General features: G+C 63.7%; 118 protein-coding genes, 2 tRNA genes, 5 pseudogenes and 1 riboswitch (2 of these 126 cut by a window edge). Of the genes and pseudogenes, 50 read left to right on the top strand and 75 right to left on the bottom strand.

Translation table 11 applies throughout. The features are described 5' to 3' along the window. The 17 genes and pseudogenes from pal to CI805_RS05330 all read right to left on the bottom strand — a co-directional run. A protein-coding gene (pal, locus tag CI805_RS05410; protein WP_260927829.1) for a peptidoglycan-associated lipoprotein Pal crosses the window boundary here: on the bottom strand, positions 1–40 show its beginning. The gene continues 488 nt to the left of window position 1, outside the view; the window shows 40 of its 528 coding nt (coding positions 1–40); it begins with the start codon at positions 38–40; its stop codon lies off the left edge, out of view. A gap of 174 nt (positions 41–214) precedes the next feature. Further along, positions 215–1,630, bottom strand: coding sequence for a Tol-Pal system beta propeller repeat protein TolB (tolB, locus tag CI805_RS05405; RefSeq protein ID WP_260926934.1), 1,416 nt, complete (start codon positions 1,628–1,630; stop codon positions 215–217). Continuing rightward, entirely contained in the window at positions 1,627–2,664 is a 1,038-nt protein-coding gene (locus CI805_RS05400) for a hypothetical protein (protein ID WP_260926933.1), read from the bottom strand. Before CI805_RS05400 ends, tolB begins: the two co-directional genes overlap by 4 nt. A 16-nt stretch (positions 2,665–2,680) precedes the next feature. Continuing rightward, positions 2,681–3,172 (bottom strand): ExbD/TolR family protein, encoded by a 492-nt coding sequence (locus CI805_RS05395; RefSeq protein WP_260926927.1) that lies wholly within the window; start codon positions 3,170–3,172, stop codon positions 2,681–2,683. Then, on the bottom strand, positions 3,172–3,882 hold the full coding sequence (gene tolQ, locus CI805_RS05390; protein WP_260926925.1) for a protein TolQ: 711 nt from the start codon (positions 3,880–3,882) through the stop codon (positions 3,172–3,174). The genes CI805_RS05395 and tolQ overlap by 1 nt, the downstream gene beginning before the upstream one ends. Continuing rightward, positions 3,879–4,373, bottom strand: a complete 495-nt coding sequence (locus CI805_RS05385; protein WP_260926923.1) for a YbgC/FadM family acyl-CoA thioesterase — start codon at positions 4,371–4,373, stop codon at positions 3,879–3,881. Before CI805_RS05385 ends, tolQ begins: the two co-directional genes overlap by 4 nt. A 115-nt stretch (positions 4,374–4,488) precedes the next feature. Further along, the gene (locus CI805_RS05380) at positions 4,489–4,866 is read right to left on the bottom strand and encodes a histidine triad nucleotide-binding protein (RefSeq protein WP_260926921.1); all 378 of its coding nucleotides are present in this window, start codon (positions 4,864–4,866) and stop codon (positions 4,489–4,491) included. Between the two features lie 37 nt (positions 4,867–4,903). Then, a complete protein-coding gene (locus tag CI805_RS05375) occupies positions 4,904–5,272 on the bottom strand; it encodes a phosphoribosyl-ATP diphosphatase (protein ID WP_260926919.1) in 369 nt (122 codons plus the stop codon). A gap of 101 nt (positions 5,273–5,373) precedes the next feature. Next, complete coding sequence (locus CI805_RS05370) at positions 5,374–5,463, bottom strand: PEP-CTERM sorting domain-containing protein (protein ID WP_260926916.1); 90 nt, start codon at positions 5,461–5,463, stop codon at positions 5,374–5,376. Between the two features lie 254 nt (positions 5,464–5,717). Then, entirely contained in the window at positions 5,718–6,482 is a 765-nt protein-coding gene (gene hisF, locus CI805_RS05365; RefSeq protein WP_260926913.1) for an imidazole glycerol phosphate synthase subunit HisF, read from the bottom strand. Positions 6,483–6,495: 13 nt separating this feature from the next. After that, on the bottom strand, positions 6,496–6,738 hold the full coding sequence (locus CI805_RS05360) for a hypothetical protein (RefSeq protein WP_260926911.1): 243 nt from the start codon (positions 6,736–6,738) through the stop codon (positions 6,496–6,498). After that, a complete protein-coding gene (locus CI805_RS05355; protein ID WP_260926910.1) occupies positions 6,735–6,968 on the bottom strand; it encodes a hypothetical protein in 234 nt (77 codons plus the stop codon). The genes CI805_RS05360 and CI805_RS05355 overlap by 4 nt, the downstream gene beginning before the upstream one ends. After that, complete coding sequence (gene hisA / locus CI805_RS05350) at positions 6,965–7,696, bottom strand: 1-(5-phosphoribosyl)-5-[(5-phosphoribosylamino)methylideneamino]imidazole-4-carboxamide isomerase (protein WP_260926909.1); 732 nt, start codon at positions 7,694–7,696, stop codon at positions 6,965–6,967. The genes CI805_RS05355 and hisA overlap by 4 nt, the downstream gene beginning before the upstream one ends. A 193-nt stretch (positions 7,697–7,889) precedes the next feature. Beyond that, on the bottom strand, positions 7,890–8,519 hold the full coding sequence (hisH, locus tag CI805_RS05345) for an imidazole glycerol phosphate synthase subunit HisH (RefSeq protein WP_260926908.1): 630 nt from the start codon (positions 8,517–8,519) through the stop codon (positions 7,890–7,892). Between the two features lie 7 nt (positions 8,520–8,526). Continuing rightward, complete coding sequence (hisB, locus tag CI805_RS05340; protein WP_260926907.1) at positions 8,527–9,120, bottom strand: imidazoleglycerol-phosphate dehydratase HisB; 594 nt, start codon at positions 9,118–9,120, stop codon at positions 8,527–8,529. Between the two features lie 66 nt (positions 9,121–9,186). After that, positions 9,187–9,735, bottom strand: coding sequence for a hypothetical protein (locus CI805_RS05335; RefSeq protein ID WP_260926906.1), 549 nt, complete (start codon positions 9,733–9,735; stop codon positions 9,187–9,189). An 85-nt stretch (positions 9,736–9,820) separates the two neighbouring features. After that, a pseudogene (locus CI805_RS05330) lies at positions 9,821–10,248 on the bottom strand (OsmC family protein). 829 nt (positions 10,249–11,077) lie between these two features. On the opposite strand from CI805_RS05330, the gene CI805_RS05325 reads away from it, so the two are divergent. Continuing rightward, complete coding sequence (locus CI805_RS05325) at positions 11,078–11,509, top strand: hypothetical protein (RefSeq protein ID WP_260926903.1); 432 nt, start codon at positions 11,078–11,080, stop codon at positions 11,507–11,509. A gap of 376 nt (positions 11,510–11,885) precedes the next feature. Here the strand turns inward: CI805_RS05325 and CI805_RS05320 are convergent, their stop codons facing one another. From CI805_RS05320 to dapD, 3 genes and pseudogenes are all read right to left on the bottom strand, one after another. Beyond that, positions 11,886–12,272, bottom strand: a complete 387-nt coding sequence (locus CI805_RS05320) for a cupin domain-containing protein (RefSeq protein WP_260927828.1) — start codon at positions 12,270–12,272, stop codon at positions 11,886–11,888. Between the two features lie 158 nt (positions 12,273–12,430). Beyond that, positions 12,431–12,655, bottom strand: a complete 225-nt coding sequence (locus CI805_RS05315; protein WP_260926902.1) for a hypothetical protein — start codon at positions 12,653–12,655, stop codon at positions 12,431–12,433. 135 nt (positions 12,656–12,790) lie between these two features. After that, positions 12,791–13,626, bottom strand: a pseudogene (dapD, locus tag CI805_RS05310) (2,3,4,5-tetrahydropyridine-2,6-dicarboxylate N-succinyltransferase). Positions 13,627–13,766: 140 nt separating this feature from the next. On the opposite strand from dapD, the gene CI805_RS05305 reads away from it, so the two are divergent. Both CI805_RS05305 and CI805_RS05300 read left to right on the top strand, forming a co-directional pair. Continuing rightward, positions 13,767–14,315, top strand: coding sequence for a DUF924 family protein (locus tag CI805_RS05305; RefSeq protein WP_260926901.1), 549 nt, complete (start codon positions 13,767–13,769; stop codon positions 14,313–14,315). Between the two features lie 95 nt (positions 14,316–14,410). Further along, the gene (locus CI805_RS05300; RefSeq protein ID WP_260926900.1) at positions 14,411–15,583 is read left to right on the top strand and encodes an ATP-binding protein; all 1,173 of its coding nucleotides are present in this window, start codon (positions 14,411–14,413) and stop codon (positions 15,581–15,583) included. A gap of 12 nt (positions 15,584–15,595) precedes the next feature. On the opposite strand, the gene CI805_RS05295 is transcribed toward CI805_RS05300, so the two are convergent. From CI805_RS05295 to CI805_RS05275, 5 genes are all read right to left on the bottom strand, one after another. Next, positions 15,596–16,542 (bottom strand): IS630 family transposase gene (locus CI805_RS05295; RefSeq protein WP_260923236.1). Its coding sequence is split into 2 segments (ribosomal slippage): positions 15,596–16,206 and positions 16,206–16,542, totalling 948 coding nucleotides; the frame shifts between segments, so codons are not numbered across the junction. Between the two features lie 119 nt (positions 16,543–16,661). Next, positions 16,662–17,327: a guanylate kinase gene (gene gmk, locus CI805_RS05290; protein ID WP_260926898.1), complete on the bottom strand. Its 666-nt coding sequence runs from the start codon at positions 17,325–17,327 to the stop codon at positions 16,662–16,664. A gap of 111 nt (positions 17,328–17,438) precedes the next feature. After that, complete coding sequence (locus CI805_RS05285; protein WP_260926897.1) at positions 17,439–17,921, bottom strand: hypothetical protein; 483 nt, start codon at positions 17,919–17,921, stop codon at positions 17,439–17,441. Between the two features lie 36 nt (positions 17,922–17,957). Beyond that, positions 17,958–18,464 (bottom strand): SspB family protein, encoded by a 507-nt coding sequence (locus CI805_RS05280; protein WP_260926896.1) that lies wholly within the window; start codon positions 18,462–18,464, stop codon positions 17,958–17,960. 97 nt (positions 18,465–18,561) lie between these two features. Further along, positions 18,562–19,044: a COG3650 family protein gene (locus CI805_RS05275; protein ID WP_260926895.1), complete on the bottom strand. Its 483-nt coding sequence runs from the start codon at positions 19,042–19,044 to the stop codon at positions 18,562–18,564. A gap of 143 nt (positions 19,045–19,187) precedes the next feature. Here CI805_RS05275 and CI805_RS05270 point away from each other — a divergent pair, with 143 nt between their 5' ends. Both CI805_RS05270 and CI805_RS05265 read left to right on the top strand, forming a co-directional pair. After that, a complete protein-coding gene (locus CI805_RS05270) occupies positions 19,188–19,949 on the top strand; it encodes a hypothetical protein (RefSeq protein WP_260926894.1) in 762 nt (253 codons plus the stop codon). A 313-nt stretch (positions 19,950–20,262) separates the two neighbouring features. Then, a complete protein-coding gene (locus CI805_RS05265) occupies positions 20,263–20,562 on the top strand; it encodes a hypothetical protein (protein ID WP_260926893.1) in 300 nt (99 codons plus the stop codon). 114 nt (positions 20,563–20,676) lie between these two features. Here the strand turns inward: CI805_RS05265 and CI805_RS05260 are convergent, their stop codons facing one another. The 4 genes from CI805_RS05260 to thiC form a co-directional block, all read right to left on the bottom strand. Then, entirely contained in the window at positions 20,677–21,078 is a 402-nt protein-coding gene (locus tag CI805_RS05260; protein ID WP_260926892.1) for a YybH family protein, read from the bottom strand. 311 nt (positions 21,079–21,389) lie between these two features. After that, on the bottom strand, positions 21,390–22,139 hold the full coding sequence (locus CI805_RS05255) for a DUF72 domain-containing protein (protein ID WP_260926891.1): 750 nt from the start codon (positions 22,137–22,139) through the stop codon (positions 21,390–21,392). A gap of 10 nt (positions 22,140–22,149) precedes the next feature. Beyond that, on the bottom strand, positions 22,150–22,455 hold the full coding sequence (locus tag CI805_RS05250; protein ID WP_260926890.1) for a hypothetical protein: 306 nt from the start codon (positions 22,453–22,455) through the stop codon (positions 22,150–22,152). A 75-nt stretch (positions 22,456–22,530) separates the two neighbouring features. Next, positions 22,531–24,414 (bottom strand): phosphomethylpyrimidine synthase ThiC, encoded by a 1,884-nt coding sequence (gene thiC / locus CI805_RS05245; protein ID WP_260926887.1) that lies wholly within the window; start codon positions 24,412–24,414, stop codon positions 22,531–22,533. A gap of 64 nt (positions 24,415–24,478) precedes the next feature. Further along, positions 24,479–24,588, bottom strand: a riboswitch (TPP riboswitch). 42 nt (positions 24,589–24,630) lie between these two features. On the opposite strand from thiC, the gene CI805_RS05240 reads away from it, so the two are divergent. The 6 genes from CI805_RS05240 (at position 24,631) to CI805_RS05215 (ending at position 28,517) form a co-directional block, all read left to right on the top strand. Then, positions 24,631–25,254 carry an SOS response-associated peptidase family protein gene (locus CI805_RS05240; protein WP_260926885.1) on the top strand — a complete coding sequence of 208 codons (624 nt, stop codon included), beginning with the start codon at positions 24,631–24,633 and terminating at the stop codon, positions 25,252–25,254. A gap of 21 nt (positions 25,255–25,275) precedes the next feature. Beyond that, the gene (locus tag CI805_RS05235; protein ID WP_260926883.1) at positions 25,276–26,007 is read left to right on the top strand and encodes a 2OG-Fe(II) oxygenase; all 732 of its coding nucleotides are present in this window, start codon (positions 25,276–25,278) and stop codon (positions 26,005–26,007) included. Further along, positions 26,004–26,513 (top strand): GNAT family N-acetyltransferase, encoded by a 510-nt coding sequence (locus CI805_RS05230; RefSeq protein ID WP_260926881.1) that lies wholly within the window; start codon positions 26,004–26,006, stop codon positions 26,511–26,513. Before CI805_RS05235 ends, CI805_RS05230 begins: the two co-directional genes overlap by 4 nt. A 505-nt stretch (positions 26,514–27,018) precedes the next feature. Further along, positions 27,019–27,615 carry a uracil-DNA glycosylase family protein gene (locus CI805_RS05225; protein ID WP_260926880.1) on the top strand — a complete coding sequence of 199 codons (597 nt, stop codon included), beginning with the start codon at positions 27,019–27,021 and terminating at the stop codon, positions 27,613–27,615. A gap of 96 nt (positions 27,616–27,711) precedes the next feature. Then, positions 27,712–28,182 carry a hypothetical protein gene (locus tag CI805_RS05220; RefSeq protein ID WP_260926878.1) on the top strand — a complete coding sequence of 157 codons (471 nt, stop codon included), beginning with the start codon at positions 27,712–27,714 and terminating at the stop codon, positions 28,180–28,182. After that, positions 28,179–28,517 (top strand): transcriptional regulator, encoded by a 339-nt coding sequence (locus tag CI805_RS05215; protein ID WP_260926876.1) that lies wholly within the window; start codon positions 28,179–28,181, stop codon positions 28,515–28,517. Before CI805_RS05220 ends, CI805_RS05215 begins: the two co-directional genes overlap by 4 nt. Here the strand turns inward: CI805_RS05215 and CI805_RS05210 are convergent. The 3 genes from CI805_RS05210 to CI805_RS05200 all read right to left on the bottom strand — a co-directional run bounded on the left by CI805_RS05210 (position 28,505) and on the right by CI805_RS05200 (position 30,058). Further along, the gene (locus CI805_RS05210; RefSeq protein WP_260926874.1) at positions 28,505–29,008 is read right to left on the bottom strand and encodes a MipA/OmpV family protein; all 504 of its coding nucleotides are present in this window, start codon (positions 29,006–29,008) and stop codon (positions 28,505–28,507) included. The two genes, CI805_RS05215 and CI805_RS05210, sit on opposite strands and share 13 nt — an antisense overlap. Then, positions 28,951–29,409, bottom strand: a complete 459-nt coding sequence (locus CI805_RS05205; RefSeq protein ID WP_260926872.1) for a MipA/OmpV family protein — start codon at positions 29,407–29,409, stop codon at positions 28,951–28,953. Before CI805_RS05205 ends, CI805_RS05210 begins: the two co-directional genes overlap by 58 nt. Positions 29,410–29,524: 115 nt before the next feature. Continuing rightward, the gene (locus tag CI805_RS05200; protein ID WP_260926870.1) at positions 29,525–30,058 is read right to left on the bottom strand and encodes a GNAT family N-acetyltransferase; all 534 of its coding nucleotides are present in this window, start codon (positions 30,056–30,058) and stop codon (positions 29,525–29,527) included. 95 nt (positions 30,059–30,153) lie between these two features. On the opposite strand from CI805_RS05200, the gene crtY reads away from it, so the two are divergent. The 6 genes from crtY (at position 30,154) to CI805_RS05170 (ending at position 35,276) form a co-directional block, all read left to right on the top strand. After that, the gene (gene crtY, locus CI805_RS05195) at positions 30,154–31,386 is read left to right on the top strand and encodes a lycopene beta-cyclase CrtY (protein WP_260926866.1); all 1,233 of its coding nucleotides are present in this window, start codon (positions 30,154–30,156) and stop codon (positions 31,384–31,386) included. Continuing rightward, on the top strand, positions 31,383–32,861 hold the full coding sequence (locus CI805_RS05190; protein ID WP_260926864.1) for a phytoene desaturase: 1,479 nt from the start codon (positions 31,383–31,385) through the stop codon (positions 32,859–32,861). Before crtY ends, CI805_RS05190 begins: the two co-directional genes overlap by 4 nt. Then, the gene (locus CI805_RS05185; protein WP_260926862.1) at positions 32,858–33,301 is read left to right on the top strand and encodes a hypothetical protein; all 444 of its coding nucleotides are present in this window, start codon (positions 32,858–32,860) and stop codon (positions 33,299–33,301) included. The genes CI805_RS05190 and CI805_RS05185 overlap by 4 nt, the downstream gene beginning before the upstream one ends. After that, complete coding sequence (locus tag CI805_RS05180; RefSeq protein ID WP_260926860.1) at positions 33,298–33,894, top strand: TIGR00730 family Rossman fold protein; 597 nt, start codon at positions 33,298–33,300, stop codon at positions 33,892–33,894. The genes CI805_RS05185 and CI805_RS05180 overlap by 4 nt, the downstream gene beginning before the upstream one ends. 79 nt (positions 33,895–33,973) lie before the next feature. Next, on the top strand, positions 33,974–34,936 hold the full coding sequence (locus CI805_RS05175) for a phytoene/squalene synthase family protein (protein WP_260927826.1): 963 nt from the start codon (positions 33,974–33,976) through the stop codon (positions 34,934–34,936). A 193-nt stretch (positions 34,937–35,129) separates the two neighbouring features. Further along, positions 35,130–35,276 (top strand): lmo0937 family membrane protein, encoded by a 147-nt coding sequence (locus CI805_RS05170; protein ID WP_260926858.1) that lies wholly within the window; start codon positions 35,130–35,132, stop codon positions 35,274–35,276. Positions 35,277–35,322: 46 nt separating this feature from the next. Here CI805_RS05170 and CI805_RS05165 read toward each other — a convergent pair whose 3' ends face one another. Next, a complete protein-coding gene (locus CI805_RS05165; protein WP_260926856.1) occupies positions 35,323–36,600 on the bottom strand; it encodes a multidrug effflux MFS transporter in 1,278 nt (425 codons plus the stop codon). Positions 36,601–36,684: 84 nt separating this feature from the next. Between CI805_RS05165 and dinB the strand changes: the two genes are divergently transcribed. After that, entirely contained in the window at positions 36,685–37,800 is a 1,116-nt protein-coding gene (gene dinB, locus CI805_RS05160) for a DNA polymerase IV (protein ID WP_260926855.1), read from the top strand. A gap of 46 nt (positions 37,801–37,846) precedes the next feature. On the opposite strand, the gene CI805_RS05155 is transcribed toward dinB, so the two are convergent. The 5 genes from CI805_RS05155 to CI805_RS05135 form a co-directional block, all read right to left on the bottom strand. Then, positions 37,847–39,406 (bottom strand): right-handed parallel beta-helix repeat-containing protein, encoded by a 1,560-nt coding sequence (locus tag CI805_RS05155; protein ID WP_260926851.1) that lies wholly within the window; start codon positions 39,404–39,406, stop codon positions 37,847–37,849. A 188-nt stretch (positions 39,407–39,594) separates the two neighbouring features. After that, positions 39,595–40,230 carry a 6-phosphogluconolactonase gene (locus CI805_RS05150; RefSeq protein ID WP_409934937.1) on the bottom strand — a complete coding sequence of 212 codons (636 nt, stop codon included), beginning with the start codon at positions 40,228–40,230 and terminating at the stop codon, positions 39,595–39,597. A gap of 80 nt (positions 40,231–40,310) precedes the next feature. Beyond that, positions 40,311–40,769: a Dps family protein gene (locus CI805_RS05145; RefSeq protein ID WP_260926849.1), complete on the bottom strand. Its 459-nt coding sequence runs from the start codon at positions 40,767–40,769 to the stop codon at positions 40,311–40,313. A gap of 86 nt (positions 40,770–40,855) precedes the next feature. Continuing rightward, a complete protein-coding gene (locus CI805_RS05140; RefSeq protein WP_260926847.1) occupies positions 40,856–41,413 on the bottom strand; it encodes a hypothetical protein in 558 nt (185 codons plus the stop codon). Between the two features lie 99 nt (positions 41,414–41,512). Continuing rightward, a complete protein-coding gene (locus CI805_RS05135) occupies positions 41,513–42,565 on the bottom strand; it encodes a mannose-1-phosphate guanylyltransferase (RefSeq protein ID WP_260927821.1) in 1,053 nt (350 codons plus the stop codon). Between the two features lie 249 nt (positions 42,566–42,814). On the opposite strand from CI805_RS05135, the gene otsB reads away from it, so the two are divergent. The 3 genes from otsB to otsA are packed head-to-tail and all read left to right on the top strand — an operon-like array spanning position 42,815 to position 46,910. Beyond that, complete coding sequence (otsB, locus tag CI805_RS05130) at positions 42,815–43,603, top strand: trehalose-phosphatase (protein ID WP_260926845.1); 789 nt, start codon at positions 42,815–42,817, stop codon at positions 43,601–43,603. 47 nt (positions 43,604–43,650) lie between these two features. Continuing rightward, complete coding sequence (locus tag CI805_RS05125) at positions 43,651–45,450, top strand: glycoside hydrolase family 15 protein (protein ID WP_260926843.1); 1,800 nt, start codon at positions 43,651–43,653, stop codon at positions 45,448–45,450. Positions 45,451–45,497: 47 nt separating this feature from the next. Further along, entirely contained in the window at positions 45,498–46,910 is a 1,413-nt protein-coding gene (gene otsA, locus CI805_RS05120; RefSeq protein ID WP_260926841.1) for an alpha,alpha-trehalose-phosphate synthase (UDP-forming), read from the top strand. Between the two features lie 19 nt (positions 46,911–46,929). Here the strand turns inward: otsA and CI805_RS05115 are convergent, their stop codons facing one another. The 4 genes from CI805_RS05115 to CI805_RS05100 all read right to left on the bottom strand — a co-directional run bounded on the left by CI805_RS05115 (position 46,930) and on the right by CI805_RS05100 (position 51,088). After that, positions 46,930–47,406, bottom strand: coding sequence for a glycosyltransferase (locus tag CI805_RS05115; protein ID WP_260926839.1), 477 nt, complete (start codon positions 47,404–47,406; stop codon positions 46,930–46,932). Then, positions 47,354–48,139 (bottom strand): hypothetical protein, encoded by a 786-nt coding sequence (locus CI805_RS05110; RefSeq protein WP_260926838.1) that lies wholly within the window; start codon positions 48,137–48,139, stop codon positions 47,354–47,356. Before CI805_RS05110 ends, CI805_RS05115 begins: the two co-directional genes overlap by 53 nt. A 139-nt stretch (positions 48,140–48,278) precedes the next feature. Beyond that, positions 48,279–50,504: a GumC family protein gene (locus CI805_RS05105; RefSeq protein ID WP_260926837.1), complete on the bottom strand. Its 2,226-nt coding sequence runs from the start codon at positions 50,502–50,504 to the stop codon at positions 48,279–48,281. Between the two features lie 14 nt (positions 50,505–50,518). Continuing rightward, the gene (locus tag CI805_RS05100) at positions 50,519–51,088 is read right to left on the bottom strand and encodes a polysaccharide biosynthesis/export family protein (protein ID WP_260926832.1); all 570 of its coding nucleotides are present in this window, start codon (positions 51,086–51,088) and stop codon (positions 50,519–50,521) included. Positions 51,089–51,673: 585 nt separating this feature from the next. On the opposite strand from CI805_RS05100, the gene CI805_RS05095 reads away from it, so the two are divergent. Further along, complete coding sequence (locus CI805_RS05095; protein ID WP_260926836.1) at positions 51,674–52,240, top strand: hypothetical protein; 567 nt, start codon at positions 51,674–51,676, stop codon at positions 52,238–52,240. A 77-nt stretch (positions 52,241–52,317) separates the two neighbouring features. Here the strand turns inward: CI805_RS05095 and CI805_RS05090 are convergent, their stop codons facing one another. The 4 genes from CI805_RS05090 to CI805_RS05075 form a co-directional block, all read right to left on the bottom strand. After that, positions 52,318–53,451: a hypothetical protein gene (locus tag CI805_RS05090; protein WP_260926835.1), complete on the bottom strand. Its 1,134-nt coding sequence runs from the start codon at positions 53,449–53,451 to the stop codon at positions 52,318–52,320. Then, on the bottom strand, positions 53,448–54,836 hold the full coding sequence (locus tag CI805_RS05085) for an O-antigen ligase family protein (RefSeq protein WP_260926834.1): 1,389 nt from the start codon (positions 54,834–54,836) through the stop codon (positions 53,448–53,450). Before CI805_RS05085 ends, CI805_RS05090 begins: the two co-directional genes overlap by 4 nt. A 118-nt stretch (positions 54,837–54,954) precedes the next feature. Beyond that, positions 54,955–57,180 (bottom strand): GumC family protein, encoded by a 2,226-nt coding sequence (locus CI805_RS05080; protein ID WP_260926833.1) that lies wholly within the window; start codon positions 57,178–57,180, stop codon positions 54,955–54,957. A gap of 14 nt (positions 57,181–57,194) precedes the next feature. Beyond that, entirely contained in the window at positions 57,195–57,764 is a 570-nt protein-coding gene (locus CI805_RS05075) for a polysaccharide biosynthesis/export family protein (protein ID WP_260926832.1), read from the bottom strand. A gap of 499 nt (positions 57,765–58,263) precedes the next feature. Between CI805_RS05075 and rfbA the strand changes: the two genes are divergently transcribed. Genes rfbA through CI805_RS05025 form a run of 10 tightly spaced genes read left to right on the top strand, consistent with a single transcriptional unit; the run spans position 58,264 to position 66,236 of the window. Then, on the top strand, positions 58,264–59,151 hold the full coding sequence (rfbA, locus tag CI805_RS05070) for a glucose-1-phosphate thymidylyltransferase RfbA (RefSeq protein WP_260926830.1): 888 nt from the start codon (positions 58,264–58,266) through the stop codon (positions 59,149–59,151). After that, positions 59,148–59,693 (top strand): dTDP-4-dehydrorhamnose 3,5-epimerase, encoded by a 546-nt coding sequence (gene rfbC / locus CI805_RS05065; RefSeq protein WP_260926828.1) that lies wholly within the window; start codon positions 59,148–59,150, stop codon positions 59,691–59,693. Before rfbA ends, rfbC begins: the two co-directional genes overlap by 4 nt. Further along, complete coding sequence (rfbD, locus tag CI805_RS05060) at positions 59,690–60,547, top strand: dTDP-4-dehydrorhamnose reductase (protein WP_260926826.1); 858 nt, start codon at positions 59,690–59,692, stop codon at positions 60,545–60,547. Before rfbC ends, rfbD begins: the two co-directional genes overlap by 4 nt. Beyond that, positions 60,540–61,598 carry a dTDP-glucose 4,6-dehydratase gene (gene rfbB, locus CI805_RS05055; protein WP_260926825.1) on the top strand — a complete coding sequence of 353 codons (1,059 nt, stop codon included), beginning with the start codon at positions 60,540–60,542 and terminating at the stop codon, positions 61,596–61,598. The genes rfbD and rfbB overlap by 8 nt, the downstream gene beginning before the upstream one ends. Positions 61,599–61,615: 17 nt before the next feature. After that, the gene (locus CI805_RS05050; RefSeq protein ID WP_260926823.1) at positions 61,616–62,176 is read left to right on the top strand and encodes a glycosyltransferase; all 561 of its coding nucleotides are present in this window, start codon (positions 61,616–61,618) and stop codon (positions 62,174–62,176) included. Then, on the top strand, positions 62,164–62,547 hold the full coding sequence (locus tag CI805_RS05045) for a hypothetical protein (RefSeq protein WP_260926821.1): 384 nt from the start codon (positions 62,164–62,166) through the stop codon (positions 62,545–62,547). Before CI805_RS05050 ends, CI805_RS05045 begins: the two co-directional genes overlap by 13 nt. Positions 62,548–62,560: 13 nt before the next feature. Continuing rightward, complete coding sequence (locus CI805_RS05040) at positions 62,561–63,541, top strand: glycosyltransferase family 2 protein (RefSeq protein ID WP_260926818.1); 981 nt, start codon at positions 62,561–62,563, stop codon at positions 63,539–63,541. A 4-nt stretch (positions 63,542–63,545) separates the two neighbouring features. Continuing rightward, positions 63,546–64,361 carry a putative rhamnosyl transferase gene (locus CI805_RS05035; protein ID WP_260926817.1) on the top strand — a complete coding sequence of 272 codons (816 nt, stop codon included), beginning with the start codon at positions 63,546–63,548 and terminating at the stop codon, positions 64,359–64,361. Between the two features lie 31 nt (positions 64,362–64,392). Beyond that, positions 64,393–65,010, top strand: coding sequence for an acyltransferase (locus tag CI805_RS05030; RefSeq protein WP_260926815.1), 618 nt, complete (start codon positions 64,393–64,395; stop codon positions 65,008–65,010). A gap of 5 nt (positions 65,011–65,015) precedes the next feature. Then, the gene (locus CI805_RS05025) at positions 65,016–66,236 is read left to right on the top strand and encodes a glycosyltransferase family 4 protein (RefSeq protein ID WP_260926813.1); all 1,221 of its coding nucleotides are present in this window, start codon (positions 65,016–65,018) and stop codon (positions 66,234–66,236) included. A gap of 238 nt (positions 66,237–66,474) precedes the next feature. Here CI805_RS05025 and CI805_RS05020 read toward each other — a convergent pair whose 3' ends face one another. Then, entirely contained in the window at positions 66,475–66,945 is a 471-nt protein-coding gene (locus tag CI805_RS05020) for a peptidylprolyl isomerase (RefSeq protein ID WP_260926810.1), read from the bottom strand. A gap of 233 nt (positions 66,946–67,178) precedes the next feature. On the opposite strand from CI805_RS05020, the gene mgtE reads away from it, so the two are divergent. After that, a complete protein-coding gene (mgtE, locus tag CI805_RS05015; RefSeq protein WP_260926808.1) occupies positions 67,179–68,609 on the top strand; it encodes a magnesium transporter in 1,431 nt (476 codons plus the stop codon). A 27-nt stretch (positions 68,610–68,636) separates the two neighbouring features. Then, positions 68,637–69,038 (top strand): DUF1489 family protein, encoded by a 402-nt coding sequence (locus CI805_RS05010; RefSeq protein WP_260926806.1) that lies wholly within the window; start codon positions 68,637–68,639, stop codon positions 69,036–69,038. Positions 69,039–69,187: 149 nt separating this feature from the next. On the opposite strand, the gene rpoN is transcribed toward CI805_RS05010, so the two are convergent. Continuing rightward, positions 69,188–70,750 carry an RNA polymerase factor sigma-54 gene (rpoN, locus tag CI805_RS05005; RefSeq protein ID WP_260926804.1) on the bottom strand — a complete coding sequence of 521 codons (1,563 nt, stop codon included), beginning with the start codon at positions 70,748–70,750 and terminating at the stop codon, positions 69,188–69,190. Positions 70,751–70,830: 80 nt separating this feature from the next. Next, a complete protein-coding gene (gene lptB, locus CI805_RS05000) occupies positions 70,831–71,637 on the bottom strand; it encodes an LPS export ABC transporter ATP-binding protein (RefSeq protein ID WP_260926802.1) in 807 nt (268 codons plus the stop codon). A gap of 169 nt (positions 71,638–71,806) precedes the next feature. Between lptB and CI805_RS04995 the strand changes: the two are divergent. Beyond that, positions 71,807–73,152 (top strand): annotated as a pseudogene (locus CI805_RS04995) (TldD/PmbA family protein). 209 nt (positions 73,153–73,361) lie between these two features. Here CI805_RS04995 and CI805_RS04990 read toward each other — a convergent pair. The 4 genes from CI805_RS04990 to alr all read right to left on the bottom strand — a co-directional run bounded on the left by CI805_RS04990 (position 73,362) and on the right by alr (position 76,592). Beyond that, a complete protein-coding gene (locus CI805_RS04990; RefSeq protein ID WP_260926800.1) occupies positions 73,362–73,652 on the bottom strand; it encodes a hypothetical protein in 291 nt (96 codons plus the stop codon). A 166-nt stretch (positions 73,653–73,818) separates the two neighbouring features. Then, a complete protein-coding gene (locus CI805_RS04985) occupies positions 73,819–74,169 on the bottom strand; it encodes a RidA family protein (protein WP_260926798.1) in 351 nt (116 codons plus the stop codon). Positions 74,170–74,190: 21 nt separating this feature from the next. Continuing rightward, complete coding sequence (locus CI805_RS04980; protein ID WP_260926796.1) at positions 74,191–75,441, bottom strand: D-amino acid dehydrogenase; 1,251 nt, start codon at positions 75,439–75,441, stop codon at positions 74,191–74,193. Continuing rightward, positions 75,438–76,592, bottom strand: a complete 1,155-nt coding sequence (gene alr, locus CI805_RS04975; protein ID WP_260926794.1) for an alanine racemase — start codon at positions 76,590–76,592, stop codon at positions 75,438–75,440. The genes CI805_RS04980 and alr overlap by 4 nt, the downstream gene beginning before the upstream one ends. 118 nt (positions 76,593–76,710) lie before the next feature. Between alr and CI805_RS04970 the strand changes: the two genes are divergently transcribed. Continuing rightward, positions 76,711–77,178: an Lrp/AsnC family transcriptional regulator gene (locus CI805_RS04970; protein ID WP_260926792.1), complete on the top strand. Its 468-nt coding sequence runs from the start codon at positions 76,711–76,713 to the stop codon at positions 77,176–77,178. Between the two features lie 19 nt (positions 77,179–77,197). Here CI805_RS04970 and CI805_RS04965 read toward each other — a convergent pair. Beyond that, a tRNA-Gly gene (locus CI805_RS04965) sits at positions 77,198–77,272 on the bottom strand. Between the two features lie 92 nt (positions 77,273–77,364). After that, a tRNA-Gly gene (locus CI805_RS04960) sits at positions 77,365–77,439 on the bottom strand. A 236-nt stretch (positions 77,440–77,675) separates the two neighbouring features. Between CI805_RS04960 and CI805_RS04955 the strand changes: the two genes are divergently transcribed. Continuing rightward, on the top strand, positions 77,676–78,584 hold the full coding sequence (locus CI805_RS04955; RefSeq protein WP_260927819.1) for a tetratricopeptide repeat protein: 909 nt from the start codon (positions 77,676–77,678) through the stop codon (positions 78,582–78,584). A gap of 20 nt (positions 78,585–78,604) precedes the next feature. After that, complete coding sequence (locus CI805_RS04950; RefSeq protein WP_260926791.1) at positions 78,605–79,213, top strand: LON peptidase substrate-binding domain-containing protein; 609 nt, start codon at positions 78,605–78,607, stop codon at positions 79,211–79,213. 34 nt (positions 79,214–79,247) lie between these two features. Here CI805_RS04950 and CI805_RS04945 read toward each other — a convergent pair whose 3' ends face one another. From CI805_RS04945 to CI805_RS04910, 8 genes are all read right to left on the bottom strand, one after another. Continuing rightward, positions 79,248–79,622: a hypothetical protein gene (locus tag CI805_RS04945; RefSeq protein ID WP_260926788.1), complete on the bottom strand. Its 375-nt coding sequence runs from the start codon at positions 79,620–79,622 to the stop codon at positions 79,248–79,250. A 105-nt stretch (positions 79,623–79,727) separates the two neighbouring features. After that, on the bottom strand, positions 79,728–80,354 hold the full coding sequence (locus CI805_RS04940) for a MarC family protein (protein ID WP_260926787.1): 627 nt from the start codon (positions 80,352–80,354) through the stop codon (positions 79,728–79,730). Between the two features lie 3 nt (positions 80,355–80,357). Next, entirely contained in the window at positions 80,358–81,116 is a 759-nt protein-coding gene (locus CI805_RS04935; RefSeq protein WP_260926786.1) for a hypothetical protein, read from the bottom strand. A gap of 37 nt (positions 81,117–81,153) precedes the next feature. Continuing rightward, complete coding sequence (gene folD / locus CI805_RS04930) at positions 81,154–82,065, bottom strand: bifunctional methylenetetrahydrofolate dehydrogenase/methenyltetrahydrofolate cyclohydrolase FolD (RefSeq protein WP_260926785.1); 912 nt, start codon at positions 82,063–82,065, stop codon at positions 81,154–81,156. Positions 82,066–82,079: 14 nt separating this feature from the next. After that, complete coding sequence (locus CI805_RS04925; protein WP_260926783.1) at positions 82,080–82,373, bottom strand: YggT family protein; 294 nt, start codon at positions 82,371–82,373, stop codon at positions 82,080–82,082. Positions 82,374–82,505: 132 nt separating this feature from the next. Then, entirely contained in the window at positions 82,506–83,069 is a 564-nt protein-coding gene (locus CI805_RS04920) for a hypothetical protein (protein ID WP_260926781.1), read from the bottom strand. 48 nt (positions 83,070–83,117) lie between these two features. After that, the gene (argB, locus tag CI805_RS04915) at positions 83,118–84,017 is read right to left on the bottom strand and encodes an acetylglutamate kinase (RefSeq protein ID WP_260926779.1); all 900 of its coding nucleotides are present in this window, start codon (positions 84,015–84,017) and stop codon (positions 83,118–83,120) included. Positions 84,018–84,073: 56 nt separating this feature from the next. Continuing rightward, a complete protein-coding gene (locus CI805_RS04910) occupies positions 84,074–84,691 on the bottom strand; it encodes a queuosine precursor transporter (protein ID WP_409934936.1) in 618 nt (205 codons plus the stop codon). Between the two features lie 142 nt (positions 84,692–84,833). Between CI805_RS04910 and CI805_RS04905 the strand changes: the two genes are divergently transcribed. Together CI805_RS04905 and CI805_RS04900 are read left to right on the top strand one after the other, a co-directional pair. Then, positions 84,834–86,186: a NupC/NupG family nucleoside CNT transporter gene (locus CI805_RS04905; RefSeq protein WP_260926775.1), complete on the top strand. Its 1,353-nt coding sequence runs from the start codon at positions 84,834–84,836 to the stop codon at positions 86,184–86,186. A 79-nt stretch (positions 86,187–86,265) separates the two neighbouring features. Further along, positions 86,266–86,646: a DUF4870 family protein gene (locus CI805_RS04900; RefSeq protein ID WP_260926774.1), complete on the top strand. Its 381-nt coding sequence runs from the start codon at positions 86,266–86,268 to the stop codon at positions 86,644–86,646. Positions 86,647–86,772: 126 nt separating this feature from the next. Here the strand turns inward: CI805_RS04900 and CI805_RS04895 are convergent, their stop codons facing one another. Further along, positions 86,773–87,066, bottom strand: coding sequence for a DUF1294 domain-containing protein (locus CI805_RS04895; protein WP_260926772.1), 294 nt, complete (start codon positions 87,064–87,066; stop codon positions 86,773–86,775). A gap of 100 nt (positions 87,067–87,166) precedes the next feature. Continuing rightward, on the bottom strand, positions 87,167–88,219 hold the full coding sequence (locus CI805_RS04890; protein ID WP_260926770.1) for a ribonucleotide-diphosphate reductase subunit beta: 1,053 nt from the start codon (positions 88,217–88,219) through the stop codon (positions 87,167–87,169). A 360-nt stretch (positions 88,220–88,579) separates the two neighbouring features. Here CI805_RS04890 and CI805_RS04885 point away from each other — a divergent pair, with 360 nt between their 5' ends. Continuing rightward, the gene (locus tag CI805_RS04885) at positions 88,580–88,837 is read left to right on the top strand and encodes a DUF2171 domain-containing protein (protein ID WP_260926769.1); all 258 of its coding nucleotides are present in this window, start codon (positions 88,580–88,582) and stop codon (positions 88,835–88,837) included. A gap of 55 nt (positions 88,838–88,892) precedes the next feature. Here CI805_RS04885 and CI805_RS04880 read toward each other — a convergent pair whose 3' ends face one another. Both CI805_RS04880 and CI805_RS04875 read right to left on the bottom strand, forming a co-directional pair. Next, complete coding sequence (locus CI805_RS04880; RefSeq protein WP_260926767.1) at positions 88,893–89,057, bottom strand: hypothetical protein; 165 nt, start codon at positions 89,055–89,057, stop codon at positions 88,893–88,895. 220 nt (positions 89,058–89,277) lie between these two features. Continuing rightward, positions 89,278–91,191, bottom strand: a complete 1,914-nt coding sequence (locus tag CI805_RS04875; protein WP_260927817.1) for a ribonucleoside-diphosphate reductase subunit alpha — start codon at positions 91,189–91,191, stop codon at positions 89,278–89,280. Between the two features lie 730 nt (positions 91,192–91,921). On the opposite strand from CI805_RS04875, the gene CI805_RS04870 reads away from it, so the two are divergent. After that, on the top strand, positions 91,922–92,170 hold the full coding sequence (locus CI805_RS04870; protein ID WP_260926766.1) for a GlsB/YeaQ/YmgE family stress response membrane protein: 249 nt from the start codon (positions 91,922–91,924) through the stop codon (positions 92,168–92,170). A gap of 161 nt (positions 92,171–92,331) precedes the next feature. Here the strand turns inward: CI805_RS04870 and CI805_RS04865 are convergent. Further along, positions 92,332–93,046: pseudogene (locus CI805_RS04865) on the bottom strand (IS3 family transposase); the annotation flags it as partial. 38 nt (positions 93,047–93,084) lie between these two features. Between CI805_RS04865 and CI805_RS04860 the strand changes: the two are divergent. Further along, positions 93,085–93,471, top strand: coding sequence for a site-specific integrase (locus CI805_RS04860; RefSeq protein ID WP_313958529.1), 387 nt, complete (start codon positions 93,085–93,087; stop codon positions 93,469–93,471). Positions 93,472–93,840: 369 nt separating this feature from the next. Here the strand turns inward: CI805_RS04860 and CI805_RS04855 are convergent. From CI805_RS04855 to CI805_RS04845, 3 genes are all read right to left on the bottom strand, one after another. Further along, positions 93,841–94,787 (bottom strand): IS630 family transposase gene (locus CI805_RS04855; protein WP_260923236.1). Its coding sequence is split into 2 segments (ribosomal slippage): positions 93,841–94,451 and positions 94,451–94,787, totalling 948 coding nucleotides; the frame shifts between segments, so codons are not numbered across the junction. Between the two features lie 109 nt (positions 94,788–94,896). Next, positions 94,897–95,841: a hypothetical protein gene (locus CI805_RS04850; protein WP_260926765.1), complete on the bottom strand. Its 945-nt coding sequence runs from the start codon at positions 95,839–95,841 to the stop codon at positions 94,897–94,899. A gap of 100 nt (positions 95,842–95,941) precedes the next feature. Next, positions 95,942–99,862: an AAA family ATPase gene (locus CI805_RS04845; RefSeq protein WP_260926763.1), complete on the bottom strand. Its 3,921-nt coding sequence runs from the start codon at positions 99,860–99,862 to the stop codon at positions 95,942–95,944. A 542-nt stretch (positions 99,863–100,404) separates the two neighbouring features. Here CI805_RS04845 and CI805_RS04840 point away from each other — a divergent pair. From CI805_RS04840 to CI805_RS04810, 6 genes and pseudogenes are all read left to right on the top strand, one after another. Further along, positions 100,405–101,619, top strand: a complete 1,215-nt coding sequence (locus tag CI805_RS04840) for an SIR2 family NAD-dependent protein deacylase (RefSeq protein ID WP_260926761.1) — start codon at positions 100,405–100,407, stop codon at positions 101,617–101,619. A 27-nt stretch (positions 101,620–101,646) separates the two neighbouring features. Beyond that, positions 101,647–103,550 (top strand): annotated as a pseudogene (locus CI805_RS04830) (ATP-binding protein). A 3-nt stretch (positions 103,551–103,553) separates the two neighbouring features. Beyond that, positions 103,554–103,766, top strand: a complete 213-nt coding sequence (locus tag CI805_RS04825; protein ID WP_260926754.1) for a KTSC domain-containing protein — start codon at positions 103,554–103,556, stop codon at positions 103,764–103,766. Positions 103,767–103,787: 21 nt separating this feature from the next. Then, complete coding sequence (locus CI805_RS04820) at positions 103,788–104,825, top strand: hypothetical protein (protein ID WP_260926753.1); 1,038 nt, start codon at positions 103,788–103,790, stop codon at positions 104,823–104,825. A gap of 406 nt (positions 104,826–105,231) precedes the next feature. Then, a complete protein-coding gene (locus tag CI805_RS04815) occupies positions 105,232–106,506 on the top strand; it encodes a SidA/IucD/PvdA family monooxygenase (protein ID WP_260926748.1) in 1,275 nt (424 codons plus the stop codon). Between the two features lie 95 nt (positions 106,507–106,601). Further along, positions 106,602–106,940: a ribbon-helix-helix protein, CopG family gene (locus tag CI805_RS04810; RefSeq protein WP_260926746.1), complete on the top strand. Its 339-nt coding sequence runs from the start codon at positions 106,602–106,604 to the stop codon at positions 106,938–106,940. Positions 106,941–107,347: 407 nt separating this feature from the next. Here the strand turns inward: CI805_RS04810 and CI805_RS04805 are convergent, their stop codons facing one another. From CI805_RS04805 to rlxS, 4 genes are all read right to left on the bottom strand, one after another. Continuing rightward, positions 107,348–107,569, bottom strand: a complete 222-nt coding sequence (locus tag CI805_RS04805) for a hypothetical protein (protein ID WP_260926744.1) — start codon at positions 107,567–107,569, stop codon at positions 107,348–107,350. After that, on the bottom strand, positions 107,566–107,790 hold the full coding sequence (locus tag CI805_RS04800; protein WP_260926740.1) for a helix-turn-helix domain-containing protein: 225 nt from the start codon (positions 107,788–107,790) through the stop codon (positions 107,566–107,568). Before CI805_RS04800 ends, CI805_RS04805 begins: the two co-directional genes overlap by 4 nt. Beyond that, entirely contained in the window at positions 107,787–108,218 is a 432-nt protein-coding gene (locus CI805_RS04795; protein WP_260926739.1) for a CopG family transcriptional regulator, read from the bottom strand. Before CI805_RS04795 ends, CI805_RS04800 begins: the two co-directional genes overlap by 4 nt. Positions 108,219–108,283: 65 nt before the next feature. Beyond that, the gene (rlxS, locus tag CI805_RS04790) at positions 108,284–110,236 is read right to left on the bottom strand and encodes a relaxase/mobilization nuclease RlxS (protein ID WP_260926738.1); all 1,953 of its coding nucleotides are present in this window, start codon (positions 110,234–110,236) and stop codon (positions 108,284–108,286) included. Positions 110,237–110,596: 360 nt separating this feature from the next. Here rlxS and CI805_RS04785 point away from each other — a divergent pair, with 360 nt between their 5' ends. Next, positions 110,597–110,912, top strand: partial view of a hypothetical protein gene (locus tag CI805_RS04785; RefSeq protein ID WP_260926737.1) — the 5' portion only. The gene runs 47 nt beyond the window's last position; 316 of the gene's 363 nt are visible here — the first part of the coding sequence; its start codon is at positions 110,597–110,599; its stop codon lies beyond the right edge, outside the window.

Here is a 110,912-nt window from a genome sequence, read left to right as displayed (position 1 = left end):
CCATCAGCGACATGCCGATCAGGCGGGTACGGCGCGACATCGTGGAAGGCGAAACGACAGAAGTCTGGGAAGGCATGGTTCAATCTCCTCTCAGGCGCGGTCCTGCACGATGAACGCGCAGGACCGGAGTTTTGTTCACTGTGCGACAGAGTCAAGTCGCACGAAAATTCACACTGGCAGAAATACGGACGGTACTTTCGCCCTTACGCTCCCTTTACGGACGGATCGGGCCCCACGCCGGGTCCGAGGCGCCGCCGGGCGTCGGCAGCTTGCGCTCGTTGCGGCCGGTCAGGTCGACCTGCCAGATCGAGGCGTCGCTCGATCCCTTGGCGGTGCGGAAGAACTGCACGATGCGCCCGTTCGGCGACCAGGTGGGCGCCTCGTCCTGCCACGAATTGGTGAGGTAGCGCATGTCGCGCCCCTCGGGCGTCATCACCGCCACGCGCAGGTTGCCCGCGATGTGGGTGAAGGCGATCAGGTCGCCGCGCGGGCTCCATTCGGGCGTGGCCGAGCTGCCGCCGAAGAAGGTGATGCGGTGCTGGTTCGAGCCATCCGCGTTCATCACGTAGACCTGCTGGTTGCCCGAACGGTCGCTCTCGAACACGATCTTGCTGCCATCGGGCGAATAGCTGCCGCCGATCGAGATGCCCGGCACGTTGGTGAGCTGCACCGGTGCGCCGCCGCTGGCCGAAACGCGATAGATGTTGGTGTTGCCGCCCGTCGCCATCGAATAGAGGATCGACTTGCCATCGGGCGACCAGCGCGGCGCGAAGGTCGGGTTCTTGGAACGGCTGATCAGGCGCTGGGTGTTGGTGTTCAGGTCATAGACGTAGATGCTCGGCTCGCCATTGAGGTACGAGAGGTAGAGCAGCTTGGAATAGTCCGGCGAATAGCGCGGCGTCAGCGCCAGCGCCTGCCCGCTGGTGAGATAGCGCAAGTTCGCGCCATCCGAATCCATCACCGCCAGCCGCTTGATGCGGTGCGCCTTGGGGCCGCTCTCGGCAATGAAGGCGATGCGCGAATCGAAGAACGGGCTCTCGCCCGACAGGCGCGAATAGACCATGTCCGAACACTTGTGCGCCGCGCGGCGCCAGTCCTCGGGGCCGACCTGCCAGCCGCCCTTCGAAAGCATCTGCTTGAGCGCGACGTCGTAGAGATAGCAGCCCACGGTGATCTGCCCGTCGGCACCTGCGCGCACAAAGCCCTGCACCAGCATGTCCGCCCCGCGCGAGGACCAGACCGGATAGGTCGGCGCCTGAACCTGGCTATAGGCCACGTCCGGCAGACCCTGCGGCCCCGAAGGCTTGAACAGGCCGTTGTTCTTGAGGTCGTCGGCGATCACCGAGGAGACCGCCCGGCCGAGCGACGCGGTCGATCCCGCGTTGGTCCGCGTCGGCACGTCGGCGTCGGTGGCGAAGGCGGTGATCGCGATGCCGAGGTTCTCCCAGGCGCTGTCGTCCGAAACAGTGACCTGCAGGCCGCCGTCATCCTGAGTACCAGCGGGCTGAGATGCAGATTGCGAAGGCGCGGCATTGGGCGCGGGCATCGGCGTCAGCGGCGCAGACTGGGCGAGTGCGGCAGTCGAGACGCTCGCGACAAGTCCGAGCGCGATAAGGCGAAGAGGGATCATTGCGAGAGTTTCCTGTCGAAGTCGGTGGTTATGGTTTTCCAGGTCGAATAGTATTCGGACGGCAGGTTGAACGGCGCGGCCAGCCTTACGGCACGAACGGCCATCTCCTGATGACGTTCCACCTGCGCCTTGTTCGAGGCGGTGACGCCGGTGGTCGAAACCACCTGCGGCGCGCCGTCGAGCGTACCGTCCGGGTTCAGGCGGAAGCGGATGCGGGTGATCAGCTTGTCGGCATCGGCACCCTGCGGCGCCTGCCAGTGCGGCTTGATCTGGCGACGGATCGTGGCGCCCAGCGAGGCGGCGACCTGCGGGCTCATCGCCGCAGCAGGCGCGCCCTTGCCCTGCGGGTCCTTGGCGCCTTCCAGCCCCTTGAGGAAGTCCGCGCCGACCAGACTGCCGCCCGCCTTCTTGGGCGGCGCCTTGGCATTGCCCTTGGTCTCGGCCTCGCCCTTGCCCGGCTTGGCGGCGGGCTTGGCAGCAGGCTTCGAGGGCGCCTTCTCCTCATGACGAGGCGCAGGCTTGGGGGCGGGCTTGGGCGCCGGTTTCGGTTTCTCGACCGGCTTGGGCGCCGGTTTAGGCGCCGGTTTAGGCTGGGGCTTGGGCCGCTCGACCGGTTTGGGAGCAGGCTTGGGCACCGGCTTCGGCACGGGCCGGGGTGCCGGTTTGGGCTCAGGCTTCTCGACCGGCTTGGGCACCGGACGCGGTTCCGGTTTGGGTTGCGGCGGGGTCGGCACGGGCGGCGCGGGAACCGGCTCCGGCTCGGCAGGCGCAGCATCGGCCGCTTCCTCGCCGATCGCTGGCGCCACATCGGGCGCGGCCTGCGCCTTGGGATCGGGCGAAGTCGAGGTCTGCGCGATATCGGTGCTGATCGTCACTTCGACCGGCTTGGGCTCGCTCGGTTTGGGCGGCGTCGCGGGCTTGATCAGGATCACCGCGACCAGCCCCGCGTGCAGCGCAAGCGCCACCGCGAGGCCGACGACCTCTTCCTTGCGCCACTTGCGCCTGTTCCTGCCCGCCACGGGTGTCGTCGCCATCGTCCGAACCCTTAGCTTACGCGCCTGAACCGCCGCTGACATTTGCGGCGTCATCAGCGCCGCCGCTGACGTTGCTCACCAGCGAGATCTGGGTGATCCCGGCATGGTCCAGCTCGCCCATCACCTTGGCAACGGTGCCGTAATCGACGCTCTTGTCGGCGCGCAGCGTGACTTGCGGCAGCTTGCCCTCGGCATCCTTGGGCAGGGCTGCAAGGCGGTCCGCCAGCTCACCCGAGGCCAGCACGTCATTCTCCCAGTAGAGCTTGCCGTCGGCATCGATCGAGAGCGTGATCGCATCGGAATCGCCCGACATCGCCTTGGCCTGGGTATCGGGCAGCGCGATCGGCACGGCGGATTTCAGCAGCGGTGCCGTCACCATGAAGATGATCAGCAGCACCAGCATCACGTCGACCATCGGGGTGACGTTGATCTCGGCCATCGGCGCGCGCGAGGAACCGCCGCGGCGCCCCCGCCTGCCGCCCCGGCCGCCGCTCATCCCCATCGCCATCAGCGCTGCTCCAGCTGGCGCGTGAGGACCGACTGCAACTGGTCGGCAAAGCGCTGCATCCGCGCTTCGAACAGGTTCACCTTGTGCGAGAAACGGTTGTAGGCGATCACCGCCGGAATGGCCGCGAACAGGCCGATGGCGGTGGCGAACAGCGCCTCCGAAATGCCCGGCGCGACCACCGCGAGCGAGGAATTCTGCTGCTGGCCGATCTGGAAGAAGCTGTTCATGATGCCCCACACGGTGCCGAACAGGCCCACGAACGGCGCCACCGAGCCCACGGTCGCCAGAAAGTTCAGGCGGTTGGCAAGGTCATCCGCCTCCTCGCCCACCGACGAGCCGAGCGCCATGGCGATCCGCTGGCGCGCGCCTTCCAGATCGAGGCCCTTGGCGCCCGCGTTACGACGCCATTCGGCCAGCCCCGCCCCGGCGACGCGGCCCACGGCCACATTGTCCTTGTCGCGGCTGCGCTGGAAGGTCTCGAAGTTCTCGGCCTCCCAGAACTGCTCCTCGTACGTGTCCGAGCGGCGCTTGGTGGCACCCATGCGCAGGCTGAACGAGACGATGATCATCCATACCCACACGCTGGCCAGCAGCAGCGCGATCATGATCGCCTTCACGACGATGTCGGCATCGGCGAACAGCTTCACCGGGTTGAGGTGATCCGGGGTATCGCCGAGCGAGGCAGCGGCGGCGAGCAAGTCGATGGTCATTCCTGTCCTTCCCTGCCGCGCGCGTCTTGCGCGTCGGCGATTGATGGGGCCTCTGCGAGTTGCACGAAGGCGCGCAGCCATGCCTCGGGCTGGCGTGCGGGTTTTCCTTCGAGCGAGATGAATCCGACCTTGACGGTGGCCTCGGCCAGCACGGTTTCGCCGCGCCGCGCGATCTGGTGCAGCGTGCAGGCAACGCGCCCGACGCTGAGCGGCCTGGTTTCGATCACCACGGCATCGCCCAGCTTGCCCGGCGCGCGATAGCGGATCGCGATCTCCGCCACGGTATACATGCCGACGCCCCCCTCGATCGCCGCGCGCTGGTCGATGCCCAGCAGTTCGACGAGATCGGAGCGCGCACGCTCGAACCAGCGGATGTAATTGGCGTGATAGACCACCCCGCCCGCGTCGGTGTCTTCGTAGTAGACGCGCAGGGCGAAGCGGTGGAGGCCGCCGTCGATCCGGCCGCCGGGAGGCAGGGGCTGGTCTGTCATGCTAACCGGATGCTTAACGGCTCGTCGCAGTCCTGCCTAGCGCCTGCGAGCCGCTCGCAGCGACATCGCGGCGAAAACAGGCCCCCACTCGTCGGAAAACCGGGGATTACGGGGGTTATTCGGCAATCATCTGGTAGAACGGGCGTCCACCGAAGATGTGGACGTGCAGATGCGGCACTTCCTGATGGCCGTGCCCGCCCATGTTCACCATCAGGCGATAGCCCGGCGCATCCAGTTCCAGCTGGCGGGTGACGTTGCCCACCGCCCGCATGAACCCGGCGATCTCGGCATCCTCGGCCTTGGCGGTGAAATCGTCCCACGAGACGTAAGCCTGCTTGGGGATCACCAGAACATGGACCGGCGCCTGCGGGCGAATGTCGTTGAAGGCGAGCGCGAACTCGTCCTCGTAGACCTTGCTGCATGGCAGCTCGCCGCGCAGGATCAGTGCGAAGACGTTACGGTCGTCATAGGGCAGCTTGGGGTCGATCGGCATCGGGGGTCTCCGAAGGAAATCTCAAGTTCTGAGGGCGTCAGTCCTGAACGCGGGCGGCCTTTTCGGCGAGGCCCGAGACGCCTTCGCGGCGCTCAAGCACATCCAGCACCGCAGAAAAGGGCACCTCGCGCACGCCCAGCAGCACCATCAGGTGGAAAATCAGGTCGGCCGCCTCGCCCACCAGCGCCGCGTCATCCTCGGCGAGCGCGGCGATCACCGTCTCGACGCCCTCCTCGCCCACTTTCTGCGCGATCTTGGCAAGGCCCTTCGCCTTCAGCCGCGCGACGTAACTCGATTCCGGATCGGCCTGAAGCCGGGCCGCGACAGTCGCCTCAAGCCGGGCCAGTGTGTCGGAAGCAGAGGGCGCGTCGGAAACCGAGGGCGTAGCGGAGGAAGCGGTGCTCATGCGCCGAGCCATGGGGCGCAGGCACGCAAGGGTCAAGTCCTGTCACGCTCGGCGCCCCGACATGGCGGGCCGTCGTCGCAGCTTGCGCTACAGCGCCGCGATCAGCGCTTCGTGGAGAACCGGCGGCCGATCGCCACGCCTGCCACGCCCAGCCCGAACAGCAGCATGCTGCTGGGTTCCGGCAACTGCACCGTACCCGCGGCGTAAGCCGGGGTCGCTGCAAGTGCGAGAGGCAGGACGGAAAACAACGCAGAGCGCACGGCGGGGGGACCTTTCGACTTGGTTGACGACCCGTTAAGGAAGCCAACGAGGCCCTTTCGGCTCCCCGGTCCGTCGATGCAAGAGGGCAGTTGATCGTGTCCCGAATCGGTGCAGCACCGAAACCGATTGAATCGCGTGCAGATACGCGGATTTCCGCGACTTTTTTGCCTGGTAAAAAGCTGTATCAGCAGCCGCGCGCAGGCAGTCCTGCCGAGCGTAGCGCCGCGTGCGCCTCGGCCACGGTATGCGTTCCGAAATGGAAGATCGAGGCGGCCAGTACCGCGCTGGCATGGCCTTCGCGCACGCCGTCGACCAGATGGTCGAGCGTACCCACGCCTCCGCTCGCGATCACCGGCACCGAAACGGCGTCCGCAATCGTGCGGGTCAGCTCCAGATCGTAGCCCGCCTTGGTGCCATCGCCATCCATCGAGGTGACGAGCAGTTCGCCTGCGCCCAGCTCGGCCAGCTTCACCGCATGCGCCAGCGCGTCGATCCCGGTCGCCTTGCGGCCGCCGTGGGTGAAGATCTCCCACTTGCCCGGCGCCACCTTGCGCGCGTCCACCGAGGCGACGATGCACTGCGCGCCGAACCGGGCGGCAATGTCAGCCACCACTTCGGGGCGCGAAACCGCCGCCGAGTTCACCGCCACCTTGTCCGCCCCTGCCAGCAGCAGCGCGCGCGCATCCTCGGCACTGCGCACGCCGCCGCCCACGGTCAGCGGCATGAAGCAGACCTCGGCAGTGCGGCGCACCACGTCGAGCAGTGTCCCGCGCCCTTCGTGGCTGGCGGAAATGTCGAGGAAGCACAGCTCGTCTGCGCCCATGCGGTCATAGGCGCGCGCCTGCTCCACCGGATCGCCCGCGTCGATCAGGTCAACGAAGTTCACGCCCTTCACCACGCGGCCATCGCGAACGTCGAGGCAGGGGATCACACGGATACGCACGGTCATGGGATCACCTTCCTCACACAGGCTTGAAGAACAGCGCCACGCAGCCCACCGTCACCAGCACGATCAGGGCGACGTTGGCCGCGGTATAGAGGCGGAACTTGCGCGGATCGGTCTCGCGATCGGCACGGATGCCCGAACGCATCCGGCTGAACAACAGCAGCCGCACGCGTCCGTTGCGCCAGTCGTTCCAGGCAATCACGAAGCCCGGCACGAGGATCAGCAGCACCATCAGCGCAACCAGACGATTGTCGTTCATGCCGTCACCATGCGCGCGCACAGGAACAGCAAAAACGCGACGACCGCCAGCTGGAACACGGTCGCGCCCCAGAAGCCTGCCGGTTTCGTGCGCCGGTCCCAGCGCGCCATCACGCGGCCGGTGCCGGTGCGGATACGCGCCTGCCCTTCCAGACAATCGCGCACCACCATGAACAGCCGGAAACCGACTGCCAAGGTGGCGACGAAGCCCAGAAGGTGCAGCGGGTTCATCCCTCGCGCTCGGCCATCTGGATCGCGGCGGCAAGGTCGAGACGCCCGTCATAGAGCGCACGACCGGTGATGACGCCCTCGATGCCGTCCTTGGCATGGAGCGCCAGCAGGCGAATGTCGTCGAGTCCCTTCACGCCGCCGCTGGCGATCACCGGCATGTCGGTGCGGCGCGCAAGATCCACGGTCGCCTCGATGTTGGCGCCTTTCAGCATACCGTCGCGGCCGATGTCGGTGAACAGCAGCGAGGCAACGCCCGCATCCTCGAACCGGCGTGCCAGATCGACCACCGAAACGTCGGAGACTTCCCCCCAGCCCTCGGTCGCGACCATGCCGTCGCGCGCGTCCACCGCAACGACGATGCCGCCGGGGAACTCGCCCGCCATGTCCTTGACGAACTGCGGGTCCTTCAGCGCGGCAGTGCCCATGACCACGCGCGCGACGCCCAGGTCGAACCAGCCCTCGACCGCCTCGCGCGTGCGGATGCCGCCGCCCAGCTGGACATGGCCGGGGAACGCCTCAAGGATCGCCTCGACCGCCTCGCGGTTCTCCGCACGGCCTGCGAACGAGCCGTCGAGATCGACGACATGGAGGTACTGCGAACCGGCTTCGGCAAACAGCATGGCCTGCGCAGCCGGGTTGTCACCATAGACGGTGGCGCGCGCCATGTCGCCTTCGGCCAGACGCACGACCTGCCCCTGCTTCAGGTCGATGGCGGGAAATACGATCATACAAAAATCCTGAACTGATCCCTTCCCCCTTCAGGGGGAAGGATAGCAAAGCTTGCTCCGAAGGAGCTAGCGCAGCTTGGAAGGGGGCGGCGCAGGCAGTATCCCGCCGATCGCCCCCGCCCAACTCCGGCTAGGCCGCTGCGCGACCAAGCCTGCGTATCCCTCCCCTGAAGGGGTGGGAGATTGTCCATGTTCACGGCTTCCACTCCAGGAAACGGGAGAGCAGCGACAGCCCGTAGGACTGGCTCTTTTCCGGGTGGAACTGCACGCCGACCACGTTGTCGCGGGCGACGGCGGCGACAAGGCCGCCACCGTGATCGGTCATCGCCGCCACGTCCTGCCCATTGTCGGGCACGTAGTGGAAGGAGTGCAGGAAATAGGCCTCGCCCGGCACGATCAGGCCGGATGCGGGATCGTGACGGCCCAGCGCCACGTCGTTCCAGCCCATGTGCGGGATCTTGATCGCCGGATCGGTCCGCTCGATCGCCCGCACTTCGCCCGCGATCCAGCCGAGGCCCGGCGTCTCGCCGAACTCCAGCCCGCGCGTGGCGAGCAGTTGCATGCCAACGCAGATGCCGAGGAACGGCGCGCCGCCGACATGGACACGCTCGGCCATCGCCTCGACCATGCCGGGAATGCCCCAGAGCCCGGCCGCGCAGGCGCCGAACGAGCCGACGCCGGGCAGCACGATGCGCTCTGCGGTTCGCACCACCGAAGGGTCGGCGGTGATCGCGACATTCTCTGCCCCCGCCGCCCGCAGCGCATTGGCGACCGAGTGCAGGTTGCCCGCGCCGTAGTCGATCAGGGCCAGAACGTCCGCCATGGTCCCGTCAGCCTCCGAGCTGGCCCTTGGTCGAGGGGATCGCCCCGCCCTTGCGCGGATCCAGCTCGACCGCCTGACGCATCGCGCGCGCAAAGCCCTTGAAGATGCCTTCGCAGATGTGGTGGTTGTTCACGCCGTAGATCAGCTCGATGTGCAGGGTGATGCCCACGGCCTGCGCGATCGAGTGGAACCAGTGCTCGATCAGCTCGGTATCCAGCTCGCCCAGCTTGACCTGCGTGAACTCAGCCTTCCACACCAGCCACGGACGGCCCGAGATGTCGAGCGCGACACGCGCCAGCGCTTCGTCCATCGGCGAATAGACCTGGCCGTAGCGGCCGATGCCCGCCTTGTCGCCCAGCGCCTTGGAAATCGCCTGCCCGATGGCGATCGCGCTGTCCTCGGCGGTGTGATGGCCGTCGACATGCAGGTCGCCCGCCACCTTGCAGCGGATATCGATAAGCGAGTGGCGCGAGAACTGCTCGATCATGTGATCGAGGAAGCCGATGCCGGTCGACACCTCAAAGGCGCCGGTGCCGTCGAGGTTCACCTCCACGGCAATGTCGGTTTCGTGAGTCTTGCGGGTGATCGAGCCTGTACGCATGAAAAGCGCCTATAGAGCGGTGTCGCGCGGAATCAATGTTGCGCGCGACACCGATTGTGACGTTTTTTACAGCGCGCTCGCCTGCATGCCCGATTCGGGCGGCATGGAGACCGGCGCGAGACCGGCTTCGGCAGCCTGCACGGCATGCGCGACGGCGGCAGCGGCAATCGCGGTTTCGCCGGCCATGCCGCCATCGCGTCCCCCATCACTGGCCGCTACTGCGGGCGGAGGATCGGACAGTGCCGCCAGATCGGGATCGAGGGGAATCTCGCCCATGTCGTCGGTTCCCGGCCCGCCTCCCTCGCCATCGCGTCCGGCAAAAGGATAGGCGCTGGCATAATAGCCATCGGGCAGCGTTGCCGCGCTCTGCGATCCCGCACCCTGCCCGCCGGTATATCCACCGGGATCTGCATAAGCCACGGCGCTGCCATCCGAGGAGCCGCCGCGATAGGGCGCAAGACTGTCCGGCGCGGTGGAGACATGGGAAGAGGCCGGGACAAGGCGCGCGGCGAAGACGCCCAGCGTGACGGCCCCGCCTGCGCCCACGCACAGCAGCAGCAGCGCAATCGCCATGCGGTTCGATCCCGCCCAGCCACTCATCTCTCTGTGAGGCATCACAGCATCTCCCGCATCTGGGTTCGCAGCGGGAACGCCGATCGCCCGATCACCGTTCCCGCCACACACCGGATCGGAGCCCCGATCAGCCTTCCAGCGACTTTTCCAGCGTCACTTCGCAGTTCAGCAGCTTGGAGATCGGGCACCCCGCCTTGGCGCCATCGGCGATCTCGGCAAATTCGGCCTCGGTGATGCCGGGATGCTGGCTTTCAGCACCAGCGCCGATTTCGTCACGGCAAAGCCGTCGCCGTCCTTGTCGAGCGTCACCGTGCAACTGGTATCGAGCGTGCCATCGGCATGACCTGCCTTGGCCAGTGCGAAGCTGGTCGCCATCGTGAAGCAGGCGGCGTGCGCGGCGGCGATCAGTTCCTCGGGGTTGGTGCCGGGCTGGCCTTCGAATCGCGTCCCGAAACCATAGGGCTGGTCGCTCAGCACGCCCGACTTCGTCGAAATCGCGCCCTTGCCGTCCTTGCCGAGCCCTTCGTAGCGGGCCGATGCCGTGTTCGTCGTCATGTTCTGGTGCCTTTCGGGTGGGTTGAAAGTGTGTTCCGCCTCGCTGTCGCAACGCAGCGAGAGCAGGGTCGTTCCACAAGGGCGATAGTTAGCTTGCAAACCTTTGCCTTGAATTCGCAGCGAAAAACTCTGGCTATTACAGAGCGTTAATCCGGGCATCGCCGAAATGAACGAACACTCCTTTTTTCTGAATAGTTGCTCCAGCAATTGTGCAAGTGCAACTACCTGAAAAAAGGTGATTTTCTCTAAAATTCCACTTTGTGGACGCGATAAGCAGTGCTAGATCATGTCTCAACAAGGGGACTGGCCGAAACAAAATAAGGCGAGCCCTTCGGGACAAGAGGATACGAAAGGCCATGAAAGAGCTTCTGGCAGCGCTGCAGACCGGTCTGGTTCTGTTTGCCCTGTCCTTTTCGGGAACGAGTTGGGAGTAGAAACCACCTGCGGTTTCGATCCCGGTAAGGGCACTAAACCAGTACGCTGACCCCCAGCCAACGGACCATGCCCGCCGTAACACTCGCCTCACCGGAAAGGGGGTTTGTCCCCCAGCGGGCGAATTCGTCCCTGTCGCACTGCTGGGGGGCAGCGCGGCAGGGGCGAACGCCTGAACCGGCTTTATGGAAAGTGCATCCAGACAAGGCCTCTTATTGATATTGCAGCCAAGGCAGGGAGGAGGAGACACCGCCCGCGCACGGATCGACACAGACCCGGCGCGGGCGTGTTTGTTCTGGGCGATGGTTCGGGAAGAAGCGGGAGGTCGACTGCGCAGGTTGAGACGGTCGCCCGTCGCCCCCTTTCTGCAATGCAGGAATTGCCGTATCTTTGTGGAATGATCGACGCGACGACCGCTGGGTGGGAAACGGTTCATACCGTTCATGACTATTACGACGGGCCGCAAACCGGCATAGCCAACTATTGCGGTATTCCCCACGCCTACCGATGCGAGTGGGATAGTGAGGCTGGCGACTGGAGCGCCGTATGCCTATTGTCTCCGATCACGCCCGAACAGTTGGCCGCCATTGAGGAAGATTGGTCAATTTGGCTTCGATACCGAGCGAAGTTTCGGCAAGGCGCGCTTGAGCCCAACGATAAGCATCCAGCACTTGCCGATGACTGGCCTCGACATACGCAACTTCAAGCGACGGTAGAAGACGCCCTTCTGGTGAACGCAGCGCGAGCGGTACGTGCCGTCCCAGAGTTTCGCGGCACGATCGAACCAGAATATGACTTCGAGGTGTCTTGGCGATCGTCCGGCGATTAAACGCTATCGCCCCTTCCCTCGTCATTCCCGCGAAGGCGGGAATCCAGTAGCGACCTTGCGATAAGGGATGCCTGCCGACCTGATCCCTCCATTCTCGCCCTGGCACAAAACATTACCTCCTGCGCAAGCACCGCACCTGATCGAAAAGGGAAATCCGCCGTGGTGCGATCTCGCCAGCGATCTCGGTTTCGACGCGTTGCGCCGACTGGATTCCCGCCTTCGCGGGAATGACGAATTTGAGGGAAACGGCCCTGCGACCGCTACCCACCCATCTCAACCGCCAACCGATCTGGCACTCGGGATACTCCGGACAGTCTTGGCATGAGCGCAACACATCACGTCTTGGAGCGAAGCCCATAGGCACGCCCCCATCACCTCACCCCGGCGACCATTCCGGCGCGGCCAGCTCGAAACCTGCGAAGTCGAAGCCGGGGCTGACCACGCAGCTTACCAGCACCCAGCCGCCCTGAGGCGTCGTCGCCTGCCAGTGGCCGGTCGGGACGAGCACTTGCGGCGCCTCTCCCTTGAGCACCGAACCGCCGAGCACATGGCGCGTCACCGGCCCCTGATCGGTCGGCGCAATCTCCAGCACGCAGGGGCTTCCGGCGTGCCAGAACCAGATCTCGGCAGCATCCACCCGGTGCCAGTGCGAGCGCTGGTCCGCCTCCAGCAGGAAATGGATCGCGGTTGCCGTAGGACGCTCGCCCTCCGCCGCTTCGGCGCGCCAGGTCTCGCGATACCAGCCACCCTCGGGGTGCGGCATCAGGCCCAGCGCGGCGATCAGCTCGCTGGGATCGTCGCCGGAGTCGACAGGGCGATCGGGAACATCTGCGGAAAGGGGCAAGCCAGTCTCCTTGGCCGGGAACGGTTCAGGCCTACCGCAAGGTGCGGCGCAAAGCCATCAACGAGAATCGCGGAAGCTTACTGCGCCTGCCCGCCCGCTACCGTAGAACCCGACGCGGAGCCGACGGCATCGCGCGCAGGGGGCTTGCCGAAGATGAAGGCCACTGCCAGCGCGATCAGCGCAAGGGCGATGCTGAAGGCCAGCACGTTGCGAACGACGTGCGGCGTGGTCCCGGCGCGGGCATGGTCGCGGGCGATATGCGTGCGGTTCTGGTTGGGCCCAGCATTATTAAGCCAAGTCATGGCGTCGCGTCTCCCGAAGTTGAGGGCCTCTGCGTCTGTCCGGTTATCCACCTGAACAGACTACCCTTTCCCTCCTTCAACGCACCGGATGCGCAGCGCGTTCCAACGCGGCTGCGCATCCGTATCCGTTTTCGATCAGTCGCGCAGCAGCTCGTTGATGCCGGTCTTCGAGCGGGTCTGTGCGTCCACCGTCTTGACGATCACCGCGCAGTAGAGCGAGGGGCCGGGGTGCCGTCGGGCAGCGGCTTGCCGGGCATCGAGCCGGGGACGACCACCGCATAGGGCGGCACCTTGCCGATGTGGACTTCGCCGGTCGCGCGGTCGACGATCTTGGTCGAGGCGCCCAGGAACACGCCCATCGAGAGCACCGCGCCTTCACCGACCACGACGCCTTCGGCCACTTCCGAGCGCGCGCCGATGAAGCAGTTGTCCTCGATGATGACCGGGCCGGCCTGCAGCGGCTCCAGCACGCCGCCGATGCCGACGCCGCCCGAGATGTGGACGTTCTTGCCGATCTGCGCGCACGAGCCGACGGTCGCCCAGGTGTCGACCATGGTGCCCTCGCCCACGTAGGCGCCGATGTTCACGAAGCTGGGCATCAGCACCACGCCCTTCGAGATATAGGTGCCACGGCGCGCGACGGCGCCCGGCACGACGCGGAAGCCCGCCGCGCGGAACTCGTCCTCGCCCCAGCCGTCGAACTTCACCGGCACCTTGTCGAACGCGGGCGCGCCACCGGCACCACCGGCGACCGGCGCGTTGTCGTTCAGGCGGAACGAGAGCAGCACGGCCTTCTTGAGCCACTGGTTGACCTTCCAGCCGCCCTCGCCATCAGGCTCGGCCACGCGCGCTGCGCCGGACTCGATCAGGGCCAGCGCCTCGTCGACGACCTTGCGCACATCGGCGCTGGCGGGGGTGACGGTGTCGCGCGCGTCCCACGCGGCTTCGATGGCGGTTTCGAGTTCGGACATGTCGGCTCCTGCGATTTCGGTGATCTCTTCGGAAAGCGCGCCTAGAGCCTGACGCACGGACCGACAAGGGGCTTGCTTAACCGGACGGTACGCGAAATGGTCTGGTGCGACTCAGGCGCGAGTCAAAAGGGCAGGACGATATGGACAGCAAGGCGCGCGAAGTTCTCGATTTCTGGTTCCGCGACGTCGGCCCGGAGCAGTGGTTCAGCGGCGGCGAAAATCTCGACGCGATGGTCGCCGAACAGTTCGCCGACCTTCTGGCAGAGGCCCGCGGCGGCGCACTCGATCACTGGGCGGCGATGGGGCCGCTCAGCCGCCTCGCGCTGATCCTGCTGCTCGACCAGTTCCCGCGCCACATCCATCGCGGCACGGCTGCGGCCTTCGCCTCGGACGAAAAAGCCCTCGCCCTCGCGCTGGACGGCCTCGACAAGGGCATGGAGGCGCGCCTCACGCTGTCGCAGCGCCATTTCTTCGCGCTGCCGCTGATGCACGCCGAAGACCCCCAAGTGCAGGCCCGCGCGCTCGACCGCTACACCGCGCTCCACGCCGAAACCGCGCAGATCCTCGCCTTCGCGCAGGCCCACGCCGACGAGATAGCGCGCTTCGGCCGCTTCCCCGGACGAAACACCGCGCTGGGCCGCGAGACGAGCGAGGCGGAAGCCACGTTTCTGGCGACGCGGGAGGGGTGATGGGGCGAGTGCCCCACAAGCGGGTTGATTGACTTATAGGGAGTTAGGGATAAGTATAGCCTATATAGGTTATACATACCCCTAAAAGGCTAAATATGGACGCCGTCCGCAATCCTTTTGCCCCCGGAGCGGGATCGCAACCGCCTGAACTGGCCGGCCGAGAAGAAATCATCACCGCAGCAGATACGGCACTTCAACGCGTGCTGCTTGGGCGCCCGGCACAATCGCAAATGCTAATGGGTCTGCGCGGGGTGGGCAAAACGGTCTTGCTCAACAAGATCGAACAATTGGCTGAAGAGCATGGTTATTTCACTTCGTTCATTGAAGCTCCCGAAGACCGAAAATTGGTCGATCTTCTGTATCCGAAGATTCACCAAGTCCTGCGCAAAATGTCGGTTGTAGAGTCCGCAAAGGCCTCCACACATGTTGCCATGCGCGCGCTTCGCAGCTTTGCGAGTGCCTTCAAGATATCGGTGGGCGACTTTGAAGTCTCCGTCGACCCGGAGCCTGGCGTTGCAGACAGCGGCAATCTTGAGTTTGATCTGACGGAACTGTTTCTCAAAGTCGGCGATGCAGCCAAGGCGGCGGGGAGAGGATGGGCAATTCTGATCGACGAAGTGCAATATCTCTCACCGGATGAACTGGGCGCGTTAATCGTGGCCATTCACCGCATCAATCAAAAAGCATTGCCAGTACTGCTGTTTGGGGCTGGCCTCCCAGCTATTGCCGCCTTGTCCGGTGATGCAAAGTCCTATTCGGAAAGGCTTTTCATTTTCCCCAAAGTCGACGCCCTGTCCCATGATGACGCTGCGGGTGCGATCCGCCAGCCCATCGAGGACGAAGGCGAAACAATCGACGAGAACCTGCTCGAAAAGATTGTCGTCCTTACGCAGGGTTATCCCTATTTCTTGCAGGAATGGGGCTATCAGGTGTGGAATGCCTCCGAACGATCCCCGATCACGGTAGAGTGCATCGAGTCGGCGGGAAAGGAAGCGTTGCGAAGGCTCGACGATGGCTTCTTCAAGGTGCGAATTGACAGGCTCACACCGAAGGAAAAGGAATATGTCATCGCGATGGCGAAATTGGGCGCTGGACCGTTTCGATCATCGGAAGTCGCCGATGTCCTTGGAGAGAAGCTGACCACTCTGGGGCCACGGCGCGCACAGATCATCGCAAAAGGCATGATCTATAGCCCTGCGCACGGTGACATTGCCTTCACGGTTCCGATGTTTGACGAGTATCTCAAACGCCACTGGATCAAAGACTAGAGCGGATTTCGATCAGTCTGGATCATATCCGCAAGAGCTGAAGTAATTGGCGCATTCGGCGGGTTGGAAGATGTCGACGAGCTTTCCGATGAGGCTCCACAGACCGCTGACTGTTCGCTCCCCGATTTTCCTTAGGAGGGCCTTGAGGCGGGAGAAAGCCTTCTCGATCGGATTGAAGTCCGGGCTGTAGGGCGGAAGGAAGCGCAGTGTCGCACCTGCTGCTTCGATCCGATCCCGGACAGCCGGACGCTTATGGCTCGACAGATTGTCCATTATGACGATGTCACCTGGCCGCAGTTCAGGTACGAGAACCTGGGCCACGTAGGCCTCGAACCAATCGCCGTTGATGGGACCGTCCAGTACCATCGGTGCGACCATGCCCGTCATGCGCAGAGCCGCGACCAGCGTAGTGGTCTTGCGGTGCCCGTGAGGGAAACCCATCCGCAGTCGCTCGCCTTTGGCACAGCGGCCATGGCTGCGGGTCATGTTGGTGGCGGTCCAGGTTTCATCGATGAAGACCAGGCGTCCTGGTTCGAGGTCGACCTGCCCCTCGAACCAATCATGCCGCTGCTTCAGGACGTCGGGACGGTCCTGCTCGATTGCATGGCCAGTCTTTTTTTGCGCGTCATGCCCCGACGTACAAAAAACCGATGAAGTCCCGCTACCGAGACGATCAGTCCGGCTGCGGCCAGATCCACCCGTAGTTCTTCCAGCGAAATGTCCTTCCGCGCCTCCCAGACAGCGAGGACTTCCGCCGCTCGTTCCTCGATCCGGCGCGAACGCACATCACCGCCTTGCGGTTTGGCGGCAAAGGCGCCCGTGTCGCGCCGAAGTGCATGCCAGCGGATCGCCGTCGAGGGGGCAACACCAAATCGCGCCGCCGCCGCCCGGCAACTCAATCCGTTATCGATCGCTGCCAAAAGCCGCGAGCGCAAATCCATCGAAAGCGGATGACCCATCCATGCCAGCCTCCTTCACCAGCACGGATTATGAATCACAAAACGCTATCGTAGGGAATCCCTACCGATTCATACCGGTCGAAATCCGCTCTAAACCGCAAGAACTGGATGGCCCGTTCCTACGGCACCATCAGTTCCCGCACGAAGCCGATGAGGCCGGTCTGGCGGGCGCGGCGCAGGCGTTCGGCGGCGAGGATCTGGCGGACCTTGCCGAAGCACTCGTCGATGTCCTCGTTGACCACGACGTAATCGTAGCCGTCCCAGTGGCTGATCTCGGACTGCGCGCGGGCCATGCGGTCGGCGATCACTTCGGCGCTGTCGGTGCCGCGACCGGTCAGGCGGCGGCGCAGTTCGTCGATCGAGGGGGGCAGCAGGAATACGCGCACCACGTCGACTTCCATCTTCTGGTGCAGCTGCTGCGTGCCCTGCCAGTCGATGTCGAACAGATAATCATGCCCGGCGCGGATGCCCGCCTTCACTTCGGCCTTGGGCGTGCCGTAGCTCTTGCCGAAGACATGCGCCCATTCGAGGAACTCCTCGTTCTCGACCATGCGGTCGAACTGGTCCTGCGAGATGAAGTGATAGTCCTTGCCGTCCACTTCGCCGGGCCGTGGCGCGCGGGTGGTGCAGCTGACCGAGAGGCGCAGGTTCGTCTCGTGCTGGAGCATCTTGCGCGCGATGGTCGTCTTGCCTGCGCCGGACGGCGAGGAAAGGATGAACATCAGACCGCGACGGGCAAGGCCGGCATCGGGGTGAAGGTCGTGCGAGTGAGTATCGTGCTCCATCACGGAGCGATGGCGATGCGCGGGCGGCAAATCAAGGGGCAAATCGATACCGAGGCGCTCAGATGCCGCCGCTTTCGATCAGTCTTCCTCGCCCCCGATCGGCACAGCCGATCAATCTTCTTCGCCTTCCGCCGCCATACGCGACAGGCGGGCCTCGCCCTTGGCGGCGGCGCGGCGGGCGCGGGAGCGGTCGTAGAGCGTCTTGACCACCAGCCCGCTGCCCACCAGCACCGCGCCGGGCACCGAGCGCATCGCGGTACGCGCGATCATCCCGTGGATCATCGACTGCGGCAGCGAGCGCCCCTTCAGGATCGCGCGCGCCTTGCGCGGGGCATAGGTCTTGCCCAGCAGCAGGCGCTCCACCGCACGGCGGGCAAGGAACGTACTCGACCGCAGGGCGATATCGGCAATGGCAAGGTTGGTATGCGGGTTGGGGCTAGGCCCCGCGAGTTCGAGCGAGGTATCCGCGCCTTCGGGCGGCTCCAGATCGGCGGCACGCACCTTCACATGGCGCGGGCCGCTTCGCACGGCACGGCGCCGTTCGGAAGCTCTCTCCGTCAGTTGCTTCCCGCCCTTCTTTCCGAATCCGAACATCGCCCGTCTTTCTGCCAGGGGCGAGAGGACCCCGCCTTACTTCTTCTTGCCGAAGTCCACCGAGACGACATTCGAGCCGTCCTCGCTAGGCGTAATGCGCGAGGCGATATCGCGTTCCTCGCCATCGTTGCCTGCGGTGCCGGTGAGGTCTTCCTCATCCTCGTCCTCGACGATGGCCTGGAACTGCAGACCGAAATCGACGGCGGGATCGACGAAGGCGGTGATCGCCGAGAACGGCACCACCAGCTTGGCCGGGATCTGGTTGAAGCTGAGGCTGACGGTGAAGCCCTCGTCGGTGACGGCCAGATCCCAGAACTTGTTCTGGAGCACGATCGTCATCTCGTCGGGGAAGCGCGCGCGCAAGTCCGGCGGCACGCTGACGCCGGGGGCGCCGGTTTTGAACGTGATATAGAAGTGGTGGGTGCCGGGCAGAACCCCGCCCGACGACACGATCTGGCCGAGCACGCGGCCGACCACGGCGCGCAGGGCCTCCTGCACGATTTCGTCGTAAGGGATGAGGCTGTCAGGTGTCGTGTCGTTCATCGCGCCCTAGGTGCTCATGCAGGCGCGCGCGGTCAACCCGGTACGACACGATTTTTCCCCAGCCTGACGTGCGGGAGGCTCGGATGGTGGCTCTCGATCAGGGCAGCGGCGTGCGCGATGGCGCCGATTCGGGCGCTCTCGCCGCCCCGGTTTCGGCCCCGGTTCCGTTTCGGGCACAGCCGCTCAGCACCCGCTCGCCAAGACGCAGCGTGGCGCCGTAAGGCCATGGACGATCGGACATCCCGTCGCTGCACGGCCCCGGTCCGACCGCCAGCGTCAGGTCGCGCCCTTCGATCTCGCCGCTGAACGACACGCCGCCCCGCCCGGCAAAGCGCGATACCGGAAGGGTTACGCCTTGCGGACGCTCGGGCGTCGCGTAGGTCAGGTGGCCATCGCGCACGCGCGCGCTCCAGAACGGTTCGGTGCCGCTGGCGACCAGCACGGCATCGGCGGGGATCGCGCTCCACGGGCGATGGTCGTCCGGGTCGCCCGGCATTTGCGCGGACGGACTGCGCTGGCACGCGCCAAGGCTGGCGATGAGGCCAGCCAGAGCGGCGACAAGGAGCGCGGCGCGAAGCATGGCGCAGGATACTCCACAAGCGTAAGCACAGCAATCGGGCGTCACCCGGCATCGGCGCTCAGGCCCGTTCAGCGCCTCGACAGCCTGCCGTCCCTAGGGCGCGCAACGATGAACGCACACAGGCATACGGTAAACGGCACAAGATGAAGGCGGGTAAGGTACTGGTCCTGCTGGCGGGCGCCGGCATTGCGGCGGGCATCGTGCTCGCCAATATCACCACGCCCGCGCTCACCTCCTATCGCGCCGAGCATCCCGAACAACGCGAGGCACCGGGCGACCAGAGCCAGGGCATGGTCGTCGACCGGACAGGCCAGGGCGACCTCTCGCAGCAGGATTACGGCTACGCCCAGCAGAATCGCGGCGATGCGGACGGGGATCGGCGCGGTTACGCCGATGACCGGGCCGGCGACGGCAGTTATTCCGACGATGGGGCCGACGATCAGGGCGGCTTCGGCATGCCCCGCTGGCTGGCCGGACCCGAGCGCTGGCTTGCCCAGCGCGGCTGGATCGTGATGCCCGGCCCGCAAGCGATGGACGGTGACGGATGGGGTGGCCGCGGATGGGGCGGCCGCGGTCAGGGCCACTGGCAACAGGACGATGGCGACAACTGGCAGGACGATGGCGACGGTGACCGTCCCGGCTATCGCCAGCAGTCCGCGCCTGTCCCTCGTGGCTTCGTGGACGCGCCGCCCGCAGCCCTGTCCGGCGCGCAGCAGGGCCAGTCCGCGTTCGACCGTGCCTTCGGCAGCGGCCCGGCGCAGAGCGGCGCTCCCGGTCAGGCCCCTTCCGGTCAGGCAGCCTCATCAGACTCGGGCGACGCGGCCAAGGATGCCGCGTCCCGCGCGCGCGATGCCGCTGCCGATGTCCTCGCCGCCGAAGGCCGGACGCACAGCGCCGCGCACTGATCGCAGGGTTCAGGCAAGGCCCTCGCGAATCGAAAGGCCCAAAAAGTTTCACGATGTGGGGCTTGCGCAGGTGCGACGCGGCGGCGACGGAACCGAACGCGATTTTTTCGAGCCCCCACGCCGAACCGCGCATCCCGATTTATCCAATGGCGACAACTACTCAGACATGTTGGTGCGTTTTATGCAATTGCAGAATCCTGCAATGCATTTGTCCGACCACTTTGCATCGCTATTCTGACCTCAAGCAGAACATAAGATCGCAAGAATACCAGGATGCTTAAGGGCAAGCTCTCTCAAACCAGGGAATTGCCAGATGACCGTTTTCTTCAAGTACGCCGCCGCCGTTGCCGCTCTTGCTGGCGCTGCCATCGGCACTTCGGCCTTTGCACAGGGTGATGCCGCCAAGCAGTCGTTCGTGCGCAATGGCGTCGAGTACACCTACACCGTCGAAGCCGAAGGCGAAGGCCAGGTCCTGCGCGGCAGCGCGAACCACGGCGCCGAGCCCTTCCGCCTCTTCGTTCGCGACGACGTCGTGACCGGCACGTTCGACAATCACCCGGTCCGCTTCAAGCTGGAGCAGGTGAAGGCCGCCGCGCTCGCCGCCAACGACTGAGAGCTTGCCCGGTCCGCCGCCTTTCTCTCCTCCGGCGGCTGACCACATCGAAGACCCGGAAAAACGCCCGTACCGGTGTTTTTTCCGGGTTTTTCGCGTCCGATATACCTGTCCTCAGGCGAGCGTGACGAAGACTTCGGCCTCGATCACCCATTCGCCGCCGCCGATATCGCGCCATTTGGCCGCATAGCTGCCCGAAGCGAGCGCCGCATCCTCTGCCCCCAGAGCATACCCCCGCCAGTGCCCGGTCTCCATTGCCACCGGCTCGCTGGCCGAGACCGTAATCGCCTCCGGGCTGCGGACATAGACCGTTCGCGGGCTCGCGGTGAACTCGCGCCGCCAGACCTTTACCTGCCCCATGCGCCCGGAAATCACCGCGCTGTCGCTGCCCGTCACCATCACGCAGTCGCGCGCCAGAAATGCCCCGATCGCGCCCGCATCCCCCTCTGCAATCGCCCGGTTGAACGCCGCACGGCGCCCCCGGATCGCGAGTTCGGCAGCAGCGGAAGAGGTCATGAGTGGGGCCGTCCGGTTGAAGAAGTATCGAGGCGCTTTAGAAGGATTGGACGGGTTCGACCACCGGGCTTGTCCGTCACCGCAGGATACCCGACGGGATTGAAGGGCCGATATGGGTGGGGAGCGGTCATAGCCCTCTCCCCTAAAGGGGAGAGGGTTGGGAGAGGGGAGCGCGCGACCTAACCCCTCTCAACTACGGCTAGGCAGCAAGCTGCCAAGCCTTCGTATCTCTCCCCTGAAGAGGAGAGAGATATGTCCACCGTGGGGCGTTTGCCGAAAGTCCGCTTCCCATAAAACCACCCATGCTGACCTCAAGCGCCTACCCGCTCGATCAGCGCCTTGGCGGCGGCGGGGTTGCGGATCTTGTCTGCGGCGATGAAGAAGGCGAAGACTTCGCGGTTTTCGGCGCTCCATCGCGCGATGCGGCTGGCCCAGTGGTCGAGTTCGGCTTCGGGGTAGCCGGTCGCCACGGCCTCGCGCGCGTTCTGGAGGCGCAGGTAGACAAAGGATGCCGTATCCGGCGCGGCGATGGCCGGATAGGTCGGACTGTCGGCCAGCACGACGCCGACACCGGCCTTGCGGCACAAGTCGAAGAAGGCAGGATCGTCGAAGCTTTCGTGGCGCGGTTCGATGGCGTGGCGGATCGCCAGTCCTTCGTGCGTCGCGGGCAGCAGCGCGAGGAAGGCAGCGATCTCGTCGGCGTCGAACTTCTTGCTCACCGCCAGTTGCCAGTTGATCGGCCCCAGCTTGTCGCCCAGTTCGACCAGCCCCTGCGCCATGAAATTGGCGACGCTCTCGCCCGCTTCGGCCAGATCGCGGCGATTGGTGCAGTAGCGCGAGCCCTTCATCGCGAAGCGGAAGCCTTCGGGGACCGCATCGCGCCACTTGGCAAAGCTGGCAGGGCTCTGGCGGCGGTAGAAGGTGGCGTTGATCTCGGTCGCGGTCAGGTGCTCGCCCTGAAACGCCAGTTCGCGCGCCTGCGGCAGACCTTCGGGATAGAACGCGCCGCGCCACGGCGCATAAGTCCAGCCGCCGACGCCGATATGGACCTGCGCCGTCATAGCCGCTCTCTCATTTTCCGCTCTTGTTCACCCGGCGCGTCAGGCGGCGGCGGTTCGCGGAGACCTTGCGGCGATAGTGGCGGACCGCCGTGTGCGCCTGACTTTCCGGCGATGCGAGGCCGCCCGCCGCCAGCTTGACGCCCAGTTCGGCGGCGGCCTGCATTTTTTCGGACACCATCAGCATGTTTTCGGCCGCCGTGCCGCGCCCGACCATCATCTCGGCCGTGCGCAGCCCTACCACCATCATCGAGTCGGCCCAGAGCAAGTAACTGTCACTGGCCAGTTTCATCCAGTCGGTCGTATCGCGTCGAGGCATGAATGCGGTCTCCGGGGGACCGCATTCATAGCACTCGATGCTGCACCTGCGAAGACAAGCGAGGTGAAAACGCGATCAGTCGTGCTCGCGCCCGCCTGCCCCCATGTACAGTTCGCTGCCGGTTTCGCGGAACACGCGGCTCATTTCAGCCATGCCCGCCTCGGCCTCCGCCTCGGCGTTCGCCTCTGCGCTCTCTGCCGCCACGAACGTCTCGACCGGCTGGTTCTGCCTGGCCGCGAAGTCGCGCACTTCCTGGCTGATCTTCATCGAGCAGAACTTCGGCCCGCACATCGAACAGAAATGCGCCGACTTCGCCCCTTCGGCAGGCAGTGTCTGGTCGTGGTACTGCTCGGCCGTGTCGGGATCGAGGCTGAGGTTGAACTGGTCGCGCCAGCGGAACTCGAACCGCGCGCGCGACAGGGCATCGTCGCGGACCTTGGCCGCCGGGTGCCCCTTGGCAAGGTCCGCCGCGTGCGCCGCCAGCTTGTAGGTGACGACGCCAACCTTCACGTCATCGCGGTCGGGCAGGCCGAGGTGCTCCTTGGGGGTGACGTAGCAGAGCATCGCGGTGCCGTACCAGCCGATCATCGCCGCGCCGATGCCGCTGGTGATGTGATCGTAGCCCGGCGCGATGTCCGTCACGAGCGGCCCGAGCGTGTAGAACGGCGCCTCGCCGCAGGCTTCAAGCTGCTTGTCCATGTTCTCCTTCACCTTGTGCATGGGAACATGGCCGGGGCCTTCGATCATCACCTGCACGTCCTGCGCCCAGGCGCGCTTGGTCAGTTCGCCCAGCGTGTAGAGTTCGGCGAACTGCGCCTCGTCGTTGGCATCGGCGATCGAGCCCGGGCGCAGGCCGTCGCCCAGCGAATAGGCGACGTCGTAGGCCTTCATGATCTCGGTGATCTCGTCGAAGCGCTCGTAGAGGAAGCTCTCCTTGTGGTGGGCCAGACACCACTTGGCCATGATCGAGCCACCCCGGCTGACGATGCCGGTCACGCGCTTGGCCGCCAGCGGCACGAAGGGCAGGCGCACGCCTGCATGGATCGTGAAGTAGTCGACGCCCTGCTCGGCCTGTTCGATCAGCGTGTCGCGGAAGATCTCCCAGTTGAGGTCCTCGGCGATGCCGCCGACCTTCTCCAGCGCCTGATAGATCGGCACGGTGCCGATCGGCACAGGGGAATTGCGCAGGATCCACTCGCGCGTGTCGTGGATGTTGCGCCCGGTGGACAGGTCCATCACCGTATCCGCACCCCAGCGGATCGACCAGACCATCTTGTCGACTTCAGCCGCCACGTCCGACGCCACGGCGGAGTTGCCGATATTGGCGTTGATCTTGACGAGGAAGTTGCGCCCGATCGCCATCGGCTCGCTTTCGGGGTGGTTGATGTTCGAGGGGATGATCGCCCGCCCGCGCGCCACTTCCTCGCGCACGAATTCGGGCGTCACGTAGTCGGGGATCGCCGCGCCCCAGTCGTTGCCGTCGCGCACATGGCCTTTCAGCATCGCGCGGCCAAGGTTCTCGCGCTCGGCCACATATTCCATCTCGGGCGTGATGATGCCCCGGCGCGCGTAATGCATCTGGCTGACGTTCATGCCCGCCTTCGCCCGCAAGGGGCGCTTGACGACATTGGGGAACGCCGGGACGCCGCCCGAACGGTCCGGGCCGAGCTGGCCGTTGTCCTCCGGCTTCACCGCGCGCGCAGCATAGTCCTCGACATCGCCGCGCGCCACGATCCATTCGCGGCGCCGGGGTGCAAGGCCCGCCGCGATGTCGATGGTCGCCGCCGGATCGGTATAGGGACCGGAGGTGTCATAGACGCGCACCGGCGCCTCGCCACTGCCCGGCTCCAGATGGATCTCGCGCATGGAGACGCGTAAGGGACCGACGTGGATCTTGCGGCTGCCGCGGATGGGGCCGGTCGTCACGCCGATTTCGAGTGGGGAATTGATATCTGCCATGGATGCCTCTCTTCTTCCATGGACGGAACAAGAGACGGACTGCGGGCGCAGATCTGGATTGGTCTTCACCCGTCGCTCCACTCCCTCCGCCCGTACTAACGGGTTCAGGTTCTACGGGTCTTGTGGAGCATACCCACAACTCTCAGCCACTTGCTGGCTCCCCGGGGGATGGCCAGAATAGACGGCCCCGGCGCGCGCGTCTAGAGCGGACGCAAGATGACCGTGCTCTACCGCCTCGATGCCCCGGCCCGCGCCGTGGGACGCGCCTTCGGGCTCGATCCGGGCGCAGACCCGTGGCCGGGCGGAACTGTCTCGGCGATGAGCTTTGCCCCGGTCATCACCGCCGGGCGCGAGGAAGTGGCAGGCCCACGCCCGCAGACGCGCACCCCGCGCCGCCTGATCCCGCGCCTGTGGGGCGTCCCGCCGCCGCCTTCGGTGGCAGAGCCCGGCGCGCGCGGCATCCTGACCGTGCGCAACACCGAAAGTCCGTTCTGGATCGGCAACTTGCGCAACAGCGAGTTCCGCTGCCTCGTGCCCGCCAGCGCCTTCATGGTCTGGGGCCGCCCCTCGCCCACCGACGGCAAGCGCCGCGCCTTGTGGATCGGCGCGGGCGACCAGCCGCTGTTCGCCATGGCAGGCGTATGGAAGGACAGCGAGGTGCCCTCCTTCGCGCTGCTCACCTGCCCCGCCAATGCCGCCTTGCGCGCCGAGGGGCGCGAGACAATGCCGGTGATCCTGCCCTCCGACCCGCACACACACGATACGTGGCTGCGCGGCGGGTGGGACCGCGCGCAAGGTCTGGTCGCGCCCTATTCATCTTCGCTGATGCAGATAGGCTGACCACCTGACAGAGCCGCCTCCATGCTTGCCGACCCGTTCACGCTCAATCCCGCCCTCAATCCCGAACATCTCGGCGAGGTCTACCGCCAGCGCTGCCGGGTTCGCATCGCCGGCTTCCTCGGCAACGACGGCCCGCAACGGCTGTTGACTGACCTTGACGCCCGCACCGACTGGCGACAGGTCTTCAACAGCGGCAGCAAGCTCTACGAACTCGACCGCCCTGCCCGCGAGAGTATGACGCAGGATCAGCGCGAGGCGCTGGATGGTGCCATCCATGCCCAGGCGCGCGAGGGTTTCCAGTATCGCTACGAGACGGTCCGCGTCCCCGATGGCAAAGCCGCGCGCGCGGCCAGCACCGACATCCTCGCGCGCTTTGCCGATTGGCTGTCGAGCGAGGCGGCTTTGTCGTTTCTCAGGCAGATCACCGGGCACGAGGACATCCGCTTCGCCGATACGCAGGCGACCGCCTATGCGCCCGGCGACTTTCTGACCGCCCACACCGATAACGTCGCGGGCAAGGATCGCCGCGCGGCTTTCGTGCTCAGCCTCAATGCAGGCTGGCGAGCGGAATGGGGCGGCTTGCTGATGTTCCACGGCGAAAACGGCAGCTTCGAGGGCGTGGCGCCCGCGTTCAACACACTCGACCTGCTGGCCGTACCGCAATCGCACAGCGTCTCCTACGTTGCGCCATCTGCCGCGCGGCGACGGCTCTCGATCACCGGGTGGCTGCGCGCACAGGAACAGCCTGCGTGAGCGAGCCCGCCATCACTATCCGGCCTCTGACCCTGGACGATCTGCCCGCCGCACTGGCGATCCAGCAGGTGGCCTATCCGGCGTTTCTGGTCGAGCCTGCCGAGGCTTTTGCCAGCCGCCTGACACTGCCCGCCAGCTATTGTCTTGCTGCCGAGCGGGACGACACGCTGATCGCCTATCTCCTCGCCCACGGCTGGCAGGACAGCGCCCCGCCCCTGGTCGGCGCGGTGCTGACGACAGAGGGCACCGCCGAAGTGCTGTTCCTCCACGACCTTGCGGTGTCGCAGGCCGCGCGCGGATCGGGCATCGGGCGGCGGCTGGTCGAACAGGCCCTCGCGATGGCCGCGCGCGACGGCCTGCCCCGCGCCCAGCTGATCGCGGTCGAAGGTGCCGCCCCCTACTGGCGAGCGCTGGGCTTCGCGGAGGGCGCGATGTCGCAGGCGCTTGCCGACAAAGTCAGGGGATACGGCGCAAGTGCGCGCTGGATGGAGAGGGGCTTGGGGTGACAGGGCATCGCGCCCGTCACCGCGCCCTGCCTCCCCCACCCGCTCAGCCTGAGCCTGTCGAAGGCCGCGCGATGCCGTGTGACCTGCTGAAAAAGACACAAGGTCAGGCTCGATCATGACCCCGCAAACCTGCCAAGATGTCGGGCATGGCGGCCATCCTCGCGCGCAGCCTTCGACAAGCTCAGGCTGAGCGGCATTGGGAAGACCTTCGAGGCAATGGCATCTCCCCACCGTCGCCAAACCGATTTCCTACACTTGGCCCGCTGCGGTAGGATTGCGCCATGCATGCCTCCTGCCTCTTCCGAAATCGCGCCTCCCGCAAGGTGACAGATCAAGTCGCTAAAGCGACACCGATGTTAACACTGTACGCACGTAAAAATGGCGGTTTTCTGCGCAAGGTGACACTTTGGGGCGGCAAAGTGACACTTTCCCTCTGGACCGTGTCAACTGTGTCAACCACCTGTCACCTTGCAGGTGTTCGCGGGCGACGCCATCTCGCCCGGCCATGACCGCCCCGCTCGATACCCTGCTGACCGAGATCCGCGCCTGCACGCTGTGCGAAGACGCGCTCGGGTTCGCGCCACGCCCCTTCGTGGCGGCAAGCGAAAGCGCGCGGATGCTCATCATCGGGCAGGCGCCGGGCAGCCGGGTCCATGCCAGCGGCATCGGTTGGGACGATGACAGCGGCGACCGGCTGCGCGGCTGGCTCGGGCTCGACAAGGCGGCGTTCTACGATGTGTCGACAATCGCGCAGATGCCCTCGGGCCTGTGCTATCCCGGCAAGGCGAGTGGCGGGGACAAGCCGCCGCGCCCCGAATGTGCGCCGCGCTGGCATCCACCGCTGCTCGCCGCGATGCCGCAGGTGCGCCTGACGCTGCTGGTCGGCCAATATGCCCAGAAACGCTACCTGCCGCGCGGCTTTGCCAGGAACCTCACCGAAGCGGTGGCGCGCTGGCAGGACGCGCCCGAGGGCGTGATCCCGCTGCCCCACCCGGCCTGGCGCAGCCGGATATGGATGGCGAAGCACCCGTGGTTCGAAGCGGAGCTGCTCCCCGCCCTGCGAGCGCGGGTGCAGGAGGTGCTCCCCAATGACCTTGGCTGAATGACTTTCCAGACTGGAAAATTATCACTTGCCGAATCGGAAAGTGAAGCGCATCTCTTTCCACATTGGAAAGTCATTTCGGGAAGGCAGGTCACGATGGACAGCGACGGGATCGATCGGCAGACGGCGGCAGCCGCGCTCGCTTCGGCACAGGAAGCCGGCAACCGGCTGGCGGACGTACAGGCAAAGGCCTGCCCGCCGTGGCGGCACGCGGCTTTCGGGCTGCTGATGGGCGCGATGGTGCTGGCCCCCGGCCTGCCGACCGTATTGACCGGCGCGATTGTGGCGATGTGCATGGCCGGTGTCGTGCTGCTCGTGCGCTACGACCGGGCGCGCAGCGGCACCTTCGTCAACGGCTACCGGCGCGGTGCCACGCGGCCGCTGGTCTTCGCGCTGCTGGGTACGATGCTGGTGCTGATCTTCGCCGAGACATACGCGAAGGAAAGCGGGCTCTCGATCTTCACGCGGCTGGGCATCGCGGTGATCGCAGGGCTGCTGGCAGGCGGCGGGAGCGTGGTGTTCCAGCGATTGTACTTGCGCGAGCTGCGGGGCGGGATGGACCGATGAGCCAGCTCGACATGGTGCTCCATCCCCCGGCGCGATTGCAGATCGGCGCGGTGCTGGCCCAGACGACGGAAGTGGAATTCGCCCGGCTGCGCGAGATCGCGGGCGTATCGGATTCGGTGCTGTCCAAGCATCTCTCCGCGCTGGTCGAGGCGGGGTACGTGACGCTGAAGAAATCGCCGATGGACGGGCGGCAGCGCACCTGGGCGATGTTTACCAGAGCCGGACGGAAGGCCTTCGCAGCGCATATTGCCGCGCTGAAAGCGATCGTCGCGGCGGCCTCGCCCGATGCCCTGGCACCGGAAAAGGCCGCCGCGAAAGAGGATCAGAACGTGTAGCCCACGCCCACGCCGCCGGTCCAGTTATTGGCGCTGCCGCGGATCGAGGTATAGGGCGTTGCCGAAGCGTCGTTCAGCATGCGCATGTAGTTGCCGAAAAGGAACACTTCGAAGCCGCCGTCGCGCAAGTCGCCCGACAGGTCGTAGCCCACGATCATCGCGGTGTGCCAGCTGTCCCAGCCGCCCTTGGCGTTGTAGAGCGGCAGCCCGCTGTTGGCGCTCTGCGTGGCGTTCACCGAGTAATAGTACTTGGCGTAATCGTCATCGACATGGCGCGCGCCGACATTGAGGATCACCAGCGCGGCCTTGCTGACCGGGGTCTTGTAGGTCACGTTCGGGTTTATCTGCATGCCGCCCGACGCGCCGTTGACGTCCCACAGCACGTCCGCGCCGACCGTCAGCTGGTCATAGGGATTGAGCAGCTTGTTGAAGTTCACGCCCGCGTTGCCGCCCACGTTGATGCCGACATCCAGCTTGCCCGCCGCGCGCACCACCGGGTCCTTGATCCCGAGGCACGGTTGCCGGTATAGGTGGCGACCGGGCCGAGATTGAAGCTGACCTTGGCGTCGTCGGGCGACGGGATCAGGTCAAGCGAGACACCGCCCGGACGCGGATTGACGTCGATGCCCCACAGATGCGCCTGGATGGCGGGAAACGGCGTGGCGCTCATGTTGTTCGAGCCGTCATAGCTCGGCGTATAGGCCACACCCACGCCGATCGTGACGTGGTTACCCGCGAGCACGTTCTTCGTCGGCGCCGTTACCGACGCGTCGCTGGAAATACTGGCGGACGAGTCGGTGGAGGACTGGGCGAACGCGGGAACCGCAGCCAGCGCGGCGGTGGCGGCGAGCGCGGTGCCGCAAAGGACACGGAATGCCTGTTTGGTCTTCATTATCGATCCCTGTTACCTTGTCGGCACCGATCCTCTGCCGGTCGGGTGCCATCCTGCGATTAACACGCAAGCCTTCATGCGGTTGCAACGCCTCTGCAACAGTTTGTAAACGCAATCAATCTTCCGGAAGGGTATCCTTGCCAGCCCCGAGAGCCCGCTGCATGATGAAGACATCGAGCCACTTGCCATGCTTCCACCCCGCTCCCTCCAGCGTGCCCACCGGCCGGAATCCGTGGCGCGCGTGAAGGATAACGGAAGCCGGTTCGGATTCGGCGATAATCGCAAAGGCCTGCCGCAGCCCGCGTGCCTCGCAGCTTTCGATCAGGGCATCGAGCAGTGCCGAGCCGATGCCGTGGCGCACGCAGTCCGGCCGGACATAGATCGTCGTCTCCACGGCATAGCGATAGCCAACGCGCGGGGCATAGCGCGTGCCGAACGCGAAGCCGAGGATCTGCCCGTCCTCTTCGTCGCGCGAGACGACGAACGGATAACCGTCCCCCGTCACCGCCGCGATTCGGCGGGCGATCTCTGGCTCGTCAGGCGGGACCGTCTCGAAAGTTGCCGTGCTTTCGAGCACATAATGCGCAAAGATGGCGGCGATGGCTTCGGCGTCTGCCGACGTTGCATCGCTGATCGTCAAAGTCTTCATCACCGCATCATGCCGCAACGCACAACGACTGCCAAGTTGCCCGGTGAACACACCGGTCGTACATCATGAAAAGCATGGACAGCACAACGACGGACATGAACGAGGGAACTGGCCTGATAGTGGTCGGCGGTGGCCTGTCCGGCGGGCTGATCGCGCTGGCCATGGCGGCAAGGCGACCGGATATTCCCGTCACCCTGCTGGAACGCGGAGAAACACTGGGCGGAGAGCATGTCTGGTCGTTCTTCGGCAGCGATATCGCACCTGCGAACAGGGACTGGATCGAGCCGCTGATCGTCGCGCGCTGGGAGGGGTACGACGTCCACTTTCCCGCGCACTCGCGGCAGCTCCATACGGCCTATCACGCCGTAACCTCCGCCCGGCTGGATGCGGCGGTGCGTGCCGCACTTCCGGCAGATCGTATCCTGACCGGGGTCGAGGTAGACACAATCACGCCGCAGACGGTGACGCTGCACGATGGCAGGGTGCTGCGCGCGCATGCCGTGATCGACGCGCGCGGTGCGGGCGCGCTGCCCCACATGGCAGGCGGATGGCAGAAGTTCATGGGGCAGACGCTGCACTTGTCCCACCCCCACGGCCTGACGCGCCCGGTCGTCATGGACGCCCGTGTCGAGCAGCTGGACGGCTATCGCTTCGTCTACTGCCTGCCCTTCGGCGAGCGGGACGTCTTCGTGGAGGACACCTACTATTCGGACAGCCCGGACCTCGACCCTCCCGCCCTGCGCGACCGGATCGCCCGCTATGCCCAGAGGCAAGGCTGGCCCGTCGCACGCATCGGGTACGAGGAAACCGGCGTCCTGCCGGTGATCGCCAAGGGGGATTTCCCCGCGTTCTGGCATGCTCTCGACGAACACGGCACCGCCCGTGCGGGCGTGCGCGCCGGGCTGGCCCATCCGCTGACCTCGTACTCGTTTCCGCAAGCTGTCATGTTCGCTACCTACCTGACCACTCTCGACAACCCGGACGGGATGGCCCTAGGAAGGTTCAGTCATGCATGGTCGCACCGAAACTGGCGCCGGGGAGGCTTCTACCGGATGTTGACGCGCATGCTCTTTGCTGCCGCGCGGCCAGACGCGCGCTATCGCATGCTTGAGCGGTTCTATCGCCTGCCCGAAAGCCTGATCGAACGCTTCTACGCAGGCGCCTCGACGCCTGCCGACATGGTGCGTGTCCTGTCCGGCAGGCCGCCGGTGCCGGTGATCGCCGCTGCCGCCAGCCTGCTGGGTGGCGGTGCTCCGCTCGCCGATCTTGGCATGCCCGGTCTTCGCACGCCCGATCTTTGCACACTCAGCCCGAAAGTCCCGCGGTGAAGAAAGCCTGCATCGTCGGCGCCGGGTTCGGCGGCCTTGCCCTCGCCATCCGCCTGCAGAGCGCCGGGATCGACACCACGCTGGTCGAGGGCCGCGACAAGGTGGGTGGCCGCGCCTATGTGTGGGAGCGCGAGGGTTTCACCTTCGATGCCGGCCCCACCGTCATCACCGATCCCAACTGCCTGCGCGAGCTATGGGCGCTGACCGATCAGGACATCGCCCGCGATGTGGATTTGATGCCGGTCTCGCCGTTCTACCGCCTCGGCTGGCCAGATGGCGTCACCTTCGACTATTCCAACGACGAGCCCGCGCTGCGCCGCGAGATCAGCCGGATCGCCCCGCAGGACGTGGGCGGCTACGACGAGTTCGTGCGCTATGCCGAGGGCGTCTATCACGAAGGCTACGTGCGCCTTGGCACCGAGGCGTTCCTGAACTTCTCGCAGATGGTCAAGGCCGCGCCCGCGCTGGCCCGCTATCAGGCGTGGCGCTCGGTCTATTCGATGGTCTCCTCGTTCGTGAAGGACGAGCATCTGCGTCAGGCACTCTCGTTCCACACCCTGCTGGTCGGCGGCAACCCGATGACCACCAGCGCGATCTACGCCCTGATCCACAAGCTGGAAAAGGACGGCGGCGTGTGGTGGGCCAGAGGCGGCACCAACAAGCTGGCACAGGGCATGGCCAGCCTGTTCGAGCGCCTCGGCGGCCGCCTGCGCCTTGCCGACCGGGTGACGCAGTTGCACACCGTGGGCGACCGCGTGCATGAGGTGGAAACCGTCAGCGGCTGGCGCGAGCGCTTCGATGCCGTCGCCTCGAACGGCGATCTCGTCCACACCTACCGCACCCTGCTTTCCGAAACCCCGCGTGGCCAGCAGATGGCCAAGAAGCTGACCGGCAAGCGCTTTTCGCCCAGTCTCTTCGTCGTCCACTTCGGGATCGAGGGCAAATGGCCGGGCATCCCGCACCACTCGATCCTGTTCGGGCCGCGCTACAAGGGCCTGCTCGACGATATCTTCGAGCATGGCGTGCTGCCCCGCGACTTCTCGATCTATCTCCACCACCCGACCGTCACCGATCCCTCGATGGCGCCTGCGGGCAAGAGCACGTTCTACGCGCTGGTCCCGGTCGCGCATCTGGGCAAGCTGCCGATCGACTGGAAGGCCGTTGGCCCGCAGCTGGAACGCCGGGTGCTGGACGAGGTGAAGCGCCGCCTGATCCCGGACCTCGACGACCGGCTGGTGACGAGCTTCCACTATACCCCGTTCGATTTCGAGCATGACCTGCACGCCTGGAAAGGCAATGCCTTCAGTCTGGAGCCGATCCTGACGCAGAGCGCGTGGTTCCGCGCCCACAACCGCGACGACGTGCTGCGCAACCTCTATATGGTCGGCGCGGGCACCCATCCGGGCGCGGGCATTCCCGGCGTCGTCGCCTCCGCCAAGGCCACCGCACGGCTGATCGTGGAAGACCTGAAATGAGCGCGGTTCTGCGTACTCTCAAGCGCGAATGGGGCTGGACCGGCGTCGATTTCGCAACCGTGCTGATGGTCAGCCGTATGGGTCATCTGGTGGTGGCGGACGCGGACGGCACGGTCCATTACCTCGACACCGACACCCGCGAACTGCTGCGCCTCGGCACCGAGGCACAGGCCGAACAGTACCTCGCCGATCCCGAAGTCCAGCTGGTCTGGCGCGCCGAGGCGCTGGTTGCAGCGGTCCGCGAACGGCTGGGTGCAACCGCGCCCGACGAGGTCTACGCCCGCACCGCCGAGGCGATGCTGAACGACACCTATGACATACAGAGTTTCATCAAGCTGCCGCTGACGCAGCTCATCTCCTTCACCGGGCAGGTTGCGCACCAGATGCGCGACATGCCCGAAGGCACTCCCGTCAAACTGAAAGCAGTACTCCCATCATGAAGCGCCTCGCCGTCTATTGCGGTTCCGCCACCCCCTCCGATCCCCGCTATGTCCAGCTGGCCTACGATGTCGGCAAGGCTCTGGCCGAACAGGGCATCGGCGTCGTCTATGGTGGCGGGCGCCTCGGCCTCATGGGCGCGACTGCCAGCGGCGCGCTGGATGCGGGCGGCGAAGTGATCGGCGTGATCCCCGAAGCGCTGGTGGGCGAGAACGGCAAGGGCGGCGAAGTCGCCAACCGGGACTGCACGGAACTGCACATCGTCAAGGACATGCATGAGCGCAAGGCCGCCTTCACCCGCCTGTCGGACGGCTTCGTCGTGCTGCCCGGCGGCGTCGGCACCATGGACGAGCTGTGGGAGGCAGTCAGCTGGGCGCAGCTGGGCTATCACGCCAAGCCGATCGGCGTGCTCAACGCCTTCGGATTCTACGACGGCCTGCTCGCCTTCAACCGTCACATGGCCGAGGTCGGCTTCGTGCGTCCGGCGCATCAGGGGATCATCCTCGACGCGCCCGAACTCGCTCCGCTGCTCGACCTGATGCGCCATCAGGCGCCGATCACGCCGATTGTCGCGATGGATCCTTCGACGCTTTGATTTCTTACGGTTTGTAGTACCTTACCGCCGACGACGCCAACAACGCCGGAGCCTTCCCATCCCTGCCAGCAGCCCCACTCTGCCGAGCCGGGCCGCGCTTGTCCGCGCGGCCCATCGCTCGATCCGCAAGGGATCGAAAAGCTTTGCCGCCGCCAGCCGCCTGTTCGACCGCAAGACCCGCGAAAAGGTCTGGCTGCTCTACGCCTGGTGCCGCGCCTGCGACGATATTGCCGACGATCAGGACCATGGCCGCGCCCCGGCGCCGCGCCCTGTCGGCACCACGCTCGATCCCGAATCCCGGCTCGCCACCATCCGCACGCTCACCGAACTGGCGCTGGCGGGCGAGCCGACCGGGACGCCTGCCTTCGACGCCTTCGGGGTGCTCGCCCGCGAAGTGCCCTTGCTCCGCGACGTCGCGCCGGACGTGATCGAGGGTTTCGCGCTCGACGCTGCCGACTGGCGCCCGCGCAGCGAACGCGACATGCTGCGCTACTGCTATCACGTCGCCGGGGCGGTCGGCGTGATGATGGCGGCGGTGATGGGCGTCTCGCCCGAGGATGACGATACGCTTGACCGCGCCTGCGACCTCGGCATCGCTTTCCAGCTGGGCAATATCGTGCGCGACGTGTGGGAAGACGATGCTCGTGGGCGCTGCTACCTCCCCGTCGAGTGGCTGGTGGAGGCCGATATTCCCCCCGGCGAAGTGACCAAGCCGCACTACCGCCACGCGCTGGTCCCGCAGGTCGCACGGGCCTGTGCGCTTGCCTACGAGTACGAGGCCTCTGCCCGCGTCGGCGCGGCGCGCCTCGCCTTTCGCCAGCGCTGGGCGATCCTGTCCGCCGCGAACATCTATGGCGCGATTGCCCGCGAGGTCGAGGCGCGCGGTGCCCACGCCTGGGACCACCGGGTGACGACCACCAAGATGCAGAAACTGCGTTTCGTCACCTCGGCTTTCACCGAGGCCCAGCACCGCGCCCCTGCCCTGCGCCCGCATCCTGTGATTTCACGCCCGCAACTGCTGGAACTGGTCCGCAAGGCCTGAGAGTTCCGTTGAAAATTCGCGGAATGCGGATTTTACCGCACCAGTCCTCTCCCCCCGAGCAATCAGGCAAATGCGCGTAATTCGCCTGGGCTACGTGTCCTTGGAAACATTTTGGCAATAGCGGCATTTGTCGCGGGAGCCTGACGCACGGATCGTGCGTTTCGGTGTTCAGGATGCCAAGGAGAACAATCCCATGCTTTTCACCATCGCCGCGATCCTGCTGGTCCTCTGGCTGCTCGGCTTCGTCGTGTTCCACGTCGCCAGCTGGGCAATCCACCTCCTGCTGATCGTCGCCATTGTCGTCGGCCTCGTGCAGCTGTTCCGTGGCCGCAGGGTCTGACGAAGCTCGTCACTCCAACAAAAAGGGAGCCTTCCGGCTCCCTTTTTTATTCCGCCCCCTCGATACCCGCAGGTGAGATCTTGCCCTTGTAGAAGCCCGGCGGATTGAGGCGCCGGAACAGCTGCCCGCGCTCGGAAAACAGTACCAGGCCGATGCAGACCGAGCCGCAGACGACCATCGCCACCATGATCGGCACCGCCGAACCATCGTAGGCCTGCCCGATCAGCGCGCCCAGCACCGAACCCAGCACCATGCGCACGAACGACATGACCGAGGCCGCAGCCCCCGCCATGCGCGCGAAAGGCTGGAGCGAGATCGCCTGGAAGTTGGCACCGATAAAGCTCATCATGCACATCGAGATCGTCATCAGCGGCGCGAAGGTCCAGAACCCCTCGCCGTGCCATGCCAGCACCAGATGGATCACGGCGGTCACGATATAGACCATCATCGCGGCATGGCTGACGCGGCGCGCGCCGAACTTCTCGACGATGCGCGCATTGATGAAGTTCGTGCTCGCCATGATCAGCGCCATCGTCCCGAACACCACCGGGAACAGCGTGCCCATCCCGAAGTGCTCACCCACCAACTGCTGCGCGCTGTTGAGATAGCCGAACAGCGCCCCCTGCACGAAGGCCGCGCCGAGGAAATAGCCGAAGGCCTCGCGCACGGTGAAGGCCTTCACCATGTTGCGTCCGATCACGCCGATCTGCACCGGCTGGCGGTTTTCCTCTCGCAGGGTCTCGGGCAGACGCAGGATCGTCCACAGGAACACCAGCGCGCTGACAGAGGCCATGATGCCGAAGATCCAGCGCCAGCTGGCGAACAGCAGCACCGTCTGGCCGATCATCGGCGCCATCATCGGCATCACCATGAACACCATCGCCACCAGCGATTGGGTGCGCGCCATCTTGTCGCCCTCGAAACGGTCACGCAGGATCGTCATCGGCATGACCATCATGGCAGAGGCGAACAGGCCCATCACGGCGCGGGCGATCAGCAGCAGCTCGAAACTGCCCGCAATTGCGCAGGCCAGCGAGCTGACCGCATAAGCGCACAAGGCCCCGAGAATGACCGGGCGGCGCCCGAAACGGTCCGCCAGCGCGCCCGGCACCAGCGTGCCAAGGCCGCTGAAGATCAGGAACACCCCGATGATGTACTGGCGGGAATTGGGGTCGGTCTCGCCCAGATCGCGCGAAATCGTCCCCAGCGCCGGCAGCATGACGTCCACCGCCAGCGATTGCAGCATCTGGAAGCCGGCCATCATCGCCACGAATTCGAATTCGCCGATGGGGAAACTACGGGTCTGGGGGGAGTGCGATTCCATGCGCGTGCCAATGCATCAATTGCAGGACGGTTGCGAGTCTCGAGATGCCTCGCATTTCCGTCAGGAATGGCTATAAACCAGAACATGACAGCAACGCAATCCAGCGAAGAGGATGACGAGGCTGACGGCCTGCGCAAGATCATCCATGTCGACATGGATGCCTTTTTCGCCAGCGTCGAGCAGCGCGACGATCCCTCGCTGCGGGGAAAGCCGGTGGCGGTCGGCGGATCGTCAGGGCGCGGCGTGGTCGCGGCAGCCAGCTACGAGGCGCGCAAGTTCGGCGTACGCTCGGCCATGCCTTCCACGCGCGCGGCACGCCAGTGCCCGGACCTGATCTTTCGCAAGCCCCGCTTCGAGGTCTATCGCGCCGTCAGCCAGCAGATCCGTGCGATCTTTCATGACTATACGCCGCACGTCGAACCGCTCTCGCTCGACGAGGCCTATCTTGACGTGACCGACGATCTGAAAGGGATCGGCTCTGCCACGCGGATCGCGCAGGAAATCCGCCGCCGCATCCGCGAGGAGACGCAGCTCACCGCCAGTGCCGGGGTCTCGTACAACAAGTTCCTCGCCAAGCTCGCCAGCGACCAGCACAAGCCCGATGGCCTGTGCGTGATCCGTCCCGGAGAAGGGGCCGCTTTCGTGGCCGGACTGCCTGTGCGGCGCTTTCATGGCGTCGGGCCGCGCGGCGCGGAAAAGATGGCCGGGCTCGGCATAGAAACCGGCGCAGATCTTGCTGCGAAAGACCTCGCTTTCCTGCGCGCCCATTTCGGGAGCTTCGCCGATTACCTGTTCCGGGCGGCCAGAGGTGTCGACCTGCGCCGGGTCCGCGCGAACCGGCCGCGCAAGTCACTCGGTGGCGAACGCACTTTCGCGCAGAATATTTCAGGCGCAGACGCGCTGCGCGCCACGCTGGACGATATCATCGAGACGGTATGGGACCGGATCGAACGCGCCGAGGCCCATGGTCGCACCATTACGCTCAAGCTGCGCTACGCCGACTTCCGCACGATCACGCGGGCGCGGTCGGTCCCGCAACCGGTCACATCCAGCAGCGATTTCGCAGACCTGTCGCATGCCTTGCTGGCAGAACTGATGCCCCTGCCCCAGCCGGTCCGTTTGATGGGCCTGACACTATCCGCACTCGGCACTGATGATGCCGCACCCGGCAGTACGCCTGATCAACCCTCGTTGTTCTGAGTTCTGAGGCCATCGGCCCTCAGACATTCGAGGACGATCGTACCCGTCAGGTTTTCTGACAGGCGGCAGGCAGGGGATAGCGACGCAAGGCCTCTGGCACCGACATCGGCTTGGCCGGCCCATCGATGCGCACGATCTTCACTTTGGGATCGAGATGCGCACTGACCTTGGTGCCCGGCCAGACCGCCAGCGTATTATTCGCCATCGTCACCGAGAGTTCATCGGCGGAACCACCGTCCTTCATATGCAGTTCGCCGGTCTTGAGTCCCGCCAAAGTGCCGGCCTTCCCCTGATCTGCATTGGGAAACCCCGTTGCCCAATTGCCCCGGATCACATCACCGCGCGGCGCCTTCTGTTCCTTCGAGTAGAACGCCATGATCCACGAAGGCTCCTTGGGGTCCATTCCGACAACGACGTTGTTCTCGATGCGCGCGTTGTCCATGCCGTAAAGCGCGATCCCATGGTAAGCGCGTGGCAGTACCAGATTACAGGTAATGACGATATTCTTCCACACGCCGTCGAACATCGAAATGCCCTGCATCACCTCCTTGTCCGGAACGGCGCGTTCGCTGGTGTGATCGATGCAGACATTGTGATCGATCGTCAGCCCGGAATAGGGCCAGTGCCAACTGCTCGATTGCCCCTGCATGCAGTCCGGATGCAGGGCACCGTTGTTGTTCCAGTGATCGGTGATCCAGTTTCCGCGAATCCGCAGACGATCGCCGCTGAAGTCGATGCCATCGTCGGAGAAACCGGAGATACGGTTGTTCAGAACCTGATCGTCACGACCGCGAATGATCCCAACACCCGTGCGCACATCGTGAATGCGGCTGTTGCTGATCGTCATGCAATCGCCGCGCATCATCACGCCGTTGGGCGCATTGTCGTACCAGTCCTGCGGATCGTGCCCGGCAATGGGGGCGCTGGCGCCCAGATCCATGTGATCGTAGACCAGATTGTCGGGCATGAACTCGTTCTGAGGCGCCGCACCAACGAGCACACGCGTCGATTTCGGCCCCATCGGCCCTCGCACAACAAGCCCCTGCAAGATCATATGCGAGGAAAACGCCGTAACGATCCGGGTAAAGACCGGACGGGCGCCAGGCGCGGCCGCGATGCGCATGAAGCGCTTATTGACGATTCCGTTCAGAACGAGTTCGCCATAATCGCCCGATGCCAGCAGGATCGTATCGCCGCCGACGACCTTCCCGTCAGGGTTGGCCTGCTCGCGGTAGAACACGCCCGGCTGTGCGCCATCCGGCAACATCGGCAGCCGCATCGAACTGCGCAAGCGTTCGCCCAGCTTGCGCTTGCTCACGAGAGCGCCGAAGTTTCGCCAGGGATGCGCACGCGATCCATCGCCGCTGTCCGATCCCCGCACCGGATCCATGTAGAACACATGGCCGCCCGCTGGCATCACCGGGCGATCGCAAGCGACCTGGGGCGGAAGTGCCGGAGCACGGTTGGGCACATTGGGAACGGCCAGCACAGTTGCGGGCGACATGGTAGCGCCCAGCGACATCGCCAGTCCGACAACACCAGTGGTGCCGATGGAAGCGAGACGGGCAATCCCGCGACGAAGCCGGAGCGTCAGAAAATGATCCATTCCGGTGTTAAACGCCAAGGATCACCGCCCTACAAGCCGACTTGCGACGGACAGAGTGCAGTTTTCACTTTTCCCGCCCGCGCCCCCGACGGCACGCCCGGCGGATATGCAAAAACCCCTGTTCCGCTTGGCCTTACGCTTTCTGCGACTGCCCCGTCAGCAGTTGACTTGCCGCCGCCTGCCCCGCGTCAGCAGAAGCAGGTGATCCTCCCGGTAGCCGCTTTCAGAAGCCGCGACACGGGCAGGTCGTGCTCTCCCTGCACTGCGGCGTCGAACAGCGCACGTTTTTCGTCGCCGCGAATGACGAACATCATCTCGTCACTGTCGATGAGCGAAGGGATCGTCAGGCTCACCCGGTCAAAAGGCGCCTCGGGCGGCAAGGGATCGGGCGTAAGACGGCGCACGGCCTGCGGATCATCCACTTGCGGGTCGGTGTTGGGAAAGAGCGAGGCGATATGCCCGTCCGCGCCCATTCCCAACCAGGCAATGGTGAAATGAGGCGGGACAGCTTCTTCGGTCAGCGGCACGATCACCGCTCCCACCGGTTCGAGGCGAGCACGGATCTTGCCCACGTTGGAAGCCGGATGGCTTTCCTCGACGATGCGATCATCGCCCGGCCAGACCGCGATCCGCGACCAGTCGAGATCTTCGTGCGCGAGGATATCGAAAATGGGAAATGGCGTGGAACCGCCGGGCACTGTCACCGCAATCGGGCCATCAGTGGCAGCCAGCGCGTGCTTCAGGCGATCGGCGAACCAACGGGCAATGGCGGCATCGTCAGCGTGTTCAACGATGGTGACGGCAGGTATCTGGGTGTCGGACATATGGGGAGTGCCTAGCACTCCCCATGCATCTCGCGAAGCCGGTTTCGCAAGCGTTAGCACGCGAGACCGGGCAAGTGTTATCAGGCGATGATTTCGCGCAGGAACCATGCGCGTTCCTCGGCCTGATCGGTCCAGTCATCGACGATCCCGTCGGTGGCGTTGTCGCCCGCCTCGCCTGCGGCTTCCTTCACTTCGCGAAGGCGCTTCACGTATTCGAGGTTGTCCTCATAGAGTTCACGGACCATCGCCATGGCATCGAGATCGGTCGAATCCTGCGGCTTGATGCGCGTCTTGGAGACAACCGAATCCGGGCTGGTCAGCGTCTTGCCGCCCTGCTTGCGCACACGCTCTGCCACGACGTCGGTCAGTGCGAAGATCTGGCCCGCCTGCGCGTCAAACAGCAGGTGCAGGTCATGGAACTGCGGCCCCTTGACGTGCCAGTGGAAATTCTTGGTCTTGATATAGAGCGCGAGCGTATCGGCCAGCAGCCCGTTGAGGCTGTCCACCAGCGCGCCTTGGGCGTTGTCCTTGGAAGTCATCGTCTCGTTCCCCTTTGTTCAATGCGTCACACTATTTAGGCTCAAGAACCCGAAGCAGAAGGGTTTGTTTCAATCGAAATTACCGATCACCCAATGCCGAGATTTGCGATTGCCACCAGCGCGGCGACCAGCATCAGGGTTGCCCCCACGCCGCGACGAACCCATCGTGCGGACAGCGTGTAGAGCCAATCCGGCTGGCTCCACGCCAGCACGGCAAGTGCCGCGCCGGCAAAAGCCCCTGCCAATCCCGACACCAGCGGCGCGGCCATTCCCACCGCCATCGCCAGCACCACGAAACGCGCCGCATCGGTAATCTGCTGCGCGACGAGAACTAGCGCCAGCGCGCCAAGCGACAGCGTCGGCTCCAGAAGCGTCTTACGGGGGACGACAAGCAGCGACTCCACGCCGGCAATCGCCAGTGCCATTGCCGCGAATATCCCGCGTGCCGGTGGTGGCAGGTGCCCGAGCATCCACAGTCCCGCCCACGCGGCAAGCCCTGCCGTGAGGAACGCACAGACCATCCCTGTGAGCAGCACACCGGGCCTTTGTCCCTGCACGCGCGCCAGCGAGGCCATGGTAATCTGATCCCGCGCACCAAACCCCGCGAGCAGAACTGCCAGAAACGTGAGATAGAACGCGGGCACGGGCGAACGCTCCGATCGGAAAGCCGGCAGAAGAAAGCGCGGGCGAACAGGATAACGGCACGGCTACCCGAGCCCCGCCGGTTCGTCCATCATATGTGCCTACTGGTTCCGTGCCCCCGAGAGCTTTCCGACTTTCTGCACACCCGCCGTCGTGGTGATGAGGATATCATCGCCGTCGACCACGACGATGGCATTCTCCAGCCCGATCACCGAAACGCGCGGCCCGTCGCTGTCTACCAGCACATTGCGGCAATCGACCAGTTCACCCACGCACCCGCGGATGCTGTTGCCGTCGCTGTCGCGCGGCACCGCGTCATGGAGCGCCGCCCAATTGCCGATGTCTGACCATTCCATGTCCGCCGGGACCATCGCCGCGCGGGCAGTCTTTTCCATGACCGCATAGTCCACCGATTCGCTCTCCACCGCCGCGAAGAGCTCCGCGTCGGGGTGGAAGCGATGCCCCTCGGTCCACCCGGACTCCACGGCCTTGCGCACCGCCGCGTCGATATCCGGGCGATGGGTCGCCAGTTCACGCAGGAAATCCTTTACCCGGAAGGCGAAAATCCCGCCGTTCCAGGCATAGTCGCCCGCCGAAAGAAACGTCCGCGCGGTTTCCAGATCCGGCTTTTCAACGAACTGGGCAGTGCGGAAGCCCTTGGCGCCCGAACCGCCGAGGATTTCCTCGCCCTGACGCAGGTAGCCAAAGCCGGTCTCGGGCGCGGTCGCTTCGATCCCGAACGAGACCAGCCAGCCTTCCGAGGCCAATTGCGAGGCTGCGACGGCAGCCGACGCGAAAGCGTCCGGGCGGCCGATCCAGTGATCGCTGGGACACACCAGCATGATCGCATCCTCGGGCAAGCGGTTCGCCGCCAGCGCGATGGCCGCGGCGGTATTGCGCGCGCAGGGCTCGACGATCACGCTCGGCTGCTCGACATCGCCCAGTTGCGCCTCGACATGATCGAGATGCAGCGCCCCCGTCACCACTACCGGTCCTGCGAAACCGATCGAAGGCGGACAGCGCGCGATCGTCGCCTCGAACAGCGTCAGTTCGCCAATCAGCGGCAGAAAAGGCTTGGGCCGGGACACCCGGCTACGCGGCCACAAACGCGTACCGCTTCCTCCGCAGAGGATCACCGGAACCACAGTGTTCATATATTCCCCCAGACACTCGGGCGGCGCCGGACAGGTCTCGGCGCGAACGACGGCAAAGCCGAATACTATGCGCATATTGTGCTATTCATTTTTCTGCGATGCAACATTCATGCGACCACGCATCGTCTCAAAACCGGAACCGGTCATCTGCTCATGCGTTCGCAGTCGCGGCGGGTGACTTTCGTCCGCCTGTCATCCGAATGCCCCAAGGGGTGGCCTTTTCCGGATCAAGGTGCAAGACTGACCACAATGACCCATCCCAGCGAAACCTTCTCGCGGGCGGGGAGCGACGCTGCCGTCGCCGATCTGCCCCCTCCCCCGCCGCTCACCGTCTCGTCCGAGACCGCGCTGTTCCTCGACTTCGACGGGACGCTGGTCGAGATTGCCGACCACCCGGACCTGGTGCGCGTGCCCGAAGACCTCGGCGCGCGGATCGAGGCGCTCTCCCGGCGACTTGAAGGACGTCTGGCCATCATCACCGGCCGTTCGATTCAAGCGCTGGAGGCGCTGCTTGGCCCACTCGACGTTGCGATCGCCGGATCGCATGGCGGCGAATTCCGCGAGACCGGCACCAGTGCGGTCGTGCCGCTTGCCGAACCGCTGCCTGCCCGCGCAGTCGAGGGCCTTCGCGCTTTTTCCGAGGCGAACGGTGGCCTGATCGTCGAAGCCAAGCCCTTCGGCGTGGCCGTCCACACGCGCACGCATCCGCATCTGCTGGATCAGCTTATCGAGCTTACCGAATCGCTGGCGGCCGAACTCGGGATCAAGACCAAGCGCGGCAAACAGGTGGTCGAACTGGTCATGCCCGGATCGGACAAGGGCAGCGCCGTCGACAAGTTCATGAGCCTGCCGCTGTTCGCCGGCACCAAGCCGCTGTTCCTGGGCGACGACGTGACCGACGAGGACGCCTTCAAAGTCATGGAGCGCCATGGCGGCGCCGGCGTGCTCATCGGCCCGCCGCGCGCCACGGCTGCGCACTGGCGCCTCAACAGCGTGGCTGCCGTGCATGACTGGCTGCGTGGAGCAGACCAGGCTTGACCGTACCTTCACAGAACACCCCTGCTGCAACCAAGGAGCCCGCCCGCATGAGCACGCTCGAACTCTGGCCCATCGGCAACTGCCAGGTCTCCGGCCTGATCGACGAGGCAGGCGCGCTCGTCTGGGGCTGCGTCCCCCGTGTGGACGGCGACCCGACCTTCTGTGCGCTGCTGCGCGGCGACAAGGGGCAGGACGCCGGGACCTGGCGCTTTGAGCTGGAAAATCAGGTGTCGGCCACGCAAGGCTACGTGCGCAACACCCCCATCCTCGTGACCCGGCTGGAAGACGCCAACGGCGGGATCGTCGATGTGATCGACTTCTGCCCGCGCTTCGAGCGGCTCGGGCGCACCTATCGCCCGATCGCCTATGCGCGCATCGTCAAGCCGGTGAAAGGCTCGCCCCGCATCCGTGCGATCCTCACCCCGATGAGCGGTTATGGCAGCCATCTGGCACAGATCACCCACGGCTCGAACCACATCCGCTATCTGGTGGAACGCAACACCCTGCGCCTTACCACCGATGCACCGGTGGGCTACATCCTCGACGAGCGCTACTTCCGCGTCGAGCGGCCCCTGCACTTCTTCCTCGGCCCCGATGAGCCGTTCGTCGGCGACGTCAGCCACGAACTGGAAACGATGCGACTGCTTACTCAGTCTTACTGGATGAACTGGGTACGCGGCCTTGCCACGCCGATGGACTGGCAGGACGCGGTTATCCGCGCCGCGATCACGCTGAAGCTGTGCCAGCATGAGGAAACCGGCGCGATCGTCGCCGCGCTCACCACCTCGATCCCCGAAGCGCCCGGCTCCCAGCGCAACTGGGACTACCGCTACTGCTGGATTCGCGACGCCTACTATACGGTTCAGGCGCTCAACCACCTCGGTGCGCTCGACGTGCTGGAAAAGTACCTCGCCTATCTTCGCAACATCATCGACGATGCCGAAGGCGGCGCGATCCAGCCGCTCTATGCTGTCAGCGGCGGACGCGAGATCATCGAGTGGGAAGCCAAGGATCTTGCCGGCTATCGCGGTATGGGCCCCGTGCGGATCGGCAACGCGGCCTACTACCAGATTCAGAACGACTGCTATGGCCAGATCGTCCTCCCCTCGATCCAGGCCTTCTCTGACGAGCGCCTTTTGCGCCCGGCAACGCATGACGACTTCGCCAGCCTCGAACGCGTGGGCGAAATGGCCTGGAAGACCCACGATCAGCCCGATGCGGGCCTGTGGGAACTGCGCACCCGCACGGCCGTCCACACTTACACGAGCGTGATGTGCTGGGCCGCGTGCGACCGCCTCGCCAATGCCGCCGAGCACCTCGACCTCACCGAACGCGCCGATCTATGGCGTGATCGCGCAGACACCATTCGGGCCACCATCGACGAGAAGGCCTGGCACGAAATCGAAGGACATACGGCGGGCGGCCACTATGCCGCCAGCTTCGGCGGCTCGCAGCTCGATGCCAGCCTGTTGCAGATGGTCGAGCTGCGGTTCGTCGACGCCGCCGATCCGCGCTTCCAGTCGACGCTGGAGGCGGTACAGAACGCGCTACGGCGCGGCGAGCACATGCTGCGCTATGACAACGAAGACGATTTCGGCCTGCCCGAAACCGCTTTCAACATCTGCACCTTCTGGCTGATCGAGGCCCTGCATCGCTCCGGAAACGATGAGGAAGCACGCCGCCTGTTCGAAGCGATGCTGAGCCACCGGACGAAATCGGGACTTCTGTCCGAGGACATGGACTTCGAGACGAGTGAGCTTTGGGGGAACTTTCCCCAGACCTATTCGCTTGTTGGTATCATCAACTGTGCCGGGCAATTGTCCCGGTCCTGGCGGGACTGGCGCTGAGGCGCGCCTCCTGCGGGCGCTGTGTAAAGCGCGAATAGGGGCAGAAAATGAAACGACTTGTCGTGATCTCCAACCGGGTTTCGGTGCCCAAGGCTGCGGGCGCAGCCGGCGCGCAAGGGGGGCTTGCCGTGGCGCTCAATTCTGCACTGCGCGAGCATCGCGGTATCTGGTTTGGCTGGTCGGGGCAGGAAACCGAGGAGTTCACCGGCCACCTCGACATGCAACGCAACGACGATGTCACCACTGCAACGATCGACCTGGAACCCCAGGACGTCGAGGAATACTACAACGGCTATGCCAACCGGACGCTCTGGCCGCTGTTTCACTATCGTATCGACCTGACCGAATACGACCGCAATTTCGGCGAAGGCTATGAACGCGTCAACGAACGCTTCGCCGACAGCGTATCCCCCCTGATCGAGCCTGACGATCTTGTGTGGATCCACGATTATCATCTGCTGCCACTGGGCTCGATGCTGCGTCGACGCGGGATAAAGAACCGCATCGGCCTGTTCCTGCATACGCCCTGGCCGCCGACACGCCTGCTGACCTCGCTGCCGTTCCACGAGCGACTGGTATCCTCGATGCTGGAGTGTGACGTGATCGGCTTCCAGACGACCGAGTGGCTGGAAAGCTTCCTGCACTACGTCCAGAAGGAAATGGGGCTGAAGGTCGGCCTCGACAACACCATCGAATACAATGGCCGCAAGGTACTGGCCCGTGCTTTCCCGATCGGGGTCGATTACGAAGAATTCACCGAAGCCTCACGCGGCGCCGAAGCGCAGGAGGCCTATGAGCGTCTGAAATCCAGCGTCCGCGGCCGCAAGATCATGATCGGTGTCGATCGCCTCGACTATTCCAAAGGCCTTGGCGAACGTTTCGAGAGTTTCGGGCGCTATCTGGGCGACCATCCCGATAACGCCGGAGACGTGGTACTCCTCCAGATCGCCCCGCCTTCACGCGGGGATGTCGCCAGCTACCAGCAGATTCGCGAAGATCTCGAACGCAAGACCGGCCACATCAACGGGGCCCATGCGGACGTCGGCTTCGTCCCCATCCGCTACGTCAACCGCGGCTATCCGCGCGCACAACTCGCGGGGTTTTACCGGGCGGCCGACATCGGGCTCGTTACTCCCCTGCGCGACGGCATGAACCTCGTTGCCAAGGAATACATCGCCGCGCAGGATCCGGAGAATCCCGGCGTGCTGATCCTCTCGCAATTCGCAGGCGCCGCGCACCAGCTCAAGGATGCACTCCTCATCAACCCGCACTCGATCGAGCATGTCTCCGAAGCTATAGAACGCGCACTCACCATGCCTCTGGCCGAACGCAAGAAGCGGCACGAGAAACTGCTCGCATCGGTCCGTGAACAGGATGTGATTCGCTGGCGCGAGGATTTCGTGAATGCGCTGGCCGCCAAGACGCCAGCAGCGGCAAGCGAAGTCGCAACTCCCGCCTGACCCACGGGCGCAAGACGAGCTATCCTGCGGTTGCGGCCATCCGCAGGCCCGATGCAAAAGCCTCGCCGATGCTGGCACGTTGAAAGCGTCTGGCCTCGGCACTGCCTTGCCACCGCGCAAGACTGGCCTTGAGCTGCGCCTCTTCCTCGATGGCCCGGCGCATACCTAGCGCGATCGACCGGGGGTCGCGGGCATCGACGGCAATCGCGAAGTCGTGACCGTCAAAATAGCCGTCAACCGCTGTCCCTTTCGGGTAAACGATGGGCAGACCGGCAAACAGCGCCTCGATGAATACGAGCCCGAAGCTCTCGCGCAATGAAGGACATACGAACGCGCGCGCCTGCCGCATGCGCTGGCGCAGGGCCGAGCGGTCAAGCGCGCCTTCCAGATGCGTTCCGGCATGCGCGACCACGATATCCCGGCAGGCGCCGACCTGCTCCTCGTTACCGCCACCGATCACGCCAAGCCGGGCATGAAAGCCTTCTCCGTCGAGCAAACGAAGCGCCGCGACCATACCTTTCAGATTCTTGCGCGCGTGATTCTTGAGATGGAACGCGGTGATCAGCCCCTCGCCCCCGCAAGGGGGGCAGCGGCTCGTCAAGATCGGTCGGGCATGGCAGGGCAATACAAGGCCCGCTTCGCGCCCCCAACCTGCCTTCGACCTGCCGCAGCGACCAGGGCGCAAACGGAAAGACCATGGCCGCGCCATGGAATATCCCGGCAAAGGCGCGCTTCAGGTCCGGACGCGCGGCCAACACCTTGGTGTCGGTATCCCCCTGGATCGACAGAGCATATGGCCGGTCGAGCAAAAAGGCCGCGCGCTGAACCGCGATACCCTCGATCGACAGCTTGTGCGCCACCAGAAGATCCGGCACGCGGCCGGAAGCCCGCAGATCGGCAGCCAGTTCTTCACCGACCTGCCGCATGAGCGTTGCGAGAAACAGGCCCCGACCGGGCGCCTCGTATTCGATCGCCTCTCCCCATTCGAACGGTTGTGCCCGCATCGTCAGGCCAGGCTTTCCCAGCCCTGCAATCACCGATTTGCCAAACGAAAGCGCTGACGGCGACTGGCGGTTCAGCGAATAGACGCGATGGCTGAAATCATTTTGCGTCAGTTCCAGCAGAGTGCGGATGACCGGCGTCTTGAACGCAACGATCGGATCCGGAAAGTCGCAGGATACATGCACGACATCGAGATGCCGCTCACCGGTCGGTGTCGATGCAGACATGAGATTTCCTTAGGTCCGTTTGAAAATTCGCGGAATGCGGAATTTTACGGCACCAAAAACAAAGGGGGCCTCTTAGGCTTCGACACAACCGCCAAGAAAGAGGAGACCCATGACCCCCCTTTTTTTAATTATATATGTGTCAGTTTTCTTTTCCGTATGAATAGTAGTTGTATGCATATTCGTATGAGTGCCCGGCTTCCTGAGCGCGGTACTTGGTGAGGACGGCGCCGATGACCTTGGCGTGGACCTGTCCGAGGCGGCGCATCGCGGCCTTGGCCTGGCCGAAGTGCGAACGGTTGGCCTCGACCACGAAGACGATGTGATCGGCGACGCGGCCGATCAGCACCGCGTCGGCCAGACCGATCACCGGCGGCGAATCGATCAGCACCAGATCGTAGGCCTTGCGATGGCTCTCGATGAACTGCGCAAAGGCCGCCGACGAGAGGATTTCCACCGGGTTGGGCGGGATATGCCCGCACGGGATCACGTCCATGCTGCCGGACACCGACACCGCCACGTCCTCGAACGTGCGGTGCCCCAGCAGCACGTCGACCAGACCATGCTCGGCCTTGCGACCGATCAGCGCCCGCCCGATCGTGGGCTTGCGCAAGTCTGCGTCGATCACCAGCACCCGGCGGCCCAGCGCCGCGTACTGACCTGCCAGCGAAGTCGAGGTCGTCGTCTTGCCTTCCGAGGCCTGGCTCGAGGTGAACTGGATCACGCGGTGCGGGATCGCCGGGGCGGCATATTCGATCGCCGTGCGCAGCGAGGCATAAGCCTCCGACAGCGCCCCTGCGCGACCCATCGCCTCCTCCAGCTTGTCCACCTCGACATGCGGCGTGATCCCCAGCAGGTGCACGCCCAGCTTGGCTTCCACGTCCTCGGGCGAGTGCAGGCTGTCGTCGAGCATCTCGCGCAGCAGCGCAGCGCCGAAGGCCAGCACGATACCCGCGCCCAGCGCCAGCATCATGTTCTTGTAGATGTTGGGCGAGACCGCCGAGGCCGGGGCTTCGGCCGTATCCAGCAGCGTCAGATTGTTCGCATGGATATCCGAGGCCGAAGCGATCTCGTTGTAGCGCTGCATCAGCGAGGTCATCTGCTGGCGCAACGCATCGGTGTTGCGGTTCAGCAGGCTGTATTCGACCTGGCGATCCTGCTCGGCAAGCGTCTGGCTCGAGACCTTCGTGATCTCGGTATCCATCGCCCCTTCCTGCTGCTTGGCCACCTCGTACTGCGCCTTGATCGACGCCTTGATCTGGCTGGCCGTCTGCGCGATCTGCTGGTCGAGCGAGTGGATCTGCATCGTCAGCTCGTCAACCTGCGGATAGCCCGCCTTGTAACGCTGCTTCAGCTGCGCCAGCTGCCCGGCCAGATCCGCACGCTGCCCCTGCAGCGTCTGGATCGCCGAGTTCTGCTGCACCTCGGGAATGCTCAGCGCCGGCATGCCGGACACCACGTTCCAGTGCTGTTCGGCCTGGATCCGCGCCGATACCAGTCCCGAACGGGCACTGTTCATCGACATCAGCGTCGCCCCGGTCAGGGTCTGGGCGCCACCGCCGCCGCCGCCGCTCTGGCCGTCGCTCGAACCGCCATCGCCGCCGCCGCTTCCGCTGCCCATCGGCATGATCAGCTGGTTCGCACGCGCATAGTTCACCGCCTGCATTTCCGACTTGGCCAGCTGGTCGCGCGTCGCATCGATCTGCTGCTGCAGGACCTGGCGCGCGTAGCTGTTGGTATCCATCGAACGCTGCGCGTCATCGGCCACGAACAGGCTGGCGTAGGCATTCGCCAGACGCGCCGCCTCCTCGCGACCGGGCGACTTGTACGAGATCGCCATGATCCGCGTATCGCCCGGCGCATCGACCGACACGTTCGCCGCGATCTTGCGCGCCGCCCGATCCAGACGGGCCTGCCGGGTCTGCAGCTTGCCATCGCCCTTGTCGTCGCCAACAAATGCCGGATCGCGATCCAGACCCAGCTTATCGGCGACCCGCAGCGCCATCGAATGGCTGCCGATCACCGCCGAAAGCGTCTTGAGATAGCGCGGCAACTCGTTCGAGGCGATCATCGGGTTGGCCAGGTCCTGACCTTCCACGATCTGCCCCATCTGCTGGTCGACCCGCACCGTCGCCGTCGCCTGGTAGACCGGCCGCATCAGCAGCGTCGCCACCAGACCCAGCACCAGGCACACCAGCACGATCCCGCCGACGACATAGCGCTGGCGCCACAGCGCCCCGCGCACCTGCGCCATGCTGATCATCCCTGCGCCCTGCGCCGCCGCAGGATAGTCTCCCGCGCCCCGTTCGTCGGCTATGTAACGATCCGCCCAGGATGACGCCACAGGCGCCAGTTCATGATTATCCATGGAGATCCAGACCCTTACAAACGCGTGAAAATGGCAAGAGCCGGAAGCGACTTGACCAGATCCTGCCAGGCCTGGGTCATGCCCGAAAGCCCCACCACGACCCGGTCACCCGGCATCAGCACCGGGTCGATCATCGTCCCGGCCTGAACTGCCGAATAGTCGAACACCGCAACGCTCTGCCCCTGCGCATCGTGGCGGAAGATCACCACCTGCTTCATCTTGGCGACATCGCTGGTGCCGCCCGCCAGCGCCACCGCGCTCGACAGACGGGCCTCGCCCGCAAACGGATAGACCCCGGGCTTCTCCACAGCGCCCTCGACCGACACCAGGTGCGAGGCATACTGCTGAAGGTTGACCGTCACCTGTGGCGAGACCAGATATGTCTTCGACAGACGCTGCGTCACCTGCTGCGAAAGCTGCGCCGGCGTCAGGCCCGCCGCCTTGATCGTTCCGATCAGCGGCAGCGCAATCGTCCCGTCCTCGGCAATCGGCGTCGCATCCAGAGACAGGTCAGCCTCCCGGAAAACCTGAACCGAAATCACGTCCCCTGCACGAAGAACACCGTTCCCCGCACCCGGAGACACGAACGCCTCCTGCCCCTGGGACGTCACAGCAGGCGGCGATATACGGCCCACAACCGGCGGCGCCGGCGTGCTCCCGCACCCCGAAAGCGCCAGACAAACCAAAGCGCACGGAACACTCCGAGCCCAAATATCCCAGACCCTCAAGCCATGTCCCCGTCTACAAATACGAATACGAAACAACCCTTAAACTCACACTCCAAAATCAGCAAGATACACAAAATTCGAATATCACCTTTCTGCGCATCGAGGAAAAATTGCACCAGAATCCAAATACCGCACTCAACATCCCATTTTCACTGGATAATTAGGACATTCATATCAAAAAAATTGACGTAATTTAGAATATAAGCAGGGATTTATAGAAATTTTCGGAGATTGACTTATCTGGCAGAAAATATCAGCCCAAAGCCCCTTCGCATTTCAGAAAATATGGCGAAAAACAGCGCTCCACGCGAAACAGGTTTGCCCCAATTGCAATCCTGGCATCCATTCCACGACTGCCAATTTATGCTAACAACGCTCTTGTCTGCGTAAAATGCAGAGCCGCCTTCCCGCGACGCAACGCCAACCGGATAAAACAGCCAGATGTCTCCAGCAGCCCTGTTCGCCATCATCCTTTATGCGCTGTGTGCGGCCGTCACGCTACGCACGGCCCTTTTCGGCATCGGCAGGAGTCTTCCGACAAAAGACAAGATCAACTGGTGGCTGATGATTGGGCTGTTCGTCGTGATGATCTGCATGCGGCTGTTCAACGTCGAACAGAATTTTTCCGATACGATGCGCGGCATCGCCAGGGCAGATCAGGTCTATTCAGAAAGGCGTGACCTGCAGACCCCGCTTGTCCTGCTTATCATCGCAGTGACAACTGGAGCCTCCTGCTGGATCCTGTACAAGACCTCGAAGCGCCGTGCAGCCATGCATCCGGCCGCCCTTATGATACTGGCCTCGCGGATTGCAGCAGTGGCAGAGATACTGCTGGTTACCCTTCGGATGATATCGCTGCATGGGGTCGATGCCCTGCTTTATCACGGCGGCATCCTGCGACCGAACTACCTCATCGACCTTGCCGCATGCCTGACGATTGCCGGCACAGCATGGAAATATCGTCAGATTCTCAGCGCACCAGTGCGCAAGACCCGGCATTCAAGATAGAGGGCCAGCCAAAATAAAGGCCTGCAACCGGTCATCGCCTTCCAACGCAAGGCGATGACCGGTTGCAGGCCTTGCCTTCACCCTTCCGAAGAAATACGCAGGCCCTCGATATCTCCCGGAGAGGCGGTGAGAATGAGCTTCTGAGCGCGACATCCCGCAGCGGGGATCTGAAAGAGGCTTCCTCCATTGCTCGCCGCCCCGGCAAGCGGAACGCCGTCAGGCAGACAGAACATGGCGACCGAAACTCCTCGTGCACCGCTGCCCGACGCATTCGCGGACAGCTTTAGCAGATGCGCCCCCGACGCCAGCGTGACAATGCGTTCCGCAAACTTTGCAGGCACCGAACCGCCATTGTGAACGCTAAGTGAAACGTCGCCTCCGCTTCCTTCGAGGTCGGCAGATACTGCCGAGTTCTGAGTCAGCTGCCACCCGAACGGCCCTGTATCCCCGGTAGGAGCAGATGATACAAAGCGAACATCACCGGGCTGCGACGGCGCCGAATTACGACTGCAGCGCCCGTTCCAGAGCGCCTGTGCAAGCTCGGCATCACCATCCGACACGACAACCTTGCGCGCCACATCAGCCATCTGCCCGCAGTCAAATCTGGCTCCATGCGCCTGAGCAGCCATCGCAACAGATGCCGCCTGCTGCGGCGTAAGGTTGCCTGCGATCCAGCGCATCATCCCATCGCGCGCCGGTATATTGCCCGCCAGTTGCTGAGCAAGCGCCGCTCGTCCCTGCTCGGTCTGTGCGACCAGATGGGTAAGATCGTTCAGCGTCTGCCGATCGTTCACCACCGCCCAAAGCGCGGCCAGGCGCTGCGCAGCGATATCCCACGCCCCGGCCTGCGCCCCAGCCCGCACCATCGTCGCCTGAACGACCGGATCACGCCAGCCCCGTCCTGCGGCAAAGGCCATCGCCTGCTGGCCCACGGCATCGTTGCCAGCGGCGATTTCAGCCAATGCCAAAGCCCTGAGATGCTCAGCCGGGACCGGGCGCTGACGCAGCAATTTACGCGCGTCATCTAATTGCTCGCCGTCCAGAGACTGGCTTCCGGCCCCGTCCACCTCATTTTCCAAAGCAAACGACTGAAAGAGCGCTGGAACGTAATCGTCCAGCGACGAGTCCATCCGGGCCGATCGATCCAGTTCCACACCGACAACCAGCATGCCGACGAACGCCAGCGCCAGGATCCATACCAGCCGCTTCATGCTGCTGACTCCATATTACGCGGTCGAAAAGCCGTCGCGCAGAGAGCGAACAACAGGCCAGCCACGCAAAGATTGGCCTGATTGCGAAGCGGATAGTCGATGCCCGATTGCAGGATGAAGCATCCCAGCCCTACCGCAGAGGCCCATAGCGTCCAGCGATCTTCCCGCTTGCGAACGCACCAGACCGACGCAAGAACCGCCAACACCCAGGCCAGTGCGATCAGTTCCGCAAAAGGACCGGATTCCACAGCCATCTCGATATAATCGTTGTGCGCCCGCCCGGCACGACGCTCAGTCACATATTCAAGCGATTCGTCAGCCTGGAAAACCTCGTCGAAAGTTCCCGTGCCGGCGCCAACAGGCCAATAGCGCTTGGCCGAATCGATCGCATCCGCCCAGATTTCCGGGCGCTGGTCCTTCAAGTTCTGGTAACGCTCGAAGGTGGAGGCAAGCCTGCCACCGCCGGCCCCGGCCACCGCGCCAATAACCAGCAGACCGCCGACAGCAAACACCAACAGCCAACCCCGCGATATCCCCTGCCTTACGCCTTGGCGGTCCTTTCCGATCCACTCCTTTCTGGTTGCCCACAGCCGAACAAGGCAGAAAAGAACCGGCAGCAAGAGCAGGGCCGTTCCCGACCGCGACATCGTGCCGATCACACCCAGACCAAGCAGCGCGAAAAGCCCCACCCGCAAAGCCAGATTGGCAAGGGTCACCGAACGCAGAGGCAATATGCAAAGTATCGCCAGCGCGACATCGAGAAACACCCCGGCCGAATTGCGATTGGCAAACGTCCCGTGGACGACCTTGGTCATACCAAGGTCATTGGTCGCATAGATCAGCGGCACCGCCCCGCTGAGCTGGAATACGCCCAGCAAGACACTGCCAAGCGCAAGGATAGCCAGCGTCCATAGCAGCCGGTGGCGATCCCGCCCCGAAATACCCCAGCCCAGCACCAGAACCGTTGCCGGCACGATGGTCCCGACAAAAGCCGTAAGCGTGCGCATGGAGTCCATGGAGACAGGGAACCAGGCGCCTTGCGGGTCGGTCACAAGAGACAGCGATTGCTCGACGATATCCCGGCCGGGCAATCGGCTCCACATCGCATAGGGCAGCGGCACAAGCTGCAACAAGGGCCACAACATCGTCAGAACAAGCAGGCCAAGCACCGGCCACGGCGCATGACGGAAAAAGCGCGCAACGACATGGCCGTTGAGCGCCAGCAGCACCAATGCGAGGATCTGGACGCATGCATTGGCAAGGCCATATCCCACCCCACCTCCGCCGAACAGCAAGGCGGCCACCAAGAGAAACTGCAAATGCACGACACGCTGCTTCCATAGCGGCGTGTGTCCGCGGGCAGCATAGGGGGACTGGGCTCTCACGGCTGACCGCTCCTTATTGGCCTGTTGCGTGGCCTGCACATCTTTCACAACGCAATAGCGCCCCCGACCGGTTCGGGAGCGCTATCTTGAAGGGATCATCCCCCTTTTTATATATGTGTCAGTTTTCTTTTCCGTATGAATAGTAGTTGTATGCGTATTCGTATGAGTGTCCGGCTTCCTGAGCGCGGTACTTGGTGAGGACGGCGCCGATGACCTTGGCGTGGACCTGTCCGAGGCGGCGCATCGCGGCCTTGGCCTGGCCGAAGTGCGAGCGGTTGGCCTCGACCACGAAGACGATGTGATCGGCGACGCGGCCGATCAGCACCGCGTCGGCCAGACCGATCACCGGCGGCGAATCGATCAGCACCAGATCGTAGGCCTTGCGATGGCTCTCGATGAACTGCGCAAAGGCCGCCGACGAGAGGATTTCCACCGGGTTGGGCGGGATATGTCCGCACGGGATCACGTCCATGCTGCCGGACACCGACACCACCACGTCCTCGAACGTGCGATGCCCCAGCAGCACGTCGACCAGACCATGCTCGGCCTTGCGACCGATCAGTGCCCGCCCGATCGTGGGCTTGCGCAAGTCTGCGTCGATCACCAGCACCCGGCGACCCAGCGCCGCGTACTGACCTGCCAGCGACGTCGAGGTCGTCGTCTTGCCCTCCGAGGCCTGGCTCGAGGTGAACTGGATCACGCGGTGCGGGATCGCCGGAGCGGCATATTCGATCGCCGTGCGCAGCGAGGCATAAGCCTCCGACAGCGCCCCTGCGCGACCCATCGCCTCCTCCAGCTTGTCCACCTCGACATGCGGCGTGATCCCCAGCAGGTGCACGCCCAGCTTGGCTTCCACGTCCTCGGGCGAGTGCAGGCTGTCGTCGAGCATCTCGCGCAGCAGCGCAGCGCCGAAGGCCAGCACGATACCCGCGCCCAGCGCCAGCATCATGTTCTTGTAGATGTTGGGCGAGACCGCCGAGGCCGGGGCTTCGGCCGTATCCAGCAGCGTCAGATTGTTCGCATGGATATCCGAGGCCGAAGCGATCTCGTTGTAGCGCTGCATCAGCGAGGTCATCTGCTGGCGCAACGCATCGGTGTTGCGGTTCAGCAGGCTGTATTCGACCTGGCGATCCTGCTCGGCAAGCGTCTGGCTCGAGACCTTCGTGATCTCGGTATCCATCGCCCCTTCCTGCTGCTTGGCCACCTCGTACTGCGCCTTGATCGACGCCTTGATCTGGCTGGCCGTCTGCGCGATCTGCTGGTCGAGCGAGTGGATCTGCATCGTCAGCTCGTCAACCTGCGGATAGCCCGCCTTGTAACGCTGCTTCAGCTGCGCCAGCTGCCCGGCCAGATCCGCACGCTGCCCCTGCAGCGTCTGGATCGCCGAGTTCTGCTGCACCTCGGGAATGCTCAGCGCCGGCATGCCGGACACCACGTTCCAGTGCTGTTCGGCCTGGATCCGCGCCGATACCAGTCCCGAACGGGCACTGTTCATCGACATCAGCGTCGCCCCGGTCAGGGTCTGGGCGCCACCGCCGCCGCCGCCGCTCTGGCCGTCGCTCGAACCGCCATCGCCGCCGCCGCTTCCGCTGCCCATCGGCATGATCAGCTGGTTCGCACGCGCATAGTTCACCGCCTGCATTTCCGACTTGGCCAGCTGGTCGCGCGTCGCATCGATCTGCTGCTGCAGGACCTGGCGCGCGTAGCTGTTGGTATCCATCGAACGCTGCGCGTCATCGGCCACGAACAGGCTGGCGTAGGCATTCGCCAGACGCGCCGCCTCCTCGCGACCGGGCGACTTGTACGAGATCGCCATGATCCGCGTATCGCCCGGCGCATCGACCGACACGTTCGCCGCGATCTTGCGCGCCGCCCGATCCAGACGGGCCTGCCGGGTCTGCAGCTTGCCATCGCCCTTGTCGTCGCCAACAAATGCCGGATCGCGATCCAGACCCAGCTTATCGGCGACCCGCAGCGCCATCGAATGGCTGCCGATCACCGCCGAAAGCGTCTTGAGATAGCGCGGCAACTCGTTCGAGGCGATCATCGGGTTGGCCAGGTCCTGACCTTCCACGATCTGCCCCATCTGCTGGTCGACCCGCACCGTCGCCGTCGCCTGGTAGACCGGCCGCATCAGCAGCGTCGCCACCAGACCCAGCACCAGGCACACCAGCACGATCCCGCCGACGACATAGCGCTGGCGCCACAGCGCCCCGCGCACCTGCGCCATGCTGATCATCCCTGCGCCCTGCGCCGCCGCAGGATAGTCTCCCGCGCCCCGTTCGTCGGCTATGTAACGATCCGCCCAGGATGACGCCACAGGCGCCAGTTCATGATTATCCATGGAGATCCAGACCCTTACAAACGCGTGAAAATGGCAAGAGCCGGAAGCGACTTGACCAGATCCTGCCAGGCCTGGGTCATGCCCGAAAGCCCCACCACGACCCGGTCACCCGGCATCAGCACCGGGTCGATCATCGTCCCGGCCTGAACTGCCGAATAGTCGAACACCGCAACGCTCTGCCCCTGCGCATCGTGGCGGAAGATCACCACCTGCTTCATCTTGGCGACATCGCTGGTGCCGCCCGCCAGCGCCACCGCGCTCGACAGACGGGCCTCGCCCGCAAACGGATAGACCCCGGGCTTCTCCACAGCGCCCTCGACCGACACCAGGTGCGAGGCATACTGCTGAAGGTTGACCGTCACCTGTGGCGAGACCAGATATGTCTTCGACAGACGCTGCGTCACCTGCTGCGAAAGCTGCGCCGGCGTCAGGCCCGCCGCCTTGATCGTTCCGATCAGCGGCAGCGCAATCGTCCCGTCCTCGGCAATCGGCGTCGCATCCAGAGACAGGTCAGCCTCCCGGAAAACCTGAACCGAAATCACGTCCCCTGCACGAAGAACACCGTTCCCCGCACCCGGAGACACGAACGCCTCCTGCCCCTGGGACGTCACAGCAGGCGGCGATATACGGCCCACAACCGGCGGCGCCGGCGTGCTCCCGCACCCCGAAAGCGCCAGACAAACCAAAGCGCACGGAACACTCCGAGCCCAAATATCCCAGACCCTCAAGCCATGTCCCCGTCTACAAATACGAATACGAAACAACCCTTAAACTCACACTCCAAAATCAGCAAGATACACAAAACGCCGCAGTGCAACATGACGCAGGGGCAACGCATCAGTGGGCGGTGAATCGCGAAAGGTCCTATCTAAAAGGATGTTGCCTAATCCACCGCCCGCCCGTAGACACTTCGCGTAAATACGTATTTTACTGACGCGGGTCACCAATACCAAAGACTCGGATGAGACATGATCTTCAACCGTATTCTGGCCGAAAGTGACCCTGATGAAACACCCGGATTTGTGCGCTGCAATGCTGTAGCCATCACACTCTTCTGCCCCGCCAATACTTTAGCGAGAACCTATGACCAATCGTAAGGGCATTATCCTGGCAGGTGGATCGGGCACACGCCTCTACCCGCTCACCCGCGGTGCATCCAAGCAACTGATGCCGGTCTACGACAAGCCGATGATCTACTATCCGCTTGCGACACTGATGATGGCGGGTATCCGGGAAGTGCTGATCATAACCACCCCTCAGGATCAGGCCGCGTTCGCCAACCTGCTTGGCGACGGTACGGCGTGGGGCATGTCGATCAGCTATGCCGTGCAGCCGTCACCGGACGGGCTGGCCCAAGCCTATCACATCGGCGCGGACTTTCTTGCCGGTTCGAAAAGCGCTCTCGTTCTAGGCGACAACATCTTCTACGGCCACGGCCTGCCGATCCTGCTGAAGAATGCAGACGCCCAGCAGCAGGGTGCCAGCGTATTCGCCTATCGCGTCAACAACCCGCAGGCCTATGGCGTGGTCTCCTTCGACAGCGAAGGACGCGCTGTCGAACTGGTCGAAAAGCCGGAAAAGCCAAACTCCAACTATGCCGTCACCGGACTGTATTTCTACGATGAGACGGCAGTCGATCGCGCGCGGGATCTCCAGCCTTCCCCGCGCGGCGAATACGAGATCACCGATCTCAACATGCGCTATCTGGAAGACGGTGCACTGAACGTCGAGATAATGGGGCGCGGCTATGCCTGGCTCGATACCGGCACGCACAATTCGCTGCTCGACGCCGGAACCTACGTCCGCGTCACCGAAGAACGACAAGGCCTGAAGGTCTGCTGCCCGGAAGAGATCGCCTGGCGACAGGGCTTCATCGACGATGCCGCGCTGGAATCGCTCGCCGCGCCGCTCCGCAAGTCAGGCTATGGGGAATACCTGATACAGTTGCTGCAGAATGGTGAGCGTCCATGAACGTGATCGAGGGCAAGCTGCCCGGCACTCTGATCCTTGAACCCAGAGTGTTCGGCGACGACCGAGGCTTCTTCATGGAAACCTGGAGCGAGGCGAAGTTCCGCGAAATCGGGCTCGACCTCACGTTCGTACAGGACAACCATAGCTGTTCGCAGAAAGGGGTGCTGCGGGGCCTGCATTTCCAGAACCCGGCGCCGCAAGGTAAACTGGTGCGCGTGGCAACCGGTGCCGTCTATGACGTTGCCGTTGATCTGCGCAAGTCGTCGCCCACGTTCGGACAATGGATGGGCGTGGAGCTAAGTGCTGCGAACAAGCGCATGTTCTGGGTGCCCGAGGGTTTCGCGCACGGCTTTCTGACCTTGGAAGACAACACGAACTTCCTCTACAAATGCACCGCGCCCTACGCGCCGCAAAGTGAGCACTGCCTGCTCTGGAACGACCCCGCCGTGGACATCGCATGGCCGCTGGACGGCATGACACCGCAACTGTCCGGCAAGGACTTGCTCGGCGTCACGCTCGACGCGGTCGAGGCCTTTGCATGAAGGCCCTCATCACCGGCTGCAACGGACAGCTGGGCAAGGCACTGCTGGCATCACTGCCCGACGGCTGCGACGCCGTGGCGCTCGACCGCACATCGCTTGATCTGACGGATGCCGCCGCCGTCTACGAGCGCGTGTCCCGCGAGGCCCCTGACCTGCTGCTCAATGCCGCAGCCTATACGGCCGTGGACAAGGCGGAAAACGACGAAGCCACGGCGCGTGCGGTCAATGTCGATGCGGTCGCAGCAATGGCCCGCGCAATGAAAGCGGGGAGCGGCCGACTGGTTCACGTTTCCACCGACTTCGTGTTCGACGGCAGTTCCGCACGCGCCTATCGTCCCGAAGACGCACGCAATCCACTGTCGGTCTACGGAAAGACCAAGGCCGATGGTGAAGACGCTGCCGGGACGGACGCGCTGATCGTGCGGACCAGCTGGGTCTACTCCGCCGGCGGCGCGAACTTTGTGCGTACCATGCTGCGCCTGATGCGCGAGCGCGACACGCTCGGCGTCGTTGCAGACCAGATCGGCACGCCGACATGGGCGCCGGGCCTAGCATCCGTATTATGGGGGCTTGCCGCGCGCGAGGCGCGAGGGGTGTACCACCACAGCGATGCAGGGGTGGCCAGCTGGTACGATTTCGCCGTGGCGATCCACGAGGAAGCCCTCGCCATCGGCTTGCTGGATCGACCGGTGACGATCAATCCGATCGCAACGGCACAATATCCGACCCCGGCAGTCCGCCCTGCCTTCTCGCTTCTGGACACATCGGCGACGCGTGCGCTTCTCGAAGCGCCTGCGGTCCACTGGCGCACCCACCTCAGAACCATGCTCAAGAAGGAACAGGGACTTGTCTAATCTGCTCGTAACGGGAGGTGCCGGCTTCATTGGCGGCAACTTCGTACACTACTGGAGCGCGAAGCACCCCGAAAGCCAGGTCATCGTTCTGGACAGCCTGACCTATGCCGGCAACGAATCGACTATCGCCGGCGTCCCGCGCGCGCAGCTTGTGGTCGGAGATATCCTCGATACGCAACTCGTGAAGACGCTGCTGCGCGAGCATGAAATTTCGACGCTGGTTCATTTCGCTGCGGAAAGCCATGTCGACCGCTCGATCTCCGGACCGGATGCCTTCATCGAAACCAACATTCTTGGCACCAACAGCCTGCTGAAGGCTGCGCGCGAAGTCTGGCTTTCGGGCAGCGGCGTTCCGCACCGCTTCCACCACATCTCGACCGACGAAGTGTTCGGCTCGCTCGGGCCGCAAGACCCTGCGTTCTCGGAAACGACGCCCTATGCGCCGAATTCACCCTACTCGGCCTCCAAGGCCTCTTCGGACCATCTGGCGCGCGCCTACCACCACACGTACGGGCTGGAGGTGACGACCACCAACTGCTCGAACAACTACGGGCCATACCAGTACCCGGAAAAGCTCATCCCGCTGTTCCTGCTCAACGCGCTTTCGGGCAAGCCGCTGCCGATCTACGGCGATGGCATGAACGTGCGTGACTGGCTGCACGTCGAGGATCACTGCCGCGGTATCGAGGCCTGCCTGAACAACGGCGTCCCCGGCGAAACGTACAACATCGGCGGCGGCGAAGAGCTTCCCAACCTTGCCGTGATCGACGAGATCTGCGCCCAGGTCGACAAGGCCTTTGCCGCGGATCCCTCGCTGGCGGAGCGCTTTCCCGATGCCCTCCCCGCCAAGGGACGCCCCACCAGCGATCTCAAGACCTTCGTCGAAGATCGCAAGGGCCACGATCGGCGCTATGCCATCGACGAGACCAAGGCCAAGGCCGAACTCGGCTATGTGCCCGTCCACGATTTCGAAGGCGGCCTGTCCAGCACGCTCAAGTGGTATCTTGAGCGCGAAGACTGGTGGAAACCGCTCCAGCAGGCCAAGGCCTGAGAACCGAAAGTCCGCGCGTGCCAACCGTCGACATCCTCCTCGCCACATATCAGAACGCGCGCTATCTGCCTGCGTTGATGGATTCGCTCGCCGCCCAGACACGGCGCGACTTCCGCCTGCTGGTGAGCGACGATTGTTCAAACGACGGCTCGGCCGATATTGTCGAAAGCTATGCAGACCGGTTTGACCGGTTCGAGCTGATCCGGCGTGCATCCCCCAGTGGATCGGCAAAAGCGAATTTCAGCTTCCTCCTCGAACGGGCGGATGCCGATTATGTCCTGTTTGCCGATGCGGACGATGTCTGGGACCATGACAAGGTCGAACGCACGCTGGCCATGCTCGAAAGCGGCAATGCGCAGTTCGGATCGGGAACACCCCACTACGTTTTCTCCGACGTTCGGCTGATCGATGGCAATGGCGGTCCCAAAGGGCCAGCTACTGGGCCTACAAGAAGATGCATCCCGGTGCCGGAGACCCTCCTGCGCGCGCGCTGGTCTGCCCGCCGATGCTCGGCTGCGCATCGGGCATCAACCGGGCTCTGCATCGACTGGCCATGCCCGTTCCCGTGGACGAAGTGACCGGGCATGACTGGTATCTGCTGCTCCTTGCCGCCTTTGCCGGAAAGGTCTCCGTTCTGGACGATACGACAATGTCCTATCGCCTTCACGGCGCCAATTCATCGGATCAGAAGCCAGTCAGCATGATGAAATACGCCGGGTCTTCCGGAAAGCTGGATCGTGTGCGCGCAGGCATGACCTGGCGCAGACGACAGGCCGCCGCTGTCCTTGCGCAACTGGATGGCACTATCGATGAGCAAGGCCGTGCGCTGATCGAGGCGTTCGTTTCCCTGCCGAAGCGTGGCGCGCTGACGCGTCGCTGGACGCTGCTGGCGAACCGGATTCTCTACCCCGACCTGCCCCGCAACCTTGCCATGTTCGCCGGAGCCTGAGAGCGTGCCTGGAGTGATCGATGGTAATCCCGCAACCACTGCAAAGCCGACCGTGAGCCTGCTGATCGTGGCCTACAACGCCGGCAGCATTCTCGACGAATGCCTGACAGCGGCCCTGCGCGAAGCCACTTCAGTGGGCGGCGAAGTCCTGTTCATCGACAATGGCGATGACGGCACCGAGCATCGTGTGGCCCGAGAATATCCCGATGTTCGCATCGTGCCGAGCGAAGGCAACATCGGCTTCGGTCCGGGCAACAACCGCCTGGCCGCGCAAGCCCGCGCCGACCTGTTGCTGCTGGTTAATCCCGATGCCATTCTTGATGAGGGTGCAGTGGCCGTGCTCCTTGAAGAGGAGCGCCGGCACCCGGAGGCTGCCGTGTTCGGGGGCATGATCAAGAACCCGGAGGGGCGCCCCGAAATCCACAATTACATTCGCCTTCCCGCCTTCAGCCATCTGCTTCTCGCTACGGCCGGGGTGGAAGGCAGGATCCAGCAGCGCGATCGCCCACTGGACCGCACCAGCGCGGTAGACGCCGTCACCGGCGCGTTCTTCATGATCCGTGCCGAAGCCTATCGGGCAATGGCCGGGTTCGACGAGAGTTTCTTCCTCTACAGCGAGGAAATCGATCTGTTCCACCGTCTGGGCCGCGCTGGCTACACCATCCTTTTCGCGCCCCAGGCAGCAGTGATCCACAAGACCGGCACGACGGGTGAAATGTCGCGTGGGCGCACGGTCTACCGCGCGATCGGCCAGATGCATTACATGCGCAAGCACTGGGGACCGCTGGGCGCTGCAGCGGGCGGCGCGCTGGTTTGGATTGCCGCCATCGAGCGGGTGATCGCAGGAAAGCTCGTACGCAATCGCAACTCGCGCTTTGCCCGCATGGGGCATGTGAACTGGCCGCTCGTGCGCTCTCCGGGGCTGTGGTGGCACGGGTATGCCAGGGGAGCCGAGCATGCACGGCAGGCCATCGCCCGCCTTCAGGGGAACTGAGACGATGCGCCATATCATTCTGACCCGCTTCAACATCGCCAGCCCCGGCCGGGAAAGCGCTATCCGCAATTCGCCGGGCTGGCTGGCACGCCGCTTCGAACTCTTCGAGCGCTACTGCCTGCCCAGCGTTGCCGATCAGACGGACCGGCAGTTCGACTGGCTGATCTATTTCGATGAGAATACGCCGCAGGAATTCCGCGACCGCATCGCCCGCGCGCAGGAAGTCATGCCCTTTTCCCCTCGCTTCGTGGGCGTCTCCCGCGAGGGCATCGCGGCAAGAGATGTCAGCGCCATGGTTGGTACGGAAGAGGACATCGTCCTGACCACCCGCCTCGATAACGACGACGGTATCGCACGCGATTTCGTGAGGCGGATACAGGCCGCCGCGCACGAACATGCCCCCGGCACCGTGCTCAACTTTCCACATGGTGTCGCCATGCGCGACGGTCGCCTGTTCACGGCCACCGATCGCAGCAATCCCTTTACCAGCCTGATCGAAAACGGCGCCGCGCCGATCAAGACCATCTGGTCCGCCCAGCATCATGAACTGGCAACCAAGTGGAACCTCACGCAAGTCGAAAGCCCGCCGATGTGGCTGCAGGTCGTCCACGGCGAGAATGTGACCAATCGCATCAAGGGGCGGCGCCTGCCTGCCGCAACCATTCTCGATGACTTCACGTTGCGCGCCGACGTGAAGGCACGTTCCGTGAATGCCGCGCAGCTAATGCTCGATCGGCTTGTACTCGGCCCCATGCGCGACATTCGCGAACAGGTGTTCCTGATGGGCAAACCGGTCTTCAAGAAGCTGTTGCGCCGCTGATGCCGACCGCGACAACAGGCTGGACTTCGGTATGATCCCCTCTTCCAGCCCCGACCTCACATCCAAGCGAAAGCTGTCGCGCGGCCAGCGCTTCCTGCGATTGCTGGCTTCGACTCTTGACCCCCGTGCCTGGGCGCATCTGTTCAAGATCGTCAATTACTACAACTACTCACACGTTCAGCCACTGCGAAGCGTGCGCCGCGGCGAAGGCTGCGCGATCAGCCCGGACGCCGTCTTTTCGCATGCCGAGCGCGTCGTTCTGGGCGAACGCGTCGCCATCGGTTCGCGCTGCCACATCTGGGCCGGAAACACCCGCGCACGCATCTTGCTGGGCGATGACGTATTGCTCGGTCCCGAGGTCATGATCACTGCTTCCAGCTACCGCTTTCATGACGGCAGCCCGGTCTCCCGGCAGGCGATGGACGAGGCCGACATTATCATCGGCCGCGATGTCTGGCTCGGCACCCGCGCCATCGTGCTGCCCGGCGTTACCATCGGCGATGGCGCCGTGATCGGCGCCGGCACTCTGGTGAACCGCGACATTCCGCCCATGGCCATCGCCGTGGGCACCCCTGCCCGGATCGTCGGCGAACGCAGAGGCGCTGCCGTGCCTCCCGTCGCCACATCCCCCCATGCCGTCGAGGATTGACAGCCATGCCCCGTCAGACACTCCGCAAGGTTCTGATCATCGTCGAGAACCTGCCTGTTCCATTCGACCGCCGCGTATGGATGGAAGCCCGCACGCTGCGCGATGCCGGCTATCAGGTGTCGATCATCTGCCCGACCGGCAAGGGCTACGACGCCACCCACGAGGTTATCGAGGAAATCCATATCTATCGGCACACCCTGCCGACGGAAGGCAACGGCCTCATGGGATATATCGCAGAGTATGGCTCGGCACTGTTCGCGGAGTTGAGGCTTGCACTGCGGATCGCCTTCACACGCGGATTCCACGTGATCCACGCCTGCAATCCGCCAGACCTCATCTTTCTTGTCGCGGCGCTGTTCCGCCCGTTCGGCAAGCGCTTCCTGTTCGACCACCACGACCTGTGCCCGGAACTGTTCGAAACCAAATTCGGCACGCGCGGATTGCAGTACAAGGCGATGGTCTGGGCCGAACGCCTGACCTTTGCACTAGCCAAGGTCTCGATCGCCACGAATGAAAGCTACAAGGCCATCGCCGTGCGGCGCGGCCACATGAAGCCCGAAGATGTCTTCGTGGTTCGCTCGGGGCCAGAGCTTTCCAAGATCAAGCCCGGCCCCGCCAGGCCGGAACTCAAGCAGGGCAAACGCCACCTCGTGGGCTATGTCGGCGTAATCGGTCGCCAGGAAGGGCTCGATCTTCTGGTCGACTCCGCCGCATGGCTGCGCGCGCAGGGCCGGGAAGACATTCACTACGGCATCGTCGGTGGCGGGCCGGAGTTGGAGTTCATCAAGACTTACGCGCGCGAAAAAGGCGTGGCGGACCTCTTCACCTTCACCGGGCGAGCGCCCGACGATGTGCTGATGGACATGCTCAACACCGCCGATATTTGCGTCAATCCGGATCGCGTCGATCCGATGAACGACCTCAGCACCATGAACAAGATCATGGAATATATGGCGCTGGGTAAGCCCATTGTGCAGTTCGACGTCAAGGAAGGCCGCTTTTCGGCACAGGATGCATCGCTTTACGCGCTCGCCAACGACCCGATCGACTTCGCTCGCAAGATCGCCGAAGTTCTCGACGATCCGGCAAAGGCCGCAGCGATGGGCCGCTTTGGATATGAACGGGTTCACCAGCACCTTGGCTGGGACAAGGAACGCCCGAAGCTGCTGGCAGCGTACGATGCGCTTTTCGGCGCCCCTTATGCGGCCACCCGACAGACCGTTTGAGAATGCGCCTGACGGCGCTTCGCGAGACCGCCCCTCTTCCATTCCAAAGGGCTGCAAGGAATCATCGAGAGCTTAGGATGGCAACCGCGCGGCAGACGCCGAATTCGCCCATGCCGACTAATAAAACATGCCGGCTAGTAAAACATGCCGGCTAACAAAAAAGGCGGCCCCAATCGGGACCGCCTTTTCCTGTATCCTGTTGCAGGAACCATCAGGCTTCGCTGACGCCTGACGCTTGTCAGCCTTCGCTGACAACTGCCTTGACGATCTTGCCCGGCTCGCGCGGCGGCTCGCCCTTGGGCAGCGCGTCGACCTGGTCCATGCCTTCGACGACCTGGCCCCAGACGGTGTACTGCTTGTCGAGGAAGCGGGCATCGTCGAAGCAGATGAAGAACTGGCTGTTGGCCGAGTGCGGGTAGCTGGTGCGCGCCATCGAGCACACGCCGCGTACGTGAGGCTCGTCATTGAACTCGGCCTGCAGGTCGGGCTTGTCCGAACCGCCCATGCCGGTGCCGTTGGGGCAGCCGCCCTGTGCCATGAAGCCGGGGATCACGCGGTGGAACTTGATGCCGTCGTAGAAGCCTTCGCCCACCAGCTCCTTGATGCGCGCGACGTGACCGGGCGCGAGGTCGGGACGGAGCTTGATCTTGACGTCGCCGCCATCGCCGTTGCCGGTGTCGAGCGTGAAGGTCAGGTATTCGTCTGCCATTCGGGTATCTCCATTGCGGACCCGCGATTACAGGTCCGGCCCCGGCACCGGGGGCTTCTTTCAAAACTGACCGCCGATATAAGGCGCCCTGCGCCAATGTCACGCCCATGCAGGCAAACGCCGCCCGGTTTACGCCCAATTGGCCAGTTTACGCCGAATTGTCGGGCGGGCAAATTGGTGATGGACCAGCTCTGGCGGTTGCAATTGCGAAGGACCGGCCTAGACCGGCTTCCATGAGCGATACCGACCTCGAAACCGACCTGACCGAAGACGTGGCGACCGCGCCCGAGACGGCGGCCGAGAGCGAGAGTCTGGACAAGGACAACCGCCTCAAGCCCGAGTTCGTGCGGGCGGTGAAGGAGGCTCTGGCCGAGGATGACTTCGGCCGCGTCTACGACCTTGTCGAACCGCTCCACCCCGCCGACATCGCCGACCTTTTCGAGCTGGTCGACGAGGGCGAGCGTGCGCCGCTGGGTCGCGCGATCAGCGACCTCATGGGCGCCGAGGTCATCGCCGAACTGAACGACTGGGTGCGCGAGACCATCGTCGAGGCGCTGCCCGCCGATGTCGTCGCCGAGATCGCCGGTGAACTCGATACCGACGATGCCGTCGCCATGCTGGAGGATCTCGACGAGGAGGACCAGCAGGCCGTCCTTGCCGAGATGGAGCCGGAAGACCGCGCCGCGATCGAATCCGCGCTTGCCTATCCGGAGGAATCCGCAGGGCGCCTGATGAGCCGCGATTTCGTGGCCGTCCACGAAACGATGACGGTCGGCGGGCTGATCGATTTCCTGCGCGACCACCGCGAACTGCCGACCGAGTTCTGGGAAGTGTTCATCGTCGATCCGATGCACCGGCCCGTCGGCACCTGCTCGCTCTCGTGGATTTTGCGCACGCCGCGCAACATTCCGCTCTACGATGTCATGGCCCGCGACCAGACGCTGATCCCGGTCGGCATGGACCAGGAGGAAGTCGCGCTGCGCTTCCAGAAGTACGCGCTGATCTCCGCCGCCGTGGTGGACGAGGCGGGGCGCCTGATCGGTCAGGTCACGGTCGACGACATCGTCCACATCATTCAGGAAGAAGCGGGCGAGGACGCCCTGCTGCTGTCCGGCGCCGGTGATGGCGACATCAACGAGCCGATCCTGCTGACCGTGCGCGCGCGTCTGACGTGGCTGGTCGTCAATCTCGCCACGGCGATGCTCGCCTCGTCGGTGGTCGGCGGGTTCCAGGGCGCGATCGCGCATTTCGCGCTGCTGGCGGTGCTGATGCCGATCGTTTCGGGCATGGGCGGCAACGCGGGCACGCAGACGCTGGCCGTGGCGGTGCGCGCGATCGCCACCAACCAGCTGACCGATTCCAACACCGTTCGCATGATCCTGCGCGAGTTTCGTATTGCCATCGCCAACGGCACCACGCTGGGCCTGCTGATCGGCACCGGAACCTGGCTGATCTTCGGCAATCCGCTGCTGGGCGCGGTGATCGGCTCGGCGATGGTCATCAACAATCTGGTCGCCGGTCTCGCGGGCATTCTCGTCCCCGTCCTGCTCGACCGTTTCCGCGTCGATCCGGCGGTATCCTCGGCGGTGTTCGTGACCACTGCGACCGACTGCATGGGCTTCTTCTCGTTCCTCGGGCTGGCGGTGCTGACGGGACTGGCCTGATCGGGGTAGCCTCCCTATCTGGAGGTCATGCCGCTCAACATGACCAAGATCGCCTTTTCCGCCACCAGCCCTGCGGACCTTCGCGAATGGCTGGAGGCGCACGCCCCGTTGGGCGAGGCGCTGATGACCACGCGCTATCTGCCCAAGCGGCATGAGGAGATGATCGGCGGCTCGCTCTACTGGATCTTCGAGCATGCCCTGATCGGTCGCTCGCCGATCCGCCGCTTCACCCAGCGCGAGGACGGGCGCTGGCACATCCACCTCTCGCCCGAACTGATCGCCGTCCAGACCAAGCCCAAGCGCGCGCATCAGGGCTGGCGCTACCTGTCCGAGGAAGACGCCCCCGCCGATCTCGGCGCGGGCGAAGTGGCGGGCGATGCCATGCCTGCAAGGATGGTCAGCGAACTGGCGAAGCTGGGGCTGGTGTAAGCCAAACCCGTCATGACCTGACCCCGTCATCCAAGCCCTTCGCTGGCGCTCAGGATAAACTGCCCTGCGGGCAGGCTGGGATCGTCATGAGCCTGGTACGACATCGATAGCGATCCCGGCCTGCGCCGGGATGACGGATTGATACGCCTCTACTTCCCCGCGATCGCCTTCTGGCGGCGCCTCTGGACCGAACTGCCAAGGCCGATCGCCTCGCGATACTTCGCCACCGTGCGCCGGGCAAGCTGGAAGCCCTTGTCCTTGAGCAGATCGACCAGCGTATCGTCGGAGAGGATCGCTTTGGGGTCCTCCGCATCGATCAGCTGGCGGATCGCCGCCTTCACCGCCTCCGCCGAAGCCCCGCCCTCGCCATCCGCCGAAGCGCCCACCCCCGAGGTAAAGAAGTACTTCAGCTCGAACGTACCGCGCGGGCATTGCAGGTACTTGTTCGAGGTGACACGGCTGACGGTCGATTCGTGCATGCCGATGGCCTCGGCCACCGCCCGCAGGGTCAGCGGCTTGAGGTGCGCCACGCCGCGCTGGAAGAAGCCCTGCTGCTGCTTCACCAGTTCGCTCGCCACTTTCAGGATCGTGCGCTGGCGCTGGTCAAGCGCCTTGATCAGCCAGTTGGCATCGGCCAGCTTTTCCGAAAGCCACGCGCGCGAGGCCTTGTCGCCGCACGTGCCGCGCAGCTCCACATAATAGCCCCGGTTGACGATCAGGCGCGGCAGTGTTGCCGGGTTGATCGCGACGGTCCAGCCGGAGGACGGCTCCGGCGATGGCGCCCCCTCTGCCTCTACCGCCGGAGCCGGTGTCACCAGCACATCGGGCGTCACCGGCAGGCTCGGTTCGCCGCCGAAGCGCAGGCCGGGCTTGGGATCGTAGCCGCGCAGTTCGGCCAGCATGTCCGCGAAATCCTCGTCGTCCACGCCGCACATGCGCTTGAGGCGCGGGATTTCGCCGCGCGCCAGCAGATCGAGATTGTCGATCAGCCGCGCCATCGCCGGATCGTAGCGATCCGCCTCGCGCGCCTGAAGGGCAATGCATTCGCCGAGCGAACGCGCGCCCACCCCGGTCGGATCGAGCGTCTGCACCAGCGTCAGCGCCGCTTCCACTTCCCGCTCGTCCAGCGCGAGGTCCGCCGCCAGTTCCGAGACGCGCGCGGGCAGATAGCCCGCCTCGTCGAGCTGGCCGATCAGGTAATGCATGATCGCCGCCATGCGCATATCCAGCGCGACGGCGCCGACTTGCGCGGTCAGGTGCTCAGTCAGCGTCTCATCGGCACCGGGGCGCTCGTCGATACCGGGGCCATCCTCGCCCGAAAGGCTACCGCCACCAGCGCCCCACAGCGCATCGCCGCCACTGAACGCGGATTCCGCCGCGCCATCGCCCGTATCGCGCTCGGTATCGAGAGCGCGTGCGTCGATATCGAGCGGGCGGTCATCGCCGCCGCGCCCCTCACCGATCAGTTGGTCGACACCGGAGGTTTCCAGCGCAGTCCGCCGCGCCTCGTCCGGCATGCTTTCGATGGATTCGACAGGCGCCGGCGCTTCCGCCACCCCGGTATCGAGCAGCGGATTGCCATCGAGCGATTCGCCGACGAACGCCTCGATTTCGAGGTTGGACAGCGCCAGCAGCTTGATCGCCTGCTGGAGCTGCGGCGTCATCACCAGCGACTGGCTCTGCCGCAGGTCGAGGCGTGGCCCGAGAGCCACGGATCAGTGTCCCGTCGGGGGCAGGCTCTTCGACAGGTGGCGCCCCCACGCCTGCGCCGGATGGAAAGCCCCCGAATGGATCACAGCGTGAAGCTCTCGCCGAGATAGAGCCTGCGCACCGCCTCGTCCGCCACCAGCGCCTGCGGGCTGCCCGCGAACAGCACCTGCCCGCCGTAGATGATGCAGGCACGGTCGACGATATCCAGCGTCTCGCGCACGTTATGGTCGGTGATCAGCACGCCGATGCCGCGATTCTTGAGATCGCGCACCAGTTCGCGAATGTCCGAGATCGAGAGCGGATCGATGCCTGCGAACGGCTCGTCGAGCAGCATGATCGACGGCTTGGCGGCCAGTGCGCGGGCGATTTCGGCACGGCGGCGCTCACCGCCGGACAGTGCCATCGCCGGGCTGGCGCGCAGGCGGGTGAGGCCGAATTCGTCGAGCAGGCGCTCCAGCTCGGCTTCGCGCACGCTGCGATCCGGCTCGTTCAGTTCGAGCACGGCGGCGATGTTCTGCTCCACCGTCAGCCCGCGAAAGATCGAGGTTTCCTGCGGCAGATAACCCAGCCCCAGCACCGCGCGGCGGTACATCGGCAGGCGCGTCACATCGACGCCGTCCATCAGGATGCGGCCCGAATCCGGGCGTACCAGACCCATGATCGAATAGAAGCAGGTGGTCTTGCCCGCACCGTTCGGGCCGAGCAGGCCCAGCACTTCGCCCTTCGCGACGGAGAGCGAGATATCGGACAGCACGGTCCGCTTGTCATAGCTCTTGGCGATGGAAATGACCTCAAGCCCGCCCTTTTCGGCGACCAGAGCAGCAGCGGCCTGCTGTTCGGCGGCCTGTTCGGCTGCGGGCTGGGCGTGCAGATCGTTATCGGCGTCCATCCGCGCGAGTTACCGCAGCACGGGGGTGTGCCGCAAGCGGGCATTTTCGTAGGCCGATGGAAACTGGCAGGTTTCGTGCATGGTGAGGATTGAAAGCACCACCCGATTTGCCCTCCGCCCGTCTCACCGCTAGGGCCGTCCTCAAGCGATTGAGGACACAGGACACGCCATGCTGAGCACCCAGGACGCCCACGAGCGGGCCGCAGACCTTGTCGAGCGCGCGCGCCGCGCCGGCGCCGATGCCGCCGATGCGGTCTACAGCGCCAGCGCGTCCGAAGGCATCTCGGTGCGGCTGGGCAAGCTGGAGGACGTGGAGCGCTCCGAAGGCGAGCACATCGGCCTGCGGGTCTTCGTGGGCAAGCGCTCGGCCAGTATCGGCTCGTCCGACTTGTCGGTCGCCGCACTCGACGAACTGGCCGCGCGCGCGCTCGACATGGCCCGCGCCGCGCCCGAAGACGCCTATGCCGGGCTCGCTCCGCGCGATCGCCTGAGCCACGGCGACTGGCCCGAGCTGGACCTGATCGACACGCAGGAACCCTCGCCCGAGCAGCTTCGCGCCATGGCCGAAGAGGCCGAGGACGCGGCGCGCGCGGTGACAGGCGTCACCAATTCGGACGGCGCCTCGGCCTCTTCGGGCGGTGGCGTGTTCGCGCTGGCAACCAGCCACGGCTTTTCGGGCGCCTATGCCTCGACCAGCCGGGGCGTCAGCGCCTCGGTCGTTGCGGGCGAGGGCAATGCCAAGCAGCGCGACGGCGACTGGCGACAGGTGCACCACCTTGCGGACCTGCCGTCCCCTGCCGAAATCGGCACGCGCGGCGGCGAACGGGCGGTCGCCCGCCTCAACCCTGCGAAGTTGCGCAGCGGCGCGATGCCGGTGGTGTTCGATCCGCGCGTCGGCGGCACGCTGCTCGCCCCGCTGATCGGCGCCATTTCGGGCAGCGCGATCACGCGCCGCGCCAGCTTCCTGCTGGAGCGGCTGGAGGACCAGCTGTTCGCACCGGGCCTGACGATCCTCGACGATCCGCATGTCGCGCGCGGTCTGCGCTCGCGTCCGTTCGATGGCGAGGGCCTGCCCACGACGGGCGGCGCAATCGTGGCCGACGGGCGCCTCACCGGCTGGCTGCTCGACAGTGCCGCCGCGCGCCAGCTCGGCCTCGAACCCACCGGCCATGCCGCGCGTGGCGGTGCCGGTGCCCCCGGCGTCTCGACCGGCAACGTCCATATGGCCCCGGCGCGCTCTCGCCTGCCGAACTGATCGCGGACATCGCCGATGGCGTCTATGTCACCGAGCTGATCGGACAGGGCGTGAACGCGGTGACGGGCGACTACAGCCGCGGCGCCTCGGGCTTCCGCATCGTGGGCGGCGAGATCGCCGGCCCCGTTGCCGAGTTCACCGTCGCGGGCAATCTGGTGGCGATGTACGGCGCGCTGACCGCCGCGAACGACCTCGAATGGTTCCGCGCCGTCAACGTGCCGACGCTGCGCGTGGATGGAATGACCGTCGCGGGGGATTGAGGGGGCGAGGCCGGGCGAGCTTACTGCCTTCATCCTAACCTTCGTCATTCCCGCGAAGGCGGGAATCCAGTTCAGCCCCACGCTTAGAAACCGAGATCTGCGGCGAGATTGCACCGTTCCAAAAATATAAGCGGAAGGCGCAAAGGCATCCTTCACCGCCAATGTTGCCACTGGATTCCCGCCTTCGCGGGAATGACGAAGAAGGGTGGTTAGGCGAAGTCCGATTTTAATTTTGAGGCGTCGACTACGTCCGCGCCCATGTGACGAACGAACGCCTCTCGCAGACCGATCTTATGTTTTTGCCACTTGGCAGGTTCCGACGATGGATCGACGCCATCGGCCAAAAATAACCAGTCGACGAACTGCTCGGCGCTGACAGGCCCGGTTTTTGGAATAAAATCGTCCACATGCGAAGGTCTATTGTCAACAATCCCACCGCACCAACCTCGGTCCACGCAGACTTCGTGCATCAGCGAATTGTAGTCAGGATTTCCAACCATGCAGCCAATGGAACACGGACTTGGAATTTCCGCAATGGGACATTTACCGCATAGCCCACATTTGCAAAGCCAGCCTCAAGCCCCACCCCATCGCCGGGAGACGTACCGGGGGTGCAGGGGGCAATGGCCCCCTGCCCTAAACTACCCCTTCAACCCGAACCCCAGATCACGCCACGGCAGCGGTGACGATCACTTCCACGAGATAGCCCGGATCGGCGAGCTTGGATTCACCGGTGGCGCGGGTCGGGCGGGGGACGTCGGCGACCCAGGCGTCCCAGACGGCGTTCATCGCCTCGAAGTCGGCCATGTCGGCCAGCCAGATCTGCGCGGCGAGCATGTTGGCCTTGCTGCTGCCTGCCTTGCTAAGGAGCATCTCGATCTCGGCGAGCGCGGTGCGGGTCTGGTCGGCAACCGAATCGCCGATCTCGCCGACCTGCCCGGAGAGGTAGACGGTGCCGTTGTGGACGACGGCCTCGCTCATGCGGGCGCCTTCGTCGATGCGGGTGATGGTGGTCATGTATTCAGTCCTTGCGCAAAATCAGTAGCGGTCGATCGAAAGATCGGCGGTTTCGATGGCAGCGCGGCGGCCGCTCATGAGGTCGGCGATGACGTGGCCCGAGCCGCAGGCCATCGTCCAGCCCAGCGTGCCGTGGCCGCAGTTGAGGAAGAGGTTGTCGATCTTCGTGGCGCCGATCACCGGCACGCTGTCGGGCGTCATCGGACGCAGGCCGCACCAGAACGTGGCCTTCGAGAAGTCGCCCGCGCCGGGGAACAGCGATCCGGCGGACATCTCCAGCGTTTCGCGGCGGGCGGGCGGCAAAGTGCGCTCGTAGCCCGAAAGCTCGGCCATGCCGCCGATGCGGATGCGGTTCCCCAGCCGGGTGATCGCCACCTTGTAGCTTTCGTCGAGCAGGGTGGAGACCGGCGCGCGCGCCTCGTCGGTGATCGGCACGGTGAGCGAATAGCCCTTCACCGGATAGATCGGCAACTTGAGGCCCAGCGGCCTGACCAGCATCGGCGAGAAGCTGCCCATGGCGACGAGGTAACTGTCGGCGCGCAGCACGCCTGCGCTCGTCTCCACCCCGGCGATGCGTCCGCCCTCCTCGATCAATCGCGTAATCGTGGTGCCGTTGAGGAACTCGACGCCGAGCGCGGCGCAGCGCTCGGCCAGCGCATTGGTGAACTTGAAGCAGTCCCCGGTCTCGTCGTGCGGCAGGCGCAGGCCACCGGCGATGGGCGCCTGCGAGGCGGCAAGGCCCGGCTCGGCGGCGATGCAGCCCGCGCGGTCGAGCACTTCGAACGGCACGCCATCGGCGCGCAGCACGTCGACGTCCTTGGCGATGCCGTCCATCTGCTTCGCCTCGCGCAGCAGTTGCAGCGTGCCCTGGCTACGCTCGTCATAGGCAATGCCGGTTGCGCCGCGCAGTTCGACCAGACGGTCGCGGCTGAACTCGGCCACGCGCACCATGCGGCGCTTGTTGATCGCATAGTCGCGCGCGTTGCAGTTGCGCAGCATCGCCGCGATCCAGCGTACCATCGCCATGTCCGGCTGCGGGCGCAGCACCAACGGGGCGTGGCGCATGGTCAGCCACTTCATCGCCTTCAGCGGAATGCCGGGCGCGGCCCACGGGGTGGAGTACCCCGGCGAAATCTCGCCCGCATTGGCGAAACTGGTTTCGAGCGCCGGGCCTTCCTGCCGGTCGATGACGGTCACCTCGTGCCCCGCCTGCGCGAGATACCAGGCGGACGTGACGCCGATCACGCCGCTGCCAAGGATGATGACCTTCATGCTGCGTCGCTCCGTTCGGGGGCTTGGGCGGGGGCCTGCACCGGAACGATCTCGCGGTGATAGCGGGGGCCGAGCTGGGTGAGGATTTCGTAGGAGATGGTGCCCGCGTCGCCGGCCACCTGATCGAGGCTCTGGTGCGGCCCGATCAGTTCGACCGGCGCGCCGGGATAGATATGCACTTCGGGCACATCGGTGACGTCCACGGTCATGCTGTCCATCGAGACACGGCCCAGGATCGGTGCGCGGTGCCCGCCGAGATAGACCGCACCGACGCCGGAGAGATGCCGCGGCCAGCCATCGGCATAGCCCACCGGGATCGTCGCCACCGTGGTCTCGCGGGTGGTCACATGGGTCAGGCCATAACCGACGCCAGTGCCCGCAGGCACCTTGCGGGTCTGCACCAGCCGCGCCTCCAGCGAGACGACCGCACGCATCGGGTTCTCACCCTCGTAAGGCGCGCCGCCGTAAAGCGCGATGCCGGGGCGGACGAGATCGAAGTGCCCGCGCGGCAGGAAGCTGCCCGCGCTGTTGTCGAGCGCGCGGGGCACACCGGGAAACGCTTCGGCCATGGCGGCAAAGCGCGTCGCCTGCGCGGTGTTCGCCTCGGCCTCGGGCGTGTCGGCGCAGGCAAGATGGCTCATGACCAGCAGCAGGTCGATGCCGCCCAAGCGCTCCGGCTCGGCCATCAGGATCGCCAGTTCCTCAGGCGAGAGGCCGAGGCGCGACATGCCGCTGTCCACCTGCACGGCGGCGGGCAGCATCTCGCCCCGCGCCTTCGCACAGGCAGACCAGCGCGCGATCTGGTCGAGCGAGTTGAGCACCGGAATAGCCCCCAGCGCCGCGCAAGCCTCTTCCGCGCCCGGAAGCAGGCCGTTGAGCACGAAAACGCGCGCGGCGGCGGGCAACGCGGCGAGCACCGGTACTGCCTCTCCCGGCATGGCGACGAAGAAATCGCGGCATCCCTCGGCATAGAGCGTCGCGCCGACCAGTTCCGCGCCCAGACCATAGCCGCGCGCCTTGATGACGGCGGCAGCGCGCGCCGGGGCGGCACAATCGCGGATCAGGCGATAGTTGGCGGCCAGCGCATCGAGGTCGATACGCAGCGTGGCACCTGCAAATTCTGGCGGAATATCGGACGGGGTGGAAGCCAAGGGAAAAACTCCTTCGCCGCCACTCTATCGAATATCGACTTGAATGTTATGCCTGTCTGTCGAAGATCATTGCGCATATCACGATTTTTCGCACGATCTTCGCAAGTCTGGAGAATGAATGCCCGCACCGCTCGATTCCACCGACCGCGCGATCCTGCGCCTGCTGCGGCTGAACGCCCGGCGCCCCAATTCGGAGATCGCCGCCGAGGTTGGCCTCTCGCCCTCCGCCTGCCATCGCCGCATCCGCCTGCTGGAGGACAGCGGCGTGATCGCGGGCTACACCGCGCTGACAGGCATTGGCGACGAGGCGAACGGCGTCGACGTGCTGGTGCAGGTCACGCTGGAGCGCCAGAGCGAGGATTTCCTGTCACGCTTCGAGGCTGCCGTGCGCCAGTGCCCGGAAATCAAGGAATGCTTCCTGATGGCAGGCGATGTCGATTACTGGCTGCGCGTACGCACCGAAAGCGCCGCCGCCTACGAGGCGATCCACGGCGAAGTGCTCTCGCGCCTGCCGGGCGTCACCCGCATCAGTTCGAGCTTCGCGATGCGCAACGCCCTACTGCCCCGACGATCGAGGAAACGCTGAAACTGGTCTATAGGAAGACTGGAGCGGGCGAAGGGATTCGAACCCTCGACCCCAACCTTGGCAAGGTTGTGCTCTACCCCTGAGCTACGCCCGCTCTGGCGCTGGTGCAGGCCGAAAAGGCCTCACAGGTAAACCCGGAACGCGAACCATGCAGGAACGCGAAACGCCTGATTTCTCTAGGAAAACTGGAGCGGGCGAAGGGATTCGAACCCTCGACCCCAACCTTGGCAAGGTTGTGCTCTACCCCTGAGCTACGCCCGCTCTGGCGTTTGAAAGAACCGGCCAGATGGCCTGTCCTCTCGGGTGAGGCGGGCCACTAACAGGGGCCGTCTGACTCGGCAAGCGAAAAAGTTCAAAAACTTCAGCAGCGATGGCAAAGCCTCGGCAAAAGGCTGGACGCTACGGGGTTTGCCCCTTCACAAATCGCCTCCGAAGGGCGATCTAGGCCGCCACCTGCAAAACATATTTGCGACGAATGGAGATTACGCGTGGCCAGCATGGGTCTGAACATCGAGGAACAGAAGGCCGTCGAGCGATTCCGCAAGGACGTGGCCGAACCGTCGATGACCAAGCTGGTCATCCTCGATTTCTGGGCAGAATGGTGCGGCCCGTGCAAGGCGCTGACCCCCACGCTGGAAAAGATCGCTGCCGAATATGCCGAAAAGGGCGTGATCCTCGCCAAGGTGAATGTGGACGAGGAGCAATTCATCGCCTCGCAGTTCCAGGTCCGCTCGATCCCGACGGTCTATGCGATGTTCCAGGGCCAGCCGGTGGCAGACCTGACCAATGCGCGCAGCGAGACGCAGCTGCGCCAGGTGCTCGACCAGTTGCTTTCGCAGCTTCCGGTCCAGCCCGGTGCACTGGGCGAGGAACCGGCGCCCGATCTGGCCCCGCTGCTCGCGATGGGCGAAGAAACGCTGGCCGCAGGCGATGCCGAGCGCGCCGCCGCGATGTTCATGCAGATCCTCGAGGTCGCGCCCGATAACGCCGAGGCCGCCGCCGGGTTCATCCGCGCGCTCGTCACTGCCGGACGGATCGACGAGGCCCGCCAACTGCTCGAAGGCCTGACGCCCGAGATGCTGGCCGACGCTCACATCGAACGCGCCCGCGCTGCGCTGGAACTCGCCGCCGACAAGCCCGAGGACAGCGAACTCTCCGCCCTGCGTGCCGCTGCTGCCGAGCGCCCCGCGGACATGGACGCGCAGCTCGCCTTCGCCAACGCCGCTTTTGCCGCAGGGGAGCGCGACACCGCCGCCGATACGCTGCTGGCGATGGTCCAGGCCGACCGCGCCTGGAACGAAGGCGCCGCGCGCTCCAAGCTGCTCCAGATCTTCGAGGTCGTAGGCCTTGAAGACCCGTGGGTCGCGGCCACCCGCCGTCGCCTCTCGACGATCCTGTTCGGCTGAGCGGGCGGAGCAGGCGCGCCGTGACGCGGATCTCGATCTTCCCGCTGACCGGCGCGATGCTCTACCCCGAGCTGCAACTGCCGCTGCACATCTTCGAGCCGCGCTATCGCGCAATGGTGACGGATGCCCTCGCCCGTGACCGGCGGATCGGCATGATCCAGCCTCAGGCGAATGCCGAGGGTGCCCCGCTCTATGCGGTGGGGTGCCTTGGCCGGATCGCGGAAGTGGAGGCGCTGGAGGACGGGCGCTTCAACATCATTCTCGAAGGCGAACAGCGCTTCCGGGTCCTGCGCGAACTCGACGTCACCACGCCGTTCCGGCAGATCGAGGCGGAGCTTATCGCCGATCCCGAACTGGAAGCCCTTTCCCCCATCGAACGTGCCAGCTTCGAGCGCGAGGCGCGCCGCTTTGCCGACCGGCAGGGCTATTCGGTGGACTGGGACAAGGTGGTCCGCCTCGACGATACCTCGCTTATCAATGGCGTGGCGCAGATCGCTCCGTTCGACAGCGCCGCCAAGCAGGCGCTGCTGGAAGTCGACACGCTGGCCCAGCGCTGCGAGTTACTGGTGCAGTTGATGCAGTTCTTCGGACGTCGCAATGGCGACGAGGACGGCGTGACGCTTCAGTAGCACCCGGCCAGCGGTCCGGGCTGACAAATCCGCTTCAATGCTTGGCATTGCGGGATTTTGCCGCGCCTGCCAGACCTTCCAGCGCCCGCTCGCGGAAGTCCAGTTCCTTCAGCTTGCTGGGCGAATAGCCGTCCGCACCGAAGCGGTCGGCCAGCGCGTCGATATAGCCAGCCTGCCTGCGCAGGGCTTTCGATTCGTGATGGCTGAGATGGCCCGAACTGCGCGCTTCGTCGATCACCGCGCGAGTGCGCAGACGATCCTGGCCATAATCGACAGCCTCGGACTGCGTCTGCGCGTAAACCGTTCGGTCCACCGTCGAGCCATCGGGCAAGGGCCCGACGATCTGCGCCTGCGCAGGAAGCGCGATCAGTGTGGAGCAGGTGAAGAACAGCACAGCAGGCAGGCGCATCGGGCATATCCTTTGCAAACCGCCGGATGCCGGAAACGACATCGGCCGGGACGAAAATTCCGCCCCGACCGACGAACGCCAGATGAATGTGGTCCGGCGGACGGATCAGCTGGTCAGTGCGGCCTTGATCCCGTCGATCACGAATTGCGCGGCCAGTGCGGCCAGCAGCACACCCAGAATACGGGTGATGACGGCCTCCACCTTGTCGCCCAGAATGCGCATGAGCGGCCCGGCGGCAGCGAGCCCGGCGAAGCTGATCAGCAGCACCAGCAGCATGGCGCCCAGCACCATCGCGGTCTCCTCGGCACCGTGGGCGCGCTGCGTCAGCAGCATGATCGTCGCGATCGAACCGGGGCCTGCCAGCATCGGCATCGCCATCGGGAAGACCGAAACATCCTCGACCTCGGGATGCTCGGTCAGCAGCTTCTCGGCACGCTCCTCGCGGCGCTGGGTGCGCTTTTCGAACACCATTTCCAGCGCGATGATGAACAGCATGATGCCGCCCGCCATGCGGAACGCGTTCAGTTCGATGTGCAGGAAGCCGAGCAGCTTCTCGCCGAACAGCGCGAAGACCACAAGAATGCCCGCCGCGATCAGGCAGGCGCGTGCCGCCATCGAGATCGCCTGCGCGCGCGAAGCACCGGCGGAGAGCCCCGCATAGATCGGCGCGCAGCCCGGCGGATCGATCACCACGAACAGCGTAACGAAGGCGGACATGAACAAATCGAGCATCGCTCAGCGGGCCTCCCTGCCCGCGCGCAAGTATCCCCGCGGGGGTGTCAGCGCCGCGACAGAGGCGGCGGACAGGTTGAAATCGATCACCGGAACCATGGCCCCGGCCTTGCGCAGCGACACTTCGAGTGTGCCCCCGCCATCTGCCTCTGCATAGGACCATGCGAGCGTTCCGTCACGCGACATGCCGCCACTGCCCACAGTAGAGGCCCGGCTTTCCAGCGAAACGCTGGGCACAGGGGGCGCATCGGGCGCCCGGCGAATGCATTCGGCAACGCTGGCGCTGAGCGTTTCCAGTTCGTCATCGGGCTTGGCAGCCACGGCCTGAGCTTCCGGTTCCGCAGGCCCCTCGGCAAACGCTACCCAGCGATAGTCGCCGGGCTTGCGTTGCTGCCAGACCCTGACGAAAGGACCACTGCCCGCGGCATCGCGCCATGTTCCGCGCGTGACGCCCAGCGTGCCGTCGCAGCTCATCCAGACAGACTTTGCATCCCAGCGTTGCGGGCCAAGCCCATCTCCGTGGCGCGAGAGCCAGTCTTTCGCGGGCACCGGATCCGGCGCCAGCACGACTGCCTCGTCCATCGCCGCATCGCGCAACGCCTTCGCGAGGCCTTTATCCATGGCCCGGCGTCCAAGCGCGATCTCGGTGGCGATCAGTTCGCTGGGGTTGGCCGTACCCGGCCCGATGCCAAGCCGCATCCGCTTGCGGGCCTCCGCCGCCCCCGGTACCAGCAGCGCCGAGAGCACGAGCGCGCCCGCCACGAGGGCAAGAGGCCTTGACCGGATCACGGCCGCGCCGTCACAGGCTGGCGTCGTCGAAGGCGATCCCGGCGTTGCGATGGGCGGCGACGATGGCGTTGCGCAGCAGCACGGCAATGGTCATCGGGCCGACACCGCCGGGCACCGGCGTGATCGCGCCTGCAACCGCGCTGGCCGAGGCGAAATCGACATCGCCGACCAAACGCGCCTTCTCCCCCTCGGCGCCCTCGACACGGTTGATGCCGACGTCGATCACGGTCGCGCCGGGCTTGATCCACTCGCCCCGCACCATCTCAGGACGACCCACCGCGGCCACGACGATATCGGCGCGGCGCACGACATCGGGCAGATCCCTGGTGCGGCTATGCGCCAGCGTGACGGTGCAGCTCTCGGCAGTGAGCAATTGCGCCATCGGCTTGCCGACGATGTTCGAACGACCGATCACCACCGCATCGAGGCCGGAAAGCGAACCGAGCTTGTCCTTCAGCAGCATCAGGCAGCCGAGCGGCGTGCAGGGCACAAAGCCCGGCAGCCCGGTGGCAAGGCGCCCGACATTGATGACGTGAAAACCATCGACATCCTTGTCGGGATCGATCGCAGCGATCACCGTCTGCTCGTTCATGTGCGCGGGCAGCGGCAACTGGACGAGGATGCCGTCCACCGCCGGATCGGCGTTGAGCGCCTGCACCACCGCCAGCAGTTCGGCTTCGCTAGCGTCGGCAGGCAGCTTGTGCTCGAAGCTGTTCATCCCGCAGGCGACGGTCATCTTGCCCTTGGAGCGGACATAGACCTGGCTGGCCGGGTCCTCGCCCACCAGTACCACTGCAAGGCCCGCCTTGCGCCCCGCCTTCGCCTCGAAATCGGCGGCGGCGACAGCCACCTTCTCGCGCAGGCCTTGCGCAAAGGCCTTGCCGTCGATGATGGCGGCAGCGGCGGTCGCAGTATCGGTCATGTCGGGATCAGCTCTCAGATATAGGTGCGGGCAAGGTTGCCGAGGATAATGTTGAGCACGTTCAGGCCGATGATCAGCACCATCGGCGAAAAGTCGATCCCACCGGTATTGGGCAGGATACGCCGGATCGGCGCCAGCATCGGTTCCAGCAGCGCATTAAGCGCGCGCCACAGCGAGGCGACGAACTGGTTGTGGGTATTGACCACGTTGAACGCGATCAGCAGGCCCAGCACGAACTGGACGATCACGATCCACACGATGATCGTGATGAGATAGTTCACGATCTGGTAGAGGGTGAAGAAGATCAAGGCGTGCTCCTGGAGTGCGCGAGAGGGATACCCGCGCTCAATAGCGGGCAGCCCGACCCTCCGGCAAGAGTGTGCGGGGAACAATCTGGTCCGGGCCCGGTATACCGGGCACTGCCGCGGTCATGACCAGCATCAGGACGAGAAGGTCGACGTCCGCTCGATCCGCCAGTTAAGCTGTTCCTCGCTCGCCCCCGGCACGTCGTTGACGCGGCGCACGACGATGGTCCCGCGCTGCGAAGGTCGACCGTCCGAGAAGTCCACCACCAGTGGCGCTTCATAGTAGAGCGAACCGGCAGCACCCTCGACATCGCCCTTGCCCAGCGTCAGGCGAGCCCCGGCACCGGCGAATTCCGCCTTGAGCTTGTCGGGCGTCATCTGCGCATCGAGGCTCCACGCTTTCGCCGCAGCCGCCCAGTTCTGGGAGCGGATCGCGCTGGTGTAGAACTGCAGCAGGCGCTCGGGCTGCTGGCGATCGGTCAGCGCGCCGAAATCGAGATTGGAGACGACCGCGCCATTCCCCGAACCCGTGGCGTCGGCGGAAGGCTGCACATCTGGCCCAGCGCTGGCCGAAGCACTGGCCGCCGACGAAGGATCGCTGCCGCCCTGACAACCCGCCAGCACCAGAGAGGCGACGGCCAGCGCGGTTGCAGCAGGGACCAGTCGACGAACGGGGCGGAATGCGGGCATTTTCATCATGATAAACTATACGGCCTTTTTCTGGTTCTAGCCTCTTGGCGAGGAAAACTAGCCAGCGCGGATGAGCGTGCCGGCTCCTTCCTGCGTGAAGATTTCCAGCAACATGGCATGCGAGACCCGTCCGTCAAGCACGACGGCGGCTTCGCAGCCCGCTTCCACGGCGTGGATGCAGGTTTCCAGCTTGGGGATCATCCCGCCCGATATCGTGCCATCTTCCTGAAGCGCGGCAATGTCGGCAGGCGTCAGGTCGGTCAGCAGTTCGCCCTGCTTGTCGAGCACGCCGCGCACGTCGGTGAGCAGGAACAGCCGCGCCGCGCCCAGCGCTGCGGCGACCGCGCCTGCCATCGTATCGGCATTGACGTTGTAGGTCTCGCCATCCGGCCCCGCCGCGATCGGCGAGATCACCGGGATGTAGCCTGCGGACGAGATCGTCTCGATCACGCGGATGTCGATGTGCTCGGGCTCGCCCACGAAGCCGAGGTCGACGACCTTCTCAATCTGGCTGTCGGGGTCCTTCTTGGTGCGGGCGACCTTGCGCGCGGTGGCGAGGCCACCGTCCTTGCCGGAAATGCCCATGGCCTTGCCGCCCGCCTTGGCGATCCAGCCGACGATTTCCTTGTTGATCGCGCCGCACAGCACCATTTCGGCGACCTGTGCGGTCTGCTTGTCGGTCACGCGAAGCCCGTCGATGAACTGCGATTCGACACCCATGGTCTTGAGCATGTTGCCGATCTGCGGCCCGCCGCCGTGGACGACCACCGGGTTGATGCCGATCGCCTTCAGTAACACGACGTCTTCGGCGAAATCCTCCGCCAGCGCCGGATCGCCCATCGCATGGCCGCCGTATTTCACGACGAACGTGCGCCCGGCGTATCGCTGCAGATAGGGCAGCGCATCGACGAGGGTTGCGGCCTTGGAGAGAAGCTGGGGATCGTGCGGATTCGGCATGGGGGTGCTTTAACCCCCTTGCGCCGGATTTGAAGCCATTTGTGGCCGAATGGCGCTTAAAATCCGCCTTCCCGCGCATCAATGCTGCGTCCGATGCGCACCACGATGGTGATGATGATCGGCACAAGCACGGCCGATAGCGCCACCTTGGCCAGCATCTGGCCCAGCATGATCGGCAGGATATCACGCTCGCCATAGAACGAAAGCGTGATGAAGATCATCGTATCGGCGATCTGCGAGAGCGCCGCAGCGATGGCCCCGCGCAAGGGTGCAAGGCGCCCTCCGCCCACAGCGCCGCCCAGACGCGAGAAGATGAAGATATTGAGCGTCAGCGACACGGCATAGGCGCAGATCCCCGCCGCCATCATTCGCCACGACTGGCCCAGCACGATCGGGAACGCGGCCTTGGCAGGTTCGTACATGCCCGGATCGGTGGGCAGGCGCAGCACGAACAGCGTGAGCAGGATCGCCATGACCAGCGGGATCATCCCGAAGCGGGCAAGGCGCTGCGCTGTCGATGCGCCATAAAGCTGCGCGATGCCGCTCGATGTCGCCACCAGCGTCAGGAACGGGAAGATCCCCGCCTCCACCGCCAGCGGCCCCAGCGCCACCTGCTTGGAGCCCAGAACGCCCCCCAGCGTGACCATGCCCCCGTACAGGACAGTGAACAACATCAGGGCGGGAGGGCAGGATCGGGTCGACATCCTCAAGGCATTTAGGCAAATGTGGCGCTTTGGACTAGAAGCCAGCGACAGTCGGCCTATAGAATTCCACGCAATTTTCGCTTCAGACCTGCCCCGGGGGACAGTTTTCTCGATGCCAACCCTTTTCAGCGCCCTCGGCGTCGCTCTCATCATTGCCATCGCCTACCTGCTTTCCTCGAATCGCCGTGCGATTCGCCTGCGAGTCGTGGGCGCAGCTTTCGCGCTTCAGGCAGGCTTCGCGGCGCTGGTGCTCTACGTCCCGATCGGCCGCAAACTGCTGTCGGGCGCGGCATCGGCGGTGGAGAGCCTGCTCGGCTATGCCCATGCCGGTGTGGACTTCCTGTTCGGCCCGCTCGCCGCACCGAACGTGGGCGGCGCCAGCTTCGCGATCTCGGCGCTGCCGGTGATCATCTTCTTCGCCTCGTTGATCTCGATCCTCTATTACCTGCGCATCATGCCGCTGGTGATCCGCTGGATCGGCGGCGCGCTGCAAAAGGTGACGGGGATCAGCAAGGTGGAAAGCCTGTGCGCGGCCTCGAACATCTTCGTCGGCCAGAGCGAAAGCCCGCTGGTGATCCGGCCTTACCTTGCCGCGCTCAACCCCTCGCAACTGTTCTGCGTGATGAGCGTGGGCCTGGCCGGTGTAGCAGGCACGATCCTGGCCGCCTACGCCAGCATGGGCATCCGCATCGACTACCTCGTCGCCGCCGCCTTCATGGCCGCGCCGGGCGGCATCTTCATGGCCAAGATGATCATGCCCGACCCGCTGCCGGGCGAGACCCATCCGCTTGCGCACCTGTCGGACAACACCCCGCCGCCCGCAGGCCTCGCCGCCGCCGCGCTCAACCGGCAGGACGTGGCGCACCAGCCCGGCGTCCATGTCGAGGAAGTTGCGGACAGTCAGGGTGACATCCCCGTCGAAGTACCGCACGACGAGGAAAAGCCCGCAAACATCATCATGGCCGCCGCGCAGGGCGCCCAGACCGGCGTGAAGCTGGCCGTGGCCGTGGGCGCGATGGTGCTGGCCTTCGTGGCGCTGATCGCGCTGGCCAACGGCCTGTTCGGCTCGATCGCCAGCCTGCTGGGCTTCCACGACGTGACCGTGCAGGCGCTGCTCGGCTACGTCTTCGCACCGATCTTCTACCTGCTCGCCGCTCCGGACTGGACTCAGGCGATGCACGCGGGCGGCCTGTTCGGCACCAAGATCGTGCTCAACGAATTCGTCGCCTTCATCGAGATGGGCAAGGACCCGCTGCTCAGCCAGCGGACCGTTGCCGTCGTGACGTTTGCGCTGTGCGGTTTCGCCAACTTCTCCTCGATCGCGATCCAGCTGGCCGTGACCGGCAGCCTCGCCCCCAACCAGCGCCCGGTGATCGCCAAGCTGGGCCTGCGCGCGCTGGCCGCCGGCAGTCTCTCCAACCTGATGAGCGCGGCACTGGCGGGGCTGTTCCTCGGCCTGCACTGATAGGTCCGGTTGAGCCAGTTGCCTCTCCCGACGTTTGCGCGCAGAGCTTTCTTGCGACGACAACAGACAGGATGATGATGTGACCGACAAGCCCACCAGCGGCAGCGCCAGCGACAGCAGGAAAAGCAACTTCGAGGCGAACCAGCCCTCGGTTCTGGCCCTGCTCTATCTTGGCGGATCACTGACCTTCGGCGTCTCGGCGATCGCCGGGCTGGTCATGGCCTACCTGTGGCGCAAGGAGCCCCGCGCCGAGTGGGAAGTCTCGCACTACACCTACATGATCCGCACGTTCTGGATGAGCGTGCTGTGGACCGTGGTAGGCATCGCGCTGAGCGTCGTGGTCGTCGGGATCGTCCTGCTGATCGCCACGAGCGTGCTGGTGATCGTGCGCAGCGTGAAGTCGCTGCTGCTGGCCCAGAAGCATGAGCCCATGCCCTCGCCCAAGACCTGGCTGGTCTGATCGAGCGGCTGGTTCAGAAGAAAAACAAAGACAGTTCCGGGGCCAGCGGCCCCGGCCCCCGTTACGTCTTCCGACGCATTCGGTTTACCCAGATCCGGCGCATGTTCTTCAACACGTGACGGCTCATCAACCGCCCAGCCACCAGCCGCCGCCCACCGCCAGCGCAACGGCCTGCAGGATCGCGATGGCGTGAAGATTGCGCACGAACGGCTGCTTGCGCGTCTTGTGCCGGAACAGCGAACGCGCCGCATAGGCGCCCGGCGTCCCACCGAAAAATGCCAGCATGAGCAAATGGCGCTCTGAAATACGCTGACGCGACCGCCCTGCCTGCGCCAGCCGCTTGTCCGTCCAGAACATGATGAACGCCGCAAGGTTCACGCAGCCAAGCGCAACGAGAATCAGCTGGAAGAGATCAGGCATGGCTCGGCGCCTAACCGCGCAAGTCTCATACAGAAAGCCCCCATACGAAAAGGGCGACCTTGCGGCCGCCCTTCGCATTGTTTCGTCAAGCTGAGTGCAATCACTCTGCCGCTTCGGTCGTCCCGAACAGGCCCGGCTCGCCGCCTTCGACGTTCGCGGCGGTCTCGCCCAACTTGGCCTTGCGGCGCGAATCGAAGTTCGCCCAGACGGTGTTCCAGTCACCGCGCGTCGCGCCCTTCGAGTATTCGGTCGCGCGCGTCTCGAAGAAGTTGGCGTGCTCCACGCCGTTGAGCAGCGGCGTCAGCCAGGGCAGCGGATGCTCCTCGATCAGGTAGACCGGCGGCAGGCCCAGCTGGCCAAGGCGCCAGTCGGCGATGAAGCGGATGTAGCGCTTGATGTCCTTGGCGCTCATCCCCGGCACCGGGCCGAGTTCAAAGGCCAGGTCGATGAAGTTGTCCTCAAGACGCACGGTGGTCATGCAGCAGTCGATGATATCCTGCTTGACCGACTTGGTGAGGCAGCCGCGCTCCTTCACGAAAGTATGGAACATCTTGATGATGCCCTCGCAGTGCAGCGTCTCGTCGCGGACCGACCACGAGACGATCTGCCCCATGCCCTTCATCTTGTTGAAGCGCGGGAAGTTCATCAGCATCGCGAAGCTGGCGAACAGCTGAAGTCCCTCGGTGAAGCCGCCGAACATCGCCAGCGTACGGGCGATATCCTCGTCCGAATCGACTCCGAAGGTGTGCATGTAGTCATGCTTGTCCTTCAGCTCGGCATATTCGAGGAAGGCGCCGTATTCGCTCTCGGGCATGCCGATGGTGTCGAGCAGGTGTGAATAGGCCGCGATGTGCACCGTCTCCATGTTGGAGAAGGCGGTGAGCATCATCTTGATCTCGGTCGGCTTGAACACGCGCGCATACTTGTCGTGGTAGCAATCCTGCACCTCGACGTCGGCCTGCGTGAAGAAGCGGAAGATCTGCGTCAGCAGGTTGCGCTCATGCTCGGAAATCTTCTGCGCCCAGTCGCGGCAGTCCTCGCCCAGCGGCACTTCCTCGGGCAGCCAGTGCAGCTGCTGCTGGATCTTCCAGTAGTCGTAGGCCCAGGGGTACTCGAAAGGCTTGTAGGTCTTGCGGGCTTCGAGAAGGGACATGACGGGACAACTCCGGTGAACGACGAATTTTGCTTGCCCCGGCGCGTTTCCGGGCAGCGACACCAAGGCCGCGCCGGCGCAGCGGCGGGCAGGACGGTCATCCTAACCGCAAACCCTGGAAAAGAGGGATAGCTTTTCCTGAGGTTTGCACAGCTTTGACAAATCTTTTAGCACATCTTGCGACTGTGGATAGAGTCCATCGCAAGGGGTTGTGTTCGCTCCGAATCGCCGGGTTTGCGTCGATATGGCCGAAAAGTCGCTGCCTCAGGCATCCCGAAAGCCCATTTTCGACCGCTTCGGAACCCTCGCTGCCGACAGGGTTTGATCCTTGAGAGCCCGTGTGAGACGGAAAGGACGATCATGGCCGGAATCGACGAACAGCACAGCTGGTGGACCTCTGCCGGAACCATCCGGCGCGGCATGACCGTGCTCGATCCGGACGCAGTGCCTCTCGGCACGGTCGATCATGTGGAGGGCGAGGAAATCCATCTCGCGGATACGCCGAACGACGATGCGCGCAGCTTCATTCTGGCCTCGCAGGTCGATGGCATCGACGGCGACACGGTGTTGCTGTCCCGCCGGGGGGATGCGACCTTCGGCGAAGGCGCGCTTCCCTGAAATTCACCCCCGCTCCCGCAGGCATCGCGCCTGCGGGAGCGGGGGCGATCCATCGTCAGTGGTGATCGCCATCCCAGTTGCCGTCACCGCGATGACCGTCATGGCCATGATCGCCATGCGGCGGGCGATGATGTCCCGGATGGCCATAGTTGCACGCGGCCAGCGTGGTCGAGGCCAGCACCGCGACAGCCAGCACGGCGATAATTCGGGTCTTACGCATAAGTTCTCTCCTGTTCGTCGGCATCCAGCCGGGCGCCGTCGTGATGCGGCGACCGGATCGATCATCCGCCACAAATCCGCATGACGCCAGAAATTTACAAGCGTTGGGAAACCCGCCAGTTCCCGACTGACCCGTCACAATGACGACAAAAGGGCGGCCCGAACTTCGGACCGCCCTTTGCGTTCAATCAGAACTCAGGCGCTAATTGGCAGGCCCTTACTTACTGGCAGGCAAGGCACTCGTCGTAGTCGGTGCTCTCGCCGATCTCGAACTTGGGGGCGATGGCGGTGTTGTCCGCCTCGACGCCGCCGGACCCTGCGAAGCCTGCACGCTGCACCGACTTCGAGCGCAGGTAATACAGTGACTTGATACCCCGCTCCCACGCCTGGAAGTGCAGCATCAGCAGGTCCCACTTGTCCACGTCTGCCGGGATGAACAGGTTCAGCGACTGCGCCTGATCGATGTAGGGCGTGCGATCGCCCGCGAATTCGAGCAGCCAGCGCTGGTCGATCTCGAAGCTGGTCTTGAAGCAGTCCTTCTCGTCCTGCGTCAGGAAGTCGAGGTGCTGGACCGAACCGCCCTTTTCGAGGATCGAGTTCCACACATTGGCGGAATCCTTCGACTTCGAGGCCAGCAGCTTTTCGAGATACGGGTTCTTCACCGAGAACGAGCCCGAGAGCGTCTTGTGGGTATAGATGTTGCCCGGAATCGGCTCGATGCAGGCCGAGGTGCCGCCGCAGATGATCGAGATCGACGCGGTGGGCGCGATCGCCATCTTGCTGGAGAAGCGCTGCATCACGCCCATGTCCTGCGCATCGGGGCACGCGCCGCGCTCGTGCGCCAGCAGCAGCGAGGCCTCGTCCGCCTTGGCGGCGATGTGCTGGAAGATCTGCAGGTTGATCGCCTTGGCCATCGCGCTCTCGAACGCGACGCCGCGCTTCTGCAGGTACGAGTGGAAGCCCATCACGCCCAGACCCACCGAACGCTCGCGCGCAGCCGAGTACTTGGCACGGGCCATCTCGTCCGGCGCGCGGTCGATGAAGTCCTGCAGCACGTTGTCGAGGAAGCGCATGATGTCCTCCACCACATGCTTCTCGCCCTTCCACTCTTCCCAGGTCTCCAGGTTGAGCGAGGAGAGGCAGCACACGGCGGTACGGTCGTTGCCCAGGTGATCGCGGCCGGTGGGCAGCGTGATTTCCGAGCACAGGTTCGAGGTGGAGACCTTGAGGCCGAGATCGCGCTGGTGCTTGGGCATCATGCGGTTCACGGTGTCGGAGAACACGAAGTAGGGCTCGCCGGTGCGCAGGCGCACTTCGACCAGCTTCTGGAGCAGCGAACGCGCGTCCACCGTCTTGCGAATCGACTGGTCCTTGGGGCTGCGCAGATTGAATTCGGTGCCGTCGCGCACCGCTTCCATGAACTCGTCCGACAGCAGCACGCCGTGGTGCAGGTTCAGCGCCTTGCGGTTAAAGTCACCGGTAGTGGTGCGGATTTCGAGGAATTCCTCGATCTCGGGGTGCGACACGTCGATGTAGCACGCCGCCGAACCGCGACGCAGCGAGCCCTGCGAGATCGCCAGCGTCAGCGAATCCATCACGCGCACGAAGGGAATGATGCCGCTGGTCTTGCCGTTGAGGCCGACCGGCTCACCGATGCCGCGCACGTTGCCCCAGTAGGTACCGATGCCGCCGCCGCGCGAGGCGAGCCAGACGTTCTCGTTCCAGGTGGCGACGATGCCCTCAAGGCTGTCCTCGACCGAGTTGAGATAGCACGAGATCGGCAGACCACGGCCCGTGCCGCCGTTCGACAGCACCGGGGTTGCCGGCATGAACCACAGCTTCGAGATATAGTCGTACAGGCGCTGGGCATGCGCCTCGTCATCGGCATAGGCATCGGCGACGCGCGCGAACAGGTCCTGATACTTCTCGCCGGGAAGCAGATAGCGATCTTCCAGCGTTTCCTTGCCGAACGCGGTCAGCAGCGCATCGCGGCTCTCGTCGACGACGACGTTGAAGCGGCGCGGACGCACGGTCTTGGAATCGATCTTCTCGGCAGCGGCGGCACCGGCGGCCTTCATCGCGTTACCTAGGGCATCGGCGACCAGCGTGTCGGTTGCGGTATCGGTCTTGTCCATGGCGATGGCCGGGGTGCTCCCCGCCTCCTTGCTGCTGCTGTCGATGGCCGTGTCGATCGTCGTCTCTACGTCCGAACCGTCCACGCGCGCGTCGCTATCGTTCCTGAAATCCACAGTTCGCCCCTTTGTCCGCGCAGGCGGCCTGCCGCCCTGACGCCTTGCGTTCCAACCTTCAGAGCCAGACACGGCCGCCTCGTGGCGACGAAAGCGACGATCCGCTTTCCCTTACCACGAACAGCCCAATCGAGAACGATCTTCCCTGTCCGACCCCATCACACAGACCTGCATCACACGCTCCGCATTGACCGGATCCGTCGAAGCAGCACATTGCCATCCCACCGAGGACCATCAAGGTCTTGAGGCGACGCGGGCTGTGCGACACAACCTATAGTGGACCTTTGCCGCGCCGATGCAAGTGCAGCGAAAATGGAGTGACCATTCCCGTCGCCTCTCGCGACGCGTGGACTTTCCTGTGCTACGTCAAAGGCAAGAGGTCAGATGCACCCGTTCTGTCAGAATTTTTCCACATAAATGCGCGATGAAGCGAATCGGGCGTGCGACGAAACGAAATACCACATCGACCAGCCGAGGCCGCGCGCACCTGCCGGGACAACTGCCCCTTCTCAAGGCACACGGCGCGCTGGAAACCCCGCCCGGCCTCGGGCATTGTGCAGGCGCAGCAGAGCCATTCACCAAGCGCTCACCGGCGCAGTCAGGAAGAAACGACAGCATGTTCAACATCATCGGCGCCATCATCAGCGGACTTATCGTCGGTGTGCTGGCGCGATTCGTCTATCCGGGCACAATCCAAATGGGCTGGATCGCCACGATCCTGCTGGGCATCGGCGGCTCGCTGGTGGCCGGACTCGTCACCAGTCGTGGTCGCACCGAATTTCATCGCGCCGGTTGCCTTGCCTCGATCCTGGGCGCGATCGTGCTGATCTTCGTAGGCCGACATCTGCATATCGGCTTCAATTGAAGGAGGCAATGCCGTGCCGGGGTCGCCGAACCGCTTAGCTTGTCTTGCCTTTTTCTTCGCCTCGGTAAAATTGAGCATATCTCAATCAAACTGCTTTTCAGAGATCGTTGGCTGACCACGATACAACTGACCTGCCCCCACCGAGTGGCCCGATTGGTTTTTTAGTGGATTAAGGCCATCGCCGCCATATCCGGACGGAGGTGGAGCGAAGCGGAACCGGAGGGCGGATATGGCGGTGTCGCTGTTTCCGGTTCCGGCGGTCGATAGCCCAGGCTGCTATGCGGGCGGACGGTGTTGTAATGCCGCCGCCAGGCTTCGATCAGGACCTTGGCCCCGGCGAGGCTGTAGAAGATCTCGCCGCCCGGCAGTTCGTCGCGAAGCGACCCATTGAAGCTTTCGGTATAGCCATTCTCCCATGGTGATCCCAGGGTGATGTAAAGCGTCTTCACACCGATCTGACCCAGCCATTTCTGCACAGCGGTCGCGATAAGTTCGCTGCCATTATCGGACCGTATATGTGCAGGCGGGCCGCGCGAGATGAACAGGTCGGCCAGAGCCGCCAGAACATCCTCGTGCTTGAGCTGACGCGCAACGATGAGCGCCAGGCATTCCCTGCTGGCCTCGTCAATGATCGTGAGGATACGGAACTTGCGGCCATCATGCGTTCGCCCCTCGACGAAATCGTAGGCCCAGACATGTCCCGGATACTCAGGCAGCAGGCGGATGCATGATCCGTCGCCCTGCCATAGACGTCCGCGCTTTGGCTGGCGCTGCGGCACCTTGAGCCCTTCGCGCCGCCATATTCGCTCGACCCGCTTATGGTTTACCGTCCATCCCGCATGGCACATGCAACGCTGTCACCCGGCGGTCACCGTAAGCTTTCGGAGGCTCGGTGGATTCCGCAAATCGAGGATATGAAAATGCGAAAGCGGCATGAGGTTCCGCTCTCGAAGCAGGCGATCGCCATCATCAACGAGATGGCACCGTTGCGAAATGGCCCGTACGTGTTTCCGACGTTTCACACGGGCCGTCGCCCTATCTCGGAGAACACTGTCAACGGCGCGCTTCGCCGGATCGGATATAAAGGCAAAATGACTGCCCACGGTTTTCGCTCCATGGCCAGCACGTTGCTGAACGAGTCGAGCAAGTGGAACCCGGATGCCATCGAAGCTGCGCTCGCTCATAAAGTTGGGAACACGACACGAGCTACGTACAACCGTGGCACTTATTGGAGCGAGCGCGTTGAAATGATGCAGTGGTGGAGCGACTGGCTCGACGAACTCAGAGCAAAAGGGGCCTGATCCGAGGCCCCTTCGGAGGCCCCCAAAAGGCCCCCACGTGGTCGCGGCTGGGGGCCTTTACAGACGACCGTTCGCGAACGCCAGATAAGCAAAAAGCCCCGGTTCCCCGGGGCTTTTTGCTATTTACGGCCACCTCCGAAAAGGTGAATGGTGCCAGAAGAACACTCACATTGAGGGGCATTTTCGGCAGAATTCCAAGCTTTCTAAACTCGATCGTTGACCGGATACCTCCAACGATACCCGCAAAACTTATTCGAGAAGAGGTTCGAGTCCTTTATCACCATAAACTTTCCTCATCATGCGATTCGCGTGGAATTACCTTCCATCTGGATGGGGATGTTATCAGCGTTCTTCTAGAGCGGATTTCGATCAGTCTGGATCATATCCGCAAGAGCTGAAGTAATTGGCGCATTCGGCGGGTTGGAAGATGTCGACGAGCTTTCCGATGAGGCTCCACAGACCGCTGACTGTTCGCTCCCCGATTTTCCTTAGGAGGGCCTTGAGGCGGGAGAAAGCCTTCTCGATCGGATTGAAGTCCGGGCTGTAGGGCGGAAGGAAGCGCAGTGTCGCACCTGCTGCTTCGATCCGATCCCGGACAGCCGGACGCTTATGGCTCGACAGATTGTCCATTATGACGATGTCACCTGGCCGCAGTTCAGGTACGAGAACCTGGGCCACGTAGGCCTCGAACCAATCGCCGTTGATGGGACCGTCCAGTACCATCGGTGCGACCATGCCCGTCATGCGCAGAGCCGCGACCAGCGTAGTGGTCTTGCGGTGCCCGTGAGGGAAACCCATCCGCAGTCGCTCGCCTTTGGCACAGCGGCCATGGCTGCGGGTCATGTTGGTGGCGGTCCAGGTTTCATCGATGAAGACCAGGCGTCCTGGTTCGAGGTCGACCTGCCCCTCGAACCAATCATGCCGCTGCTTCAGGACGTCGGGACGGTCCTGCTCGATTGCATGGCCAGTCTTTTTTTGCGCGTCATGCCCCGACGTACAAAAAACCGATGAAGTCCCGCTACCGAGACGATCAGTCCGGCTGCGGCCAGATCCACCCGTAGTTCTTCCAGCGAAATGTCCTTCCGCGCCTCCCAGACAGCGAGGACTTCCGCCGCTCGTTCCTCGATCCGGCGCGAACGCACATCACCGCCTTGCGGTTTGGCGGCAAAGGCGCCCGTGTCGCGCCGAAGTGCATGCCAGCGGATCGCCGTCGAGGGGGCAACACCAAATCGCGCCGCCGCCGCCCGGCAACTCAATCCGTTATCGATCGCTGCCAAAAGCCGCGAGCGCAAATCCATCGAAAGCGGATGACCCATCCATGCCAGCCTCCTTCACCAGCACGGATTATGAATCACAAAACGCTATCGTAGGGAATCCCTACCGATTCATACCGGTCGAAATCCGCTCTAATGGTCAGATGTGGGACTATGGCGACAGTCGCCTTTGGAGCCGCCGGCCAAGGTAAGCCGACGCTCGATGCGCAGTGCGGTAGAGAAATTTGAGCAACGCCTTGTTTCCGGAATAGGCCACTTGCCCAGGGGCGCGTCTGCCAGCATGTTCCTCCAATATCAGGATGCACAATGGTGCACCTGCCCGCCGTCGCGGACGGAGCACAAGTTGAAATGGCGCGGATGACTCAGGGCTGTTCGGCGGCCTGGACTGCCAGCGCGCATAGAGCGCTGCCGGGTCGTTGAATTTGGTAAGGCTGGGCGTTCCCTTGAGGCCGGCGATACGCGCAGCAAGCTTTGCAAGATCTTCGCCCCCCTTTGGGTCCCAGCCGTTGCGGATTGCCCAGGACTTAATCGAGACGGGATCGAGCTCATGGCCTTTTGCGCGTAAGATACGCAAGATCATGTCTGCGGATTGCTTGTCGCGCGGATGCAGGATGCCGTGCGAGACGTTCACCAGAATCGTGAGCGAGGTAAGCGCTGCCGCGACCACTCGATCTTCGATCAGAGGGGCAGGCTGCGCTTGCCGGGCGGCCCCATGGACATGCGCGTTCCAGCGTTTCTGCCAGACGTCCGCTGCATCTCGAATATACGGAACCGCGACAACTCCGACGAGGCCTTTGAGACCGTCGAGATGTTCCATCATTTTCTCGTTGGCGTAACACGCGATGACGACGGATTGGGGCAGCGCAAAGCGACCGGTCTGCAGTGTCTTGTTCTCCAGCGTGAAACGCCCGTTCAGGCTCGTTCGCCGATTGTCGGTCAACGACTTGGCAACGACCGGGCCCAGGGTTTGAGCAAGCGTGGTAGTCTTGAGTTGCTGTTTGGACGGGGTGAATAGCACGATCCTTTCCGTCCCCTGATCTTCGGCGATTTTCTGAGCATAGCTGAGGGCAAGGCCCCAGGTTTCTGGGAATGGCAATCGTCGGGGATGAGCACGCGGACAGCTTTATTCATGGACGTCATACCTTCTTTTTCGGTGGTAGCCTCACGGCATTGCCGCACTGCTTCTTGAACTGATATCAGCTGTAAAGGACCCCGATGACACGCCGTGCGCTTATCATGAGCGGAACGCCCGAATCACCTTGATCGCTCTCGACGGCCTCCGTCGCAACGATCATCGAGGACCCGAGGCCGCCGATGGTCTCGAACAGGCGCAGGTGACTGAATCGACCGGGAAGTCGCCGACCCACGCGTTTGAAGATACTGGTTCCATCGTCGAGCGTGACGGCCACGAGCCTGTCTTCCCAATGATCGAGATCAACTGGTGTGAGCTCTGCGCCGCCCAAGATGATCTGACCGGGCAGGGCAAGGGGGATTGCGCTGTCTTCCTTCACCCGGTAGGCGACCGCAACGTTCTCGAGCTCCGGGCAAACCTCGATGGGCTGTGCTTCCCCGCCTCCGTCAGGAGGTTGAGCTTGAGTGAATAGAGCACCGACAATGCGATACAGCCGAACCCCACTGTCGAAAGTCAGGGCCGGGCGCGACGTGCGGGGATCGGGCATCTGTGCAGAAAGCGAAACCCCAATTGACCGGCTTGGCTTCACCAGTCGACGGGCAAGAACTTGCCCTCTGTACCGGGCAATTACCAGGTTGCTGTCACGGCCAGCATATGGCTCAAAATCAACAATTGCGATCGAGCCCGCCGGTACTGCAAAGCCAAGCGTCTCACCGCTGACATAGTATAAAGCCTTGCCCTCGAACCACTCGCCGCCAAGCATCTCTTCCGCTTCGTCCTGAGAGCCGCCGGCAGGTGCGCTACCCGCAAAAGCAGCAATGTCAGGACAAACCGGCACGCTGAAAGCGGGCCTGCGCATGACTGGTAGCGAAATTACAACCGGTGCACCGGCCTCTGGCTCTAGGGGTTCGCGCCAGCGATAAAGGCGGAACTGCTCGTGAACCTTTTCGATCGCGGTGCGCAAGCCTTGCAGCTCGCTCTGCACTGCTTCGACATCGGCATAGGAAATCGTCTGGCTGCCGTGATGGGCTTCGTTGAGGACGCGGCGTGGTTCGGCTCCTTCTGCTAGTGCCGCATGGTTTAGGAAACGGAGCACCACTGGGTGACGGAACAGCTCGCTTGCGCCTTCGGCGGTGGAAAGTCTGCGGAGGCGGTCCATCAGCTGCATCAGTGTCGGTGTACGGCTTGGCTGGCCGTGGGCAGGATGGGCGACATCGTCGAAGAGATCGCCAAGCCGTGCTTCCAAGAATACGCGCACGTGCGCTGCGTAATCGCGGGCAGCAACGTGATCATTCGGGGCCTCCCTAAATGCGTCACGCTTACGATCAACTTCCTCGATAGCGGGACAGGGCACAAGCCGTGGGCGCGCCGGGTTTACCGGATGGACCGAGTAGTGCTCGATGCCGTCGGTCGCGCGGTGCTCGGCGACTAGGCAACGCGCAAACTTGCCATCGTGCGTGGTGACGATGACTTGCGCTCCCGCCTCTGAAATCTTCGAAATCCCGCGGGCCAGGCGCTCCCGGTTTTCGTTGTCGAGTAGTTCCTGCGGGTCATCGAGTACGAGCGTCTCGATGCCGCCCCGCTGGTCAAGCACGTGTTCACGAAAAGCAAGGTAGAAGCCGAACAACGCGCCGCGCAGTGCCGATGCATTCGAGATATGCTGTGCCGGTGCTGTCACGCCTTCGCGCCCTACAGTAAGTTCAAGCACGCCTGTGCGGCTCATCGCAGTGCCGGCAAGTTCTGGTGCGGTGGTGTTGGCGTTGCGGTAGACGGCCTTGCGCCACAATTCGGATCTAACGTGCAACCGTTCGCGCAGACCGTCGACTTGCTGCTGCGCTAGTCCGCCGAGCGGCGTAAGCTTGAACAATGCGGCTTCGGCGCGCCCACAGTGATTTTTGCGCCGCGCTGCGTTCTCGTAGCTTGCGCGCGTGTCGGCGAGCCGCTTTACCAGAACCAGTGCCCGGTTGAGTGGCGCGACGCTCTCGACGATTCCCAGCAGTGTATCGAGCCTTTTGCCGATGGCGCGTTGGGCGTCCGCAGAGCCCTCATGTCCCCGCCGCACAGCCCCAATGAAGGCTAGTATCACCTCCTTGTGGCGATCGCGCCAGGCCGCAAAGGCAAGCGCCCGCCTAACCCTGCCAACCATGGTTTCGAGCTGGGTGGCTGTCACGGAGATGGCAGGCGGCAGCGGCGTAGTGCCGACTGCGGCAAACGGCGGCAGTAATTGCGCCTGTTCATGCACCAAAGCCTCGGCATCGGGGCGCAGCGCGCCCAGCACACCCCGGAAGCCTTCGCTTTCGAAAAGCTCCACAGTCATGCCGTGCACAAGCAGATCGGCGGGAGTAGACGGCAGGTCGCGGCGCGCCTCGGCTGCAATTGCTGCGGGAAGTTCTCTAAGTAGTTCACCGGTCCAGTGCTCGACCCATTGCGTGATCGTGCGAGACACGACATCGCGGTCATTCGCCGCAGATACCAGATGCTGTGTCACCGGCAGATCGGTGACAGGGTCGCGCGCCAGGGAAAGGTCGCCCACGCATACTGGGCATCTGGTCTGGTCCTCATGGCCGTGTTCGTGAACCCACGAGGCGACGCGCGCGTAGAGTTGCTCGCGGCGTGCCCGGTCCGGGCTTTCAGCAAGACGTGCCAGCAAGGCAGCTTCGCTTGCGATCTTGTCCAGAAGTGCCTGGCTTCGCTCTGCATCCTTGTCGGAAAGCGTCAAACCGCTGAGCCGGCTTACCGATGGCAATTGCCTCGACTGCTTCAACTGGATGATCGCTGGCTGGATCGACCGTTCGAGGTTGTCGCGCGATGCATGATCTTCAGGATCGAAATCCTGGCCCAGCACTTCTTGTGCAGCGCCTAGGGCTCCTGCCTTGCGCTGCGTGAAATGCCTCTCGATCGCATCGAGGCGCTGAGGGCAATCCTCTTTGTCCAGCGTTGGGATTTCGCCCTCAAAAGCAAGGTCGGGGCTCTCGCCAAGTTCCCGCGTGAGGTCGCTCGCAGCATCGCCAAAGCGTAGAATGATTGCCGCGAGCGCTTCGTCCGCCGATTTCATCAGATCGGTCTTAAGGCGCTTACCCATTCGCCCTGCGTGGTCGGCGAGATCAGAAAGGTCCGCGAGGCCGGTCAATCGGGCCGCAGCCTGTCCAAGCTGCGAGGCGGATCCTACCGCAAGATAAGGCAGGATTGCCGGCATCGTCGTGCCGATCCGCCAGGCGATTGGATCAAGGCCCAAGCCGCTGAGATCGGGCGCATCCTCCAGCAACTTGCCGCGATCGTTTCGAGACTGAGTTCGCCGGACCGGGGGCAGGACATTGCCCGCCTCGTCAGCGAAGGTCAGTTCCACCCAGGTGTCTGCAGGTACCGGTCTTCCCGACGCAACAAGGCCGCTATTCCTTCCTGGCATCGGCGTGACCGGCGACATCTTGTGCGTGCTCAGCGCACCATTTGTGCCGCTCACTTCACAGGTAAATTCCTCCTGACCCGATGCCGGCACGCGCTGGGAGCGGATCAGTTCCCCCGTGAGGCACCAAACGATCGAATTGACGATCGAAGTCTTGCCCGACCCGTTGGAACCCTCAAACAGGGTGACCGCCTTCGCCGGCTCGAAGACGAACGTCTCGGGTGGCTGAGCCAATGTGCCAAACATGTGGAGGCCAGCAAACCGATGCGCTTCCACCTTGACGAGACGCAAGCGCCGCCGGCCGGTAGCATGACCCCGAACTTCCTCGGCAGCGGCAAGTTCGGGCGCTCCGATCGCAATCTTTCCAACCACCGCTTCGGCATCGTCGGCGCTCAACCGGGAGGTCCATTTGTTCTGGTTCAGGCGATACCAGTCGAGAACGGCCCGAGCGTCGGCGTCTACCATCGTCAACTCCTCGCCGCCTTCAAGCGCGATTGATCGACCTCCAACGAGTTCGCTAAGGAGAACTTCGGTTGTAAGCAAGTGAATGTCGCGAGCAGGCCGCGGTGTTTCTTCAATCATACTATCCCCCCTGAGCGGCAATTGGTCGGATTGAATGGGGGACAAGTCCAGTACCGGCAGCAAAAATGAGCGCAGTTTTCACCAAATCGCTGTGGGCATCGCCGCAGTTCATTAGGACGAGCCAAGATCGCTCACAATCAACCGCGAGCTCAGGTGTCGGCGCTCTATAACGCCTGACCGTCCACAGCTGAGGACGAAGAATCGGCGGCTGAGCGGCTATTCAGGCTGACAAAGGGCGTGAGTGATTGGGACCTTCCGGCCCGTTGCCTTTGGAGCAGCTGTCCTCGGTAAGCCGAAATTCGATCGTTGACGCCACGAATCCAGGTCAACAGCCTGACCGCTGCGTTTATCGCGAACAGACCGCCCGCCAGTTCGACCGTGCCAAGGTCGAACTGGCTTTGTCGAATGATCTCTGCGAGCCATTAGTTGGTCGGGTAGGCCGACAGTCCAGAACCCGGAACCGGAACGGCAAAATTTAGCGATCGCTGCTCGACTTTTTACTCCATGCATGGTGAATATGAAGCCGACACTAGGGGGATCGGGTGACTTATCACGACGCATCGCGGCAACTGGATTATATTCGCCAGTCGCTGTCGCAAAACAAGAAGCATGTCGGCTTTTTCATTGGCGCAGGTTGCCCGCTGGCCGTCCGTGTCGAACGCCAGCTCGAAAATGGCCAAACCGTCAACGAACCAATCATTCCGGATGTTGCCGGCCTCACCAAGATGATTGCCACGAAGCTCAGAACGCCATCAGGCGGGGAAGAGAGCCTATACGATCGCTTGGCAAAATTGTTTGTCGAAGATGAAAAGTCGCATTTCAATATCGAAGATGCGTTGTCGATGATCCGCTCGATGTCGCAAGTCGTGGGCAAGGGCGAGGTTCGCGGTTTCAAAGCTGCGGAACTTGAACAGTTGGACCGGTCGATTTGCGAGATAATTTCCGACATTGTCGACCGAAACCTTCCAACCAACGAAAGCCCTTACCACGATTTAGCGATATGGGCGCGATCACTATCACGCGACAAGCCCGTACACATTTTCACCACGAACTATGATTTGTTGATGGAAGAAGCGCTCGAAGATGAGAGTGCGCCCTATTTCGACGGGTTCATCGGATCACGGAATGCGTTCTTCGACCTTGGCGCGGTAGAGAACGAGAAATTGATCGGACCGCGCTGGCTAAGGCTCTGGAAGATACACGGGTCGATCAACTGGAAACTCAAGCTCCCACAGAACGCTGCAGCTGGCTCGGTCATCCGTTCAGACAAGATCGAATCCGGTCAGAAGCATCTGATTTATCCGTCGCATCTGAAGTTCGACCAGAGCCGGAAGATGCCGTATTTGGCTCTTATGGACCGATTGAAGGATTTTATCAGCTGCCCATCTTCACTCCTGTTCATGTCCGGATATTCGTTCAGTGACGATCATATCAACGATATCATTGTGAGCAGCCTCAAGAACAATCCAACTGCGATGGTGCACGCCTTTCTCTTCGGTCCGTTGGGCGGCACCGGCTATGCCAAGGCGATTGCGTGTGCGCAACAGGCCCCAATCTCGCGATCGCCGCGCAGGACGAGGCGATTATCGGCCGCCGACGGGCGGGCTGGATCAGCGTCGGCGTATCGGAGCCAGGTGGGCTGGCGCAGGAGGTCATCCACCTTCTTGGCGCGGAGAACGACGAGAATGAGGGGAGAATTCCCTGCCAGCTCAATCTTGGCGATTTTGCAAAGCTGGGCTTGCTGCTGCGGTCGCTGAGCCGTGACGAACTGCAAAGCGCAACACATGAATAGTGCGTCGCCTACCCTTATCGGAACCGTTCAGGACGTGAATGGCACTTCGGTCAGTGTCGCGTTGACCGGCGCGCAGCTTTCGGGGCTGACTTTCGTCGACGGCCAAGGGTACCGGATCGGCCAGATCGGCAGCTTCGTACGCATACCGGTCGGCTATGCAGATTTGTTCGGCATCGTTTCGCAAGTCGGCGCGAGCGCCATCCCCGAGACTCTGGCCGACACTGGAGGTGCCGGATATCGTTGGCTAAAGGTTCAACTTATCGGCGAGGGCTCGGCAGGTGGCCAGTTCCGGCGCGGAATCTCGCAATATCCGACGATCGATGACGATGTCCATTTGGTGTCGCAACGTGATCTTGAGCGGATCTACGGACGGCGCGGCAAACAACATCACCTTGTGAAGGTCGGCCACATCGCGGGATCTCAGTCCATCGACGCGCTCGTGGATATCAACAAACTAGTCACCCGGCATAGCGCGGTGGTGGGGACGACGGGTCGGGAAAATCAACTACTGTAGCGAGCGTCGTACGATCCTTGTCGTCGGCGAAGAACTATCCGTCGTCGCGTATCCTGATTCTTGATATCCACGGTGAATATCAGGCCGCGTTTGCGGATCGTGCTCATGTCTACAAGGTCAACGTTGACGCCAGCAAGGCAGATCAGGAACGGCTGTGTCTCCCATTCTGGGCGATGGAATTTGATGAACTCATGAGCCTGACCTTCGGGTCCTTTCCAGTGGATTCAAAGGCCAGAAATCTCATCATGGAGCGCATCATCGCAGCGAAGGTCGCGACAGTCGAATCTGATGACGACAGCGACATCGATCCCGAAGCTGTAAACGCGGATTCGCCAATTCCGTTCGATATCAAGAAGCTGTGGTACGACCTGTACTGCCAGGAGTTCGGCACCTATTTCTCAGGTAAGGGCAAAACCCCGGTCGAGGAAAACTGGGCATACAAGCTTGATGCGCATGGCCAGCCGATCAAGGGTGACGCATCAAAGGGCCTCCCTCCGCGCTTTCGCGAGGTTAAAAGCGTTGCGGGCGACGACGAGAAAATCAACTATCTGCCTGAGACCTTGAACATACGTGCGCAGCTCGAGGCGTTTGGAGCAAAGCTTCGTATCCCCCGGTACAATTTCTTCCTGCGTCCGGGCGGGTGGGATCCCGATCCGGAGGGGAAGACCGAGGAGACGCTGGCGTGCCTGATGAAAGGGTGGATCGGATCGGACCGGCCGGTTACCATTCTAGACCTGTCCGGCGTCCCGAGCGCGATCACCAACGACGTGATCGGTATTCTTCTTCGGTTGATATACGATTGCTTGTTTTGGGCACGCCACCTTTCGCAGGGCGGCCGCGAGCGACCGCTACTGCTGGTGCTCGAAGAGGCCCATACCTACCTCAATGGTGACATCGGCGGACGTGCTTCAACTGTGGTGCAACGCATCGTCAAAGAAGGGCGAAAGTACGGTATTGGCGCGATGATTGTTAGCCAGCGCCCGTCCGAGATCAACTCGACCATTCTGTCGCAATGCGGCACCTTTTTCGCGTTACGTCTGTCCAATGGTAACGACCGGTCAAAAATTACCGGAGCGATTTCCGAGAACCTTGAAGGTCTTACCAGTATGTTGCCCATCCTGCGGACAGGCGAGGCGATCATCCTTGGCGAAGGTGTGGGTATCCCGATGCGCACGATGATCGAGCCTCCGCCGAAGGACAAGCGCCCCGACAGTGCCGACCCGGTGGTGTGCGATGAAACAAGTCCCGATGATTCGATGATTCCCGGTGGCTGGGGTATTCCGATGGAAGCTGATCCGAATTATGAGGAAGTCGTGGCGTTGTGGCGGCAACAGACCCCGTTCACATCCGCATTAGTCAATCTCGACGAAACGCAAGGATAGAAAATGGAAACCTATGACGCGTTCGAATCCTCGAACATCGCCTCGCTTAAATATGATTCTGATACCCTGACGCTGCAGGTGTCGTTCCATAACGGCTCGGCATATCAGTATTTCGATGTCCCGCAGCAAATTTGGGAGGCCTTCAAGCTTGCGGATTCGAAGGGAGTTTTCCTCAATGCCGAGATCAAAGGCACCTATCGGTACAGTAAGGTCTAACGGATAGAATTCAGGACTGTAATGTCTTCTATTAAACTCAATCACGGCCTTCGCAGGCTCGAAGTCTCTGGTATCGAGCTGGAGAATGACCTGATTTTCGACTATTTCGACCGGGTTCCCGTTGATCAGCGCGATGGCGTTTTTGCAAAGGCGCTTCATATAGGTGTGCTTGCACTAAGCCAGGAACGCCTATCAGCCTTTCTGGCCCGGACTGAGAACGAACTCGGCACGGAACTCGAATCGTTGAAGATCCGGCTCGAAATGAGCACGGAGCTTTTCTCGAAAAGTTCGATGAAGGGCGTTGCCGGCGAGATTGCGGTGGCGAACTATCTCGACGACTTTCTTACTGCTAAGGGCATCGGTGACACGATCTCGCCGACTGGCAATATTACGGGCACTCTGCCGAAGAACAAGACTGGCGATATTCTGTGCGCCATTGACGGCGGGGACGATCAGTCTATCGTCATCGAGTGCAAATTCGATAAAGCGATCAGCTTGGGTAATCCTGACGAGCGCGACTGGTATGGTAAGAATATCGACACGGCTCTCAGTCAGTTGTTGGAAGCGCAGGTCAATCGCAAAAGTACGCAAGCGATCATCGTCCTCGATCGGTCGTCGATCAATCCGTCGTTGCTAAAGCGCGTCGAGAATGTCGCGTATCGCCCCGGCTACGGGTTCATCGTCGTGATCGATATGCTGCACGGCGATTTTTCCAATCTTGGTCTGGCTTATCTGGTGGCGCGCGACCTTGCAGTCGCTGACCGAAAGGTCGATCTCGACACAAACATTCTCGACCTGCTGATCGGGAGGGTGGTCAGCGAGATTAACCGGCTATCGGACATCCGGAAGCTGATTGAACGCAATATCAAGAGCTGCGAGGAGATCCTTGGTCGGATCGATCAGTCCATGCTTTCCATTGAGTTCTGCCAAACCTACCTCTCCAAGTTTCTCCGCGACGGCATACTGTCGAAAGAAGATTTATTGGCGTTCGCCACCGGGGGTGATTTGAAGGCCCGGTATCAGCTGATCGCAACTGAGCTTGCGAACGGGGGCGAGTGAGCAGTATGGGTAGCGCTAGCTTCGGCCTTCAAGCCGAGCGTGTTGGCCTCGTCCGAAGCAAGGAGCTGACCGCTCCAGAGATTGGAAATCGGCAGCTGAACGACAAAGAAGGGTTGGTTTCGCCAAGGCGCCACGCCGTTTCGTGGGGGCAAACCCGGCATTCGCCAGTCTCGTGCCGAGCGGTAGCATCCGCCCGAACGGGTAGTTCCTCAGCTAACCTTGAAGGTCACGCTCTGCCAGCGATACGCCGAACCGACCTTGCTTGAATGCCCACATCGAACCCGGTCGGCATCCGAATTTGCCATTTCCCTTTGGCGACCAAAGGCTTGCCTTGTGATCCGTCGAACTGTAGCCGGTGCGAGCGGGATCAGTGACGAACGCGCGGCGAACAGGGTAAAGAAGCGCTATGACCAAAAAGCTTGCCATTGTGGGGGGCGGTCCCAAGGCAGCGGCCTTGGTCGCGCGCGCGGCAGTGTTGCGAAATCTCGATGTTGAAAACGTCCCCGAGCTTTTTGTGTTCGAGAAGAAGGCGGTCGGCTCCGCCTGGAGAGGTGAGGCCGGCTATTCGAGCGGTCACCTCACACTATGTTCTCCGGCGGAAAAGGATGTGGGCTTCCCCTACGCCGAGTTTGGCGCAAAGGATGGGAAGCGGTCGATCGCTTCGGCACTGCATGCGCGATTTTCCTGGTCGGCCTATCTCGTTGCGACGGGCTACTTTTCGGAATGGGTGGATCGCGGACGCGATCACCCGACCCATGAGTTATGGGCGGATTATCTGGAGTGGGTATTCGAGAAAGCCGACCAGGGGGTCGTCGAGGGCGAGGTGATCAGGATCACCCCGCAGAAGGCTGGCGGCTGGCTCATCACCTATCGCGATGATGAGGAGGAAGTTACAGTCGAGGCAGATGGCGTGGTTTTGACCGGGACGGGCAAGGCCAGGGCCATCAGCGGTCTTACATCAAAGATTCCTGCGGAACGCTTGCTTGATGCCGAAACTTTCTGGAGCCATCGCGACAAGGTCCGGGAGTGGGGCGAGATTGCTGTTACGGGGGCCGGAGGCGCAGCTGGTGCAATAGTAGCCTGGCTTTCCAATGCATTGGCCGAAAAGCCCCAAGCGACTGTACGCTCCATCAGTCCGATGGGCACACTGTTCTTGCGCGGCGATGGTTACGCGGAGCGTCGATGGTTTACTGATCCTGATGCCTGGACTGATCTTAGCCTCGCAGATCGGCGCAAACTACTCGAGCGGACCGAGGCCGGGGTCATTTCCTCGCGGAACAAGTCGATTATCGATAGCGCCAGCAACGTCGACTATGTCCTCGGAAAGGCCACTGATGCCTCTTGGGATGACGATGAACTGGCCATTGATATCACCTATGACGGGAAATTGCAGAAGCAGGTGAGGGCCGACTGTGTGATCAATGCGATCGGTTTCGATGCCTGGAGTTTGCTCGATCTGGTCGATGCTGTCGCCGTCAAAGACATCCTTGGCCCTAGAGGCAAGGACACGCGGGATCGCCTTGAGAGCGAAATGCTCGCGGATCTGTCGTTCCCGGCGAGCGCCGGACTGGGGGCTGGACTGCATGCCCCTTCCCTTGCAGCGCTGGCGCGCGGCCCGGGCATGGCGACGCTGGGAAGCCTTGGCCTCTTGGCCAGCGCGATCCTGAAGAGTTATTTGTAACAGATGCTCTGCTGCCCTTGTGGTAGCGTGGATCAACATATATATGCATATATGTTCATTCAAACCGAACACACCTTGGTGGAAGGATAAGCTGTATGTCTGAGGTTCTGGTCATGCGCTCGGTTTACCTTCCAGCGACGCTTGATGCTGAGCTGCGTCAAATCGCTCATGAAAAGGGTTTTTCCAAGAGCGACCTCATCCGGGCCGCAGTTGCGCTCAAAGCCGAGGAATGGCGCGGCGACAACACCGGGACGAAACTGGGCGACGACGTGCAGGCCGGGCTTCGAGCGGGCGGCCGCCAAGCCACGGTCAAGGCGGTCAAGCCTGCGGCAGTGAGCCGCAAGCCGAGAGCCAAAGGCGTAAAGGCCGCAACGGCCTCGACTGACGCTCCGAAGAGGCCCGGTCGCAAGAGTGCCGCGGCTTCGCAGGACTGATGGCGCGGATCGCATGGGCGCTCATGGCGCGCGGCGGCGTCTTCGAACGCGGGCACATGCCGATTGGCAGCCGCATAGACCAAGAGCTTGGCTGAAGAGATCAGCTTCACGAGGTTGTAAGCGCGAAGGATGTGATGGCGAGACCGGTCGGACCTTGTTCGTGCGCCCCATCAGGGCCAGCAGTCTAAACCTACTGCATCAAAAGGCCGGACAGACGACTGCATCCGACGGAATGTCAGAACATCACTTTGCACTTGCAACGCTGGAGCCATTCACAGAGGACAGTCCGGACTTGGGAACGCGAAATCGATGGCTGCACGGCGACAAAGGGGCATTCCGACCGGAAGAGCAGGCCGTCAACATCTGAAACGAAAATCAGATGTCGCTGGAAAAGGGGGAGGCAGAAACTACCGATGGTCTTTGCGCTGATGAGAACCGAGCGAAGCACACGCGTCGCGGATCGTGCCATCTAAGCTCGCCATCGCCACCATAATGTCGCCCACAAGGTCGTCCTCAGCCTCAAATCTGATGCCGTCATCTGGCGAGTAAAGAGCCTCACGCTGCTCGTTCGTGATTTCCGCCACAACCGCCGTCAGCACCGCGCGCAGAAGGATGGGATGGACGCTCATGATTCTTCCCCTTCACGGGCATCGGCAATCAACCGCTTCAGGCTTTCGAACGACACCAGCGTCATGGCTCCGACCTTGACGACCTCGATGCTGCCGTCGGCAATGAGCTCATAGAGCTTGGAGCGGCCGATGCCGGTCAACCGGCAGGCTTCGGGAATCCGCACCGTCAGGGGATCGGTTTTGTAGGGCAGCAGTGCGGCGCGATCGGATGGACTGCTCATGCCTCGTTCTCCTGCGGCGAAGGTGGGGATGCGCTTGGCTTGGCATTGGACTTTTTCGCCGCCAGCTCTCCCGCATGCCTGAGGAAGTTCTCGTAGCGCCGCAGGCCCAGATTGCGGGTCTCCTCGTCGAAGGCCGGGTGATGCGCGGTGAAGGTCAGATAGTAGCGCACGAACAAGCCGAGCACTTCGGTCAGGTGGTCTACCCGCTGATCGAGGCGCTCGGACGCACGAGCCTGCCTGGCCAGCACCTTGCCGAACTGCGCTCCGGTCTGTTCATCATCGGTGCGCTGAATCCAGGCAGCGAGGGCCTCGCTCAGGATCGTCGTCTTCGATGCTCCCGGCTCTCCCGCCATGGTATCGAGCCGGGCCGAGAGATGATCTGGAAGGTAGAACTGGTGGCGGGTCTTGCGCGTCTGCATGGAGGCCATGATGGGCATGGCTTCCGATAGGCGACAGAGCCTTTCCGGTATCCCCAGGGGTGTTTTCAGTATCATCAGGTGATCTGCGGCCCCGAGCGCTGGCGACCAAAGGTCCAGTTGATGCTCCCGCTTCGCTCGATGGTGCCCGCGACACTGCGGCCGAGCTGCTTCTCCAGCACCGGCTGCCAGGGCACCAGGGTGAACTCCCGAGATTTCTCGATCACGGCATATTTCTCGCCGCCCACGTTCACGGCCTTGCGATAGATGCCCTCGACCCGGCCGCCCTCCATCGGCGTGAACCGCAAGCCCAGTTCGCCGGAGAGCTGCGCGCCGACGCGGCGCAACTCGCGCCCGCGCAGCGTGGCGATGAGATCGCTGCGGTAGCGCAGGGCATTGCCCTCTTGTTCGGCCAGTCCCTGCTCTACAAGCCACTGCCTCCGCTGACGCAGCGCTGCCGCGACCTCGCCGCCCATGCGCCCGTGCAGGCGCTCGCGGGGACTTTCCACGCACTGGCGGTCAAGCCATGTGGGACCGTCGTGGCGGACGAGCTGCTCCAGCGGCCGGTCGGCCAGTACGTCGACGATCACCGGCCGACGCTGGGCCTGGCGCTCCTCGTAGCGCTGCGCCTCGTCCAGATAATCCGGGCCGATGATCCAGGTGCCGTTGGGCTCGCGGTCTATCGATGCCCCGTCGCGCCGCAGCGCCTCGAGCCTGCGCACATGGGCCTGTGCGAAGCGTTCCGAAGCATACGGATCGTGAGCAAGGTGAAGGTCGACATTGTAGCGTCCGTTGCTCGCCGCAGCGACCTCGGCGATCACCGGGTCGGCCTTGCGCAGTCCGAAGTCGGAGGGGGACACTCTGACCAGTCCGCCGCGCCTTGCCCCCTCGGCGATGTCCTCTCCCAGATCAACGAAGAGGGTACGCCCGTCGGTTGCCTCGACGATCAGGTAACGGCGATCGGCGTGCTCGTCGGAGAGACCCCGGTCGAGCACGCGCCCGACGAAGGGCTTAGCTTGTGCAGGCTCATGGATCGCATAGTCCTGGGGCAGCACCTCGGGATGGCTGCGCAGGCGTTCGTGCATGGTGGCGATGATGTCGCCGCGCCTGCCCATGGTGCGCAGCTTCGTTTCCAGTTCGGGATCGAGGCGATAGCGTCCACGCCCTTTGCCTTCCTCTTCGGCGAGCCCCATCGAGCGCAGCGTGCCAAGGCGGGCCGCGCGCAACGCCTGCTCGGCCGGGTCACCATGCCATGCCGAGGCAAGGCCCTTGTCGTCGAGATCGCCCAGCAGGCGTCGGTCGATCCGGGTGAAGCGCTCCTGCGTCACTTCGCGCTCGTTGGCTGCGGCGATTTCCCGTTCGGTGCGCGGGCCCAGATCGCGGCTGACGATCTCGCAAGCCCGTGCGGCCATGCCCTGGCTGATGTAGTCGCGAGCGATGACGAGGTTCTCCCCTGTATCATCCACGCCGCGCACGACGATGTGGGTATGGGGGTGGCCGGTGTTGAAGTGATCGACCGCAACCCATTCGAGCGAAGTGCCCAGATCCTTTTCGACCTGCTGCATGAGCCTACGGGTCACTGGCCGCAGGTCGGCATACTGCTCGCCATCCTCGGGCGCGACGATGAAGCGGAACTGGTGCCGGTCCCCGGCGCCCCGCTCGAGGAAGGCCTTGCCGTCGGCGCAGTCGCTGTCGGGGCCGTAGAGCGTGCCGCGCTCGCCCTCGCGGGTGGTCCCGTCGCGCTGCAGGTAGCTGAGGTGGGCGGAAGCTGCCTTGGCGCCCTTGCCCGCAAGCTTCACGAAGCGGGCCTTCACGACCACCCGGCGCGTTCTCGAACCGCCGTGACGGGGACCATCGCCGAGCATCTGTGCGGCCGCGACGCCGCGCCCGGTCCGCGCGCCGGTGAAGCGCGGCTTGCCCCCCTTCGACAGGCGCGATCCGCCCGCCTGATTGACCGCGCGGCGCAGGGCGTGGCGCATGGGCCGTTCCTTGCCGATATGGCCCAGCCACACGTCGAACCCATCGTCCATTGCCGCTTCCTTGATGCTGTCGATGCCTGCCCGAGCCAGCAATCAGGGGACGCGCATGCCCAGCGGCAAGGGCCTCCACGGTTGCCTCCCGATAAGCGCCTGCAAAACCAGTGTTTCTTTGCGATTTGCTTCATGAGCGGAGGCTTAGGCTGGGCTCCGGCACCCCTTATCTCTCAAGAAAAAGACGTGCAGACAGCCACTTAGTCGAACCAGAGAGACAGGGGCCTTTAACTTGCCATAGCCTTTCTTCCTGCCCCTTCGCTGCCCTTACCCTTCCGAACCCCATCATCGCACTTCATGATGTTCGCTATATGTTCTATATCCATCTCGTCACATGAGTCGCGAAGGAAGGACAGAGCCATGGGTGTGCGGATCGAAGCGCAGGCAGGCCATCGCCTGCATCTGACAGGGGATATCGAGACCGTTCTCGATGTCCCGGCACGCGGGATTGCCGAGGGGTTCTCGCTGGCATTTTCGGATGGAACGCTGGTGCAGGGCACCTGCATTCCGGGCGGCGATGCCTGCCGTTTCGGGATCGCCAGCGAGGGCGCGGCGATGGCCAGGATCACCCGTCATGGCCTTGGCGATGCGCTCGATCTGGACTGGAGTTTCGACTGGATCACGCTCGCCTGCGGCGCGCAGACGCTGCAGCCCGATGCCGATAACGAGAGCGAGG

The organism is Novosphingobium sp. 9 (assembly GCF_025340265.1).
Lineage (GTDB): Bacteria > Pseudomonadota > Alphaproteobacteria > Sphingomonadales > Sphingomonadaceae > Novosphingobium.
This window is presented reverse-complemented; position numbering and strand designations above follow the sequence as displayed.

Excerpts from the sequence above, each read along its gene's own strand:
- tolB (WP_260926934.1), bottom strand. The coding sequence starts at position 1,630 with ATGATCCCTCTTCGCCTTATCGCGCTCGGACTTGTCGCGAGCGTCTCG.
- CI805_RS05400 (WP_260926933.1), bottom strand. The coding sequence starts at position 2,664 with ATGGCGACGACACCCGTGGCGGGCAGGAACAGGCGCAAGTGGCGCAAG.
- CI805_RS05395 (WP_260926927.1), bottom strand. The coding sequence starts at position 3,172 with ATGGCGATGGGGATGAGCGGCGGCCGGGGCGGCAGGCGGGGGCGCCGC.
- tolQ (WP_260926925.1), bottom strand. The coding sequence starts at position 3,882 with ATGACCATCGACTTGCTCGCCGCCGCTGCCTCGCTCGGCGATACCCCG.
- CI805_RS05385 (WP_260926923.1), bottom strand. The coding sequence starts at position 4,373 with ATGACAGACCAGCCCCTGCCTCCCGGCGGCCGGATCGACGGCGGCCTC.
- CI805_RS05380 (WP_260926921.1), bottom strand. The coding sequence starts at position 4,866 with ATGCCGATCGACCCCAAGCTGCCCTATGACGACCGTAACGTCTTCGCA.
- CI805_RS05375 (WP_260926919.1), bottom strand. The coding sequence starts at position 5,272 with ATGAGCACCGCTTCCTCCGCTACGCCCTCGGTTTCCGACGCGCCCTCT.
- hisF (WP_260926913.1), bottom strand. The coding sequence starts at position 6,482 with ATGACCGTGCGTATCCGTGTGATCCCCTGCCTCGACGTTCGCGATGGC.
- CI805_RS05360 (WP_260926911.1), bottom strand. The coding sequence starts at position 6,738 with ATGAACGACAATCGTCTGGTTGCGCTGATGGTGCTGCTGATCCTCGTG.
- CI805_RS05355 (WP_260926910.1), bottom strand. The coding sequence starts at position 6,968 with ATGAACCCGCTGCACCTTCTGGGCTTCGTCGCCACCTTGGCAGTCGGT.
- hisA (WP_260926909.1), bottom strand. The coding sequence starts at position 7,696 with ATGATCGTATTTCCCGCCATCGACCTGAAGCAGGGGCAGGTCGTGCGT.
- hisH (WP_260926908.1), bottom strand. The coding sequence starts at position 8,519 with ATGGCGGACGTTCTGGCCCTGATCGACTACGGCGCGGGCAACCTGCAC.
- hisB (WP_260926907.1), bottom strand. The coding sequence starts at position 9,120 with ATGCGTACAGGCTCGATCACCCGCAAGACTCACGAAACCGACATTGCC.
- CI805_RS05335 (WP_260926906.1), bottom strand. The coding sequence starts at position 9,735 with ATGCCTCACAGAGAGATGAGTGGCTGGGCGGGATCGAACCGCATGGCG.
- CI805_RS05325 (WP_260926903.1), top strand. The coding sequence starts at position 11,078 with ATGATCGACGCGACGACCGCTGGGTGGGAAACGGTTCATACCGTTCAT.
- CI805_RS05320 (WP_260927828.1), bottom strand. The coding sequence starts at position 12,272 with ATGCCGCACCCCGAGGGTGGCTGGTATCGCGAGACCTGGCGCGCCGAA.
- CI805_RS05315 (WP_260926902.1), bottom strand. The coding sequence starts at position 12,655 with ATGACTTGGCTTAATAATGCTGGGCCCAACCAGAACCGCACGCATATC.
- CI805_RS05305 (WP_260926901.1), top strand. The coding sequence starts at position 13,767 with ATGGACAGCAAGGCGCGCGAAGTTCTCGATTTCTGGTTCCGCGACGTC.
- CI805_RS05300 (WP_260926900.1), top strand. The coding sequence starts at position 14,411 with ATGGACGCCGTCCGCAATCCTTTTGCCCCCGGAGCGGGATCGCAACCG.
- gmk (WP_260926898.1), bottom strand. The coding sequence starts at position 17,327 with ATGGAGCACGATACTCACTCGCACGACCTTCACCCCGATGCCGGCCTT.
- CI805_RS05285 (WP_260926897.1), bottom strand. The coding sequence starts at position 17,921 with ATGTTCGGATTCGGAAAGAAGGGCGGGAAGCAACTGACGGAGAGAGCT.
- CI805_RS05280 (WP_260926896.1), bottom strand. The coding sequence starts at position 18,464 with ATGAACGACACGACACCTGACAGCCTCATCCCTTACGACGAAATCGTG.
- CI805_RS05275 (WP_260926895.1), bottom strand. The coding sequence starts at position 19,044 with ATGCTTCGCGCCGCGCTCCTTGTCGCCGCTCTGGCTGGCCTCATCGCC.
- CI805_RS05270 (WP_260926894.1), top strand. The coding sequence starts at position 19,188 with ATGAAGGCGGGTAAGGTACTGGTCCTGCTGGCGGGCGCCGGCATTGCG.
- CI805_RS05265 (WP_260926893.1), top strand. The coding sequence starts at position 20,263 with ATGACCGTTTTCTTCAAGTACGCCGCCGCCGTTGCCGCTCTTGCTGGC.
- CI805_RS05260 (WP_260926892.1), bottom strand. The coding sequence starts at position 21,078 with ATGACCTCTTCCGCTGCTGCCGAACTCGCGATCCGGGGGCGCCGTGCG.
- CI805_RS05255 (WP_260926891.1), bottom strand. The coding sequence starts at position 22,139 with ATGACGGCGCAGGTCCATATCGGCGTCGGCGGCTGGACTTATGCGCCG.
- CI805_RS05250 (WP_260926890.1), bottom strand. The coding sequence starts at position 22,455 with ATGCCTCGACGCGATACGACCGACTGGATGAAACTGGCCAGTGACAGT.
- thiC (WP_260926887.1), bottom strand. The coding sequence starts at position 24,414 with ATGGCAGATATCAATTCCCCACTCGAAATCGGCGTGACGACCGGCCCC.
- CI805_RS05240 (WP_260926885.1), top strand. The coding sequence starts at position 24,631 with ATGACCGTGCTCTACCGCCTCGATGCCCCGGCCCGCGCCGTGGGACGC.
- CI805_RS05235 (WP_260926883.1), top strand. The coding sequence starts at position 25,276 with ATGCTTGCCGACCCGTTCACGCTCAATCCCGCCCTCAATCCCGAACAT.
- CI805_RS05225 (WP_260926880.1), top strand. The coding sequence starts at position 27,019 with ATGACCGCCCCGCTCGATACCCTGCTGACCGAGATCCGCGCCTGCACG.
- CI805_RS05220 (WP_260926878.1), top strand. The coding sequence starts at position 27,712 with ATGGACAGCGACGGGATCGATCGGCAGACGGCGGCAGCCGCGCTCGCT.
- CI805_RS05215 (WP_260926876.1), top strand. The coding sequence starts at position 28,179 with ATGAGCCAGCTCGACATGGTGCTCCATCCCCCGGCGCGATTGCAGATC.
- CI805_RS05205 (WP_260926872.1), bottom strand. The coding sequence starts at position 29,409 with ATGAAGACCAAACAGGCATTCCGTGTCCTTTGCGGCACCGCGCTCGCC.
- CI805_RS05200 (WP_260926870.1), bottom strand. The coding sequence starts at position 30,058 with ATGAAGACTTTGACGATCAGCGATGCAACGTCGGCAGACGCCGAAGCC.
- crtY (WP_260926866.1), top strand. The coding sequence starts at position 30,154 with ATGAACGAGGGAACTGGCCTGATAGTGGTCGGCGGTGGCCTGTCCGGC.
- CI805_RS05185 (WP_260926862.1), top strand. The coding sequence starts at position 32,858 with ATGAGCGCGGTTCTGCGTACTCTCAAGCGCGAATGGGGCTGGACCGGC.
- CI805_RS05180 (WP_260926860.1), top strand. The coding sequence starts at position 33,298 with ATGAAGCGCCTCGCCGTCTATTGCGGTTCCGCCACCCCCTCCGATCCC.
- CI805_RS05170 (WP_260926858.1), top strand. The coding sequence starts at position 35,130 with ATGCTTTTCACCATCGCCGCGATCCTGCTGGTCCTCTGGCTGCTCGGC.
- CI805_RS05165 (WP_260926856.1), bottom strand. The coding sequence starts at position 36,600 with ATGGAATCGCACTCCCCCCAGACCCGTAGTTTCCCCATCGGCGAATTC.
- dinB (WP_260926855.1), top strand. The coding sequence starts at position 36,685 with ATGACAGCAACGCAATCCAGCGAAGAGGATGACGAGGCTGACGGCCTG.
- CI805_RS05155 (WP_260926851.1), bottom strand. The coding sequence starts at position 39,406 with ATGGATCATTTTCTGACGCTCCGGCTTCGTCGCGGGATTGCCCGTCTC.
- CI805_RS05150 (WP_409934937.1), bottom strand. The coding sequence starts at position 40,230 with ATGTCCGACACCCAGATACCTGCCGTCACCATCGTTGAACACGCTGAC.
- CI805_RS05145 (WP_260926849.1), bottom strand. The coding sequence starts at position 40,769 with ATGACTTCCAAGGACAACGCCCAAGGCGCGCTGGTGGACAGCCTCAAC.
- CI805_RS05135 (WP_260927821.1), bottom strand. The coding sequence starts at position 42,565 with ATGAACACTGTGGTTCCGGTGATCCTCTGCGGAGGAAGCGGTACGCGT.
- otsB (WP_260926845.1), top strand. The coding sequence starts at position 42,815 with ATGACCCATCCCAGCGAAACCTTCTCGCGGGCGGGGAGCGACGCTGCC.
- CI805_RS05125 (WP_260926843.1), top strand. The coding sequence starts at position 43,651 with ATGAGCACGCTCGAACTCTGGCCCATCGGCAACTGCCAGGTCTCCGGC.
- otsA (WP_260926841.1), top strand. The coding sequence starts at position 45,498 with ATGAAACGACTTGTCGTGATCTCCAACCGGGTTTCGGTGCCCAAGGCT.
- CI805_RS05110 (WP_260926838.1), bottom strand. The coding sequence starts at position 48,139 with ATGTCTGCATCGACACCGACCGGTGAGCGGCATCTCGATGTCGTGCAT.
- CI805_RS05105 (WP_260926837.1), bottom strand. The coding sequence starts at position 50,504 with ATGGATAATCATGAACTGGCGCCTGTGGCGTCATCCTGGGCGGATCGT.
- CI805_RS05095 (WP_260926836.1), top strand. The coding sequence starts at position 51,674 with ATGTCTCCAGCAGCCCTGTTCGCCATCATCCTTTATGCGCTGTGTGCG.
- CI805_RS05090 (WP_260926835.1), bottom strand. The coding sequence starts at position 53,451 with ATGAAGCGGCTGGTATGGATCCTGGCGCTGGCGTTCGTCGGCATGCTG.
- CI805_RS05080 (WP_260926833.1), bottom strand. The coding sequence starts at position 57,180 with ATGGATAATCATGAACTGGCGCCTGTGGCGTCATCCTGGGCGGATCGT.
- rfbA (WP_260926830.1), top strand. The coding sequence starts at position 58,264 with ATGACCAATCGTAAGGGCATTATCCTGGCAGGTGGATCGGGCACACGC.
- rfbC (WP_260926828.1), top strand. The coding sequence starts at position 59,148 with ATGAACGTGATCGAGGGCAAGCTGCCCGGCACTCTGATCCTTGAACCC.
- rfbD (WP_260926826.1), top strand. The coding sequence starts at position 59,690 with ATGAAGGCCCTCATCACCGGCTGCAACGGACAGCTGGGCAAGGCACTG.
- CI805_RS05035 (WP_260926817.1), top strand. The coding sequence starts at position 63,546 with ATGCGCCATATCATTCTGACCCGCTTCAACATCGCCAGCCCCGGCCGG.
- CI805_RS05030 (WP_260926815.1), top strand. The coding sequence starts at position 64,393 with ATGATCCCCTCTTCCAGCCCCGACCTCACATCCAAGCGAAAGCTGTCG.
- CI805_RS05025 (WP_260926813.1), top strand. The coding sequence starts at position 65,016 with ATGCCCCGTCAGACACTCCGCAAGGTTCTGATCATCGTCGAGAACCTG.
- CI805_RS05020 (WP_260926810.1), bottom strand. The coding sequence starts at position 66,945 with ATGGCAGACGAATACCTGACCTTCACGCTCGACACCGGCAACGGCGAT.
- mgtE (WP_260926808.1), top strand. The coding sequence starts at position 67,179 with ATGAGCGATACCGACCTCGAAACCGACCTGACCGAAGACGTGGCGACC.
- CI805_RS05010 (WP_260926806.1), top strand. The coding sequence starts at position 68,637 with ATGCCGCTCAACATGACCAAGATCGCCTTTTCCGCCACCAGCCCTGCG.
- lptB (WP_260926802.1), bottom strand. The coding sequence starts at position 71,637 with ATGGACGCCGATAACGATCTGCACGCCCAGCCCGCAGCCGAACAGGCC.
- CI805_RS04990 (WP_260926800.1), bottom strand. The coding sequence starts at position 73,652 with ATGGTTGGAAATCCTGACTACAATTCGCTGATGCACGAAGTCTGCGTG.
- CI805_RS04985 (WP_260926798.1), bottom strand. The coding sequence starts at position 74,169 with ATGACCACCATCACCCGCATCGACGAAGGCGCCCGCATGAGCGAGGCC.
- CI805_RS04980 (WP_260926796.1), bottom strand. The coding sequence starts at position 75,441 with ATGAAGGTCATCATCCTTGGCAGCGGCGTGATCGGCGTCACGTCCGCC.
- CI805_RS04970 (WP_260926792.1), top strand. The coding sequence starts at position 76,711 with ATGCCCGCACCGCTCGATTCCACCGACCGCGCGATCCTGCGCCTGCTG.
- CI805_RS04955 (WP_260927819.1), top strand. The coding sequence starts at position 77,676 with ATGGGTCTGAACATCGAGGAACAGAAGGCCGTCGAGCGATTCCGCAAG.
- CI805_RS04945 (WP_260926788.1), bottom strand. The coding sequence starts at position 79,622 with ATGCGCCTGCCTGCTGTGCTGTTCTTCACCTGCTCCACACTGATCGCG.
- CI805_RS04940 (WP_260926787.1), bottom strand. The coding sequence starts at position 80,354 with ATGCTCGATTTGTTCATGTCCGCCTTCGTTACGCTGTTCGTGGTGATC.
- folD (WP_260926785.1), bottom strand. The coding sequence starts at position 82,065 with ATGACCGATACTGCGACCGCCGCTGCCGCCATCATCGACGGCAAGGCC.
- CI805_RS04920 (WP_260926781.1), bottom strand. The coding sequence starts at position 83,069 with ATGATGAAAATGCCCGCATTCCGCCCCGTTCGTCGACTGGTCCCTGCT.
- argB (WP_260926779.1), bottom strand. The coding sequence starts at position 84,017 with ATGCCGAATCCGCACGATCCCCAGCTTCTCTCCAAGGCCGCAACCCTC.
- CI805_RS04910 (WP_409934936.1), bottom strand. The coding sequence starts at position 84,691 with ATGTTGTTCACTGTCCTGTACGGGGGCATGGTCACGCTGGGGGGCGTT.
- CI805_RS04905 (WP_260926775.1), top strand. The coding sequence starts at position 84,834 with ATGCCAACCCTTTTCAGCGCCCTCGGCGTCGCTCTCATCATTGCCATC.
- CI805_RS04895 (WP_260926772.1), bottom strand. The coding sequence starts at position 87,066 with ATGCCTGATCTCTTCCAGCTGATTCTCGTTGCGCTTGGCTGCGTGAAC.
- CI805_RS04890 (WP_260926770.1), bottom strand. The coding sequence starts at position 88,219 with ATGTCCCTTCTCGAAGCCCGCAAGACCTACAAGCCTTTCGAGTACCCC.
- CI805_RS04885 (WP_260926769.1), top strand. The coding sequence starts at position 88,580 with ATGGCCGGAATCGACGAACAGCACAGCTGGTGGACCTCTGCCGGAACC.
- CI805_RS04880 (WP_260926767.1), bottom strand. The coding sequence starts at position 89,057 with ATGCGTAAGACCCGAATTATCGCCGTGCTGGCTGTCGCGGTGCTGGCC.
- CI805_RS04875 (WP_260927817.1), bottom strand. The coding sequence starts at position 91,191 with ATGGACAAGACCGATACCGCAACCGACACGCTGGTCGCCGATGCCCTA.
- CI805_RS04870 (WP_260926766.1), top strand. The coding sequence starts at position 91,922 with ATGTTCAACATCATCGGCGCCATCATCAGCGGACTTATCGTCGGTGTG.
- CI805_RS04860 (WP_313958529.1), top strand. The coding sequence starts at position 93,085 with ATGAAAATGCGAAAGCGGCATGAGGTTCCGCTCTCGAAGCAGGCGATC.
- CI805_RS04845 (WP_260926763.1), bottom strand. The coding sequence starts at position 99,862 with ATGATTGAAGAAACACCGCGGCCTGCTCGCGACATTCACTTGCTTACA.
- CI805_RS04825 (WP_260926754.1), top strand. The coding sequence starts at position 103,554 with ATGGAAACCTATGACGCGTTCGAATCCTCGAACATCGCCTCGCTTAAA.
- CI805_RS04820 (WP_260926753.1), top strand. The coding sequence starts at position 103,788 with ATGTCTTCTATTAAACTCAATCACGGCCTTCGCAGGCTCGAAGTCTCT.
- CI805_RS04815 (WP_260926748.1), top strand. The coding sequence starts at position 105,232 with ATGACCAAAAAGCTTGCCATTGTGGGGGGCGGTCCCAAGGCAGCGGCC.
- CI805_RS04810 (WP_260926746.1), top strand. The coding sequence starts at position 106,602 with ATGTCTGAGGTTCTGGTCATGCGCTCGGTTTACCTTCCAGCGACGCTT.
- CI805_RS04805 (WP_260926744.1), bottom strand. The coding sequence starts at position 107,569 with ATGAGCGTCCATCCCATCCTTCTGCGCGCGGTGCTGACGGCGGTTGTG.
- CI805_RS04800 (WP_260926740.1), bottom strand. The coding sequence starts at position 107,790 with ATGAGCAGTCCATCCGATCGCGCCGCACTGCTGCCCTACAAAACCGAT.
- CI805_RS04795 (WP_260926739.1), bottom strand. The coding sequence starts at position 108,218 with ATGGCCTCCATGCAGACGCGCAAGACCCGCCACCAGTTCTACCTTCCA.
- rlxS (WP_260926738.1), bottom strand. The coding sequence starts at position 110,236 with ATGGACGATGGGTTCGACGTGTGGCTGGGCCATATCGGCAAGGAACGG.